Consider the following 111,814-nt stretch of genomic DNA (forward strand, 5'->3'; position numbering starts at 1 on the left):
CACGACACCCGCGTCGTGCAGCATCGCCTGCGTGAGCGCCGCGCTGTCGCCGGCCGCGGGATGAGCGACGCCGCCGCAGTGTGCATACACGTAGAACGCACCGTCCGGCATCACGGGCACGGTGAAGCCGAGTTTCTCGAGTGCTGGCGCGATGAAGTCGCGGCGACGCTTGAATTCGAGGCGGCGCGCCTCGTAGATGTCGAGCGCCGCCGGCTCGAAGCACGCGAGCGCCGCGTGCTGCGCGAGCGCGGACGGACAGATGAACAGGTTCTGCGACAGCTTTTCGAAGGTACCGACGAGCGCGGGCGGCACGACGAGCCAGCCGAGCCGCCAGCCGGTCATGCTGAAGTACTTCGAGAAGCTGTTCACGGTGACGACATCGTCGCCGAACGACAGCACCGACACGGGCGCCGCGTCGTAGCTGAGCCCCTGGTAGATTTCGTCGACGATCGTGAAGCCGCCGCGTGCGCGCACGGCTTCGACGATCCGCTTCAGCTCGTCCGGCTCGAGCGACGTGCCGGTCGGGTTCGACGGCGACGCGAGCAGCACGCCGCGCGTGCGACTGCCCCAGCGCGTGCGGACGTCGTCCGCGGTGAGCTGGAAGCGCGCTTCCGGGCCGCTCGGCACGAGCACCGGCCGACCTTCGGCCGCCGCGACGAAGTGCCGGTTGCACGGATACGACGGGTCGGGCATCAGCACCTCGTCGTCGCGGCCGACGAGCGCGAGGCACGCAAGCAGCAGCGCGGCGGAGGCGCCGGCCGTCACGACGATCCGCTCGGGGCTGATCGTGAGGCCGTAGGCGCGTGCATAGTGCGCGGCGATCGCTTCGCGCAGCGGCGCGATGCCGAGCGCGCTCGTGTACTGCGTGACGCCGCGGCGCAGCGCGGCCGCCGCCGCCTCGACGACGGGCTCCGGCGCGGTGAAATCCGGTTCGCCGATGCCCATGTGGATAACATCGCGCCCGGAGGACTCGAGCCGCTGTGCCTCCTTCATCAGTTCCATCACGTAGAAGGGCTGGATCGCGTCGACGCGTGCGGCGAGCGTGACGAGCGAATCGGCGGTGGTATTCATCGGTCGGGCTGAGCGGGGAGGGGGAGGGAGAACGAAAAACGGGCGCTTGCGCGCCCGTCTGCCTGCGGAATCAGCCGTTGCGGCGCGCCTGCGTTTCGGCGGGACGCAGCTTCGCGGCCAGCTTGTCGAGCACGCCGTTGACGTACTTGTAGCCGTCGGAGCCGCCGAACGTCTTCGCGAGTTCGACTGCTTCGTTGATGATCACGCGGTACGGCGTTTCGACATGATGCGTGAGCTCGAACGTCGCGATCAGCAGCACGGCGCGTTCGACCGGCGACAGCTGATCGACTGGACGGTCCAGCGACGGCGTGAGGGCTTCGACGAGCGTCGCATGCTCGCGAATCACGCCGTGCAGGATCGCGTCGAGCAGCTCCTTGTCGGCCTTGTCGTAACCGAGCGCGCCGCGCAGTTGCGCGTCGATCTCGCCGGAGGCCGCGTTCGACAGCAGCCACTGATACAGGCCCTGCGTCGCCAGCTCGCGCGATTGTCGGCGGGCGCTCTTCTTCATGCGCGCTCCTCTTCGTCGTCTTCGTCCTCTTCTTCCTCGTCCTCGTCGTCGCCGAGCTGGTCGAGTGCCATCGTCAGGTTGGCCATCTCGACCGCGACGCGTGCGGCGTCACGACCCTTTTCGGTCATGCGCGCGACGGCTTGCTCGTCGTTTTCGGTCGTCAGGACCGCGTTGGCGATCGGCAGGTTGAAGTCGAGGCCGATGCGGGTGATGCCCGCGCCGCTTTCGTTCGACACGAGTTCGAAGTGGTACGTCTCGCCGCGGATCACCGCGCCGAGCGCGATCAGTGCGTCGAACTGGCCGCTTTCCGCGAGCTTTTGCAGCGCGAGCGGGATTTCCAGCGCGCCGGGCACCGACACGAGCAGCACGTCTTCACCGGAGACGCCGAGGCGCTCGAGTTCCTCGACGCACGCATCGGCGAGGCCGTTGCAGACGGGTTCGTTGAAGCGGGATTGCACGATGCCGATACGCAGGCCGTCGCCTTCGAGATTCGGTTGGTATTGTCCGATTTCCATGATCTGGTCCGTGGTGTGGATGAACGGTTATAGGGCGAAAGCGTCGTGGCGGGTTACGCGTGGGACGCCGGGCAGGACTTGGCTTCGCCGCCGGGCATCGGAATGAAGCCCGTGACTTCGAGGCCGTAGCCGGACATGCTGCCCAGCTTGCGCGGATTCGACAGCACCTGCATCTTGCCGACGCCGACGTCGCGCAGGATCTGCGCGCCGATGCCGAACGTCTTGAAATCGACCGGCCGGCGCTTCAGCGCAGCGGCCTTTTCTTCCTCGTCGAACGCCTTGAAGACGTCGATCAGATGTTCCTTCGTGTCGCCGCAGTTGAGCAGCACGATCACGCCGAGGTCGCGTTCCGCGATCTCGTGCATCGCCGCGTCGAGCGTCCACGAGTGCGTCGAGATGCCCGTCTCGAGCAGATCGAGGACCGACAGCGGCTCGTGCACGCGCACGGGCGTATCGACGTCGGGCGACGGCGTGCCGCGCACCAGCGCGATGTGCGGCGAGCCGCTCGGCTGGTCGCGGTACAGCACCGCGCGGAACGTGCCGTGCGCGGTCTGCATCGTGCGCTCGGCGATCCGCTCGATGATCGATTCGGTGCGGCTGCGGTACTGGATCAGGTCGGCGATCGTGCCGATCTTCAGATCGTGTTCCTTCGCGAACTCGAGCAGGTCGGGCAGGCGCGCCATCGTGCCGTCGTCCTTGATGACCTCGCAGATCACCGCGGCGGGCGTGAGCCCGGCAAGCGCGGTGAAGTCGCAGCCGGCCTCGGTGTGGCCGGCGCGCACGAGCACGCCGCCCGGCTGCGCCATGATCGGGAACACGTGGCCCGGCTGCACGATGTGCTCGGGGCGGACGTCGTGCGCGACCGCCGTGGCGATCGTGTGCGCGCGGTCGGCGGCCGAGATGCCGGTCGTCACGCCTTCGGCCGCTTCGATGCTGACCGTGAACGCGGTGCCGTATTGCGTGCCGTTGCGGTAGGTCATCAGCGGCAGGTGCAGCTGCTTGCAGCGTTCCTGCGTCAACGTCAGACAAATCAGGCCACGGCCGTACTTGGCCATGAAGTTGATCGCTTCCGGCGTGACGAATTCGGCGGCGATCACGAGGTCGCCTTCGTTTTCGCGGTCTTCTTCGTCGACCAGGATCACCATCCGGCCGGCTTTCAACTCCGCGATGATGTCGAGCGTGGAGGCGAGCGTCATAAGGGGGCGAGAAAGAGGAAAGTGCGTATTTTACGCCAGCCGGACCGCGTTTCGGCTGGCACCGGCTGCGCGCGGCCGGCGAGCGCGCCGGAAAGCGGTGTGGCCGGCAGTCGGGACGGGCCCGTCCGGGCCGGCGCGGGCCGCCCGAAGACGGGCCGCCGCAGGCCGGCCGAGGCCCGGCCGTGCGTCACGCCTGGTCGTTACGGCCGCCGAGGTAGTCGAGCTTGCCGAGTTCGACGCCGCTGTGGCGCAGGATGTCGTACGCCGTCGTCACGTGGAAGAAGAAGTTGGGCAGCACGAAATTCAGCAGATACGACTGGCCGGTGAACTCGATCGGGCCGACGCGCATCTTGAGCACGACCTGGCGCGCTTCGCTGCCGTCGATCTGCGCGGCGTCGAAGCCTTTCAGATAGTCGATCGTCTTCTGGATGCGCGCGTGCAGTTCGTCGAATGTCTGCTCGACGTCGGGATAGCTCGGGATGTCGACGCCGGCAAGCCGCGCGGCGCAGCCCTTGGCCGTGTCGGTCGCGATATACACCTGGCGGACGAGCGGCAGCATGTCCGGATAGAGGCGTGCGCCGATGAACACCGACGGGTCGATCTGCTTTTCGGCCGCGTGCGCCTGAGCCTTGCCGAGGATGTGCTGCAGGTTGGTGAGGCCGCGGATCAGGACGGGCAGCGAAGCCTGGTACATCGAGATGGACATGGGGACGACTCCTGGAGGAAAAGGGGCAGCCGGTACGCGGCGCACCGCGCGCCGCGGCGCCGAAACCGCTGCCGTTGCATCTTAGCGCGACGGGATGACCCGTGCGCGTCGTTGGCCATCAGGCCAGGTGCCGGGCCACGCCGCCGGGCGCCATTTCCCATCCAGCGGGCGGAACCGCCTGGTCAGTCCTGAGGCACGCCCTGCGATGCCGACATCATCCGCTCCACATACCGCGCGATCATGTCGATTTCGAGATTGACCTTGTCGCCGGCCTTCACGTGACGCAGCGTCGTGACCTCGACCGTATGCGGGATCAGGTTGATCGAGAACTCGCAGCCGTCGGCGCGATCGTCGACCGAATTGACGGTCAGGCTCACGCCGTTGACCGTGATCGAGCCCTTGTACGCGAGATAGCGGCCGAGCTCGCGCGGCGCGACGATCCGCAGCTCGTGCGATTCGCCGACCGGCGCGAAGCGCGTCACGATGCCCAGGCCGTCGACGTGGCCCGACACGATGTGCCCGCCGAGGCGGTCGTGCGCGCGCAGCGCCTTCTCGAGGTTCACTTCGCCGGGCTGCGCGAGGCCGACCGTGCGGTTCAGGCTTTCGCGCGACACGTCGACGTCGAATCCGGTGTCGGTTTTTTCGATCACCGTCATGCACGCGCCCTGGATCGCGATGCTGTCGCCGAGCGCGACATCGGTCAGGTCGAGCCCGCCCGCCTGCACGGTCAGCCGCACGCCCGCCTCGGGCGACGCGCCGAGCGGGTTGATCGCTTCGATGCGGCCGACGGCCGCGACAATTCCGGTAAACATCGTGACGGCTCCGTTCAAAGCGTGGCGGAGGGCGGCGCGACACGCGCCAGGATCCGCAGATCGTCGCCGATCCGCTCGACGCTGTGGAACGCGAGTCGCGTGCGGGCGTCGAGGCTCGCCGGCGCGGCGAGGTCGAACATGCCGGCCGCGTCGCTGCCGAGCAGGCTCGGCGCGAGGTAGACCAGCAGCTCGTCGACGCACTGCTCGCGCAGCAGCGAGCCGTTCAGCTTGTGACCGGCCTCGACGTGCAGCTCGTTGACGCCGCGCGCGCCGAGCGCCGCCAGCATCGCGGGCAGGTCGACCTTGCCGTACGCATTCGCGAGCGGCACGATTTCCGCGCCGCGCGACTTCAGCACGTTCGCGCGCACTTCGCCGGCGGCGTCGAGCCGGCCGCAGAAGATCAGCAGCGGCGCGCCTTCGAGCAGGCGCGCATCGAGCGGCAGGTCGAGGCGGCTGTCGACCAGCACGCGCTGCGGCTGGCGCGGCGTGTCGACGCCGCGCACGGTCAAGAGCGGGTTGTCCTCGCGCACGGTGCCGATCCCGGTGAGGATCGCGCATGCGCGCGCGCGCCAAGCATGGCCGTCGAGGCGCGCGGCCTCGCCGGTGATCCACTGGCTTTCGCCGGACGGCAGCGCGGTGCGTGCGTCGAGCGACGCGGCCGTCTTCATCCGCACCCACGGGCGGCCGCGCGTCATCCGTGACACGAAGCCGATGTTCAGTTCGCCCGCTTCGTTCGCGAGCAGCCCGCAGCGCACGTCGATGCCCGCGTCGCGCAACATCCCGAGGCCGCGCCCCGACACCTGCGGATTCGGGTCTTCCATCGCCGCGACGACCTTCGCGACGCGCGCGTCGATCAGCGCGTTCGCGCACGGCGGCGTGCGGCCGAAGTGGCTGCACGGCTCGAGCGTCACGTACACGGTGGAGCCGGCGACGTCATGGCCGCGCGCACGCGCGTCCTTCAGCGCCTGCACTTCCGCGTGGTCCTGGCCGGCCGGCTGCGTGAAGCCTTCGCCGATCACGTCGCCGTCCTTGACGATCACGCAGCCGACGCGCGGGTTCGGCGCGGTCGTATACATGCCGCGCGCCGCGAGCGTCAGCGCGCGCTGCATGTGGGCGAAATCGGTATCAGAGAACATGCGTGCGGACCCGGGTCAGGCGGCGAGGGCCGCGAATGCGCGGCGTGCGGCCGCGAGCGTCGCGTCGATCACCGCGTCGTCGTGCGTGCTCGACACGAAGCCGGCCTCGTACGCGGACGGCGCGAAGTACACGCCTTCGTCGAGCATCAGGTGGAAGAAGCGGTTGAAGCGCTCGACGTCGCTCTTCGTCACTTCCGCGAAGCTGACCGGCACGCGCTCGGCGAAGTACAGGCCGAACATCGCGCCGATCGAGTCGGCGGCGAACGGCACGCCGGCCGCGCGCGCTTCGGCCGCGAGGCCGTCGGCGAGGCGTTTCGTCTGCGCGGTCAGCGCGTCGTAGAAGCCGGGCGCCTGGATCAGTTGCAGCGTCTTCAGGCCCGCGGCGACCGCGATCGGGTTGCCCGACAGCGTGCCGGCCTGATACACGCCGCCGAGCGGCGCGAGGTGGGCCATGATGTCGCGGCGGCCGCCGAACGCGGCGGCCGGCATCCCGCCGCCGATCACCTTGCCGAGGCAGGTGAGGTCGGCCGCGATCCCGTAGTACGCCTGCGCGCCGCCTAGCGCGACGCGGAAGCCGCACATCACCTCGTCGAAGATCAGCACGGCGCCGTGCTTTGTGCACAGCGCGCGCAGCGCATTCAGGAATTCGGGCGTGCCGCGCACGAGGTTCATGTTGCCCGCGACGGGCTCGACGATCACCGCGGCGATCTCGTCGCCGAACGCGCCGAACGCTTCTTCGAGCGCGGCGACGTTGTTGTATTCGAGGACGGTCGTGTGTTTCGCGATGTCGGCGGGCACGCCGGCCGACGTCGGGTTGCCGAACGTCAGCAGGCCGGAGCCGGCCTTGACCAGCAGGCTGTCCGCGTGGCCGTGATAGCAGCCCTCGAACTTGACGATGCGGCTGCGGCCCGTGAAGCCGCGGGCGAGACGCAGCGCGCTCATCGTGGCCTCGGTGCCGCTCGACACCATCCGCACCTGCTCGATCGACGGCACGAGCTTGCAGATTTCCTCGGCGATCTCGATTTCCGCCTCGGTCGGCGCGCCGAACGAGAAGCCGTCGGCGAGCACGTTCTGCACGGCCGACAGCACTTCCGGATGAACGTGGCCGACGATCATCGGGCCCCACGAGCCGATGTAGTCGATGTACTGCTTGCCGTCGGCATCCCAGAAGTACGGGCCCTGCGCGCGCGAGACGAAACGCGGCGTGCCGCCGACCGAACGGAAGGCGCGCACCGGCGAGTTGACGCCGCCCGGAATGGTCTTCTGGGCGCGTTCGAAGAGGATCTGATTGTTGGACATGTGCGAAACCTGCGAGAGAAGGGCGCGGGGGCCTGTGCACGGGCCGCGGCGCCTGGGCGGAACGATCGTCCGATTGTACCGGAGACGCGCATGACGGGCCCGCCGCACGGTCTGCGGCCTTTCGGCGCGCGGGGGACTGGCCGGCGCGCATGGCCGGCGTCCGATCCGGCCCGTTTATCGCGGCGGCTTGCGCTTGCCGGTCAGTTCGGCCCAGCGCTTCTCCAGCGGCCCTTCGACCATCGGCTTGATCGACGTGCCGGAGGACTGCGCGTCCCAGGTCTGCACCGAGTATGGATGCACGCGCAGCGCGTCGCGCGGGATCACGACGTCCTGGTGGGCGTCGACCAGCCAGTCGTAGACGAAATCGATGCACAGCCGGTAGCCGCGCTTCGTCGCCGGGTCCGGCACTTGGTAGGGCGCGCGCGTCACGTAGCCCGAGCCGAACACGCCCTTCGGCTCCTTCGCGACGCGGTGCAGGAACACGCGATCGCCCGGCAGGATGCCGCGCGCGAAGCCGCAGCCCCACACGTCGTGCACGGCCTCGCCGGCCTTCACGCGCGCGGCGACGTCGGGCAGCTCGGGCCACGGCCATTTCTTGGGGCTCCAGATCAGCAGGAAAGCGGTCATCGGTTCGGTCGTGCGTCGATTGGGTCGGACAAGAGAAGCGGGGAGCCGCAAGCTTAATCGAATCCGCGTGCGGCCTCGTGCCGCCTCGCGCGCCAGCGGCACTGATCGGCCGTACGGCGCCGTCCGGCCGTGCGCGGCGCCCGGCCGCCGGCACGCGAAAAAGTTGCGCGTACAATCATGGGCCTGAGCGCCGTCCGCGGCGCGGCCTCCCGTCTTCACCGCCACGCGCGCCCCGATGCGCGCGGGCCTCCATTCCGGATACCCATGTCCCACGTCGTCCGGCGCCGGCCCGATGCCCGGCTGATCCTGTTGCTTGGCGCGCTCGCCGCTTGCGGGCCGATTGCCACCGACATGTACCTGCCGAGCCTGCCGTCGATCGCCGACGGCTTTTCCGTCAGCCCCGGCGCCGCGCAGCGCACGCTGACGAGCTTCATGGCCGGCTTCTCGATCGGCATGCTGCTGTACGGTCCGATGTCCGATACCTGGGGCCGCCGGCCCGTGCTGCTCGGCGGCATCGCGCTGTTCACGCTCGCGAGCATCGGCTGCTTCGTGTCGAACTCGATCGACATGCTGATCCTCGTGCGGTTCCTGCAGGCGCTCGGCGCAGGCGCGGCGTCGGTGCTGTCGCGTGCGATCGCGCGCGACGCGCACGAGCCGACCGATGCGGCGAAGGTGCTGTCGATGGTTGCGATCGTCACCGCGGTCGGGCCGCTGCTCGCGCCGCTGATCGGTGGGCAGATCCTGCGCTTCTCGGGCTGGCGCGGCGTGTTCGTCGTGCTGGCCGTGTTCGGTGCGGTGTGCGCGACGACCGCGTACCTGCGCGTGCCCGAAACCTGGCCGAAGGAGCGGCGCAAGAGCGCGGCCGTGCTCGCGTCGTTCGCATCGTACGGGCGCATCCTCTCCGATCCGGTCGCGTGGGGGCACATGCTGTGCGGCGGGATGGCGTTCGCGTCGATGTTCTCGTACATCACCGCGACGCCGTTCGTGTACATCGAGTATTTTCACGTGTCGCCGCAGCACTACGGGTTGCTGTTCGGCCTGAACGTCGTCGGGATCATGATCGGCAATTTCGCGAATACGCGACTCGTCGGCCGCATCGGTTCGCTGCGCATCATCGCGGCCGCGTCGCTCGTGAGCTGCATCGCGTCGCTCGCGGTTGCGCTCGTCGCGCTGACCGGGTGGGGCGGGCTGTGGTCGATCGTCGTGTGCCTGTTCTTCGTGGTCGGCGTGGTCGGGATCCTGTCCGCGAACTGCACGACCGACCTGATGCATCGCTATCCGCACAACGCGGGCGCGTCGGCGGCCGTGTTCGGCGCGATGCAGCTCGCGCTCGGCGCGATCGCGAGCGTCGCGATCGGCGCACTCGCGGACGGCACGCCGTTCGCGATGGGCGTGACGATCGGCGTCACCGGCGTGCTGTGTTTCGTCGGCCGCTCCCTCGTGCTGCGCTGGCATGGCCGGCCGGTGAAAGCAGGCGCCTGAGCCGCCGCGGCATGAAAAAACGCCACCGCGCGATGCGTCGGTGGCGTTTTTTTTCGGGCGGACGGAAAGCGGTCGCCGCCGTGCCGTATCGGGCGTCAGTCCCGCGCGACGTCCTTCGCCGCCGGCGACGCGCCGTGGCTCAGCCAGTCGAGCACGTCGGCCGTCTCGTCGTCGCTCGCCCGTGCACGCGCCTGCGCGACGGCCTCCGGCAGCTCGCCGTTGGTCGATGCGCGACGGATCGCGACGCCGACCGCGAGGATGTCGATCATCAGCAGATGCAGGATCCGCGAGATCATCGACAGCTGCGATTCGCGCATTTCGATGTGGTCGGTCTCGAGCGCGACGGTCGCGCGCTTCGCGAGCGGCGTGTTGCTCGACGTGATCGCGATCACCTTCGCGCCGGCCTGCATCGCGACTTCGAGCACGCGCAGCAATTCCGGCGCGCGTCCCGACTTCGACACCGCGACGATCACGTCGCCCTTGCCGAGCAGCGCGGCCGATGCGGCCTGCATGTACAGGTCGCCGTACGCGATCGTCGGAATCCCGAAGCGGAAGAACTTGTAATGCGCGTCCTGCGCGACGATGTTCGAGTTGCCGAGCCCGTAGAACTCGATGCGCCGCGCGCCGTTCAGGATCTCGATCGCGTTCTCGACGTGCTCGAAGTTCAGGTGTTCGCGCAACTGCAGGATCGCGGACACCGTGTTGTCGAGCACCTTCGCGCCGAAGTCGGTGGCCGTGTCGCCGAGATGCACCTGGCTGTGGCTCATCGGAATCGTGCCGGTGAGGCCGGTCGCGAGCTTCAGCTTGAAGTCCGACAGCCCCTGGCAGCCGAGCGAGCGGCAGAAGCGGATCACCGTCGGCTGGCTCACGTCCGCCTTGCGTGCGATGTCGACGATCGGGTCGTTGATGATCGAGCGCGGATGGTTCAGCGCGAGATCGGCGACGCGGCGCTCGGCCGGCGTCAGCGCGTCGCGCATCTGGCGGATCCGCTCGAACACGGCCGACGATGCGCCGCCCGACCGGTTCGACAACTGCTCCGCGAGGATCGCCGACACGCCGAGGAATGCCGGATATTCGGCGGTGATCAGGTAGGTCGGGATGTTCTGGAGATACTGCGCGAAGCGGCCCTTCGCCTCGAAGCGCGCGCGGAACGACGAGCGCGTGAACAGTTCGCCGAGCTTCAGCGCGACGCCGCCGCCGATGTATACGCCGCCGAGCGCGCCGAGCGTCAGCGCGAGGCTGCCGGCGAACGAGCCGAGGATGCCGCAGAAGCATTCGACCGCCTCGAGCGCGAGATCGTCGCCCGCATGCGCGCGCTCGACGATCTCCGCCGTGTCGACGGTCGCGGCCACGCGCTTCTTGTCGCGCGCGGCGAGCGCGCGGTAGATGACCTCGATGCCGGGGCCCGCGCACACGCGTTCGAACGACACGTGCGGAAACTTCTTGCGCGCGTATTGCAGCACGAGATCCTCGCGCTCGTCCTGCGGCGCGAACGATGCGTGACCGCCTTCGCTGCCGAGCGCGATCCAGCGGTCGTCCGCGGGAATCAGGCCGGAGACGCCGAGCCCCGTGCCAGGCCCGAGCAGCCCGATCACGCTGTTCTGGCGGCGCGTGCCGCCGCCGATCTGCACGCGCTGCGCATCGGTCAGGCCCGGCAGCGCCATCGCGAGCGCGGTGAAGTCGTTCACGACGAGCAGCGTGTCGAAGCCGAGCGCGCGGCGCGTGGCCTCGATCGAGAAGCTCCAGTCGTGATTGGTCATCGTGACCTGGTCGCCGTCGACCGGGTTCGCGATCGCGATCGCCGCATGGTTCACGCGGCTGATCTTCACGTCCTTCAGATACTTGCGGATCGCGTCGGTGAGCGTCGGATAGTCGGCGCCGGGGTAGACGCGGATCTGCGTGATCTCGCCGGGGCCGGTTTCCAGCGCGAAACGCGCGTTCGTGCCGCCGACGTCCGCGAGCAGGCGCGGGCCGTCGGCATGCTGGCCCGCGACGACAGCCTTACTTTGCGCACCAGTAGACATCGAGCTTGGTCCCCTTGTCGTTGGCCAGTTGGGAAATCGCGTTCTTCTGCAGCGATGCGGCCGCTGCGTCGAGCACCGCGCGTTTGCGTTCGCCCGCGATCAGCAGGAACAGCCGGTCGACGCGCTTGAGCGCATCGAGCGAGAAGCTCACCCGCGCATGCGGCGCGGCACCGGGATGCACGGCGACGAAGCGCTCGGGCGTCGCGATCGCGTGGTCCCATTCGGGCGCGTCCGCGAAGATCGACGCGGTGTGGCCGTCCTCGCCCATGCCGAGCACGGCGACGGTCGGTACGCGGTAGTCGGCGTTCGCGTTGAGCGCGGCGACGTGCGCGTCGAGCGACACGCGCGTATCGACGAGCGGCAGGAAGCGGGCAGGGGCCGCCGCGTGCTGCAGCAGCGTGTCGCGCACGAGGTGCGCGTTGCTGGCCGCATCGTCCTCCGGCACCCAGCGGTCGTCGACCAGCGTGACGTCGACGCCGGCCCAGTCGAGCGCCGCATGCGACAGCGTTTGCAGGAACGGGCGCGGGCTCGTGCCGCCGGACACCGCGAGCGTCGGGCGCGCGGGGCCGCCGAGCGCGGCGCGCAACGCATCGCCGACGGCGCGCGCGAGCGCTTCGCTTTGCGCTTCCTGGGTGTCGAAAGCGTGAATCTCGATCACATCTCCTCCGGACTGCTTTGTCTGTTCAATTCGTGCGAATCATGGGGCACGTTGCCGCGCGCTTGCGCGCACGACAACGGTTTGCATCAGTTTTCTTCTTCGAGCCAGCAGGTGCCGTGCTGCGCGAGCATCGCGCTCGCCGCGGCCGGCCCCCACGTGCCTGCCGCATACGGCTTCGGCGGCTTCAACGAGCGGGCCCATTCGTTCAGGATCGGCTCGACCCAACGCCACGCGGCTTCCTGCTCGTCGCGACGCACGAACAGCGCGAGGCGGCCGTTGATCACGTCGAGCAGGAGGCGCTGGTACGCCTCCATCTGCCCTTCCTTGAAGAAACGGTCGAATGCGAGGTCGAGGTGCACGCTCGCGAGGTTCATCCCTTCGCCGGGCTGCTTCGCGAGGCAGTACAGGCGAATCGTCTCGTTCGGCTGCAGCCGGATCACGAGGCGGTTCGAGCCGGCGCGCAGCGCGGTCGGCCCGAGGGCCGAGTGCGGCACCGGCCGGAAGTTGACGACGATCTCCGCGACGCGATCGGCGAGACGCTTGCCGGTGCGCAGGAAGAACGGCACGCCGGCCCAGCGCCAGTTCTCGATCTCGACCTTCAGCGCGACGAAGGTTTCGGTCGGGCTGTCCGGCTTCACGCCCGGCTCGGTCGCGTAGGCCGGCACCTGCGCGCCCTTGATCACGCCCGCATGATACTGGCCGCGCACCGCGACCTTGCCGATGTCGCGCGAATCGACGGGTTTCAGCGCGCGCAGCACGCGCAGCTTTTCGTCGCGCACCGAGTCGGAGTCCATCGAGTGCGGCGGCTCCATGGCGACGATCGACAGCAGCTGCAGCAGGTGGTTCTGCACCATGTCGCGCAGCGCGCCCGTATTGTCGTAGAAATCGCCGCGCGCCTCGACGCCGAGCTCCTCGGCGATCGTGATCTGGATGCTCTCGACCCATTCGCGGCGCCACAGCGGCTCGAACAGCGCATTGCCGAAGCGCAGCGCGAGCAGGTTCTGCACCGGCTCCTTCCCGAGGTAGTGGTCGATCCGGTAGATCTGGTCTTCCGCGAAGATCTCGCCGACCGCGTCGTTGATCGCGTTCGACGAGCGCAGGTCGTAGCCGAGCGGCTTCTCGAGCACGATGCGCGCGCCTTCGTTCAGCCCGACCGAGGCGAGCGCCTTGCAGATCGGCACGAACAGCGACGGCCCCGTCGCGAGATAGAACACGCGGATGCCGGGAAGTTGCGCGACCGCGTCGCGCAGCACGACGTAGTCCTCCGCGCGACCGAGGTCGAGCTTCACATATTCGATGCGTTCGAGGAAGGATTTCCACGCGGTGTCGTCGAAGGCCTTGCCGGCCGCCTTCGCCGCGTGCGGCTTCACATGCGTGTCGACCCACTCGAGATAGCCGGCCCGATCCGATTCGTGCCGCGCGACGGCAACGATCCGGCCGCTTTCCGCGAGCATGTTGCCGCGGTGCGCTTCGAACAGCGCGGGCAGGATCTTGCGCATCGACAGGTCGCCGGTGCCGCCGAAAAGTACGAAGGTAAAGCTGGAATCGGTATGCATGTGTCTCCGCCGGTTGGGGGTGCTGGGAAGCGATCCGTAGTGCGATAAAAATATTTTTGACACTGAATTGTAGTTTAACTACAATCCGCCGCAAGGGGTAGCACCTGGGTGAAGAAAAAAAGAAGTGCGGTCGATGAACTGCGCGAGCTTCGCCTTCGGGAACGCCTTGTGCCGAATGTTATCGGACATTGACGGTGCGCATCGTCCGCGCGCCGTCGCCCCCGGGCTCGCGCCGCGGCATCGCGGCGGGCCAGAAACACAAAGAGGAGACACGCCGTTGAATCTCGATTCACGCTTTCTGTAAGAGCCCGGCCGGTCATCGGCCCCGTACGCTGCATGCGTCCCGCGGCTCGATTTCCCCGTCGTTTATCAAGAAGCCGGTTCCCCGTCGGGGAACTTCACGAGTTGATTCAGTCTGGAGGAGATAAGTAATGAAAGTTCGCTCGATCATGGGCGCGCTCTGCGCCGCGGGTCTGATGGCTGGCGCCGTGGCGGCGCAGGCGGCCGAGAACGTAACCGTGCTGCACTGGTGGACCTCGGGCGGCGAGTCGAAGGCCGTCGGCGTGCTGAAGGACGACGTGCAGAAGCAGGGCTACGTGTGGAAGGACTTCGCGGTCGCGGGCGGCGCCGGCGCCGCGGCGATGACCGCGCTGAAGACCAAGGTGATCAGCGGCGACGCACCGTCGGCCGCGCAGATCAAGGGCCCGCTGATCCAGGACTGGGCCGACCAGGGCGTGCTCGTCAACATCGATTCCGCCGCTGGCGACTGGAAGCAGAACCTGCCGCCGGAAATCGACAAGATCATCAAGTACAAGGGCCACACCGTCGCCGCGCCGTTCTCGGTGCACCGCGTGAACTGGCTCTATATCAACAAGGCCGCGCTCGACAAGGTCGGCGCGAAGGTGCCGACCACCTGGCCGGAATTCTTCGCGGTCGCCGACAAGCTGAAGGCCGCGGGCATCCAGCCGGTCGCGATGGGCGGTCAGCCGTGGCAGGACCTGACGCTGTGGGAAGACGTCGTGCTGTCGCAGGGTGCGGCGTTCTACAAGAAGGCGCTGGTCGATCTCGACCAGGCGACGCTGACGTCGCCGCAGATGCTGTCCGTGTTCGACACGGTGCGCAAGATCCAGGGCTACTTCGATACCGGCCGCAACGGCCGCGACTGGAACCTCGCGACCGCGATGGTCATCAACGGCAAGGCCGGCATGCAGTTCATGGGCGACTGGGCGAAGGGCGAGTTCGAGAACGCCGGCAAGAAGGCGGGCAAGGACTACATCTGCGCGGCGGTCCCGGGTACGGCGAATTCGTACACGTTCAACGTCGACTCGTTCGTGTTCTTCCAGCAGAAGGGCCAGAAGGACGCGACGCCGGGCCAGGTCGCACTCGCGAAGACGATCATGACGCCGGGCTTCCAGGAGCAGTTCAGCCTGCTGAAGGGCTCGGTGCCGGTGCGCCTCGGCGTGAAGATGGACAAGTTCGACGACTGCGCGAAGAAGTCGTACGCCGACGAGCAGACCGCGATCAAGTCGGGCGGCTTCGTGCCGTCGCTCGCACACGGGATGGCGCAGGGCGATGCAACGGCCGGCGCGATCACCGACGTCGTGACGAAGTTCATGAACTCGCAGCAGGATTCGAAGAGCGCGGTCGCCGCGCTCGCGAAAGCCGCGAAGGTGAAGTAAAGCGCGACAGGCGCCCGGCCGGAAACGCTTCGTCGGCCGGGCGTTTTTGCAAGTGCAGCAAACGGGCTCGCCCGCGGGCCCGTGCCGTACCTGGCGCCGGCCCGGCCTGCGTCACCCTCGTTCCAGGAGTCGAATCAAGTGGCTGCCCCTCTTAGCGGAAACGGATCCGGCGCTGCCGCCGCACGGCGCACGTCGCCGATGTCGGCCTTCGCCGATCGCTGGATCCCGAAGCTCGTGCTCGCGCCGAGCCTCGCGATCGCCGTGGTGTTCATCTACGGCTTCATTCTGATTACCGGCTATCTGTCGCTGACCAACTCGCGGCTGTTGCCGAACTACGAATTCGACGGCTTCGGCCGTTACACGGACCTGTTCCAGAACGACGTGTGGTGGACCTCCGCCGCGAACCTCGGCTGGTTCGGGATTCCGTTCATCGCGATCTGCGTCGCGCTCGGGCTGTTCCTCGCGATCCTGCTCGACCAGCGGATCCGCAACGAAGGCGCGCTGCGCGCGATCTTCCTGTATCCGATGGCGCTGTCGTTCATCGTCACGGGCACCGCATGGCAGTGGATCCTGAACCCGGGCCTCGGCCTGGAGAAGGTGATGCACGACTGGGGCTGGACGAGCTTCTCGTTCGGCTGGCTCGACGATCCGGACAAGGCGATCTTCTGTATCGTGATCGCCGCCGTGTGGCAGTCGACCGGCTTCGTGATGGCGCTGTTCCTCGCCGGGTTGCGCGGTGTCGACGCCGAGATCTTCAAGGCCGCGCAGGTCGACGGCGCGACGCTGCCGACCATCTACCGCAAGATCGTGATCCCGAGCATGCGCCCCGTGTTCTTCTCGGTGCTGCTGATTCTCTGCCACATCACGATCAAGACCTTCGACCTGGTGGTCGCGTTGACGGCGGGCGGCCCCGGCACGTCGTCGTCGCTGCCGGCCATGTTCATGTACACGTTTTCGTTCAACCGCGGCCAGCTCGGGCTCGGCGCGGCGTCGTCGGTGATGATGCTCGCGACCGTGGTCGCCGTGCTGGTGCCGCTGATGTATATGGAATCGAGGAGCACCCGCAATGCAGCCTAAGATGACGATCAGCCGGGCAGTGATCTATGCGGCGCTGATCCTGTTCGCGCTGTATTTCCTGTTCCCGATCTACGTGATGCTGTCGACGTCCTTCAAGGATCTCGACCAGTTGCGCACCGGCAACCTGCTGACGCCGCCGACGCACTGGACCGTCGATCCGTGGGTGAAGGCGTGGAGCGGCGCGTGTACCGGCGTGCGCTGCGACGGCATGAAGCCGTTCTTCCTGAACTCGCTGCAGATGGTGATCCCGGCCGTGCTGATCTCGTCGCTGATCGGCGCGTTCAACGGCTACGTGCTCACGCACTGGCGCTTTCGCGGCGCGGATGCGCTGTTCACGATGATGCTGGTCGGCTGCTTCATTCCGTTCCAGGTGATCCTGCTGCCGATGGCGCGCCTGCAGGGGATGCTCGGCCTTGCCAACACGATTCCGGGCCTCGTGTTCGTGCACGTCGTGTACGGGATCGCGTTCACGACGATGTTCTTCCGCAACTTCTACGTGAGCGTGCCGGCCGAGCTCGTGAAGGCCGCGCGCATCGACGGCGCGGGCTTCTTCACGATCTTCACGAAGATCCTGCTGCCCGTGTCGCTGCCGATCTTCATGGTGTGCCTGATCTGGCAATTCACGCAGATCTGGAACGACTTCCTATTCGGGATCGTGTTCTCCGGCGTCGACTCGATGCCGATCACGGTCGCGCTGAACAACCTCGTCAACACGTCGACGGGCGTGAAGGAGTACAACGTCGACATGGCCGGCGCGATCATCGCCGCGCTGCCGACGCTGCTCGTCTACGTGGTCGCCGGCCGCTACTTCGTGCGCGGGCTGACGGCGGGCGCGGTGAAGGGGTAAGCGCGGATTCATCCGATACGACGAACCGGCCGCGCACGACGCGCGGCGCATCGAAACGAACCCGACGCGGCGCCGCAGTGCGCCGCGCGAGACGAGACAGAGGATTCACAGCATGGCAAGCCTTTCCATCCGTGACGTGTACAAGACCTACCCGAACGGGGTGCCGGTCCTGAAGGGTGTCGACATCGAGATCGAGGACGGACAGTTCCTGATCCTGGTCGGCGGGTCGGGCTGCGGGAAGTCGACGCTGCTCAACATGATCGCCGGCCTCGAGACCGTGACGAGCGGCGAGATCTGCATCGACGGCAAGGTCGTGAACGACCTGTCGCCGAAGGATCGCGACATCGCGATGGTGTTCCAGTCGTACGCGCTGTATCCGTCGATGACGGTGCGCGAGAACATCTCGTTCGGCCTGAACATCCGCAAGGTGCCGAAGAGCGAGCAGCAGCAGATCGTCGAGCGCGTGTCGGCGATGCTGCAGATCCAGCATCTGCTCGACCGCAAGCCGGGCCAGCTGTCGGGCGGCCAGCGCCAGCGTGTCGCGATGGGCCGTGCGCTCGCGCGCGATCCGTCGCTGTTCCTGTTCGACGAACCGCTGTCGAACCTCGACGCGAAGCTGCGCATCGAGATGCGCGCGGAAATCAAGCTGCTGCATCAGCGCCTCGGCACGACGATCGTCTACGTGACGCACGACCAGATCGAGGCGATGACGCTCGGCGACCGGATCGCGGTGATGAAGGACGGTGTGGTCCAGCAGTTCGGCGCGCCGCAGGAAATCTACGATTCGCCGTCGAATCTGTTCGTCGCGGGCTTCATCGGCGCGCCGCCGATGAACTTCATCAACGGCAAGCTGGTCGAGCAGGGCAGCGGGATCGCGCTCGAGATCGACACGGGCCTCGCGCGTGGCGCGCTGAACCTGCCGTTCGACGCGAAGCGGATGAACGGCCACGTCGGCCGCGAGGTGATCCTCGGCCTGCGCCCGGAGCGCATCACCGACGTGCGCAACGCACACCACGGCGAGACGTCGCAGCTGCAGCCGATCGACGTGCGCGTCGACGTGACGGAGCCGACCGGGCCGGACACGCACGTGTTCGCGCAGGTCAACGGCAAGCGGATCGTGAGCCGCGTGCATCCGGCCGCGAATCCGCAGCCGGGGCAGACGCAGTCGCTGCTGTTCGACGTGTCGAAGGCGGTGCTGTTCGATCCGGCGTCGGAAGAGCGGATCGCGTGAGGCGAACGGATTCGAGGCATCGACGACGCGATCCGGATCGTATTCGATTCGGATGCCCGTCGATCGCCCCGTCTCACGAGATGTTCTTGAATTCAGTGCAGAGGTCATCTTCAGCCCGCCGCATAGTGGCCGGCGGGCGGCAGTCATGGACTGGGCAGTGACAAAAAATACGAACCGATCGCATGCAGTACCGGCATGAACAGAAGGCACGCGAAGACGGTCGGAAAATAAAACCTCGAGCGGCGTATGGTGGAAAAAAGGCCGGCCACTGCGACGATCAGACAAACTGTCGCGAGTGCGCCGAACAGGTCGCTATCTGCGACTATCGAAAATAGCGCAAGCATCTTTGCTCCACGGCTTACCGATTGAATGCAGCGAAATTCCAGCGATACAGTTGGAACTGCTTCAGGAAATCTTTGACTTCGGCGCCAGTTGTCTCGTTTCTGTAGTCCCACCCGTCTTCACTGGGCGTGTAGTGTCCGTTTTCGACCCCCATGCCTGCGTAGTTGGCACTTTGGGGGTCCGCACGGTTCCGGCCGAAGATCCGCATGATCGTCGTGAACGGGCGTACGATTACGCCGCTCGAATTGCCCTGCATGATCGAAATGGACGAAGGTGAAGAACTTGTGACCAATTGGACATGATGTCCGATACCTGCGCGATCATTGGCCTGTACAAGCATATCCCCGGGCAGGAGCGACTCCGGTGTCTGAAGTCGCGAGGTATTTGAATCCGTGCGTTGCATGTCTGGTGCGCCGAAGGTCAACGACACCATATCGGCGAAACCGTACATCGTCGAATCGTATCGCTGGTGCTCGGATTCACCGTAGATTTCCATGTTCCGATAACTTCGTACGCCGGTTGTCAGCTTCAGGGGCAATCCTTGCAATGCGGCAAACTGGATAAGCAGCCGCAACGCGAAATCTTCACACGTAAATTGATTCACGCGCGCGCTGCCGTTGCGATCCCAGTACATTTCCGTTTGGAGTTGCCTCGCCAGTTGCGGGGCGGCAAGGTGGTATTCGTCGATGTCAGCGTCGGTCCATTTACGAACTGTTTTCCAGAATGTCTTGAATCGGGCAGTGACAGGTTTCGGTGACGTATCGCTCGTTGGCGTGGTTTTTCGCGTCGCGATCCGTTTGTACCGATTGCCTTCAGGAGAAACGTGGATGTGTTCCGGCATGGCTATTCCGCGAGATAGATCGTGATGTTTTCGGCATGCGACGCGGACGTGAGCATGTGAGTTTGTCCATATGCGTCCGTTCGGCCGTATTCGAATGCTCCCGTGTCGCGCTGTAACGCATAAGCGACGTTGCTTAGCGGATTGCCAGCAGCGTCCCGAAAGACGAAGCGGTCGTCAAAGGTGGAGGATGCAATTGCCGTAACCGCCTGCGTTGCGGCGAGCCCAGATTCCGATCCGGTATCGCAATCCCGAGTGTCAATTTTCCATTTGCGTCCATATCGGGAAATGATGCGAGGAGAGCGATCGCAGCGACATCGGACCCAATCGCCGCTCAAGGCTTGAACTCTCCCTGCGGAAGTGAAGTCACGCATTCGCTTCTTGTTCGGGGCGCCGGGCGCTGCTTCAATCGTTCCGAAGCTTTCACAACTGCTGCACCACGCGCGTTGTCCGACGAATGTGATTTTCCGACGCTTGCCGTCTTCTCCCACGATCGTTCCACATTTACCTCCGTCCAGTACGTAGCCGCCGCTGTCCAGCGGATCGTCTTCAACTACCGCAAAAAAAATGGTCATGCCGTGTCACTCGTTTGCACTTGTCGAGCAGAACGTAGCATGGAGTACTGAGTATTGAAATGGGAATGCAAAAAACTGTGTCTGATAAATCGCTCGGTTTCGAATCAATGGCGTGCAACAACAAGGAGGTGTTCCAACCATCCCTTGTGTTTCAAGCGATGCTTGAATTCAGTGCGGCAACCGCACGTCGAACTTGAACGTCGCGAGCCGCGCGACGAGGATGAAGCCGGTCGCGAGCAGCACGCTGTACACCGAATCGAACTGAAGCCACGCGAGCAGCAGGTAGAACCAGCAGCCGATGAACGCGCAGGTCGCGTACGGCCGCGAATCGCGCAGGATCAGCGGGATGTCGTTGCACAACACGTCGCGGATGATCCCGCCCACCACGCCCGTGATCACGCCCATCATCACCGCGATGAAGCGCGGCATCTCGGCATCGAGCGCGATCGCGGTGCCGGAGATGCTGAAGATGCCGAGCCCGATCGCGTCGGCCACCAGCAGCAGCCGCTCGGCCGACAGCCGCGACAGCATCCGCAGCACGAACGGCGCGAACAGCGCGAGCACGAAGATCGCGATCACGTAGTCGTCGTGCACGACCCAGTAGAACGGCCGGCGCTCGAGCAGGATGTCGCGCAGCGTGCCGCCGCCGAACGCGGTGGCGAGCGCGACGACGAACGTGCCGACCGAGTCGAGCCGGTTCTTGCGTGCCTCGATGAAACCCGAGATCGCGAACGCCAGCGTCGCGATCGCTTCCAGTACCGCGATCGCGAGCGTCAGCCTAGGATGCGGCACGCGGCCCCCGATCGGCGGGCGCCGCGAGCGGCTGCAGCAGCACGAGCACCGCGCCCGCGCCGCCGTCGTGGCTGCGCGCCTCGCAGAACGCGATCACTTCCTCCTTCTGCACGAGCCACGCGCGCACCTTGCCCTTCAGCACGGGTTCCTTGCCGATCGAGCCGAGCCCCTTGCCGTGAATCACGCGCAGGCACCGCAGTCCCTTCTTGCCGGCCTCGCGGATGAATTCCGCGAGCGCGTCGCGCGCTTCGTCGCGCCGCATCCCGTGCAGGTCGAGCTGCGCCTGCACGATCCATGCGCCGCTCCTCAGCTTGCGCACGACGTCGCGGCTGATGCCGGGGCGGTGGTAGTACAGCGATTCGTCGCTGTCGAGCAGCGTCTCGGGATCGAATTCGTCGGACAGCGTCGCATTCAGCACGTCTTCCTCGTCGCGCCGAGTCTGCTTCGGCACCGGGTCGGGCGGCGTGCGGCCGGACTTCGCGCGCGGCGGCGCGTTCAGCGGCTGGATCGCGCCGATTTCGTTGCGGAACAGGTTCGCGTCGGCCTCGGCCTGCCGGGCGGCCTTCGCGGTTTCGACGCGGGTGCGCTCGCGGCGGTCGGCTTCGCCTTGCAGCGACTTGCGCAACGCGCCGAGGCCGGCCAGACCCTGGCCGCGCAGCGTGGCTGCGTCGGGCGCGGGCGGCGGCGCGGCGGGCGCGGGGTTCGACGGACGGGCGGCGATCTGCCGCTTCGCGGGATCGCTCGGATGGGGCTGGTTCTTTGCCATGATTCGGTAACCGGGCAGGCGCGTTCGGACGCGCGGGCACAAAAAAGCCGCTGCACGGCGGCAGCGGCTTTCCGGTCGAGCCCGCTTCGCGGCAGCGGACGCCATTGTAGCGCCCGGCGCGCGAAGGCCTGACGCTTACTTCTTGTCGTGCAGGCTTTCGAGGTAGCGCTGCGCGTCGAGCGCGGCCATGCAGCCCGTGCCGGCGCTCGTGATCGCCTGGCGATACACGTTGTCCTGCACATCGCCGGCGGCGAACACGCCCGGCACGCTGGTCGACGTCGCATTGCCTTGCAGGCCGCTCTTCGTCAGGATGTAGCCGTCCTTCATCTCGAGCTGGCCCTGGAACAGGTCGGTATTCGGCTTGTGGCCGATCGCGACGAACACGCCCTGCACGCTGAGGTCCTGCTTCTCGCCGGTCTTCACGTTCTTGATGCGCAGGCCCGTGACGCCCGATTCCTCGCCCGTCACCTCGTCGAGCACGTGATCCCACTTGATGTCGACGACGCCTTCCTTTTCCTTCTCCAGCAGACGGTCGATCAGGATCGGCTCGGCGCGGAACTTGTCGCGGCGGTGGATCACCGTGACCTTCTTCGCGATGCCCGTCAGGTAGAGCGCTTCCTCGACGGCCGTGTTGCCGCCGCCGATCACCGCGACTTCCTGGTTGCGATAGAAGAAGCCGTCGCAGGTCGCGCAGGCCGACACGCCCTTGCCCATGAATGCTTCCTCGGAAGCCAGGCCGAGATACTGCGCGGATGCGCCGGTCGCGATGATCAGCGAGTCGCACGTGTATTCGCCGGAGTCGCCGATCAGCCGGATCGGCTTTTCGTGCAGTTTCGCGGTGTGGATGTGATCGAATACGATTTCGGTGTTGAAACGCTCGGCGTGCTCCTGGAAGCGCGCCATCAGTTCCGGGCCTTGCACGCCCTTCGCGTCCGCCGGCCAGTTTTCGACGTCGGTCGTGGTCATCAGCTGGCCGCCCTGCGCGATGCCGGTGATCAGCACCGGGGACAGGTTGGCGCGTGCCGCGTAGACGGCAGCCGTGTAGCCGGCGGGGCCGGAACCGAGAATCAGGACTTTGGCGTGTTTGGGCGTGGACATGTGCGAATCCGTAAAAGGCGGCCGCGGCGGGCGGGGTAGGCCCGCCGTACGATCCGGGTTGACCGGGATGCCGTCATAGATGGGTATCAGACGCGCATTATAAAGGCCCCGTTGCTGCGCTGCCGAACGAGAGTTTCAATCGTGGCGATAGCATTGCCCGGCGGTCGCTTCGGCGCCCGGCCCTCTTATGTAACCGTCATTTACACTTGACGCCCCGATGCAGCGTTTACAATAAGCGCGATCGAACGACAGGCGGGCGCGCGGCCCGTCCTCTTTATACGGATTCATGGCAAAAGCTCCTTATTCCGCCCAGGCACAGGCGTTGCCGCACCGGATGTCGAAGCTCCTCACGGAGATCCGCTGGATTCTCCAGGTCGCGCTCTGCGCTTTTCTGGTGATGGCCCTGTTGAGCTACAGCCGGCGCGATCCGAGCTGGACGCACGCCGCGCAGGTGGACCACATCTCGAACTGGGCCGGTCGCGTCGGCGCATGGACGGCCGACATCATCCTGCTGCTGTTCGGCCTGTCGGCCTACTGGCTGATCGTGCCGCTCGGGCGGCGCATCGCGGTCAACTACCGGCGCATCACGCGTCACGAGGCGGTCGCCGACGAACCGGAGCGGCCGATCGGCTGGCTCACCGAGATCTTCGCGTTCGTGCTCGTCGTGCTGGCGTGCGACGGCATCGAGGCGCTGCGGATGTGGTCGCTGAAGGTGCAGCTGCCGCGCGCGCCGGGCGGCGTGATCGGCGAGGCCGTCGCGGGTGCGATGTCGCATGCGTTCGGCTTCACCGGCGGCACGCTGCTGCTCCTGATCCTGCTCGCGATCGGCCTGTCGCTGTATTTCCGCTTCTCGTGGCTGTCGGTCGCCGAGCGCGTCGGCGGCGCGATCCTGTCCGCCGTCAACGTCGCGAAGCTGCGCCGCGAGGCCGAACGCGACCGCAAGCTCGGCGAGGCCGCGGCCGTGCGCCGCGAAGGGAAGGTCGAAGAGGAGCGCGTGCGTATCGAGGATCACGAGCCCGTGACGATCGTGCCGCCGGTCGTCACGCCGGCGAAGTCCGAGCGCGTCGAGCGCGAGCGCCAGGTGCCGCTGTTCACCGACCTGCCGGGCGATTCGACGCTGCCGCCGGTGTCGCTGCTTGATCCCGCGCCGAAGACGCAGGAAGCGATTTCGGCCGATACGCTCGAATTCACGTCGCGCCTGATCGAGAAGAAGCTGAAGGACTTCGGTGTCGAGGCGAGCGTCGTCGCCGCGTATCCGGGCCCGGTCGTCACGCGCTACGAGATCGAGCCGGCCACCGGCGTGAAGGGCAGCCAGATCGTCAATCTCGCGAAGGATCTCGCGCGTTCGCTGTCGCTCGTGTCGATCCGCGTGGTCGAGACGATCCCGGGCAAGAACTACATGGCGCTCGAGCTGCCGAACCAGCGCCGCCAGACGGTCCACCTGTCCGAGATCATCGGCTCGGAAGTCTATGCGGCCGCGTCGTCGGCGCTGACGCTGAGCCTCGGCAAGGACATCGGCGGCAAGCCGGTGTGCGCGGATCTTGCGAAGATGCCGCACTTGCTGGTCGCCGGCACGACGGGTTCGGGCAAGTCGGTCGGGATCAACGCGATGATCCTGTCGCTGCTCTACAAGGCCACCGCGGAGCAGGTGCGTCTGATCCTGATCGATCCGAAGATGCTCGAAATGAGCGTCTACGAAGGCATTCCGCACCTGCTGTGCCCGGTCGTCACCGACATGCGCCAGGCCGGCCATGCGCTGAACTGGACCGTCGCGGAGATGGAGCGCCGCTACAAGCTGATGAGCAAGCTCGGCGTGCGCAACCTGGCGGGCTACAACAACAAGATCGACGAAGCGGCGAAGCGCGAGGAAAAGATCCCGAATCCGTTCAGCCTGACGCCGGACGATCCCGAACCGCTCGGCCGCCTGCCGAACATCGTCGTCGTGATCGACGAGCTGGCCGACTTGATGATGGTCGTCGGCAAGAAGGTCGAGGAGCTGATCGCGCGGATCGCGCAGAAGGCGCGCGCGGCCGGCATCCACCTGATCCTCGCGACGCAGCGTCCGTCCGTCGACGTGATCACCGGCCTGATCAAGGCGAACGTGCCGACGCGGATCGCGTTCCAGGTGTCGTCGAAGATCGACTCGCGCACGATTCTCGACCAGATGGGCGCCGAATCGCTGCTCGGGATGGGCGACATGCTGTACCTGCCGCCGGGCACCGGGCTGCCGGTGCGCGTGCACGGCGCGTTCGTCGCCGACGACGAAGTGCATCGCGTCGTCGACAAGCTCAAGGAGCAGGGCGAGCCGAACTACGTCGAAGGGCTGCTCGAGGGCGGCACCGTCGACGGCGACGAGGGTTCGGCCGGCGCGGGAACCGGCGAAGGCGGCGGCGAGTCTGATCCGTTGTACGACCAGGCGGTCGAGATCGTCATCAAGAACCGCCGCGCGTCGATTTCGCTCGTGCAGCGCCATTTGCGGATCGGCTACAACCGCGCGGCGCGGCTGCTCGAACAGATGGAACAGTCGGGGCTCGTGTCGGCGATGTCGTCGAGCGGCAACCGCGAAATTCTTGTGCCGGCGCGCGACGCGGAATGAGTCCGCGGCGCCCGCAGCGCCGGCCACCCAGGGAGAAAACCGCAACATGCAGCAACTTTCGTTCGTCCCTTCCCTTCGTTCGACGCGGCGCTGGCTCGGCGCGGCGTTCGCCGGCGCATCGCTGATGCTCGCGGCGACGCACGCGTTCGCGGGCGGCACCGAGCAACTGAAGGCCTTCGTGTCGCAGGTGCGATCGGCGAAGGGCGATTTCACGCAGCAGATCGTCAAGGCGCCGGCCAAGGGCGCGAGCGCCGCACAGGCCGCGCCGAAGCCGAACGACAACTCGAGCGGCACGTTTGTGTTCTCGCGTCCGGGCAAGTTCATCTGGACGTACCAGAAGCCGTACCAGCAGGTGCTGCAGGCCGACGGCGACAAGCTCTACGTGTACGACCGCGACCTGAACCAGGTCACCGAGCGCAAGCTGAACGGCGCGTTGGGCGCGAGCCCGGCCGCGATCCTGTTCGGCAGCAACGATCTCGACAAGAACTACACGCTGCGCGACGCCGGCGAGAAGGGCGGCATCGAGTGGCTGGAGATGCTGCCGAAGGCGCAGGACACGCAGTTCCAGCGGATCGGCATCGGTTTCCGCAACGGCACGCTCGCCGCGATGGAACTGCACGACGTGTTCGGCAACGTCACGCTGCTCACTTTCACGAACATCCAGACGAACCCGCCGCTGAAGAGCGATGCGTTCAAGTTCGTCGTGCCGAAGGGCGCGGACGTGATCAACGGCTGATCGGCACCGCACCATTTTCCCGACACGGGCCTGCCGGCGACGGCAGGCCCGTGTTGTTTTGGGGCGCGGGCACTGGGCGCGGGCACCGGGCGCGGGCACCGGCCCGGCGGCGCCGTCGTGCGGCTGTCATAATGTCGGGTCCGGCGGCCCGTTCGGCCGCCATCGTTTGATCTGGAGCGAGGGTTCATGTCCGACCTGTTTCAAGTCGAGCCGCGCCGGCCGCTCGCCGAGGCGCTGCGGCCGAAGACGCTCGCCGAGGTGATCGGCCAGACGCATCTGCTGGGAGAAGGCAAGCCGCTGCGGCTCGCGTTCGAATCCGGCAAGCCGCATTCGATGATCCTGTGGGGGCCGCCCGGCGTCGGCAAGACGACGCTCGCGCGCCTTACCGCGCTCGCGTTCGACTGCGAGTTCATCGCGCTGTCCGCGGTGCTCGGCGGCGTGAAGGACATCCGCGAGTCGATGGAGCAGGCGAAGGACACGCTGAACCGCACCGGCCGCCACACGATCCTGTTCGTCGACGAAATCCACCGTTTCAACAAGGGGCAGCAGGACGCGCTGCTGCCGTTCGTCGAGTCGGGGCTCGTGACCTTCATCGGAGCGACGACCGAGAACCCGAGCTTCGAAGTCAACTCGGCGCTGCTGTCGCGGGCGCAGGTGTACGTGCTGCAGTCGCTGAACGACGACGAGATGCGCCAGCTCCTCAAGCGCGCGCAGGAAATCGCGCTCGACGGCCTCGCGTTCGACGACAAGGCGATCGATACGCTGATCGGTTATGCCGACGGCGACGCGCGGCGCTTCCTGAACCTGCTCGAGCAGGCGCAGACGGCCGCATCGTCCGCCAGGGTCACGACCATCGATGCCGATTTCGTCAGCAGCGCGATGACGCTGAACGCGCGGCGCTTCGACAAGGGCGGCGACAACTTCTACGACCAGATCTCGGCGCTGCACAAGTCGGTGCGCGGTTCGAGCCCGGACGGCGCGCTGTACTGGTTCTGCCGGATGATCGACGGCGGCGCGGATCCGAAATATCTCGCGCGCCGGATCGTGCGGATGGCGTGGGAAGACATCGGCCTGGCCGACCCGCGCGCGCTGCAGGTGGCGAACGACGCGGCCGAGACCTACGAGCGGCTCGGCTCGCCGGAAGGCGAGCTGGCGCTCGGGCAGGCGGTGATCTATCTCGCGTGCGCGGCGAAGAGCAACGCGGGCTACAACGCGTTCAACCAGGCGATGGCGTTCGTGAAGCAGGACAAGTCGCGCGAGGTCCCCGTGCATCTGCGCAATGCGCCGACCAAGCTGATGAAGGAACTCGGCTACGGTCACGCGTATCGCTACGCGCACGACGAGCCGAATGCCTACGCGGCCGGCGAGTCGTACCTGCCGGAGGGGATGCGCGAGCCGCGCTGGTACAAGCCGGTGCCGCGCGGGCTCGAATCGAAGATCGCCGACAAGCTCGCGTGGCTGCGCGAACTCGACCGCGAGGCCGGCAAGAAGGACTGACCGGCCGCGCGCGGCTTGGATCGGATCAGCGCTTGCGGGGCCCTGACCGGCGCTGCTGTCCCACGCCGAGCAGCGGCGCCGCGCGACGCGTTTCGCCGGCGGCCGACGCGCAGCCGGGATTGCGATATTCCCACGCCCGTCACGCGTTTGCGGCACTGTCCATCCGGCCAATGCCGTGGCGGCCCCGCGGTGCGTTAGAATTCCCGTCTTACACAACGATTTTCCAAGTCCTCCCATGCTCGACATCCAGTTGCTGCGCAAAGACCTCGACGGCGTCGCGAAGCGCCTCGCCGATCGCGGCTACACCCTCGACGTCGCCGCGTTCTCCGCACTCGAAGCGGAACGCCGTGCGATCCAGACCCGTACCGAAGAGCTCCAGGCACGCCGCAACAGCCTGTCGAAGCAGATCGGCGCGATGAAGGGGAAGGGCGAGGACACGTCGGCCGTCATGGCCGAAGTCGGCGGGATCGGCGACGAGATGAAGGCGTCGGAGGCCAAGCTCGGCGAGATCCAGACGCGCCTGTCCGACCTGATGCTGGGCATGCCGAACATCGCGCACGAAAGCGTGCCGGTCGGCAAGGACGAGGCCGACAACGTCGAGGTGCGCCGCTGGGGCACGCCGCGCGAGTTCGACTTCGCGGTGAAGGATCACGTCGACGTCGGCACGCCGCTCGGCCTCGATTTCGAAACCGGCGCGAAGCTCGCCGGTGCGCGCTTCACGATGCTGCGCGGCTCGATCGCACGCCTGCACCGCGCGCTCGCCCAGTTCATGATCGACACGCACACGCTGCAGCATGGCTACAGCGAGACGTACACGCCGTACATCGTGAACCCCGAAATCCTTTACGGCACCGGCCAGCTGCCGAAGTTCGCCGACGACATGTTCCGCGTCGAGAAGGGCGGCGCCGAAAACACGATCACGCAGTACCTGATCTCCACGTCCGAGATTTCGCTGACGAACACCGTGCGCGAATCGATCGTCGAAGGCGCCGCGCTGCCGATCAAGCTGACCGCGCATTCGCCGTGCTTCCGTTCGGAAGCCGGTTCGTACGGCCGCGACACGCGCGGCATGATCCGCCAGCACCAGTTCGACAAGGTCGAGATGGTGCAGGTCGTCGCGCCGGACGCTTCGTACGCGGCACTCGACGAGATGGTCGGCCACGCGGAAGCGATCCTGCAGAAGCTCGGCCTGCCGTACCGCGTGATCACGCTTTGCACGGGCGACATGGGCTTTTCGGCCGCGAAGACGTTCGACCTCGAAGTGTGGCTGCCCGCGCAGAACACCTATCGCGAGATCTCGAGCTGCTCGAACACCGAGGCATTCCAGGCGCGCCGCATGCAGGCACGTTTCCGCAACGCGCAGGGCAAGCCGGAACTCGTGCATACGCTGAACGGTTCCGGCCTCGCGGTCGGCCGCACGCTCGTGGCCGTGCTGGAGAACTACCAGAATGCCGACGGTTCGGTCACGGTGCCGGAGGCACTGCGTCCGTACATGGGCGGCATGGAGCGAATCGAAGCGCCTGCGCAGGCGTCGTGAGATTGCTCCGCGATCGGTCTTCGAAGGCCCCGCAAAAAAATTTGCAAAAAGGGCTTGTGAGATTCAAAGAGATCGTTCTATAATCTTTTCTTTCCCGGACACGACCAACCGGGAAATGAAGCAGCAAGGAAGGAGAGGTGGCAGAGTGGTCGAATGTACCTGACTCGAAATCAGGCGTACGGTTTCCCCGTACCGTGGGTTCGAATCCCACCCTCTCCGCCAAAATACGAAGCCCCGTGATCCGGAAGGATCACGGGGTTTTTCGTTTGGGTCGCGCGTGAGTGAACGCTGCGTCGATGGCGGTGTACGATAGCGCCCAGGCGTTGGGGCCCGTCACACGAACGACAAAAAGCCACGATGAGTGCGAGCACGCGAATCTGGGGGATGCTGACCGGCGCGGTATTGCTGACGGCGCTTGCCGCCGGCATGTGTGTCATGCACGCGGATTGGGTCGTGAATCCTGGCAGCGTCGTCGAGTTCGCGCGGCACGTCGCGCTCGGCTTTGCTGCAAGCGCGTTCCTTGCCGTGCTGTCTCGCGTGCGCCGCTATCGCGACATCGCGCGAACGCTGCGCTGTCGCGAATTCGCATTCGCGCTACTGAGCGTGGCGCTGCTCGCAACGCTCGGCGCGGCCGTCGCCGTGCTCGATTATCTTTGCGTGGCGATCGCCCCGCCGTCGATCGAAAGCCATCTCGTTCGCTTCGATGCGATGCTCGGTTTCCATTGGCCGGACCTGTACCGAAGGGTGACGGCGCAAGCCGGCCTGCACCGTGTGCTCGACCTCGCGTATCGCAGCGGCATGCCGCAACTGTTTGCGGTGCCGTTCATCCTCGCGGCGGTCCGTCGCGTCGACGATCTCGCCGAGTTCGTCGCGCAGTTCATGTTCGCGGTGATCGTGGTCGTGCTCGTCTCCACGCCGTTCCCCGCCGCCAGCGCATTCGTCCATTTCGGCATCACCGACCCGGGCACCGCATCGACGGTGACGCACTACGGCCTGTTGCGCAGCGGGCAGCTCCGTCAACTGAATCTGGCCGACGCGCAGGGGCTCGTGTCGTTGCCGTCGTTTCACGTGATGCTGGCGCTGCTGTTCGCGTATGCGGTGCGGCATGTCCGCTACGTGTTTCCGGCTGCGATCGTGCTGAATGCGGTGATGATCGCGTCGACGCCGACGCAGGGCGGCCACTATCTCGCCGACGTGATCGCCGGGATCGTGTGCGGCGCGCTGTCGATCGCCGCGGTACGTCGCTGGATGGGCGGTCGACGCGCGATCGAGGCGGCCGGACCGCACGCGGCAAGCCCGACCTGATCGCGCGACGCCAGAGTCGCAATCTCCCCTTGCGTGCCGGCGGGCCCGGTTCCTCGCCGTCGCCGAATCGCCGTCCTCCTCGCGGCAGCTCCGGCGGAATCCCGCTGCCGATGTCCTGCTTCAGCCTTGGTTTCGCGCGCCGTTAACAATGGGCGACGGCACGCGCCTTTTGCGTCGTCGCCGTTTCCCGTCGATAAGGTCCCATGAAGCTGAGCTACAAGATTCCCCTCGCATTCGCCATCGCGCTGCTGCTGATGTTCTGCGGCGCCCTGTACGGCATCCGCATCCTCAATCGCTCGATCGATACGTTCGCGAACGACGTGCAGACCCGGGTCGCCGACGAGCGGCTCGTGTCGGCGACGCTCGTGCAGTTCAAGCTGCAGGTCCAGGAATGGAAGGACACGCTGCTGCGCGGCAAGCAGCCCGACAAGCTCGACAAGTACTGGCAGGCATTCCAGACGCGCGAGCGCACGGTCGATACGCTCGCCGCGCAGCTCGTGAGCCAGTTGCCGCCCGGCGAGAGCCGTACGCTCGTCGAGCAGTTCTTGCGCGCGCATGCCGCGATGGGTGACGGCTATCGGCGCGGGTTCGACGCATTCAAGGCCGCTGGCTTCGAGCCGACGGCCGGAGATGCGGCCGTCGCGGGCGTCGACCGTGCACCCGCCGCGCTGCTCGAGCGCGCGGCGAAGGCGATTGCCGACGAGAGCGCCGCCGTGTCGGCGCAAGCGAGCCGCGATGCGAGCCACGCCACCGCGGCGAGCGTCGTGCTGATGCTGATCGTGCTCGGCATCGCGATGATCGGTGCGTTCCTGTTCAGCCGCGCGATCCTGCGGCCGCTCGATCGCGCCGTGGCCTGTGCGCAGGCGGTAGCGGGCGGCGACCTGACGCGCGATGTCGACGCGGCAGGTCGTGACGAAATCGCCGATCTGCTGCGGGCGTTGCGGACGATGCAGGCAAGCCTGTCGGGCGTCGTGCTCGAGGTACGGACGCATGCCGAAGCCGTCGCGACCGCGAGCGCGCAGATCGCGGCGGGCAATCATGACCTGTCGTCGCGCACCGAGGCGCAGGCTGCGTCGCTCGAGGAAACCGCCGCCAGCATGACCGAGCTGACGGGTATCGTGCGTCAGTCGGCCGAGCACGCGCAGCACGCGGCGCAGCTGGCGCGCGACGCGTCGGACATCGCGTCCGCGGGCGGCGGCGTGATGACCGACGCCGTCGACACGATGGGCGGGATCGCCGCCAGCGCGGCGAAGGTCGGCGAGATCATCGCGGTCATCGACGGCATCGCGTTCCAGACCAACATCCTCGCGCTGAACGCGGCCGTCGAGGCAGCGCGCGCGGGGGAGCAGGGGCGTGGCTTCGCGGTCGTCGCGTCGGAGGTGCGCACGCTCGCGCAGCGCAGCGCGGCCGCCGCGAAGGAGATCAAGGCGCTGATCGAGCAATCGACGCGGCGGGTCGACGAGGGCGCCGTGCTGATCGCGCGCGCGGGCGAATCGATCCACGAGATCGTCGGCGCGGTGCAGCGGGTCACGTCGATCGTCGGCGAGATTTCGTCCGCATCGCAGGAGCAGAGCGGCGGGATCCAGCAGGTGAACGTCGCGGTCACGCAGATGGACGAGGCGACGCAGCGCAACGCGGCGCTGGTCGAACAGGCGTCGGCCGCGACGCAGGCGCTGGCCGAGCAGGCGAGCGCGCTGCGGCACGCGGTCGCCGTGTTCAGGCTGCCGCAGGCCGCGTGACGATATCGCAGATCGCGACCACACCGTCGAGCATCACGCCGCGGCCGAATACTGCGCGAGCACGCGCGCGCGGATCGACGGCTTGATGTTGGACTGCGCCATGTCGCGGCCGTAATGCGCGACGACACGCGGATTCATTACGCGATACCAGAGCGGCGGCACATACGCGAACAGGATCATCGTCGCGTAGCCGGCCGGCAGTTGCGGCGAGTCGTCGAAGTGGCGCAGCGCCTGGTACGAGCGCGTCGGGTTCGCGTGATGGTCGGCGTGCCGCTGCAACTGATACAGGAACAGGTTGGTGACGACGTGATTGCTGTTCCACGAATGCTGCGGCGTGCAGCGTTCGTAGCGGCCGCTCGGCAGCTTGCGGCGGCCGAGCCCGTAGTGTTCGACGTAGTTGACGACTTCGAGCAGCGACGCACCGTACACGGCCTGGATCACGAGGAACGGAATCACGATCTTGCCGGCCATCGCGATCGCGATGCCCCACACGACGACGGTCATCGCCCACGCATGCAGCACCTCGTTGCGCCAGGTCCACGGCGAATGCCCGAGGCGCTCGAGGCGCGCCGTCTCGAGCCGCCAGGCCGAGCGGATGCTGCCGGTCACGGTGCGCGGCAGGAATGCCCAGAACGATTCGCCGTAGCGCGCGCTCGCCGGATCCTCGGCCGTCGCGACGCGCACGTGATGGCCGCGATTGTGCTCGACGAAGAAATGCCCGTACGCGACCGGCGCGAGCGTGACTTTCGCGAGCCAGCGCTCGAAGCGGCTGGTCTTGTGCCCGAGTTCGTGCGCGGTGTTGATCGAGATGCCCGTCGCGGCGCCGAGCGACAGCGCGAAGCCGACGTAGTCGTACCACGCGAGCGCATGCGTGCCGACGATCCACACGCACATGAAGAACGCGATGTATTCGACCAGCGTCGCGAGATAGACGATGTAGCGGTAGTAGCGCTCGCGTTCGAGGTGCGGGACGGCGGCTTCGGGCGGATTGTCGCGATCGTCGCCGATCAGCGTATCGAGGACCGGGATCACGCCGAACGCGAACAGCGGGCCGAACCACCAGAACACGTGAAGGCCCGTCGACAGTGCGAGCTGGGCCGAGAGGATCGGCAGCGTGATCGTCACCGCGCCGAGCAGCCATAGATAACGTTTGCCATCCGACCAGCCCGAGGCCGATGCGTCGGTCATTGCCATTGTCTCCCTCCTTGTTTTGGCCGGCTCCCGCGTGTGCGGGCGCGGCGGCCGGGTGACGCGTTCGTCGTCGTTCGAATCGTCGCGGATCCGCGGCACGACGCGCGGCACGGATCGTTGGTCCGGTTGTGCCATTTATACGACCGTCGCGCACGCTTTCCAAACCCTCGCGTTAGGCGTGCGACTCCAAACGGCGGACCGTCCATGACATCGGTCGGGAAGGGCCGGCATGGGGTGATTGAAACAGGCGGGCGCGGGCCGATTCCCTTGCGCGGCCTGCGTTCTTGTCAGATGAATGCTCGGCGCGACGCACGCGTGCATTCGGCGGCGAAGTTCGCAACGAATGTTGCGGCGCAGCAGGCGCGGCGCGAAGGCGCCCGGCGGCGCGGTTCGTCTGGATACATATGTAACGAACCATTACGGCCTCGACGACGAAATGCAGGACCCTCGCCGCATGAGCGCCATGCATGACAAGGCGAGCGAGGCGACGCCTCCGGTCTCGCAGTGCGGGCCGTATGCGTCGCCGCACGTCGACGCATCGATGCTGCACCTGCACACCGGCGTGTGCGCGACATCGATTGCCTTTCGATCGGCGCTGCCATTTGAAAATTACGATTTGACTCATGCCCCGCTTTCGGTTGAAGCTAATAGCTTGCTGTCCGAAGGGGGCTGTGCCTGCATGAGTTCGACCTTGACCGTTCGTCGTATCGCTGCCGACCAAGGCCGCGTGTATCGCGAACTCCGCGCCGCATCGCTGCGCGAGCCCTACGCGCCCGGGGAAGCGCCGGAGGCCGAATTGCTGAACGTCGATTCCGACGCGGCGGCGGCCGTCGCCGCGCTGCGTGCCGCGTCCGACGAGTCGACGACTTTCCTGCTGTATACCGAAGGCCATCCGGCCGGCATGATCGGCGCGTATTTCGACAATACGCCCGAGCGGCGCGCGTTCGTCAGCGAGCTGTGGGTCGCGCACGCGGTTCGCCACCTGCGCGGCGGCGTGCTGTTGCTCGAAACGGCCACTGCGTGGCTGGCCGAACGCGGTGCGCAGGACGTCTACGCATGGATCGCCGATGCGAACCGCAACGCGATCCGTTTCTACGAACGCGCGGGTTTCGGCAACACGGGCGAGCATGCGCCGATCGCGCGGATGCCCGGCGCGATGAAGTCGTTGTTCGTGTCGCACGTCAACACGCCCTGACGCATGAATGCGCGGGCCGCACGGTGCGATGAATACCCGGCCGCCCGTCCGATTGCCCGCCTGCCGGTTGCGCGTTCGCCGCGACCGTCGCCACCCGGTTCCCCAAAAATAATGGCCGCGCGCGTGGACGCCTGTAAAATACGCAAAAATTTTTTGCAGAGTGTCCATGTCGCTTAAAAAATCGCCATTCTTCGAGCTGCGCAGCGGATCGGTCGATACGTTGCTGTTCACCGTGAAGACGACCGATCTCGATGCGTTGCGTACCGAACTGGTCAAGCGCTTCGAAGCGACTCCCGAGTTTTTTGCCGATGATGTCGTCGCGATCGACGTCCGCCGCCTCGCGGACGGCGAACGCGTCGCGCTTGCCGACATCCGCCAGATGCTGAACGATGTGCGGATGCGCCCGGTGGGCGTCGTCGCGCTCGCCACGCAGGGCTGGGCGGCGGAAGCCGGCCTGCCGTTGCTCGAGGCGCGCGACCGCCGCGTGTCGACGGCGAAGCCGGCCGAGGAAGCGGAGCCGGCGCCCGTCGCGGCCTCGGCCGCTGCCGCGGCAGCCGAACCGGCGCCGGAACCCGCGCCGACGCCGGTTGCGGCGGGCGGCCAGACGCTGGTGATCGATCGGCCGCTGCGTTCGGGGCAGCAGATTTACGCGAAAGGAGACCTCGTGGTGCTTGCGCCGGTCAGTCACGGCGCCGAGATCATCGCGGAAGGCAACATCCACATCTACGCGCCGTTGCGCGGCCGCGCACTCGCGGGCGTGCACGGCAATCACGACGCGCGCATTTTCTGCACGTGTCTGGAGCCGGAACTGATTTCGATCGCGGGTATCTATCGAACGACCGAGAACCCGTTGCCCGCCGACATACTGGGCAAATCGGTGCAGATCAGGCTCGAAGAGGAAAAACTGATGATCGAACCGCTGCGCCTGACGTGATTCACGCGGCACGCTCCGGATCGATCGGCTCTCATTGACGAACACAGGGTATTGGGTAAATGGCAAAAATCATCGTGGTGACTTCGGGCAAGGGCGGCGTGGGCAAGACGACGACCAGCGCGAGCTTCGCGTCCGGCCTCGCGCTGCGCGGCCACAAGACGGCCGTGATCGACTTCGACGTCGGCCTGCGCAACCTCGATCTCATCATGGGCTGCGAGCGTCGCGTGGTGTATGACCTGGTCAACGTGATCCAGGGCGAAGCGAACCTGAACCAGGCGCTGATCAAGGACAAGAAGTGCGAGAACCTGTTCATCCTGCCGGCGTCGCAGACGCGCGACAAGGATGCGCTCACGCGTGACGGCGTCGAGAAGGTGCTGAACGACCTGGTCGCGATGGACTTCGAATACATCGTCTGCGATTCGCCGGCCGGCATCGAGGCGGGCGCGCTGCACGCGATGTACTTCGCGGACGAAGCGCTGATCGTCACGAACCCGGAAGTGTCGTCGGTGCGCGACTCGGACCGCATTCTCGGCATCCTGTCGTCGAAGACGAAGCGCGCGGCCGAAGGCAAGGATCCGATCAAGGAACACCTGCTGATCACGCGCTACAGCCCGAAGCGCGTGAGCGAAGGCGAAATGCTGTCGCTCGAGGACATCAGCGAGATCCTGCGCATCAAGCTGATCGGCGTGGTGCCGGAATCGGAAGCCGTGCTGCACGCATCGAACCAGGGTCTGCCGGCGGTGCATATCGACGGCACCGACGTTGCGGAAGCGTACAAGGACGTCGTCGCTCGTTTCCTCGGCGAGGACAAGCCGCTGCGCTTCACCGATTACCAGAAGCCGGGCCTGCTGCAGCGCCTCTTCGGCAGCAAGTAACGGAGGCCGCCCATGTCCATCCTTTCGTTTCTCCTCGGCGAGAAGAAGAAGTCCGCATCGGTCGCGAAGGAGCGCCTGCAGCTCATCATCGCGCACGAGCGGGTCGGCGGCCGCCCGCCGGCCGATTACCTGCCGGCGCTGCAGAAGGAGCTGGTCGCGGTCATCTCGAAGTACGTCCATATTTCGAACGATGACATCCGCGTGAGCCTCGAGCGCCAGGACGATCTCGAAGTCCTCGAAGTGAAGATCGAGATCCCGCAAGCCTGACGCTTGCCTGTCCCCCCGCACGGCGGCGCATGCCGTCGTGCGCGTCTTACGCCCTGTTGCACTTTCGGGCTCGCCGTAACACGGCGCCTGTCGGCCGCCGATCGACCTCCCGCATTGAACGAATACGCTCGCGTCATTTGTTAATCAGGAGGTTGTAATGGCTGTCTCTACCGTTCGACGTCGTATCGTTTCGCTCGCGCTGTTCGCCGCGGGCCTGTCAGCCATCGCCGCGCCGCTTGCCGCACGCGCGGACGAAATTCTCGTCGGTGCGCCGGTGATGGTGCAGTCGGGCCGGATGGTCGTCGCCGAACCGGTGACGGCGCCCGTCGAGGAAATCGTCGTCGTCGCGCCGAACGCGCCGCCGCCCGTGCGCTACGAGGTCGTGCCCGACGCGCGCGTCGGCTATGTGTGGGAGCGCGGGCACTGGCGTTGGGATCACGGTCGCTACGTCTGGATCGGCGGTCACTGGGAAGCCGAGCGCATCGGCATGCACTGGGTGCCGGGCCACTGGGATCAGCGTGGCCCGAACTGGTTCTGGAACCGCGGCCACTGGGCCTGACGGAGGCATGCGATGAAACGAACCGCCATTGCCATCGCGCTCGTCGCGATCACGCTCGCCGGCTGTATCGTCGTGCCGGCCCGTCCCGTCTACTATCGGCCGGCGCCGGTGGTGATCTACTGAGGGTCACGCGGGCCCGTCCGCGCCGGGCCGCTCGCACCGGATGCTGACGGGTCGGGTTCGTGCGGCGTCGCCGTCGTGTGCGTGGCGACGTTGCCGGCCACCGGGGCCTCCGGCTCGCCAACGTCGTGCTCGCGCAGCGTGTCGAGCGGATCGGCGGGCGCGGCGGCTGCATCCTGCGGCTCGACGACACCGGCCGCAGCCGCCGGTGCCGCGGCGGGGGCGGCGGTGGCCGCGGGCGGCGCGAGATAGCGTTCGGCGAGTGTTTCGTAGAGCGGCGGTGCGAAGAAGCGCGCCATGCGGCTCGATACCAGCGCGGTCGCCATCAGCGAAATCACGAGCGCGTGACCGTTGATCATCTCCATCACGATCACGAACGACGTGATCGGCGACTGCGTGACCGCCGCGAGGTAGCCGACCATCGCGAGCGCGATCAACATCGGCAGGCTCATGTCGCCGAACACGATGTGCAGCAGGTTGCCGAACCCGGCGCCGATCGACAGCGAAGGCGCGAAGATCCCGCCCGGGATGCCCGGCAGGTACGACGCGACCATCGACACCATCTTCAGGAACGGATAAAGCACCGACAGCCGTTCATGGCCGTCGAGCAGGCCGCGCGCCTCGGCATAGCCGCTGCCGAACGTCGTCCCGCCCGACACGAGGCCGACGACCGCGATCACGAAGCCGCACAGCGCCGCGAACGCGATCGGGCGCTCGTGATACAGGCCGAGCAGGCGCGCGGGCAGCCAGCGGCCCGTATTGAGCAGCAGCCAGCTGAAAAGGCCGCCCGCGATGCCCGTCACGATCGCGGTGACGAGCACGGCGACGGCAAGCATCTTCGGAAAATGCTGGCCGGCGTCGATCGTGCCGAAGTACGTGTAATTGCCGTTCAAGCCCAATGCGACGACACCGGCGAGGATGATCGCGGTGATCAGCACGCCGCTTGCGCGGGCGGAGAAGCTGCGAGTCAGCTCCTCGATCGCGAACACGATCCCGGCGAGCGGTGTGTTGAACGCGGCCGACAGGCCGGCCGCTGCGCCGGCGAGCACGAGCTGCCGTTCGATCTGCGCGTTCGAGCGCGGGTAGAAGCGCCGCAGGTTGAACATCAGCGCCGCGCCGACCTGCACGGTCGGGCCTTCGCGGCCGATCGTGAAGCCGCCGAGGATCCCCAGGAACGAGATCAGGACCTTGCCGAACAGGATGCGCAGCGTCAGCAGCCGCGCACCGAATGCGCTCGGGCTCGCGTGCAGTGTCGCGATGACCTGCGGGATCCCGCTGCCCTCGGCACCGCGGAAGAAGCGGCGCGTGAGCCATGCCGACACCGCGGCGATCGACGGCGTCAGCAGCAGCGGCAGCCATGCGGCGTGGTCGCGCATCGTGCGGAATGTGTCGTAGCCCCAGTCGATCAGTCGCGCGTACAGCACCGCCGCGAGGCCGACGGCGATCGCGCCGAGCCAGAACACGCCATACTGGCGCCAGATCCGCAGCGACCGGCGGGTGAGAGCAGGAAACAGCGCGGGAAAGGGAGGGCGTTGCATCGGCAGCGGGCCGGAAGAGCAAAGAACGCATTATAAAAAGAACCCGATGCGGCCGGGGCTCGACAAATATTCACAAGAACGTCGCATTTTGTTGCAAATGTAATGCAGGCGTAATGTCTGCGCACCGCAAGCGTCGTTAGCATGGCGCAATGGCCAGCCATTCCTCATAACGAACGTGAAACGCATCCTCATCGTGAAAGTGACGTCGCTCGGCGACGTCGTCCAGACGCTGCCCGTCGTCGCGGACCTCCATCGCGCCTTCCCGGGCGTGACGGTCGATTGGGCCGTGGACGAATCGTGCGCGGAGGTCGTGCGCTGGCATCCGGGCGTGAGCGAGGTGCTCTGCGCGCCGCTGCGGCGGTTCAAGAAGCTGCGCAACGGCGGCGACCTGAAGGCGATCTCCGCGTCGATCGGCGCACTGCGTGCGCACCGCTACGACGCCGTCATCGACCTGCACGGCGTCTACAAGAGCGCGATCATCTCGGCACTCGCGCGCGCCGCACGCCGTGTCGGCTATCAGACCCAGGATCTCGGCGAGACGGGTGCCCGTTTCGCGTACTCGCATCGCTTCGGCCCGCGGCCGGACTGCGACGCGTGGCACGGAATGCGCGTGAGCGCCGGCGAGGCGCTGGGCTATGTCCCCGAAGGCATCGCCACGTACGGGATCGTCCCGCCGCAGGATGCGAACCTGCCGCTCGCCGTGACCGACGGCGCGCCGTTCATGCTGCTGTTCCACGCGACGTCCAATCCCGACAAGAAATGGCCGGCCGACGACTGGGCCGCGCTGGCCATCCGGATGATGGCGCGCGGCGTGCGCGTGCTGTTGCCGTGGGGATCGGCCGCCGAGCACGACGATGCGCAGGACATTGCCGCCCGCGCGCCGGGCGCGATCGTGCTGCCCGCGATGTCGGTGCGCGAACTGGGCGCGGCCATCGGCCGGGCTGCGCTCGTGGTGGGGGTCGATACCGGGTTCGTGCACATGGCGCACGCGCTGCAGCGGCCGACCGTGATGATTTTCGTCGCGACCTCGCGCCACCATTGCGGCATCGGCGGCGCACCGAATGCACTGTCGATCGGCGAGCCCGGCGTGCCGCCGTCGGTGGCGCAGGCACTCGATGCAATCGATGCAGTCGGGCCGGCCTACGACGCGCAGCGCGAGCGGCTGACGGCCTAGCCTGCACAGGCCCGGCTTTCGGTGTGAACAGGCCCCGGGGAAACGGAGCCGATCGGTTCAGGCGAGCAGCGCTTCGACCGTGATCACCGCGGCGACGGCGGCCAGGTTGGCGAGCAACGCCTCGAACAGGAGGCCGCGCCAGGTTTTCGGCCGGAAGCGTGCCGCGAGCAGCAGGGCGCCACCCAGCGCGAGCGCCAGGATCAGCACGAGGTCGGCGTTGTTGAGGTGGATGTTCATCGCGGCGGCTCCTTCGGGGATCCGGGGGTGCACGACGGCGCCCCCGGATCGAGTATAGGCAGCGCCGCCCGCCGAACAACCCGGGGCGCCCCGGAGGCTCAAACGAGCGATGCGTCGCGGGTTTCGCGCATCAGCAGCACGCCGATCAGGCTGATCGCCGCCGCGACCGACACGTAGCCGCCGACCCACGACAGGCCGCCGCGCGCGGCGAGCAGCTGCGCGATGTACGGCGCGATCGACGCGCCGAGGATCCCGCCGAGGTTGTACGCGACGCCCGCGCCCGTATAGCGGACGTTGGTCGGGAACAACTCGGGCAGCAGCGCGCCCATCGGCGCGAACGTCACGCCCATCAGGAACAGCTCGAGCGTCAGGAAAAGCGCGACGAGCGGCATCGAGCCGCTGCCGAGCAGCGGCTCCATCGCGAAGCCGGACAGCAGTGCGGCGATCGCGCCGACGGCCAGCACCGGCTTGCGGCCGAAGCGATCCGACGCCCATGCCGACAGCGGCGTCGCGAGCCCCATGAACACGACAGCGAAGCACAGCAGGCCGAGAAAGCTCTGGCGCGGAATATGCAGCGTCGACACGCCGTACGACAGTGAAAACACGGTCGAGATGTAGAACAGCGTGTAGCAGACCACCATCGCGAGCGCGCCGAGCAACGTGGGCTGCCAGTGTTGCGAGACGAGCGTCGCGACCGGCACGCGCACGCGTTCGTTGCGATCGAGCGCGGCCTGGAACGCCGGCGTCTCGGTGATCTTCAGCCGTACGTACAGGCCGAGCGCGACGAGCACCGCACTGACGAGGAACGGGATGCGCCAGCCCCAGCTGCGGAATTGCTCGTCGGACAGCGACAGCGCGAGCGCGAAGAACAGCCCGTTCGACATCAGGAAGCCCACCGACGGGCCCAGTTGCGGGAACATCCCGAACCAGCCGCGCTTGCCTTGCGGCGCGTGCTCGGTCGCGAGCAGCGCCGCGCCGCCCCATTCGCCGCCGAGGCCGATGCCCTGGCCGAAGCGCAGCACGCACAGCAGCACCGGCGCGAGCGTGCCGATCGTGTCGTAGCCGGGCACGAAGCCGATCGCGGTAGTGGACACGCCCATCACGAGCAACGACGCGACGAGCGTCGACTTGCGGCCGATGCGGTCGCCGAAGTGGCCGAACAGGAACGAGCCGATCGGCCGCGCGATGAACGCGATGCCGAACGTGACGAATGCGGATAGCGCCTGCGCGGTCGCGGAGCCGTGGGGAAAGAACACGGGGCCGATGACGAGCGCCGCGGCGGTCGCGTACACGTAGAAGTCGTAGAACTCGATCGCGGTGCCGATGAAGCTCGCGAACACGATGCGCCGGTGGCTGACGGCGCCGGCCGAACCGGTTGCGTGTGCAACGGCCGGAGGAGATGCGGACATGGATGTCTCCGTTTTGTCGTTGGGGCATTCGACTGAGCGTGCGCTCGGGCGGGCAGGTGGACGCCTGCCGGGAGAGCGCAGCCGGGCGGATGATGCGGTAGCGGCGTGGACGCGCGTCGTGGCGCGGACGCCACCCGCCGGTCGACGATGGAGACGGATAGGCCGCCGCCGCCCTGTGCCGGCATGGTCGGCTCGCATGCCGGGTGCGGCGCGCGAACGCGCGCGCGGGAGGGTGGCCGCGCGATTGCGGAAAATTATAGCCAGCGCCGCGACATAGCGGCAATCGCGGGCGGGCGCGGGCTCAGTCGATCGATTGCGCCTGTGCGGATGCAGTGCTTTGCAGCTGGAAATGGCCGTCGTCGTTGAACAGCCAGCCTTCCATCATCTCGAGCCGGCCATTGCCGTCCAGCAGTTTCGACGGCGGTGGCGGCAGCGGTGCCGAGCGGCGCAGCGACGCGAGCGCGAGCCCTTCCGCTTCGCTGTCGCCGTTGCTGCGATAGACGGACGCGTTGACGAGGCGGCCGCTGCCATCGACGGTGTACGCGACGACGACGAGCGAGCGCAGCATCGCCTGCGGCGTCCCGTGCGAGACGCCGGACGGATTGTGCTCGGTCACGCAGCGCGCGACTTCCACGCGATATTGGTCGCGATTCGCGCTGCGGATGACGGACGGGATCGTCAGCACCGAGTGCAGCGACGGCGGCGGCGTGATCGTGCACGCGGCAAGCAACGAGGCGGCGACCAGCGCGGCAATACGCAGCCGGCTGGCGCATGAGAGGGGAAGAGGGGACATGGCGGAGTGCCGGAGGGTGACTATAAAAAAATGATAGGCGTCCCGGCGCGACCTGTTATCGGGAGAAACGCATAGTGGGCGAAGCGCGACCTGGCGATTCGCGGAGGATGGCGTCGGCGGGCCGACCGGCATGCGTCGCGATGTGACGTGACATGTGACGGCGCGGGCGCGATATGTGCTCGCGTATCGCGCGCCGTGGGGCGGTGGGCGTGCCCCGACCGGCCCGCTCAGTAGCCGTGCGTGACGAGCGACAGAACGGACAGGTCCGGATGCGTGCCGTCGATGATGCTCTTGCCGATGTGCACGGCTTCCTGAACCGCTTCGTCGACGCTCGCGAAGCTTTCCTCGCCGTCGGCGTGGAAGGGCACCGCATGATCGGGCAGCGCGGGATTCACGCCGGGATGGCAGACATAGCCGGTGTAGGTGTAACGCGTGTCGCTGCCGGGAGCGAGGCCCGGCACCACATGGATCTCGAAGCCTTCGTAATCGACGTGATCCGTCGCTGTCGACAGTTCGGTCATGGCGGTCTCCGTGGGCCGCACGCACGGATGGCGCGGGCGGCATCGAGTCGCGGCGGCGGTCGTGTCGCCGTGCTGATCGAATTCTAGGCGATGGCGGCCCGGCTCGTGAGGCGCGCGCGCGTCGTCGGCTGCCACGGCGGGCGTGCCGTGTCGCGCGTTACCGCGTGCAGCGCGCGTCCTTGCGCTGCACCACGAGGATCACGGGATACTTCTCGCCGTGCTCGAGTTCCACCGGCGCGACGACCGTCAGCGTCGCCGGGTCGGAATCGTCGTACACGCTGACCTGTTCATTGCGGATATAGGTCACGCCGGTGCAGTTCGATGCGCGCCCATCGTCCGACACCTTGCACTGGATCTCGTTTTCCTTCAGGTAGTTGTATGGCGTTGGGCTCGCGAGATATTCGCGCAGGCTGCGCGGCGAGCCGCCGACGCCCTTCACGTACGCGATCGCGCACGATGGCGTTTGCGCGTCCGTGCCGGAGGCGGAATCGGCGGCCGCGGCGTGCGTGCCGACGGCAGCCAGCAGGGCGACGAGCGACGAGGCGATGAAGGGCTTCATGACGTGGTTTCCCGTTTCGCGAATCGGAGCGCCGGATTGTAACGGCATCGCGCGAGATGCGTCGGCCCGTTGTGCGGGCACCGTGCGTGGCGCGCGGCGGACAAACAAAAACCCCGTCATTCGATGAATGGACGGGGTTTGGCGAACTTCCTGGCGGAAGCGGTGAGATTCGAACTCACGGACAGTTTCCCGTCGCCGGTTTTCAAGACCGGTGCCTTAAACCGCTCGGCCACGCTTCCACACGAGGCGGCATTGTAACCGAAATGCCGCCTCGTTCAGCCTCAATCGTCGCGCAGGAACAATTCCTGCAAGTCGTTGAGGAACCGTTGGCCAAGCGGCGTCGGCGCGATCTGCGCAAAATCGCGCGTGATCAGTCCGCGCTGCTCCGCATCCTTGAGTGCCGGCTCGATCGTGCCGATCGGCAAGCCCGTGCGTTCGACGAAGCTGTGCACGGGGAAGCCCTCGACGAGCCGCAGCGTGTTCAGCATGAACTCGAACGGCAGGTCGCGCGCACCGACTTCACGTTCCTCCTGAACCGGCGTGCCGGCCATCGCCTGTTCGATGAAGGTGGCCGGATGCTTGTAGCGCGCCTGCCGCAGGATCCGGTTCGGGAACGACAGCTTCGTGTGCGCGCCCGCGCCGATCCCGAGATAGTCGCCGAAGCGCCAGTAGTTCAGGTTGTGCTTGCACTGATGATTCGGCTTCGCGTAAGCGGACACTTCGTAGCGGTCGTAACCGGCCTCTGCCGTGCGCGCGTGGATCCATTCCTGCATGTCGGCCGACGCGTCGTCGTCGGGCACCGCGGGCGGAAACTTCGCGAACAGCGTGTTCGGTTCGAGCGTCAGGTGATACAGCGACAGATGCGGCGGCGCGAACGACAGCGCGGTCTCGATGTCGGCCCGGCATTCGTCGAGCGTCTGGTTCGGCAGCGCGAACATCAGGTCGAGGTTGAAGTTGTCGAACGTCTTCGCGGCGATCTCGACGGCCGCGCGCGCCTGCGCGGTGTCGTGAATGCGGCCGAGCGCCTTCAGATGGCCTTCGTTGAAGCTCTGGATGCCGACCGACAGTCGGTTCACGCCGCTCGCGCGGAACTGCGCGAACTTCGCGGCCTCGAACGTGCCCGGGTTTGCCTCGAGCGTGATCTCGGCGTCGGCATCGAGCGGCAGCAGCGCGCGCACGTCGGACAGCAGCCGGTCGAGACCGGCCGCGGACAGCAGGCTCGGCGTGCCGCCGCCGATGAACACCGTATGCACCTGCCGGCCCCAGACGAGCGGCAGCGCCTGTTCGAGATCGGCGCGCAGCGCGTCGAGGTACTCGGTTTCCGGAAACCGCTCGCCCTTCCACTCGTGCGAGTTGAAATCGCAGTACGGGCACTTGCGCACACACCACGGAAAATGCACGTACAGCGCGAGCGGCGGCAGCGACGTGAGCCGTACCTGCCCGGGCGACGTGAAGGCCGCGACGACGCGCGCGCCGGTTTCCGCCGCCTGGCTCATGCGGCCTCCGGTTGCGAATGCGTGACGAAGACGATCATGCCGGTTCCTCCGCGAGCCGCGCGAGCAGTGCCTTCAGCGCGAGCGCGCGATGGCTGTGCGTGTTCTTCACGGCCGGCTCGAGTTCGGCCGCCGTCGCGCCGAGCGACGGCAGGTGGAAATACGGGTCGTAGCCGAATCCGTGCTCGCCGCGCGGCGTGTCGACGATCTCGCCCGCCCAGCGACCTTCGGCGAACAGCGGCTCGGGATCGTCCGCGTGGCGCACCAGCGCGAGCACGCAGCAATAGTATGCGCGCCGGTCGGCGACGCCGCGCAGCTGCTCGACGAGGTACGCATTGTTCGCCGCGTCGCCCTTGTCGCCGCCCGCGCGCTGCGCGTAGCGCGCCGAATAGACGCCCGGCGCGCCGCGCAGCGCGCGCACGCACAGGCCGGAATCGTCGGCGATCGCCGGCAGGCCGGTGAGCCGCGATGCGTGGCGCGCCTTCGTCAGCGCGTTCTCGATGAACGTGCCGAACGGCTCTTCCGCCTCCGGCACGGCCAGATCGCCCTGCGGCACGATCTCGATGCCGACCGTCGAGAACAGCGCGGTGAACTCGCGCAGCTTGCCGGCGTTGTTCGACGCGAGCACGATGCGCGACAGCGGCGCGAGGGTGCGATCGTCAGACATGGCCGGCGCCCAGCACGTCCTTCTGCAGCTGCACGAGCTGGCCGATCCCGCTTTGCGCGAGGTCGAGCAGCGCGTTCATCTCTGCGCGCGAGAACGGCACGCCTTCGGCGGTGCCCTGGACTTCGACGAAGCCGCCGGCGCCCGTCATCACGACGTTCATGTCGGTGTCGCAGCGCGAATCTTCCGCGTAGTCGAGATCGAGCACGGGCGCGCCTTCGTACACGCCGACCGAGATCGCGGCGACGTGGTCGGTGATCGGCGAGCGCGCGAGCTTGCCGGCCGCGATCAGCTTCGACACGGCGTCGTGCGCGGCGACGAAGGCGCCGGTGATGCTGGCCGTGCGCGTGCCGCCGTCGGCCTGGATCACGTCGCAGTCGATGTGGATCGTGCGCGGGCCGAGCGCTTCGAGATCGAACACCGCGCGCAGCGCGCGGCCGATCAGGCGCTGAATTTCCTGCGTGCGGCCCGTCTGCTTGCCACGCGCGGCTTCACGGTCGCTGCGCGTGTGCGTCGCGCGCGGCAGCATCCCGTATTCCGCCGTCAGCCAGCCCTGGCCGCGATCGCGCAGGAATTCGGGCACGCGTTCGGCGACGCTCGCGGTGCAGATCACCTTGGTATCGCCGAATTCGACGAGTACCGAGCCTTCGGCGTGTTTCGTGTAATGGCGCGTGAGGGCGACCTTGCGCAGTTCGTCGGCGCGGCGGCCGCTCGGGCGGGACAGGGAAGACGTCATGGGGGAATCGTGGACGGAAGAGGAAACCCCGATTTTAGCGCCGAACGGCAGCCTTGCCCGGCGGGGTGGGGCGCAAAAATGGGATAATGCGCGCTTCCCGCCCCGCGCCTTGCAATGCGCCGGGCGCCTCGACATATTCCCGCCCGAGAAGGGCACCCAGACGGCGAGACGAACCATGATCTACAGCATGACGGGCTATGCGAGCGCGACGCGCGAACTCGCGACGGCTACCGGCAACGGCGGCACCAGCGTGTCGGTCGAACTGCGCACCGTGAACTCGCGCTTCCTCGACCTGAATTTCCGCATGCCGGACGACGTGCGCGCGTGCGAGCCCGCGCTGCGCGAAATGCTGATGAACAAGCTGTCGCGCGGCAAGGTCGACGTGCGCATCAACCTGCAGCGCGGCGAGCAGAGCATCGGCGCCGGCGCGCTGAACCAGACGGCCCTCGGCCAGCTTGCCGAGCTCGAGCGCTCGGTGCTCGATTCGTTCCCGGGCGTCGGCCGCCTGCGCGCGGGCGAGATCCTGCGCTGGCCGGGCGTGCTCGCCGAGAGCGGCGTGTCGGCGGAAGCGATCCGCGACGCGGTGCTCGCGTGCGGCAAGGAGGCGATCGGCGAGCTCGTCGTCGTGCGTTCGCGCGAAGGCGCGCAGCTGGCGACGATGCTGCTGTCGAACGTCACCGAAATGGAAGCGATCGTCGCGCGCATCACGCCGCTCGTGCCGGAGCTGATCGCGAAGCATCAGCAGAAGATCGTCGAGCGGCTGCAGGAAGCGCTCGGCCTCGCGGCGCCCGAAGGCAGCGCGCCGATCGTCACGCGCGAGGAAGCCGCGGAACGCATTCGTCAGGAAGTGACGATGTACGGCATCCGGATCGACATCGCGGAAGAACTGTCGCGACTCACCGCGCACCTGAACGAAACGCGTCACGTGATCGAGAAGGGCGGCCGCGTCGGCAAGCGTCTCGACTTCATGATGCAGGAACTGAATCGAGAAGCAAACACGCTCGGCTCGAAGGCGGCGGCAAAGGAACTGGCCGACGCATCGATGGCGCTCAAGCTGTTGATCGAGCAGATGCGTGAGCAAGTGCAAAACCTGGAGTAACGCAACATGACCCATCCCACTCACGACGGCCACGCATCGCATGCGCTGCACGGCGGCGTCTATCCCGGCAACCTGTTCATGGTCATCGCGCCGTCGGGCGCCGGCAAGTCGACGCTCGTGAACGCGCTGCTGTCGAAGGACAGCGACATCTGCCTGTCGATTTCGTACACGACGCGCAAGCCGCGCCCGGGCGAGCAGGACGGCCAGCACTACCACTTCACGACCGTCGAGGATTTCCGCACGCGCCACGCCGCGCACGAATTCCTCGAAAGCGCGGAGGTGCACGGCAACTATTACGGTACGTCGCGCGTCTGGATCGAAGAGCAGATGATGAACGGCCACGACGTGCTGCTCGAGATCGACTGGCAGGGCGCGCAGCAGGTGAAGAAGCAGTTCCGCAACGCGGTCGGCATCTTCATTCTGCCGCCGTCGCTCGACGCGCTCGAGGAACGTCTGAAGAAGCGCGGCCAGGACGAACCGAACGTGATCACGCGACGCCTGCTCGCGGCGGGCAGCGAGATGGCGCACGCGTCCGAAGCGGAATACGTCGTGATCAACGAGAATTTCGATCGTGCACTGGCCGAGCTCGAATGCATCGTCGCGGCGACGCGCCTGCGCTTTGCTTCGCAGTACGCGCGACATGCCGAGCTGTTCATCGAGCTCGGCATCCATTTGCCCCACGCGGAATGACGCGGGGGTAGAGGGACATAAGGTAGAATAGGGACTATATTCAGAAGGAATTACCAACATGGCTCGCATTACCGTCGAAGACTGCCTGAAGCAAATCCCCAACCGCTTCGAACTGGCGCTCGCCGCCACTTACCGCGCGCGGCAGCTCGCGCAAGGCCATACGCCGAAGATCGAGAGCCGCGACAAGCCGACCGTCGTCGCGCTGCGCGAGATCGCCGCCGGCCAGGTCGGCGTCGAGATGCTGAAGAAGGTGCCGGTGTAACGCGCATCCGGCCCGTTCCAGCCATGTAGTCCACGCGCGCAACGACTCGACCTGGAGGCGAATATGAGCACCACCCCATCGTCCGCCTCCGCGGATTCGACCACCGAAGCCACGGCCCAGTCGCCTGCGCGCCAGTACATCGACGCGGTCCTCGAACAGTCCTTCCGGCATCTGTTCGGGCCGACCGCCACGCCGGAGCAGCCGCGCAAGCACGGCGTCGTTTCGATCGCGAAACTGACGACCGCGCTTGCCGAGTATCTCCCTCCGGAAGAAATCAAAGAGGTCAAGGCGGCGTTCCACTTCAGCGACGAAGCCCACCTCGGTCAATATCGCCAGAGCGGCGAACCCTATATCACCCATCCCGTCGCCGTCGCGGAGATCTGCGCCGGCTGGAAGCTCGACGCGCAAGCCGTGATGGCCGCGCTCCTGCACGACGTGATGGAAGACCAGGGCGTGACCAAGAGCGAGCTGGCCGAACGGTTCGGCCCGAAGGTCGCCGAACTGGTCGACGGCCTGTCGAAGCTCGACAAGATGGAGTTCCGCAGCCGCGAGGAAGCGCAGGCGGAAAACTTCCGCAAGATGCTGCTCGCGATGGCGCGCGACGTGCGGGTCATCCTCGTCAAGCTCGCCGACCGTCTGCACAACATGCGCACGCTCGGCGCGGTGCCGATGGAAAAGCGCCGCCGCGTCGCACGCGAGACGCTCGACATCTACGCGCCGATCGCGCACCGCCTCGGGTTGAACAACACGTATCGCGAGCTGCAGGACATGAGCTTCGCGAACTTCAACCCGCATCGTTACGCGACGCTCGAGAAGGCCGTGAAGGCCGCGCGCGGCAACCGCCGCGAAGTGATCAGCAAGATCCTCGAGGCCGCGCAGCGCGCGATGGGCGACGCGAAGCTCGACGCCGAGATCACCGGCCGCGAAAAGACGATCTACAGCATCTATCGCAAGATGCGCGACAAGCAGCTGTCGTTCTCGCAGGTGCTCGACGTATACGGCTTTCGCGTCGTCGTCGAGAATCCGCTCGACTGCTACACGTGCATCGGTGCGTTGCACGCGCTGTACAAGCCCGTGCCCGGCAAGTTCAAGGACTACATCGCGATCCCGAAGATCAACGGCTATCAGTCGCTGCACACGACGCTCGTCGGCCCGTTCGGCGCGCCGATCGAGTTCCAGGTGCGCACGCGCAAGATGCACGAGATCGCCGAGGCGGGCGTGGCCGCGCACTGGCTGTACAAGAACGGCGGCGCGGATCTGAACGACGTGCAGAAGCGCGCGCATCAGTGGCTGAAGTCGCTGCTCGACATCCAGAGCGAAGCCGGAGATTCGAGCGAATTCCTCGAGCACGTGAAGATCGACCTGTTCCCGGATGCGGTCTACGTGTTCACGCCGAAGTCGAAGATCATGGCGTTGCCGCGCGGCGCGACGGCGCTCGATTTCGCGTATTCGATTCACAGCGATCTCGGCAACCAGTGCGTGGCCGTGAAGATCAACAACGAGTTGCTGCCGTTGCGTACCGAGCTGAAGAGCGGCGACATCGTCGAGGTGATCACCGCGCCGTATTCGAAGCCGAACCCGGCGTGGCTCGGCTTCGTGCGCACCGGCAAGGCACGCTCGGCGATTCGTCACTACCTGAAGACGATGCGCCTGAACGAGTCGGTGCAGCTGGGCGAGCGGCTCGTCGACCAGAGTCTGAAGGGTTACGGGCTCGCGCTCGCCGATGTCGCGCCCGAGGTGTGGGAGAAGCTCGTCCAGTGGACGGGCAACAAGAGCCGCCAGGAAATCTTCGCGGACATCGGCCTCGGCCGCCGCGTCGCCGCGGTGATGGCCAAGCGCATCGAGGTGCTGATGAGCGGCCGCGATGCGGACGACGATCTGCCGAAGTCCGAGCGGCATCCCGCACACAATGCGCCGCCGGTCGTGATTACCGGCACCGAAGGGATGTCCGTGCAACTGTCGGCGTGCTGCCGGCCGATTCCGGGCGATGCGATCATGGGCTATATCGGCATCGGCCTCGGGATGGCGATTCATACGACCGATTGTCGGGTCGCGCAGCGCATCCATCGTCGCGATCCAGGCCGCTGGATCGACGTCGAGTGGGCGCCGCAGCCGGGTCGTCTGTTCGACGTCGCGGTGAAGGCGCTCGTGAAGAACACGAAGGGCATCTTCGCGCGCGTCGCGGCGGACATCACGTCGGCCGACGCGAACATCGTGCACATCGCGATGGACGAGGATCTGACGCACGAATCGACGGTGCTGCGGTTCGTGATCCAGGTCAGCGATCGCGTGCATCTCGCGAACGTGATGCGGCGCGTGCGGACCAATCCGGACGTGATGCGGATCATGCGCGAGCGCTCGACCGACGACAGCGTGCATGCGCGTCACGACGGCGGCATGCGCATCGAGCGCGAGCGGCAGGATTACTGACGCCGCGCGTGGGTTTGCGGCGGGATACGACGGCGGCCACGGGCCGCCGTTTTCGTTTGTGCAGCGGGTCGGGCGGTGTCGCGCAGCGGCAACCCGACTCGAGCCGAGCGGGCGATGGCCGAAGAGAAGAGGGAGCGGAAAAGAAAAAAGGGCCTTCCCGGAGGAAGGCCCTTCTGAGGTGGCGCGGCTGGCAGGATTCGAACCCACGACCCCTTGGTTCGTAGCCAAGTACTCTATCCAACTGAGCTACAGCCGCACGCAAAACGGTACTGCTTCAACTGTCGGAACCTTCTGCGATGGGAAGGCCCCCAAAAAGGTGGCGCGGCTGGCAGGATTCGAACCCACGACCCCTTGGTTCGTAGCCAAGTACTCTATCCAACTGAGCTACAGCCGCACGCAAAAACAAAACGCTACAACATCGAACTGAAAGGGCCTTCGGTTTGGAAGGCCCTCGAAAAAGGTGGCGCGGCTGGCAGGATTCGAACCCACGACCCCTTGGTTCGTAGCCAAGTACTCTATCCAACTGAGCTACAGCCGCACGCAGAAGCGGAAGTATAGCAGGGTTGTATAAAAAGGGAAGCCTTATTCGCAAAAAATGTCACCCGATCTTGGGCGGCCGCGTTCGTGTACCCTTGATGCATCAGTCATCCATGTGTTGAATCTGCATCATGAACAAGGCGTTTGTCAAAGAGTCGGACGGCGACGACGACGATCTCGACCCGAGTCAACCCGCGATTCCGGCGGGCACGAAGAACTACATTACCCCGGCCGGCCACAAGCGGCTCCGGGACGAACTCCTGAACCTGATCGACGTCGAGCGTCCCGAGGTCGTGCGGTTGGTGTCGTGGGCGGCGTCGAACGGCGATCGGTCGGAGAACGGCGACTACATCTACGGCAAGCGGCGGTTGCGCGAGATCGACCGCCGGATCCGCTTCCTCACGAAGCGGCTCGATCTCGCCGAAGTCGTCGACGCGAGCCGGCAGGAGAATGTCGACCAGGTGTTCTTCGGCGCGACCGTCGATTACGCGACGCCGGACGGCGAGGATCACACCGTCACGATCGTCGGGATCGACGAGGTCGATCTCGATCGCGGTTGTGTCAGCTGGATCTCGCCGGTCGCGCGGGCCCTCATCAAGGCGAAGATCGGCGACACCGTCACGCTGATGACGCCGGCCGGTCCCCAGCCGATCGACGTGCTCGACGTTCGCTATCCGGCACCGGGCGGCGCGTGAGCAGCGAATGGTGCATCCGCGCAGTGCCGCGCCGAAACGACGAGCGCCCCGGGATGGGGCGCTCGTCATGACGCTCCCGGCCGAAGCGCCGGGACCGATGGCGTGGCTCAGAAGCGGTGGCGCATGCCGGCCGTGACCGCGATCTGCTTGTTCGTCGACGACGCGGTGCCGAGCCCGTTGATGTTCGCGCCGACCGCCAGGCCGTCCGCATTGACCCGCTGGTACTCGCCCTGCAGATACAGGTCGGTGCGCTTCGACAGCGCATAGTCGGCCTGCAGGTTGAACTGGTGCCAGCTCGGCGTCTGGCCGTCGAGGCGGCCGTCGGTGTACGTGTACGAGCCCGCGAGCGAGAACGCCGGTGTCAGCGCGTAGCGGCCGTTCACTTCGTAATTGTTGAAGCGTGTGCCGCCGGCGAGCGGGATGCCGCCCGACACACCGGACTGCCCGGCGCTGATCCTGGCCGAATCGGTCAGGCGCGTCTGCGTGAACACGAAGCCGGCCGTCGCGGGCCCGAACGTGTAGTTGAGGCCCGCGCCCCAGGTGCGCTGACGGCTGGCGGCAAACGTCCAGTCGCCGGCCACCGCGCCGGGGTCGCTGGCTGCGAGCGACAGCGCGTTGATGTTGTTGTTGAGCTGCATGTACGCGGCTGCAACGTTGAAGCCCATGTAGCTGTACGACGCGCCCACGCTGTATGCGCGGTTGTTCGAGAAATCGCTGGAATTCGAGAAGCCGTACAGCGCGCCGAACTTCAGGCCGCCGTAATTGGCACTCTGATACTTGACCGAGTTGTTGATCCGGAACGAGTTGTTCAGGTTGTCGTTGTCGAACGGGTGCGCGAACTGCGTGCCGCCGTATTGGGTGCCGGTCAGCGACAGCGGGCCGAGGAAATCGACGACGCTGTCGTACTGGCGGCCGAGCGTGAGCGACCCGTAGCTCTCGTGCGCGAGGCCGACGAACGCCTGGCGGCCGAATTCGCGGCCGTTCTGCTTGAGCGAACCGTTGTTGATGCCGAAGCCGTTTTCCAACGTGAAGATGGCTTTCAGTCCGCCACCGAGATCCTCGGTGCCGCGCAGGCCCCAGCGGCTGCCGTTGATCGAGCCGCTCGTCTCCTGCCACGCGCTGTGGCCACCCTGGTTGTTCGTATAAGTGATGCCGGCGTCGATCAGGCCGTACAGCGTGACGCTGCTTTGCGCATGGGCGGCGGTGGCGCACACGCCGGTCAATGCGGCGACGATCAGGGGCTTTTTCATGATCTGTCTCCAAACAGGATGATGTCGATCGAACCTGCTGCGGGCATCGGCGGCGTCGCGGGTCGGCGACGCCGTGCGCGTGGAGCGCGGCACCCTCGTCGGAAATCCATTTGCAGTGTACGGATGGGGCCGGGTGCAGAAGAAAATTGCTTCCGGCAATACTGTATTTTGAATCCCGCAAGAATAAGTGTATGCGCCGGGAGCCCCGGCCATCAAGGCTTTGCGGCAGCGCAGCAGGCGGAGAAGGTGCTCAGGACTGCATAAAGGGTGTCGTGGACGTTGCGCGATCGCGACAGGCACTCACTGGCGGGCGGAAGTAGGCCTGGCGCGATTATTGACACATCGGCAATAGAGGTTTGTGTGGAGCATGGATAATGAAAGGATGTTCTCTCGCTATACTGCGATCTCTGCTTTCCGAAGCAGACTTTTTCGTTGACGGAAAAGATCTCCAAACCTTTGTCGGCGCGACTTCCCAGTCGCGCTTTTTTTTTGCCCGTCTTCCAGGTCCCTATTGCGTGTACGAGCGTCGCTTGCGCTTGCCCGTGGGCGGCGTGTCGTCGGCTTCGGGTTGCGGCGGCGTATACGTCCAGTCTTCCATCACGTAGTGACGGGCGTCCAGCGGTGACGCCAGCAGGTTCTGCCAATGATCGCCGTGCCAGGTCGGGTCGAATTCGGTGTCGCAAGGTGTGTCGCGGGACTCGGCCAACGCGCGGGACTTGCGGCGCACGCGTGCGAGTCGGCTCGCGAAGCGTTTGATTCCGTCCAGCCACATGACCTTCTCCTTCCATTGCCTTGCACCAGCATCGCAACGTCCCTCGTTCTTCGCAATCCGGAAAAAACCCGAGGATTTTACCGCCCCGATTTGTCCCCGGTAGGTTTTTCACGGTTTCGATTATGTGGGATTCGATCCCGGTAATATTGACAGGTTTTTGGTGCGAATCAATTAATAAAAGACGATGGTGTACCGATTCCAGTGGTATTGACGTTTTTTTGATAAAGAAAGCGCCAAAAATTCCCTTGACGCGCCTGGATTGTCCAATTTATAAAGTCAGCACTCCGTCCCCGGGCGGAGCGCTGGGGGTGAGTGTCGGCGCGCCGTTGCGGGATTTCGGGAAGCGGCTATAAACAGTAGCTTTTTTGATCTAATCGAGTGGGGAACGAAGGTATGGATACCGGTATCGTAAAATGGTTTAACGATGCTAAAGGTTTCGGCTTTATTACGTCCGACAATGGCGGCGAAGATTTGTTTGCGCACTTTTCCGAAATCCGCATGGACGGCTTCAAAACGCTGAAGGAAAACCAGCGTGTGTCCTTCGAAGTGAAAGTCGGGCCGAAAGGCAAGCAGGCAGCGAATATCCAGGCGGTCTGACGCGCCACGCATTGCCGAACTCGTCCGGCCCCCGCATCGCGGGGGCTTTTTGCTTTTTGGGGCACGAAAACCAGGGACCGGCGAATCGAATCTGCTTCGGACTGGTCACGAACACGCCTGCCGGTGCATACTCACGGAAGCATCGTTTCTCCCGCTTTTTATGTCCGATTTCAGCCCGTCAGATCCCGCCTGCGAACAGCCGCTCGTCTTCGTCGACCTCGAAACCACCGGTGGTTCGTCCGCCGAACACCGCATCACTGAAATCGGCGTGGTCGAAATCGGCCCGCTGGGCGTGTCGACATGGACCACATTGGTCAACCCGGGGCAATCGATTCCGCCGTTCATCCAGCAACTGACGGGCATTTCCGATGAGATGGTGCGCGACGCGCCGTCGTTCGCGTCGCTCGCGCCCGTGCTGTTCGAGCGGCTCGACGGCAAGCTGTTCGTCGCGCACAACGCAAGCTTCGACCGGGGCTTCCTGCGTGCCGAATTCGAGCGCGCCGGCTTCGCGTTCAATCCGGACGTACTGTGCACGGTGCGGCTGTCGCGCGCGCTGTTTCCGCGGGAGGCGCGACACGGACTCGATGCGCTGATCGAACGCCACGGTCTCGTCCCCGCCGCCCGCCACCGGGCGCTCGCGGATGCCGATCTCCTTTGGCAGTTCTGGCGGCAATTGCACGAGATCGTGCCGCTCGAGCGTCTGCGCGACCAGATTACGCGCACGACGCGCCACTTCCGTCTCGCGGGCGGCATGACCGAAGCGTGGCTCGATACCGCGCCGGCCGGATGCGGCGCGTACGCGCTGTTCGGGCAGGGCGACGAAGCGCTGTACGTCGGCCGCAGCGTGCGCGTGCGGCAGCGCTTGCGTGCGCTGCTGACCGGCGAGCGGCGTTCGTCGAAGGAAATGCGGATTGCGCAGCAGGTGCGGCGCGTCGAATGGCGGGAGACCGGCAACGAACTCGGCGCGATGCTTGCGGAAGCACAGTGGATCGCTCGCCTGCGTCCGTCATACAACCGGCGTCCCGCGGCCGAAAGTGGCCGTGCCGGCAATGCGCCCTGGCCGTTCGACGGCCCGGTCGCGTTCGAGGCGAGCGGCGAGCGCCGCCTGTTTCACGTGATCGACGGCTGGCGCTACCTCGGTGCGGCCGAATCGCTCGATGCGGCCGCGCGGCTCGTGGCCGACGGCGCGGACGGTGCGTTCGAACCGCATACCCATCGTCTGCTGCAGACGCATCTCGCGCGCGGCCTGCAACTGATTCCGCTAGCGGCGCTCACGCCAGCCGACTGAGCACGGCCGTGCTGCCGCGTGCAATGGCCGTGCGCCGTCAGCCGATCGCGCTGGCGCCGCCGGCGGAGCAGACGTGCGACAGCGCGATGCCGAGCGCCTGCGTCTGGGTGCGGTCGTAGCGGGTCAGTGTCTTCCAGTTCGCGATGCTGCGTGCGAGCCGCGCCTGGCAGTCGGGTGCGTCGCGCAGCGGTGCGACTTGCGCGAGGCCGGCCAGCATCTTTTGCGTGAGCTGATCGAGCGCCGGCCGCGTGCTGGTCGCGAGGTCGGGCGGGGAGCCTTCCGGCGGCCGCGTCGCGCGCCACGTTGCAAAGAGCGCGTTCTGCACGTCCTTGCTCGCGGCGATCTGATCCTCGAAGAACGTGCGCGCGAACGCCGGATCCACGCCGGACTGTGCGGCGCGCTTCTCGACCGATGCGAGCAGTGCCGCTTCGCGCGGCTGGTCCTCGATCGCCTTGTGATTCGCCCATTTCCATCGCGCGACGGGTTCGGCAAGCGCGAGCCGCTGTGATGCGAGCGCGACGAGATTGGTGAGCGCGGTGTCGTCGCCGTCCGCGCGTGCGATGTGCGGTGACGAAAAAAGGGCGACGCCGAGCGCGGCGACAGCGACGCTGGCACGAATGGCTTGTTTCATCGGAACGATCGGGAGAACCGGACGGGCCGGAGGTGGAAAACCAGAAGGATAGACGAAGACAGTCGCGCGGCGGAACGACGCGACAGAAGAATCAGCGGACGCGCTGATCCGGCACCGTCAGGCCGTTGCAGCCCGGGTGCGAAGCGATCTGCGCCGAAAACGCAGCGATGAACCGCACGATATCGATCGACACGTGGCGGTTACAGAACGGAACGTAGGTTCACTTCGGCGAGTACAGCTTGTGCTGCTCGTCGAAGAATGCCCGGACATACTCGGGCAACTCGGCGAGGAATTCCACGCCGACGGGTTCCGGATCCGGGCTCATCACTTGCTCGGGCGGGGGCATGCGGGTTGGTCTTTCGTCCATGGTCGTTTCTCCAGCAGGTTCAATAATTATCAACCTCGCGCTCGGATTTATGCCAGAGGCGAATCGTTAGATTTTGTCTCTGTTGTATTAACGGCACATGCGCTGCTGCGCACCGTGCGATGCCGGCTATTGCACCTCGCACGTCGGCAACGATCGGGCCGCTTGTTATACTTGCGCGCACTTTTTCCTGGACCGCGATGAAACGAACGACGCGATGGATCGGCCTCGTATGGTTGGCGCTCGTACTGAACGTACTGTCGCCCGTCGTCGGCTACGCGCGTCTCGCATCGAACGGTTCCGGCGAGCTCACGCTCGAATTGTGCAGTGCGGCAGGTGCGCGTCAGATCGTCCTCGCGCAGTCGGGCGACGACCGCGGCACATCGTCGTTCGACCATGCCGGCGTGCCGCACTGCGTGTACTGTCCCGGCTTCGCGGCGAACGTGGCGCTCGGCACGAGCCTACCTGCGTTGCCGGGCTTCGTGCGCGCCTTCGCGTACCGGGCCGCCGCCCCGGCCGTTCCCGTTTTTCCCCGCAAGGGCATCCGCCTCGCGCAGCCGCGCGGCCCGCCTGAAAACGTCCCGATCTGATTGATATCGTCCGCGCGCCCCGGTGGCGCGCGTGCCGCCCGCGGCCCGGTCCGCGCGCCGCGCCGTGTGCGCGCGGCGCGTCGGCTCGCGCCCGGCGGCGTCCGGTCACGTTTTCAGGAATTCATCCATGTCGTTCACCTTCGCCGCGCGGCCGTCGCGCGGCCGGCTCGCGCTCGCCTGCGCGGCCGTTTTTGCCTGGCCTGCCGCGCAGGCGGCCACGATCGATGGCGTATCCGCCGACCCGGCGCCCGGCGGTCCGGGCGACCCGGCCGGCCATGCCGCACCGGTCGCCGCGCCCGCGCCGACGGGCGACACGCTGACCGCCGTCAGCGTTACCGCCCGGCGGCAACCCGTCGATCCCGATACGCCGGCCGTCGTCGAGTCGATCACGCGCGAGCAGATCGACGCGCACACCAACGTCACCACCGAGGACGCGCTGAAGTACGCCCCCAACCTGATGGTTCGCAAGCGCTACATCGGCGACCGCAACAGCGTGTTCGCCGGCCGCGACTTCAACGAGCTGCAGAGCGCGCGCGGGCTCGTCTACGCCGACGGCCTGCTGCTGTCGAACCTGCTCGGTTCGAGCTATGCGTATCCGCCGCGCTGGTCGCTGATCGCGCCCGACGATATCGCGCGCGTCGACGTGCTGTATGGTCCCTTTTCCGCGCTGTATCCCGGCAACGCGATCGGCTCGACCGTGCTGCTGACGACGCGGCGTCCCGACGCACTCGAGGCGTCGCTGTCGACGCAGTTCTTCACGCAGCGCTATCACGACGGCTACGGCTTCGCGGATAGCTTCGGCGGCAATCACCAGACCGCGCGGATCGCGAACCGCATCGGCAAGTTCTGGTTTTCGCTGTCGCTCGACCGGCTGGAGAACAACGGCCAGCCGATGCAGTATGCGAGCCCCAATTCAGCCTTCAACCCGAAGCTCGGCGCCGCGGTGCCGGTGACGGGGGCGGCCACCGACATCGGGCCGAACGGCAAGCCGCGCACGATCGTCGGCGCGCAGACCATCGAGCGGACCGAGCAGCTCAACGGGACGGTGCGGATGGGCTACGCGTTCACGGACCGCGTCGACGCGACGCTGACGCTCGGGCACTGGGAAAACCATTACCGGCAGCACGGCGAGACCTTCCTTCGCGATGCGGCGGGCAATCCCGTCTACGGCGGCAACGTGTTGATCGGCGGCCGGAACATGACCGTCGCGCCGAGCGCGTTCGCGCCGCAGCGCGGCGACCAGGAGAACTGGCTGTACGCGCTCGGCCTGAACGGCCGGCTCGATTCGGGCTGGCGGCTGTCGGGCGTGGTGTCGGCATACGACGTGTCGCGCGACGTGCTGCGCGCGGCGTCGACCGTGCAGGGCGGGGCGGGCACGCTGTTCCAGGGCGACGGCACGGGCTGGCGCACGTTCGACCTGAAGGCCGAGGCGCCGGAAGTGAAGGGCCATGCATTTACGTTCGGCTATCACTACGACAACTATTTCCTGCGCAACGTCACGTACAACACGGCCGACTGGCTGGCCGGGCCGACTGCGTCGCTCGCGAGCGTCTACCGGGGCGACACGCGCACGCAGGCGCTGTTCGCGCAGGACGCGTGGCGTTTCGCGCCCGGCTGGCTCGCGACCCTCGGCCTGCGCTACGAGCGCTGGGATGCATACGGCGGCGCGCTCGGCAACGCCAACGGCATGCTCGGCTATGCGGACCGCGGCGCGAATGCGCTGTCGCCGAAAGTCGCGCTGCAATGGGACGCGACGGACGTCTGGCGCTTCCGGTTGTCGTTCGCGACCGGCACGCGCTTTCCGACGGTCGGCGAACTGTTCCAGGGCACGATCTCGAACAACGCGATCGTCAACAACAACCCGAACCTGCGCCCGGAAAAGGCGATCGACTGGGACTTCACGGCAGAGCGCGACGTGGGTGTCGGCGTCGTGCGCGCGAGCGTGTTCCAGAGCGACCTGCGCGATTCGATCTACAGCCAGACGACGGTGTCGGGCGCGTCGACCGTCACCAACATCTCGAACGTCGATCGGGTGCGCGTACGTGGCGTCGAACTCGCATTCAGTGGTCAGAACGTCGGGCTGCGCGGGCTCGACATCGACGCGAACGTGTCGGCGAGCAATGCGCAGATTCTGGCCGACACTGCGAATCCGGCTTACGTCGGTTCGCGCTTTCCGCGCATCCCGCGCATGCGCGCGAACCTGCTCGCGTCGTACCGCTTCGACGAGCACTGGCTCGCGAGCGTCGGCGTCCGCTACTCGGGCCGCCAGTTCAATACGCTCGACAACGGCGACGTGAATCCGGACGTGTACGGCGGCACGAGCATCTTCACGGTCGTCGACCTGAAGGCGCGCTACCGGTTCGACCGTCACTGGACCGCGTCGCTCGGCATCGACAACCTGACCGACCGCCGCTATTACGTGTTCCACCCGTATCCGGGCCGCACTTTCTTCGGAGAACTGAAATGGTCGCTGTGAAATCGTTCGCGGCAGGCTGCGCGCTGTGGCTCGCGGCGCTGTCGCCCGCACGCGCGCACGACGCGCCGAACGCCGTCGATCCGCATGCGGCGCACATGAGCATGCAGGCCGCGCCGGCGCAGCAGAAGCAGCCGCTCGCGACCGGCGCCGCATTCGACGCGCGGCACCGGCTGTGGGTCGCATGGGTCGAAGGCGCGCACGTCGTCGTCGCGCGCTCGGACGACGCGGGCCGCACGCTGTCCGCACCCACGACCGTCAACGCGATGCCCGAGCCGATCTACACGAGTGCGGAGAATCGCCCGAAGATCGCGACGAGCCCGGACGGCAGCGCGGTGTACGTGTCGTGGTCGATGCCGCTCGATGCGCCGTACACGGGCATGGTGCGCTTCTCGCGTTCGCTCGACGGCGGCGCGACGTGGAGCGTGCCCGTCACCGTGCATCGCGACCGGCAGGCAATCACGCACCGCTTCGACATGATGGCGGTCGATCCGGCCGGCAACATCGCGATCGCGTGGATCGACAAGCGCGATCTCGTCGCGGCGAAGGCGGCGGGGCAGACGTACGACGGCGCGGCCGTGTACTACGCCGTGTCGCGCGACGGCGGCGCGTCGTTCGAGCCCGAGCGCAAGGTCACCGATCACACATGCGAATGCTGCCGCATCGCGATGGCGATCGGTCCGGCCGGACATATCGAAGCGGTGTGGCGCAACGTGTTCCCGGGGCAGATCCGCGATCATGCGCTCGCGGTGCTGCCCGTGTCGGCGTCGGAGCCCGTCGTGCCGGTGCGCGCCACGTTTTCGAACTGGCACGTCGAGGCGTGCCCCGAGCACGGGCCGGCGCTCGCGATCACGCCGGACGGCACGCGCCACATTGCGTGGTTCGGCGTCGTCGACGGTCGCGCCGACGTGTTCTACTCGCGCATCGGCGCCGATGGCCGGCCACTCGGCACGCCCTGGGCGTTCGGCGCGAATCCGTCGGTACCGGCCGAGCAGGCATCGCATGCGGCGCTCGTCGCGCGCGGCGATGTCGTGTGGCTCGCATGGAAGGTGTTCGACGGCGACACGATGCAGATCAAGCTGCGCCGCTCGGACGATCGCGGCGAGCACTGGTCGGCGCCGCGCGTGATCGCGTCGACGTCGGGCGCGAGCGACAACCCGCAACTGCTCGACGATGCAGGACGCATCTACCTGTCGTGGCGTACGCGTTACGACGGCTATCGGCTCATTCCCGTGGAGGGAGCGCGATGAAACGGCTGATGGTGTCGATCGGCGCCGTGCTTGCGAGCCTGCCCGCATGGGCCGGTGAACTGCAGCCGCTGCGCGCGGCCGAGGTCGCGAAGTTGTACGCGACGGCGCCCGAACGGCCGCTCGCGGTCGAGATCTGGTCGCTCGATTGCGGCTACTGCCGCGAGAACGCCGCGCATCTGGTCGCGTGGCAGCGCCGGCATCCGGACGTGCGGCTCGCGATGGTTTCGATGGACGCGTACGACGACAACGGTGCGGCGATCGCACAGGCGCTCGCGCAAATGAACCTGCCGCCGCAGGTCGCGCAGTATGCGAATGCGGAGCCGATGCCCGAGCGCCTGCGAGCGGCACTCGATGCGACGTGGCGGGGAGAAATGCCGCGTACCGTGTGGATCGGACGCGATGGCGCACGCGAGGCACGCAGCGGATTGCTGACGACCGACGTGCTCGACGGCTGGTTGCAAGGCGGCAAGCGCCGGTGAAAGCGGAAGGTGGCGCGCGGGCGATGCCGCGCGCCGCTTCGATGCAGATACGAAACGAAAGCGCGCCCGAGGGCGCGCGAGAAGATCGTCAGGCCGCGCGCCTGAACAGCCGGATCACGAACAGCAGGATCACGGCGCCGATGACCGCGACGATCACCGAACCGATGAAGCCGCTGCCGAGGCTGATGCCGAGCACCCCCGCCAGCCAGCCGCCGATCACCGCGCCGACGATACCGACGATGATGTCGACGATCAGGCCGAACCCGCCGCCCTTGACGAGCAGGCCCGCCAGCCAGCCGGCGATCGCGCCGATGATGAGCCACATAATCAAGCCATGAGTCATGGTGATCCTCTCCTTGTGTTGAGTCGAAATGACCGGACGTCGGCTGTTTCGCCGCAAGCTGCATGAAGGCGGCATGCGACCCGCCGCGCCGCCCACGCAATGTAACGCGATAGACGGGTCGGAATCGTTAAGTAATGTTATGCACCCTTAACGGGTTTTTCCAGGGGATTCGTCTGTCTACGCAATGAATCTGTAAGGAAAGGGGTGCCATGTGTCATCGTCCGTGCGTCGGCGTCGATGCGTCGGTGTCGGGCAGGCCGTCACCGGCGTCGGCAATCAGGCGGGTGACGGTCGCCGCGTCGCCGATCGCCTCGATCGCGAGCAGTGCGAAGCGCGCGAGAAAGAGCGATGCATCGGTTTCGCCGATGCGAGTCATCGTGCGGCACAGGTCGGTGTAAAGGATGTCGCGTTCGGTGTCGGTCATCATGCGTTCTCCTGAGGATCGGATGACGTGTGCGGGTGCAGCACGCGTTTGAGCGCGGCGCTCAGGTCGGTGACGCGCGCATCGTGCCAGCGGCCGAGCACATGTCCGTCCGGACGCACGAGATAGACGGTGCCGTCGCGCGCGCCGTACAGGTCGAACAGCCGGCCGTCGGCATCGTAGCCGCCGCATCGCGGATGTTGCGGTGCCGCGTGCCGCGCGAGCGTGACCAGCGCGAACGGTATGCCGGCGTCGCGCAGGCGTCGTTCGAGATCGGCGAACGACGGATCGGACGCACCGTCGCGTGTGAAGCGGAAAGCGGTGAAGCACGCGCCGACGAGATCGGTCAGGTGACCGCGACGCGCGCCGTTGTCGTTGCCGATGTCGCTCGACGCCTGCAGCATCAGCGGACATTCGGCGAGTACCGTGCCGGGCGGCGGCCCAGCGGAGAACGCATCGCGTTCGTCCGCATTGAGTGGCGACGCCGTGTAAGCGATGGCCGATGTCTGACGCGGATTGATCAGCGAACGCAACGCCGGATGCCGGGCCGCGAGCGTCAGCACGGCCTTGCGCATCAGGTCGAATGCGAACGACGGCGGCGCCATGAACTCGGTGCTCTTGGTGCCGTAGCGCAGGTTCTCGTGCGTCGCGAACACGCGCTCGTCCGAATAGCTGTCGAGCAGCGCGTCTGACGCGAGGCCGCGAATCACGTACGCCAGTTTCCACGCGACATTGTCGGCATCGTCGATGCCCGAGTTCGCGCCGCGCACGCCGAAGATCGGCACGAGGTGCGCGGCGTCGCCACAGAACAGCACGCGGCCGTGCCGGTAACGTTCGAGCGTCAGCGCGTTCGCCTTGTAGATCGTGATCCAGATCGGCGACCAGTCGCCGCGCTCGCCCATCATGTCGAGCAGGCTCTGCACGCGCGGGATCACGTTCTCGGGTTTGACGGCCGCTTCGGGATCCTCATCGTCGCGCAGCTGGTAGTCGATCCGCCACACGTTGTCGGGCTGCTTGTGGACGAGCACCGTCGAGCCCGGATTCGACGCCGGGTCGAAGTAGGCGAGTCGCTCGGTCGGCCGATCGCTGTCGAGCGCGATGTCGACGATCACGTAACGGCCTTCGTAGCTGGTGCCGTGCAGCGACAGGCCGAGCGCATCGCGCATCGTGCTGCGCCCGCCGTCGCTCGCGACGACCCAGTCGGCATCGAGCGCGTAGCCGCCGAGCGGCGTATCGACGTCGAGACGCACGCCGTCCGGGCGCTGCGTGACGCCGGCGACCTTCGTCTGCCAGCGGATTTCGATGAATTCGGGGCGGCGCAGTGCGGCGTCGAGCAGGAACTGCTCGATGTGATACTGCGCGAGGTTCACCATCGGCGGCAGCTTCTGGTTTTCGTCCTGCGGCATCGTGAAATGCAGCACTTCGTCGTGACGATAGAAGCTGCGTCCGCCGCTCCACGGCAGTCCGACGCGAAGGAAACCATCGAGTGCGCCGAGCCGCTCGATGATCTCGAGGCTGCGTCGCGAGATGCAGATCGCGCGGCTGCCGTGACAGACCGAATCGTCGGCTTCGAGCAGCACGCTGCGGATGCCGTGATTGGCGAGGCCGAGCGCGACGGCGAGGCCGACCGGCCCGCCGCCGACGATCGCGACGCGGTGCCGCTGCACGTCGACACCGTCGCTGCAGGTCGGCAGGTGCGCGGGATGGCGCGCGGCGACGAACGGATATGGCTTGAATTCGATGCCCATCGTTGGCTTCCAGGTTGCACTGTTGGAATGCGCACGCTCGACGACGCGATGCGTGCGGCAGGCTGGATGCAGTATGGAAGCCGTACCGAACACCGCTGTCCCCATTCCGGGTACAGCGTACGGCCGGCGGCGGGCCGGGATTTACCCTCGACGCGTTCAGGATCGGCGAGCGCGGTTCAGGGTTGCAGGCACAGCGCAAAGAGCTGGCGCTGGCTCGAGATGCCGAGGCGCCGGTACGCGCGCTTCTGGTACGTGACGACGCTGGAGGCCTTCACGCCGATCGTTTCACCGATCTCCTGCGCGGTCTGGCCTTCGAGCACGCCGCGCAGCACGTCGAGTTCGCGCTTGGACAGTGCCGGGCACGCGCCGCGCAGCCGCGCGAGCATCAGTTGCGGGATGCCGATCTGCGCCGCGCCGGCGAGCGCGTAGTGATGCTGCGCGGCCTGCGCGATCAGCGGTGCGAGTGTTTCGATGGCCGCGACCTCGCGCGGCTGGAACGCGCCGCTGCGATGCGCGCGATACAGGTTGATCGACAGCCAGGTCGAGTCGTTCGGCTGCATCAGCAACGCGAGGCGATCGGACACGTCGGGGCCGCGGTAGCAGGCTGCCCGATATGCGTCGTGGCAGATCTCGTCGCCGGCCTGCTGATGCAGCAGCACGTCGCGGCGGTGCGTTGCGCGACCCGCGGCCGAGACGATCTTCTGGTTGCCGTCGAGCGGATAGAAATGTCGCACGTAGGTGTCGGCGACGTCACGCAGGTAGCGGCCGCCGCGATGATCGGCGACCGACACTGTGCGTGGCCGGCTGCCGAACTCATACGCGAAGATCGTGCACTGCGTGACGGACAGCGCATCGTCGAACAGCTTCAGGATTTCCGCGGCGAACGCATTCGGCTCGCTGCCGCCGATCGCGGTGACGAGACCGGTCGCGCGGGACACGTCCAGTTGTCCGCCGAGGTTGGGTCGTTCGAGGCGCCAGATGCGCATGATGCGGGGGAAGGGCCGGGTGGTCCGGCGATTGTAATCGGCGGCGCGCGGCGCGGGAGTCGGGGGATGCCCGCAAGCGGAAATGACGGGGAGGGTGGCGCAGGACTTCGTGTATCGGAAATCGTCGCCGGAAAAGAGAAAAGGCCTGATAAGCGATGCTTATCAGGCCTTTATATCTTGGTGCCGGAGATAGGAGTCGAACCTACGACCTTCGCATTACGAATGCGCTGCTCTACCAACTGAGCTACACCGGCAGCAGAGAAATGAAATTATATGGTGAAATCCGAGATCTTGGCAATAGGTTTTGCGAAATTTTTTTCAGCTTGCTGCGGCTGCTTCGCGAAACCATCGATCCGGCGGACTTCCCGCTTTCACTTCACTGCGATGCAGCCTGTCAGGGCCACATCGCGAAGGCGCGATTGTACTGGCGTCTCGCACCTCCGTCTAGTGCTGCAGTGCAAATTTATTTGCCTTCGCCTTCGTTGTGATAGCTGGTCACGCGCTCGACTTCGTTCTTCGAGCCGAGGAACACCGGCACGCGCTGGTGCAGGCCGGTCGGCTGCACTTCCATGATGCGCTGCGTGCCCGTCGTCGCGGCGCCGCCGGCCTGTTCGACGATGAACGACATCGGGTTCGCTTCATACATCAGGCGCAGCTTGCCCGGACGATCGGGCGTGCGCTTGTCGGCCGGGTACATGAAGATGCCGCCGCGGTTCAGGATCCGGTGCACGTCGGCCACCATCGACGCGATCCAGCGCATGTTGAAGTTGTCGCCGCGCGGGCCTTCCTTGCCGGCGTTCAGTTCGCTGACGTAGCGCTGGACCGGTTCATACCAGTGACGTGCGTTCGATGCGTTGATCGCGTATTCGCGCGTATCGGCCGGGATCTGCATGTTGCTTTGCGTGAGCACCCACGAGCCGACTTCGCGGTCGAGCGTGAAGCAGTTCACGCCGTTGCCGGTCGTCAGTACGAACACGGATTGCGGGCCATACACCGCGTAGCCGGCCGCGACCTGCTCCGTGCCCGGCTGCAGGAACGATTCCTCGGTCGCCTGCTTGCCGTCCGGGCAGCGCAGCACCGAGAAGATCGTGCCGATCGACACGTTCACGTCGATGTTCGACGAGCCGTCGAGCGGGTCGAACACGAGCAGGTATTCGCCGCGCGGGTAGTTCGCGGGGATCGGGAAGAACGTTTCCATTTCTTCCGACGCCATTGCGGCGAGGTTGCCGCCCCATTCGTTCGCGTCGAGCAGGATTTCGTTCGACAGGATGTCGAGCTTCTTCTGCACTTCGCCCTGGACGTTCTCGCTGCCGGCGGTACCGAGTGCATCGCCGAGCGCGCCCTTCGACACGTTGTAGCTGATCGCCTTGCACGCGCGGGCGACGACTTCGATCAGCAGGCGGAGGTCGGCGGGGAGGTTGTTGGTCTCACGCTGCTGCTCGATCAGGAACTTGGACAGCGTGGTGCGGCGGGCAATGGACATGACAGACTCCGAAAGGCCAAAGAATCCTTGAATTGCCGCAATTTTACCCGGCGCGCCTCCCGAGCCGCCGCCTTTTTTCGTCCGGTTACATGGTCGGTCGGCTGCCCCGGCCGGGTGCCGGCGTGCGTGGCGCGGCGGCTCGGCGCGAAAGCGGCGGTAAAACCGGGCGGCTGAACGCATGGTCCCGCTCCGACCCCGCCAACCTTCAGACGACAAAAAAGCCGGCGCCGCAACGGGGCGACGCCGGCTTCGTCGCACGGGCACGCGACGCGAATCGCGTGCGTGACGTTACGCGAGGGCCTTCTCGACGATCTCGCGCACGTCGCGCGATTTCGCGCCGGCGGCGACCTGCTCGAGCGCCTCGCGCATCCGGTCGCGCAGCGCCGGCGTGAAGCGGCGCCACAGTTCGAGCGAGCGGGCGAGGCGAGCGGCGACCTGCGGGTTGATCGCGTCGAGCGCGAGCACCTGTTCGGCCCAGAACGCGTAGCCCGAGCCGTCCGCCGCGTGGAATTGCGCCGGGTTCGCCGCGCAGAAACTGAAGATCAGCGAGCGTGCGCGGTTCGGGTTCTTCAGATTGAACGCGGGGTGGGCCATCAGCTTGCGGACCTTCGCGAGCGTCGGCTGCGTGGACGTGCCGCGCTGCGCGGCCTGCATCGCGAACCACTTGTCGATCACGAGCGCTTCCTTCTCGAAGCGACGGTAGAAGTCGTCGAGCGCGTGTGCGGCCGCGTCGTTCGCGCCTGATGCCGCGGCGGACAGCAGCGCGCCGAGCGCGGCGGCACGATCGGTCATGTTGTTCGCCGCGTCGTACTGCTCGGTCGCGATGCGCACGGCGTCGGCCGGATCCTCGAGTTCGGCGAGATACGCGAGCGCGAGGTTCTTCAGCGCACGGCGGCCGGATGCGTCGGGCGTGGGCTCGTACGCGCCCGGCGTCTGATGCTGCTCGTACGCGGCGAGCCACTCGGCGCGCAGCGCGGTCGCGAGCTGGCGGCGCACGAACTGGCGCGCGCGATGCACGGCGGCCGGATCGGCTTCCGCCATCTGGTCGGCCAGATAGGTTTCCGACGGCAGCGTCAACGCAAGTTCGCGGAACGCGGGCGACAGGTTTTCATCGGTCAGCACGCGGCGGAACGCGGCGACGAAGTTCTCGCCGAGCGTGAGCGGCTCGTTCGCGGCGGCGCGCGCGGTGAGCGTCAGCAGCGCGCGCGTCGCGAGGCGCTGGCCGGCTTCCCAGCGGTTGAACGGGTCGCTGTCGTGGGCGAGCAGGAAGGCGAGGTCGTCGTCGCTGTAGTCATACTCGACGATCACCGGTGCCGAGAAATTGCGCAGCAGCGACGGCAGCGGCTGCTCCGGCACGTCGACGAACGTGAAGGTCTGTTCGGTGTCGGTGAAGTCGAGCACGCGCGTCGTGCCCGACGCGGCCGCTTCGCCGTCGAGACGCAACGGCAGGTCGCGGCCGTCGCGGCCGATCAGGCCGATCGCGAACGGAATCAGCAGCGGCCCCTGCTGCGTCTCGCGCGCGGCCGGCGACGCATCGCCGTAGCCTTGCGCGAGCGTGACCGTGTAGCGGCGCGCGGCTGCGTCGTACGCGGTGCGCACCGACACGCGCGGCGTGCCGGCCTGGCTGTACCAGCGTTCGAATTGCGCGAGATCGCGTCCGTTTGCGTCGGCCATCGCATGACGGAAGTCGTCGCACGTCACGGCGTGACCGTCGTGGCGCTTGAAGTACAGGTCCATCCCCTTGCGAAAGCCGTCGCGGCCGAACAGCGTCTGGTACATCCGCACGACTTCCGAGCCTTTCTCGTAGACGGTCATCGTGTAGAAGTTGTTGATCTCGACGTAGCTTTCCGGACGCACCGGATGCGCCATCGGGCCTGCATCCTCGGCGAACTGCAGCTGGCGCAGCACGCGCACGTCCTCGATGCGCTTGACCGCGCGGGCCGCGGAGTCGACGTCGTCGCCCGCCGCCATGTCGGCCGAGAATTCCTGGTCGCGGAACACCGTCAGGCCTTCCTTCAGGCTCAGTTGGAACCAGTCGCGGCAGGTCACGCGGTTGCCGGTCCAGTTGTGGAAGTACTCGTGGCCGACCACCGATTCGATGTTCGCGAAGTCGGTGTCGGTCGCGGTCTCGGGGTTCGCCAGCACGTACTTCGTGTTGAAGATGTTGAGCCCCTTGTTCTCCATCGCGCCCATGTTGAAGTCGCCCACGGCGACGATCATGAAGCGGTCGAGATCGAGCTCGAGGCCGAAGCGCTTCTCGTCCCAGCGGATCGAGTGAATCAGCGAATCCATCGCGTGACGGGTCTTGTCGAGGTCGGCCGGTTCGACCCAGACCTGCAGCAGCTTTTCCTTGCCGGAGCCGGACGTGATCTTCTCCTCGATCGCGACGAGCTTGCCCGCGACCAGCGCGAACAGATAGCTCGGCTTGCGGAACGGGTCTTCCCATTTCGCGAAGTGGCGGCCGTCGGGCAGCTCGCCCGAGTCGACGAGGTTGCCGTTCGACAGCAGCACCGGATACGCGGTCTTGTCGGCGCGCAGCGTGACGGTGTACGACGCCATCACGTCGGGGCGGTCGAGGAAGTAGGTGATGCGGCGAAAGCCCTCGGCCTCGCACTGCGTGAAGAAGTTGCCGCTCGACACGTACAGGCCGGACAGCGTCGTGTTCTGGTCCGGCGCGCACGCGCTGTCGAGCGTGAGCTCGAACGCGTCGGGCACGTTTTCGACGGTCAGCCCGTGTTCGTGCACGCGCACCGCGCCGTACGGCGCGCCGTCGAGGTGTGCACCGAGGAATTCGAGCGCTTCGCCCAGCAACTCCAGGTGCGGCGTCGGCGCCGCGTCCGGATTGCGGCGCACGCGCATCGTATTCCTGACGATCGTGCGGGCCGGCGCGAGCTCGAATTCGAGCGCGACGGAATCGATGAGGAAGGCCGGCGGCGTATAGTCGGCGCGGCGGATCACGGTGGAGGAGGCGTTGTCGGACATGGTCGTCGAGATCGGTGGAATGGGGATCGGGCCCGCGGCGCGGGCCGGGCGAACCGGGCCATTGTACAAAGGCTGGCGGCTGCGTGCCGGGCGAACTTTTTACCGGTTCCGGCTGTCCGCGTATTATCGGCATCCCGTGCGGTTCGCGCGGTGCGACGAACGGATGACGGATCGACGAGGATCGACATGAAACACGAATGGATTCAACGGAGTGCGGGTTGGGCGGCGGTGCTGTGCGTGGCGCTGCTGACGGGCTGCACGAGCTACGTGACGACGCAGGTCACGGCCTTCTCCGACTGGAGCGGCAGCGACGCGACACGCACGTACGCCTTCACGCGCACGGATGCGCAGAAGCACAGCATCGAGCAATCGACTTACGAGCCGATCGTCGCGAACGAGCTGTCCGCGTATGCATTCAGGCAGGTGCCGGCCGCGCAGGCCCGCTATCTGATCGGGCTGGCCTACGGGGTCGGCAGTGATCTGGTGACGGTGCCGCAGCCGGTTTACTACGACCCGTGGTTCATGGGGCCGGGGCCGTACTGGCGGGGCGGGCCGTGGGGCCCGTGGGGGCCCTGGGGGCCGATGCCGGCCGGCTACGTCGCGCAGACCTATCAGGTCTTCGACTACACGCTCGGCATCCGGATCACCGAGCGCGCGACCGGCAAGGAAGTCTACAACGTGACCGCGCGCACCACCGGCGACAACGGTGCGCTGCTGTATGCGATGCCGTTCCTGGCGCGCAGCGCGCTCGCCGATTTCCCGTTGGCGAACGGCGCGATCCGCACGGTGCGGTTGCCGGTCGACAAGCACGGCGGCCCGGCCGCGCCGGCCGCCAACGAGCGTGCGGTGCCGGCCGTGCCGGCATCGGGGGCGGCGGTCGCGAAGTAACGCGGTATCGACACCGGCGCGGCCGTCCGGCCGCGCCACGTGCCTGCGCGCGTCACGCCCCGACGCCCAGCAGCGCCAGCGCGCCGAGCACGACGAACAGCACGGCCGCGATGCCGTGCACCAGCTTCGTCGGCAAGCGGTGCGCGAAACGGTCGCCCAGCAGGATGGCGGGCACGTTCGCCAGCATCATGCCGAAAGTCGTGCCGGCCACCACGCCGATGTAATCCTGGAAGCGCGCGGCGAGCGCGACGGTCGCGATCTGCGTCTTGTCGCCCATTTCCGCGAGGAAGAACGCGACGAGCGTCGCGCCAAACACGCCGAGCCGCGAGCGGTTGGCATTGGCTTCGTCCGCATCGAGCTTGTCCGGCACGAGGATCCACAGCCCCATCGCGATGAACGAGAACGCGAGCGCCCAGCGCATGATCGACGGCGTGACGAGCGCGCCGAGCCATTCGCCGAGCGCGCCGGCGAAGCCGTGGTTCACGAGCGTCGCGACGAGTACGCCAAGAATGATCGGCACGGGCTTGCGATAGCGCGCGGCCAGCACGAGGGACAGCAGTTGGGTCTTGTCGCCGATTTCAGCGAGGGCGACGGCGCCGGTGGAGATCAGGAAGGCTTGGGACACGTACGGGGTTCCACGGGCCGGTGTTGTGCGTGCGAGCGACGATCCACCGCGCGCCGGGCCCTGATGCGGCGCGCAGTGAACCATCGGTCTCGCCAGGCCTTCGTGGCTGCGTCCGCCATGGCCGAAAGGCCAAGTCTGTTGACGGACGCCTCCGTCACGATGCGCGCTGTTGGCGCGGGGCATCGAGCGGAGCGGCTACTCCCCAATGAGCGGCGAATTCTAGCATGCCGTGGGGCGTGCGCGGTGTGCGAATCCGGTTGCGCCGGCATGCGTCGCGACGCACGCCGGCGCAGGCATGGGCCGGCGCGCGCGCGTTACGCGGCGGCGGTGCGGCGTGCGGCGCCGCGCTCGTGCACGAGCTGGCCGGCCGCATACGTGCGGTACACGGCGCGGTCGTCGCCGAGCAGCGCGAACGCGAACAGCAGTTCCTCGAGCGACTCCGCGCGTTTCGTGCGGCGCGCGAGCAGCGGCGTGGCCTGCGGGTCGAGCACGACGAAGTCGGCTTCGGTGCGCGGCGCGAGCGTGCCGACGGTATCGGCGAGGTCGAGCGCCTGGGCGGCGCCGGCCGTCGCGAGCCAGAACATCCGCGTCGCGGTCAGGTGGTGGCCCGACAGCCGCGCGACCTTGTGCGCCTCATTCATCGTCTGCAGCATCGAGAACGACGTGCCGCCGCCGACGTCGGTGGCGAGCGTGACGGGCACGTCGAATTCGCCGGCCTTGTCGAAGTCGAACAATCCGCTGCCGAGGAAGAAGTTCGACGTCGGGCAGTGCGCGACGACGGTGCGCGTCTCGGCCATCCGGCGACGGTCCTCGTCGTCGAGGTGGATGCAGTGGCCGTACACCGCGCGCGGGCGCAGCAGCCCGTAACGATCGTAGATGTCGAGATAGCTGCGGTGGCCGGGGAACAGCTCGGCCACCCATTTCACTTCATCGACGTTTTCCGCGACGTGACTCTGCACGAACACGTCCGGATGGCGACGCGCGAGTTCGCCGCATGCCTCGAGCTGCGCCTCGGTGGACGTCGGCGCGAAGCGCGGCGTCAGCGCATACATCTGGCGGCCCTTGCCGTGCCAGCGGCCGATTAGCTCGGCGCTGTCGTCATAGCCCGATTGCGCGGTGTCGCGCAGGAATTCGGGGCAGTTCCGGTCCATCAGCACCTTGCCCGCGATCATCCGCAGGTCGCGCGCGTCGCTCGCCGCGAACAGCGCGTCGGCCGACTGCTTGTGCACGGTGCAGTAGACGAGCGCGCTCGTCGTGCCGCAGGCGAGCAGTTCGTCGACGAAGAAGTCGGCGACCTCGCGCGCATGTTCCGGATCGCCGAACCGGCGCTCGGTCGGGAACGTGTACTTGTCGAGCCACGGCAGCAGGCCGGGCGCCGGCGACGCGATCATGTCCGTCTGCGGATAGTGGATGTGCGTGTCGATGAAGCCGGGCACGATCAGCTTGTCGCGCAGGTCATGGACGACCGCGTCGCGCGCGAGCGTCGCGGCGAGCCGCGCATGCGGGCCGGCCGCGACGACCTTGCCGTCGTCGACGATCAGGAGGCCGTCGGTCTCGTGGTTCGCGGCCTGGCTCGACTGCGCCGGGTCGCCGTTGAAGGTCAGCAGTTGGGAACGGAAAGCGGTTTGCGTCATGACGAATGGTCCTGCATCAAGGTAAGGCGAACAGAAGAAAACGGTCGGCGCCGCGCGGGCGACGGCATGGCGGGTGCTGTCCGGGCATGCGCGACGCGGCGAAGCGTGAAGGCCGGGGCGCCGCGGATGGCGAACGCGCACGCGAGCGTGGCGGCATGTGCGACGGACGCGGCGGCGAGCTGCATGACGAGCCGCCACGACAGGCTTCGGCGCGCGACGTCGCACAACGCCGCCGCCACGCGGGCGACGGGCGCGGCGTCGGCGTGTGCGCGCGGGGCACGCACGCGGCCGGCGTGGCGCAGGGTCGAGCCGATCGCCACGAAGCGGATGTCGTCGACGTGTTTCATCTGTCTAGCGAACCTCGATGCCGGCCGTCACGCGGCCTGCCAGTACGAATCGAGACGCGCGATCAGCGCATCGCGCTGCGCGGCGTCGACGAACGACGCCTCGAAGCCGTTGCGGATCACCGTGTGCACTTCGGCGTCCGTCAGTTGCAGCCCGTCGACCGTCGCGAAGTAGTTGTCGTTCACGTAGCCGCCGAAATAGGCCGGATCGTCGGAGTTGATCGTCACCGCGACGCCGCGATCGAGCAGCGCCTTCAGCGTGTGTTTCGTCATGTCGTCGAACACGCACAGCTTCAGGTTCGACAGCGGGCACACGGTCAGCGCCGTGCGCGTGCGCGCGAGGCGTTCGACGAGCGCCGCGTCCTCGATGCTGCGCACGCCGTGGTCGATCCGATCGACCTTCAGCACGTCGAGCGCTTCGTGGATGTAGGCGGGCGGACCTTCCTCGCCCGCATGCGCGACGAGCTTCAGCCCGAGCGCACGCGCCTTCTCGAACACGCGCGCGAACTTCGTCGGCGGATGGCCGAGCTCGGACGAATCGAGACCGACGCCGATCAGCCGGTGGCGATAGCGTTCGAACAGCGGCAACGCGGATTCGAACGTCGCGAGCGCATCTTCTTCGGACAGGTGGCGCAGGAAACACAGGATCAGCTTGCTCGACAGCCCGCGCTGCTCGGCATCGGCGAGCGCGCGGTCGATGCCGGCAACGACCGTCTCGATCGGCACGCCGCGTTCGGTGTGCGTCTGCGGGTCGAAGAACAGTTCGGTGTGGACGACGTTGTCGGCGAGTGCGCGTTCGCAGTATGCGGCCGTCATGTCGTAGAAATCCTGCTCGGTCAGCAGCACGCTCGCGCCGGCGTAATAGATGTCGAGGAACGACTGCAGGTCGGTGAACGCATACGCGGCACGCAGCGCGTCGATCGACTCGTACGCGAGCTTCACGCCGTTGCGCTGCGCGAGCGCGAAAATCAGTTCGGGCTCGAGCGAGCCCTCGATATGGATGTGCAGCTCCGCTTTCGGAGCGCGGGCGATCTTGTCCTTGAATGTCGGGGTCATGGCGTTGTTCTTGGTCGGTCAGAATTGTGGGGAAACCTGCACGGGCGCGTTCGCCTCGACGGCCTGGAGCAACTGCGCGGCCACCGAGATCGCGATCACTTCGGGCGCCTTGTCGACGATGCCTTCGACGCCGATCGGGCAGCGCATCCGCGCGAGCTGGGCCGGATCGATGCCGATCGCCGCCAGCCGATGATCGAACTGCATGCGCTTGGTGCGCGAGCCGGTCATCCCGAAATACGCATAGTCGCCGCGCCGCAGGATACGTTCGGCCAGCACGAAATCGAGTGTGTGGTCGTGCGTCATCACGACGAAGTACGCATGCGGCGGCGCCGTGTCGACGGCATCGGCCGGGCTGGCCATCGCGTCGATCGCGAGATTGTCGATCCCGGCGAGTGCGTCGGCCGGCGGGAACACCGCGTCGGGCCCGTCGATCCAGTGCACGTGGCACGGCAGCGTGGCCAGCACCTTCACGAGCGCGGTGCCGATGTGTCCCGCGCCGAACAGCACGACGGGGAACGCAAATGGCGCGATCGTTTCGGTCATCAGCGACACGCCGCCGGTTTCCCACAGCAGGCAGTCGGCGTGCGCCGCGGGCGATTCGGGCTCGCTGAGCAGCGGCGCGCCCGGCGAGGGGCCGAATGATACGCTACGCACGGTCGCGGCGCCCGCCGCGACGCGCTTGGCGAGCGACATGATCCAGCCGAGGTCGCCGACGTCGAGCCGCTCGAATGCGAGCACGACCGCGCCGCCGCAGCACTGGCCGAGGCTCGGGCCGAGCGCGAGCCGTTCGAGCCGGCGTGCGTGGGGCACGTGCGCGCCGTCCTTCAGCAGGTGCCGCGCGATCTCGATCGCCTTCCATTCCAGATGACCGCCGCCGATCGTATGGCGGGCCGTGTCGCGCGTGACGAGCATCTTGGTGCCGGCCTCGCGCGGCGCGGAGCCGTCGGTGTGCGCGACCGTCACGAGCACGGCCGCTTCGCCGTGCGCGAGCAGTTGCTGCAAATCGCCGAGCCAGGCTTCCATCAGCACGCTCCGGTCGGGACGACGCGGCACGACGCGCGACGCGGGCTGGCGGGCGCGGCGGCAACGAGGACGGATGGGAGCGACGCGGGCCGGCTGCCCGACTGATCCGGTGCGGCGGCCGTGCGCCGAGGGCGCGCGCGAACGACGCCGCGGGACGTGCGGACGCCATGAGGGTGACGGATGCGGATGGTTTGCGTTGTCATGATGAATCCAGTCGACATTGCGGATCGGGCGCGCGTTACGCAGGAGGAGAGACCGCTGGCCTCGCGCACGTAGATCGCCATCCAGTCGCGAAGATAGCACCGCAAGGCGGCGGAAACATTGCCGGGCGGTGATCCGGGCTATCAGGCGGCGATCATGTCGATCATAGGCCCGCCGCGGGGAATCGGGGCGCAGATGCACGGGCATCGGCCCGAAACGCATGTGCGGCGGGGCGTGCGCGCGGATGTCGCGCGACGTGCGTTCACCCGGAAATCCGGGTTGCGGCGGGGGTAGGTGTTTACGCGCGGCGGGCAGGGTGCGGGCGCGTCGGAGCTGCGCCGGCGCAGCCGGGTGAGCGGCGCGACGCGCCCGCGCGGCCTCGACCGGTCGGCCGGACCGCGTGGCGCGTCCGGTCAGCCCGCCAGCTTGCGGCGATGGCGCCAGAGGCTCGAGGCGACGGCGATCAGGATCGCGGCGAAGCCGATCAGCGCCCAGCCCGGCAGCAGGATGCCGAAGATCGGCGGGTAGACCGTTTCGCACAGGCCGGCGACCTTGAACATGCCGGGGAACCACTGGGCGGGCGGCAGGCTGTCGACGATCGGCTGCAACGTGTCGAAGCCGCAGCTGAAGCCCGGATTCATCTGGATCGACAGGTGCCGCGCGGCGGTGCCGACGCCGCCGGCCGCGGCGATCGCGATCAGCAGCTCGAGCACCCAGATGCCGCGCCAGTTGCGCATCCCGGCTGCCAGGAATGCGAAGATCCCGATCGCCGCGAAGAAGTAGCGCTGGATGATGCACAGCGGGCACGGATCTTCATTCTTCACGTACTGCAGATAGAGCGCGCCGGCCAGCAGGGCGATGCACACCCATCCGAGCAGCATCAGCAGGCGGCGTTCACGGCGGAGTGCGAGCGTGGAGTCATTCATGTCGGCGGGATTCCTGTCGTTGGTCGGTCCGATAAACAATCGCGCGATTTTAGCGCGAACGATCTGGCACGAAACTGACAGCGCACGTGCGGCACCCCGCCGCAGCCACTGCGTCCGGGGCATCTGCCGCCGTCATTGCGCCCGTGCGGTCACCGGATCGTGTTCAGCACGGCTTCGACCGCCTGGCCGATCGCGAGCAGCGCGTCGTCGCGATGCGGCGCGGCCGCGAGCATCAGGCCGACCGGCGCTGCATCGCGCGGATGGCACGGCAGGGACAGCGCGCAGGCGTCGAGGAAGTTGAACGCGCTCGGGTTGCGAAGGATCAGCGCGTTGGTGCGCGTGAAGGCGGCGTCGTCCGCTTCGAGTTCGGCGATGCGCGGCGGCACGACCGGCACCGTCGGCGCGACGAGCGCGTCGAAGCGCGACCAGACCGTGTGCGCCGCTTCGTCCAGCATCGCCTGGCGGGCGGCGAGCAGGTCGAGATAGTCGGCCGCGCTCGCCGGCTCGCCCTTCAGGATGCGCGACAGCACGCGCGGATCGTATTGGTCGCGGTGCTGCGCGAGCAGCGGGCGATGCCACGCGTAGGCCTCGATCGGCGAGAAGCCGAAGCGGTTGATGTCCGGCAACCGGTCGAGCGCGGAAAAGCGCACTTCCGTGACGATCGCGCCGGCGGCTTCGAGGTGTTTCAGCGATGCGTCGAGCGCGGCGGCGACATCGGCGTCGACGCCGTCCGTCACATAGTTGGTCAGCACGCCGAGCCGCACGCCTTCGAGTGGCCGTGCGGCCGGCACGTGCGGCTCGAGGCCCGCGAGCATGCGGTCGACGAGTGCGCAACAGGCGACCGTCAGGCCGATCGGGCCGAACGAATCGAGCGTGGTCGACAGCGGCACGCCGCCTTGCGTCGGGATCCGGCTCGCGGTCGGCTTGAAGCCCGTGAGTCCGCACAGCGCGGCCGGAATGCGGATCGAGCCGCCGGTGTCGGTGCCGAGCGCGACGGCCGCCATCCCGTCGGCGACGGACGCGGCCGCGCCGGACGACGAGCCGCCGGCAATCCGCGCGTCGCCCGGCACGTCGCGGCGGTACGGCGAGCGCGGCGTGCCGAAGTGCGGATTCAGGCCGAGCCCCGAGAACGCGAACTCGCTCATGTTGGTGCGGCCGACCAGCACCGCGCCCGCGCGCTTGAGCCGCGCGACGGCGACCGCATCGGACTTGGCGGGCGGCGCGTCGTCGAGCACGCGCGAGCCGGCGCGCGTCACCTGGCCCGCGACGTCGAACAGATCCTTCACCGACACGGGGATGCCCGCGAGCGGCGACAGCACGGTGCCCGCCGCACGCAGGCGGTCGTGGGCATCGGCGGCCGCGCGCGCGTTGTCGGCGTCGACTTCGGTGAAGACGGCGGCACCCTGGCCGGCCGGATCGGCGATCCGGTCGAGCGCGACGTCGACGAGCGCGCGGCTCGTGGTCCGGCCGGCGGCGAGGTCGGCGGCGAGCTGGGCGAGCGGAGGGAAGGGCGTGAAGGTGGTCATGGGCGGCTCAGGGACGAAGATGTTGGACAAGCGTGGCGCGAAACGAGTCGATATGGCGTTCGACGGCCGTGCGAGCGCCGGCGGCATCGCGCGCGGACAGCCGTTCGAACAACTCGAGGTGTTCGCGCTGGACCTCGGACAGGTGGCGCGGCTCGGACAGCGTGACGAACCAGAAGCGCAGCGAGCGTTCGTGCAGCGCGCGCAGGATTTCCGCGAGCACGGTGTTGCGTGCCGCCGCGGCGATCGTCTGATGAAACGCGCGGTCGAGCTCCATCATGCCTTCGACGTCGTGCGTGTCGACGCAGGCCTGCCCGTCGTCGAGCAGCGCGGCCATGCGCGCGAGATCGTCGGGCGTCGCATGGCGGGCGGCGAGTTCGACGCAATGCGCTTCGTTGATGCGGCGCACGTCGATCACCGCGACGATGTCGTCGAGCGACAGCGGCTGCACCATCAGCCCCTTGCGCGGCATCACGGACAGCAGCCCTTCGAGCACCAGCCGGTGGACGGCCTGATGGACGGGCGTGCGGCCGATGCCGGTGCGTGCGACGAGGTCGGCTTCGTTGAGCGCGGCGCCGGGCTTCAGGCGCATCGTGATGATGTCGCGCTGGATCAGCGCGTATGCGCGATCGGCGAGGCTGACCGCCGATGCGGCGGGCCGGTCGTGGAGGGCGTCGGTCAGGTCGTTCATGCGGGCGGCGGCGCGGTGGCCGGGCAGGGCGCGATCATGGCGCGGTCGATCGGGTAGCGTGGGCGATTCGTGAATATTATTGTGATATATCACTGATGTCCAGTTTGCCCGGGCGACTGTCGATGTTGTCGAACGGGGCCGGTGACGCGCGTCGCGGCGGATGCGACGAGTTGCAACAATATCGACAGGATGTTGCTCGTTTACCGCGCGATCGTGCACTGAAGCATAATGAATCCTCGTCAATCCACCACGCGCGAGCGACGTACCAGACCATCGTCATGAGCGAAAACACGCCTTCCCCGGCCGGTCTGCCCGGCACCTCTTCCGCTTCCACCGATTCCCCCCGTTCCAGTCCGGCGCATACGCCGGAGGCGCCCGCCACGCGGGCTGCCGCCGCGCAGATCGTCGCGGCGGACGGCGCGTCGCCGGTCACGGCGGCGTCCGAGCCGGGCGCTGCGGGCACGACAGGCGCTGCCGCAGAAGGCCGTGCAGTGCCGCCGAAACCCGGCGCCGCGCCGCCCGGTTTCGGCGCGCAGCCCGATTTCGACACGCCGCGTCCGCCGCCCGCGAGCGCGCAGAACACGCCGCCCGCGTACCTGAAGCAAAGCGACACGCCGTGGTCGGTGTTCGGCCGGATCGTCGCGGCGCGCGCACGCCGGATCTTCGATCGCGCCGGCCAGCGGATCACGCAGCGCACGCTGCGCATCGGCGTGTCGGCGCGGATCTTCCATCCGGAGCCGGGCGCGAAGGGGCTGCGCGGCAAGACGCTGCAGTATCTCGAGGAATCGATCGCGCACTGGGTGATGTCGCGCGACGTGCTCGTGTTCATGATCCCGACCGTCGGTCACCAGGGCATGCTGCATCCGAGCAACATCCGCCTGCGCGACTACGCGAAGCATCTCGACGGCCTGCTGCTGCAAGGCGGCGCCGACGTGTCGCCGCAAACCTACGCGGCGTCGGATGCGCGCCCCGAGTGGCCGGGCGACCGCGTGCGCGACATGTACGAGCTCGAGCTGTTTCACGAGTTCGTCGAGTCCGGCAAGCCGGTGCTCGGCGTGTGCCGTGGCGCCCAGCTGATCAACGTCGCGTTCGGCGGATCACTGTACCAGGACATCGCGACCGACGTGCCGACCGCGAATGCGCACGTGAGCGAGCATTACGACCAGCATCGCCACGCCATCCGCTTCCCCGACTCGTCGACGCTCGCGAGCATGTTCCCCGGGCGCAGCGAAGCGATCGTGAACTCGATCCACCATCAGGCGATCCGCGATCTCGGCCGCGATCTGAACATCGAGGCCGTGTCGGCCGGCGACGGGATCATCGAAGGCATTCGCTACCGGCGTGCGCCGTTCGTCGTCGGCGTGCAATGGCACCCGGAGTTTCATCGCGCCGGCGGCTCCGAGTTGCTCGACTGCACGCCGCTGCTCGATGCGTTCCTGCGCGCCGCTCGCGAGACCCGCCTGTAACCCGTTCTTGTATTGCCGCGCAGGAAAGCCGGCCGCATCCCGATAAATTCGAGATGCGGCCGTTTCGTTTTGAACGATAATCGCGACTCCCGATTCGTTCGACGGAGTCTGACGTTGGCCTTCCGAGATTTTTCCCCTGCCCGATGCGCGACGTGGATCGTTGCGCTGGCCGCCTGCGCGCACGCGGGCGCGGCGTGGTCCGACGCGACCGCGCCGGTCGCGGGCACGCGCCCCGCGGTGACGAGCCTGAGCGGCGATGCGGCGACCGCCGCGCCGGCGTCCGCCACGGAGGCCGCCGCGCAAGGCAACGTCGCCGAACTCACGCAGATGCTGCATGACGGACGAATCGTCGAGATGCGCACCACCTACAACGGCAGCTATGGCACAAGCCTGATGTTCGATCCGCGCGAGATGACGTATTACGTCGCGCTGTTTCAGGACAAGCATCTGTGGCGCGTGATCAGGTCGCAGGAGAAGAACCGCGCGGAGATGGTGTACGCGAACTTCGTCCAGCAGACGGCGCAGCTCGCGGATGTCGAAATTCGTCGCACCGAACTCCAGGCGCAGAAGACGTTCCTCGAACGCGTGATCGCGCTGCAGGCGAATCGCGCGCAGCAACTGCAGGCCGATCTGAATATCGCGCGCGGCCAGCAGGCCGAGGTCGCGCAGCGGCAGAAGGCGGCGCAGGAGCAGACGCAGGCGCTGCAGATCGAGAAGCGGGCCGCGCAGGTGCAGTTGCGTGATCTGCAGGAGCAGGTACGGCAACTCGAACGGCAGTCCGAAACGGGATTGCCCGCGCACAAGTGACGATTCGGTCCGATGGACCGACGGACGGACGAAAACCCGGCGAAGCCTGCTTCGCCGGGTTTTTTGTTGGGCGCTGTCAGCGGGTGAGCGTATCCGGTACGTCGGTCAGGCGGCGGTGGGATAGTTGCGCTGTCCAGTCGAAGCCGGCGGCGGGCGCATGGGTCGCCGGTGCCGGGCGATCGGCCTGCAGCGCGTTCGCCATCGCGATAAGCGTGAGCGGATCGTCGAGCGGGTCGTGGGGGGCGCCGGGATGCGCAGGCGAACCGACGCGATCGGGCGTCGGCGTGCGCGACGCGTGGTGAGTGACTGACGGGCGGGCGGTGACTCGCGGCGCGGAAGGTGCGTGCACGCGTGCCGTTGCCGTGCGCCTGGTGTCCGAACGATGCGGCGTTGGCGGCGCTGCAGTGGCGACGCGCTGAACGTTCGGTGTCGTGTCGGGGCGGCGCGGCGCTGGCTTGGTCGCCGCGTCGCGTGCGACGGGCAACGCCGCGGCAGGCGTCCCAACCTGCCGTGCCGCGACGCGCTGAGCCGGCGCGATGGTCGGCGTGGCGGGCGCCACCGCGGTCGTTGGCACGGCAACCATGGACTGCACGGGATGCGCCGGCACGACGCCAACGGTCTGAATCGCAGGCGCACGCGCGAAACCCGGGAACGGCTCGTGCGCGGCGATCAGCCAGCCGATGATGCCGAGTGCGCCAATGCTCCAGCAGGCGGCGTGCCGCGCACGCCGGTCGTGCGCGCGACCGGCGGCATGCTCGATGTGCTGGCCGGCGGCGCGCGCCGCAACGGCCGCTACACCGGCGGACACAGGGCGCGCGGCGGGCGGCGATTGCCAGCGGCACGTGCGATGCGGTGCTTCGACGTCGATGCACGAGGTCTTCAGGACGGCAGCGCAGCGCGTGCCGAGGCGGGTGCCGGGCGCGCCGCGGAACGTCCATTCACGGCCGAACGGCGGCACGCCGTCGAGGGGCGCGACACGAGGGCGGGCAAACGGACCTTCGACGGGAACGAGAGGCGTTGGGATCATGAGGGCGGTACGCGGTGCGACACGGGCGACGATGCCGGCAGCGGCGCGAATAGCGTGGCGAGTCGTGACATTGTGGTGAGTCGCCGGCGACCTGTCGATCAGACCGATCTGATTTTCATGCGTTTTTCGAGGCGATTCGTACGAGACGAACGCGGCGACGTTGATCGCGGCCCAGGCCCCAAGGCAATTGTCGGCTTCGCGTGGCATCATTTGCCGACCATGCCGGCGTGCACATCGTTGCGCGGCGTGCCGCCGGCTGGCAACGATGTTCGTGCGCGCCGGTCCGGCGCCACACGCATCGTCGGATCCCTACGGCGCCGATGTCGCGCCATCCGCGCCGAGAGAGAACAACATGTCCACAGCAACACACGCCGTCGTCCAGGAATCGAAGGTTCGTACCGTGTTCCGGGTCGTCAGCGGCAACTTCCTGGAAATGTACGACTTCATGGTCTACGGGTATTACGCGTCGGCCATCGCGAAAACCTATTTTCCGAGCGGCAACGCGTTCGCGTCGCTGATGCTGTCGCTATCCGTGTTCGGCGCGGGCTTCCTGATGCGCCCGGTCGGCGCGATCGTGCTCGGCGCATACATCGACCACCACGGCCGCCGCAAGGGGCTGATCCTGACGCTTGGGCTGATGGCGCTCGGCACGCTCACGGTGGCCGCGATACCCGGCTATGCGACGATCGGCGTGCTCGCGCCGGTGCTCGTGCTGCTCGGCCGGTTGCTGCAGGGCTTTTCCGCGGGCGTCGAACTCGGCGGGGTGTCGGTCTACCTGTCGGAAATCGCGACGAAGGGGAACAAGGGGTTCTATACGTCATGGCAATCGGGCAGCCAGCAGGTGGCGGTCGTGTTCGCCGCGTTCGTCGGCGTGCTGCTGAACCGCGCGCTGCCGGTCGAGGACATGACTGCGTGGGGCTGGCGCATTCCGTTCCTGATCGGCTGTCTGATCGTCCCGTTCCTGTTCCTGATCCGTCGTTCGCTGAAGGAGACCGACGAATTCCTTGCGAAGCGTCATCGTCCGACGATGGGCGAGATCATGCGTTCGATGCTCGAGAACTGGGGTGTCGTGATCGCCGGCATGGGGATGGTGATCATGACGACGGTGTCGTTCTACATGATCACGGCCTACACGCCAACATTCGGCAAGGAAGTGCTGCACCTGTCGTCGCTCGACGCGCTCGTCGTGACCGTCTGCGTCGGCCTGTCCAATCTCGTCTGGCTGCCGTTGTCCGGCGCGCTGTCGGATCGCATCGGCCGCCGCCCGGTGCTGATCGCGTTCACGGTGCTCACGCTGCTGTCGGCCTACCCGGCCGTGCTGTGGCTCGTGGCCGATCCGTCGTTCCTGCGGCTGCTGGCGGTCGAGCTGTGGCTGTCGTTCCTGTACGGCTCGTACAACGGCGCGATGGTCGTCGCGCTGACCGAAGTCATGCCGGCCGACGTGCGCACGGCCGGCTTCTCGCTCGCGTACAGCCTCGCGACGACGATCGGCGGTTTCACGCCGGCGATCTCGACGTTGCTGATCCACCAGACCGGCAACAAGGCGGCTCCGGGGCTGTGGCTGAGCGTCGCCGCGATCTGCGGATTGATCGCGACGCTCGTGCTGTATCGCACGCCCGAGTCGCGCAACCAGTACAAGGCGGCCTGACGCCACCCGCGTCGCATTGCGTCGAATGAAAAAAAGGAGCGCGTCGCGCTCCTTTTTTTCATCCGCGCTCGGCCGGGGTCAGGCGTCGCGCAGCGCGCCGGCGACCGCCGTCGCCACGTCGAGCCATTGCCCCGGTGCGGACTGGCGGGCGAGCCGCGCGTGCGGATACCACGGGCAATCGTCGCCGGTAAACCAGCGCCAGTCGGGCGCGAACGGCAGCATGATCCACAGCGGCTTGCCGAGTGCGCCCGCGAGGTGCGCGACCGCCGTGTCGATCGTGACGACGCCGTCGAGCCGTTCGATCAGCGCGGCCGTGTCGGCGAAGTCGTTCAGTCGCCCGTCGAGGCGATGCACGCGCGGATGCGCGTCGACGCGCGCACGTTCATCTTCGTCGAGCGCCGGCTGCAGCACGACCCAGTCGATGTCCGGCAGCGCGAGCAGCGGCGCGAGCGCGTCGAACGGCATCGAGCGGTTTTCCTGCGCCTGCCGGCGCCCTGACCACGCAAGACCGAACTTGCGCTTCGACTGGCCGCCGAGCGAGCCGCGAAAGCGCCGGTGCGCGCTGCCCGGCGCGTCGAGGTAGCGTTTGCCCGCGACGATGTCGGCCGGCTGCAGGCCGAGCAGGAACGGCAGGCTCATCAGCGTGCACGCGACGTCCGCCGCCGGCGGCTTCGCGGCGCCCTGTGCGACGAGCGTCACGCGCCAGCGTGCCGCGGCCGGCGCGAGCAGCGTGACGAGTTCCGGCTGCACTTCGAGCACGACGCGCGCGCAGCGCGCGCGGGCGAGCGGCACGAAGCGGACGAACTGCAGCGTGTCGCCGAAGCCTTGTTCCGCGCGGATCAGCAGCGTGCGCGACGCAATCGGCTCGCCTTGCCAGCGCGGCAGCGTGCCGAGCGGCGTCGCGCCCGGCGTGTCGTGACGCGTTTCGTATGCGGGCAGGCCGCGCGTGAAGTCGCCCAGCGTCAGCAGCGTGACGGCGCGATGCAGGTGCGCGAGTTTGAGGTCGGGAGCGACGCGCAGCGCCTGGTCGTACGCGCGCAGCGCCATCTCGTGCGCGCCGAGTGCGTGATGCGCGTTGCCGAGGTTCAGCCACGCGAGACTGAACGACGGATCGAGGCCGACCGCGCGTTCGTAATAGGGCAGCGCTTCGCGCTGGCGTGCCTGCGCGCACAGCGCGTTCGCGAGCCCGAAAAGGGCGAGCGGGAACGGCGGGTGCAGCGCGAGCGCGGCTTCGAATGCGGCGGCGGCTTCGGCGTGACGGCCGACCGCCTCGAGCGTGTTGCCGAGATTGAAATGCGCGGCGACGAAGCGCGGCTGCGCGGCGATCGCCGCCTGGAAGTGCGCGATTGCGTCGTCGGCCCGGCCCATCGCGTTCAGCGCCATCGCGAGATTGTTGTGCGCGCCGGCATGCCCGGGCCGCAACTCGAGCGCGCGATGGAATGCGGCGAGCGCGTCGTCGTGACGGCCGAGGGCATTCAGCGCGTTGCCGAGGTTGTTGTGGATCGATGCGTCGTCGGGTGTGAGCCGAAGTGCGCGGCCGAACGCGTCGATGGCATCCTCGTGGCGCTGCAGCGCCGCATACGCGTTGCCGAGGTTGTAGTGCGCGAGCGGAAATTCGGGCGCGAGCGTGAGCGCGTTGCGAAAGCGGTCGATCGCTTCGTCGAGTCGGCCGAGCGCCTTCAACGCGTTGCCGAGATTGAGCTGCAGCGCGGCATCGTTCGGGCGCAGGTCGACCGCACGCCCGACGAGATCGGCCGCCTCGGCATGCTGGCCCTGCTGGTGCCGCAGCACGCCGAACAGATGCAGTGCGTCGGCGTCAGCGGGATTGGTGGCGAGGGCGGTGCGATAGCCGTGCTCGGCCTCGGCGAGGCGGCCCGCGCGGTGCGCGGCATACGCTCGGTCGAATGCGGTATCCATGACGCGAAAACTGACGGAAAGCGCGTATTTTCCCACACTGCGCGGGGGTGCCCCAGATCGGCCGGTCGGCATATGGCCCCGTCACGCGGAGCGGCGTAGACTTGCACAATCGCGTGTCATCGAGGTTCTCATGGCTGACACACTGCTCGATATCCCGCCCGTGCTGATCGTCGGCGCGGGCCCGACCGGCCTTGCCGCCGCGATGGCGCTCGCGCGTGCCCGCGTGCCGGTGCGCATCATCGACCGGCTCGCCGCGCCCGCACCGTATTCGCGCGCGATCGGCATCCAGGCGCGCACGCTCGAACTGCTGGAGCAGCATCGCGCGGTCGAACCGTTTCTCGCGTTGGGCCATCGTGCGCATGCGGCCGCACTGCATGCGGACGGCCGCGTGATTGCGCGGCTTGATTTCGATCCACTGCAAACACGCTATCCGTATTTGCTGTTTCTCGACCAGAGCATCACCGAGCGGCTGCTCGCCGAGCACCTGGCCGGGTTCGGCGTGACGGTCGAGCGCGGTGTCACGCTGACCGCGTGCGACGCGGGCGGTACGTCGCTCGATGTGACGATCCGCGGCGCCGACGGTCGTGAACAGGCGTTCGCACCGTCGTACCTGATCGCCGCCGACGGTGCGCACAGCACGGTGCGCCATCTGCTCGGCCTGGGCTTCGCCGGGCATGCGTTCGAGCAGACCTTCCTGCTCGCCGATTTCGCGGCGATACCCGACTGGCCGGACGAGGAGATCCACCTGTTCACGACGCCGGACGGCATCGCGGGGTTGTTTCCGATGGGCGGCGGCCGCTACCGGCTTGTCGCCGACCGGCCGCCCGGCGGCGACGCACCGCCCGATGCGCGGACCCAGCCGACGCCGACGCTCGACGAATGCGAGGCGATCGTGCGCGCTCGCGTCGGCGCGTCGATCGCGCCGAGCGATCTCGCGTGGTCGGCGTATTTCCGCCTGCATAGCCGGATGGTCGAACGGTTGCGTCACGGGCGCGTGTTCTTCGCGGGTGACGCCGCGCACGTTCACAGCCCGGCGGGCGCGCAGGGCATGAACACGGGTATCCAGGAAGCGTTCAATCTCGGCTGGAAGCTCGCGCGCGTGCTTGGCGCGGGCACGCCGGAGCGGCTGCTCGACACGTATCACGCGGAGCGCCATCCGATCGAGCGTGACGTATTGCGGCAGACCGGCTTCATCACGCAGATCGTCGAAGCCGACCACGGCGCGATGAAGCTGCTGCGCGATCATGTCGTGCCGCTGCTGGCGTCGTTCGGGCCGGTGCGTGACGCGGTGCGCCGCACCGTCAGCGAGCTCGGTGTGCAATACCGGAAAAGCCCGCTCACGCTCGAACGCTTGCTCGATGGCGGGCCGCGCGCAGGCGAGCGTGCCCCCGACGCGCTCGTGCACGTGGTCGACGGGCCGCTCGGCCGGGCGCCCGGGACCGCGCGACTATACGACTTGCACGATCCGGCGAGCTTTACGCTGCTGCTGCTCGAGGAGCCGGCAGGTGCCGACACGGGCGATACGGCCGATGTGCCGCCGATGCCCGCGGACGCGCAGGCGCTCGTGCAGGGGCTGGAGCGGATCATGCCGGGCGCCGTGCGAACCTGGCGCGTCGCCGATGCCGAAAGCGACGGCACGGACGGGCTCGCGCAGGTATACGGCCGTTCGAGGCCGTCGTTTTACCTGCTGCGTCCCGATGGCTACATCGCGGTGCGCGGCCGTACCGCCACCGACGCGAACGCGCTGCTGCGCCATTGCGAAAGCTGGTTCGCGGGCCTGCCGGTGCCCGCGTAGCGGAGCGCTCAGGCGGGGGCCGCGGCCGGCGTGAGCGATGCGCGGTGCGCGGCGATCGCGTCGCGCACGATCGGCGCGGCGCGTTGCGCGGCTTCGCTCGACGGATCGTCGAGCGCGGCGAGTAGCGCGCGTCGCATCCGCGGTTCCCAGAAGCGCCGGATGTGTTCGGCGATGCCGGCCAGCGCTTCTTCGCGATCGGGCATCGATTCGAAGAACGCGCCGATCTGGTTGGCCATGTCGATCAGGTGTCCGATGTCCATCGCGTCCTCACTTGCCCGTCGTCGCGGCAGCCGGCGTGGCGGCGCGGTGCTCGAGCAGATCGAGCTGCTCCGAGTTGAAGCGTGCATACGCGCGCTGCCAGTCCGACGGCTGCGCAACCGGCATCACCTGCACGGCCGTGACCTTGTATTCCGGGCAGTTCGTGGCCCAGTCGGAGCTGTCCGTCGTGATCACGTTCGCCCCCGACTCGGGGAAGTGGAACGTCGTGTACACGACACCCGGCTGCATGCGGTCGGACACGAGCGCACGCAGTACCGTCTGGCCGGCCCGCGATTCGATGCCGACCCAGTCGCCGGTCCGAATCCCGCGATCCTCCGCATCGTGCGGATGAATCTCGAGGCGATCCTCTTCGTGCCACCGGACGTTCTCGGTTCGGCGCGTCTGCGCGCCGACGTTGTATTGCGACAGGATGCGGCCCGTGGTCAGGATCAGCGGATAGCGCTGCGTGACCTTTTCAGGCGTCGGAATGTACTGCGTGATCACGAACCGGCCCTTGCCGCGCACGAACGCGTCGATGTGCATCGTCGGCGTGCCGTTCGGTGCAGCTTCGTTGCACGGCCACTGGATGCTGCCGAGCGCGTCGAGTTTCTCGTACGACACGCCGGAGAAGGTCGGCGTGAGCCGCGCGATCTCGTCCATGATTTCCGACGGATGCGTGTAGTGCATGTCGTAGCCGAGCGCCTGCGACAGCAGCAGCGTCACTTCCCAGTCGGCGTAACCCGCGAGCGGCGGCATCACCTTGCGTACGCGCGAGATGCGACGCTCCGCGTTCGTGAACGTGCCGTCCTTCTCGAGGAACGTCGAGCCCGGCAGCAGCACGTGCGCGTATTTCGCGGTTTCGTTCAGGAAGATGTCCTGCACGACGATACATTCCATCGACGACAGCGCGGCCGCGACGTGCTGCGTGTTCGGGTCCGACTGGACGATGTCCTCGCCCTGGCAGTAAAGCCCCTTGAAGCTGCCGTCGAGCGCCGCGTCGAACATGTTCGGGATGCGCAGCCCCGGTTCCGGTTGCAGCGTGGCCGACCATGCTTCCTCGAACTGGCTGCGCACGATTGCGTCGCTGATGTGCCGGTAGCCAGGCAGCTCGTGCGGGAACGAACCCATGTCGCACGAGCCTTGCACGTTGTTCTGGCCGCGCAGCGGATTGACGCCGACGCCTTCGCGGCCGATGTTGCCGGTCGCCATCGCGAGGTTCGCGATGCCCATCACCGTCGTCGAGCCTTGCGCGTGTTCGGTCACGCCGAGGCCGTAGTAGATCGCGGCGTTGCCGCCGGTGGCATAGAGGCGCGCGGCCTCGCGCACCCGTTCGGCCGGTACGCCCGTCACCTCAGCGGTGGCCTCGGGCGAGTTCTCGGCGCGCGACACGAATTCGCGCCATTGCTCGAACGCGCGCGTGTCGCAGCGTTCGGCGACGAACGCGTCGGCGACGAGCCCTTCGGTCACAATCACGTGCGCGAGCGCATTGACCATCGCGACGTTGGTGCCGGGGCGCAGCTGCAGGTGGTGCGTGGCCTTCACGTGCGGGCCGTCGACCACGTCGATGCGGCGCGGGTCGATCACGATCAGCTTCGCGCCTTCGCGGATGCGCCGCTTCATGCGCGAGCCGAACACCGGGTGGCCGTCGGTCGGGTTCGCGCCCATCACGACGATCACGTCGGCCTGGCCGACCGACGCGAAGGTCTGGGTGCCGGCCGATTCGCCGAGCGTCGTCTTCAGGCCATAGCCGGTCGGCGAGTGGCACACGCGTGCGCAGGTGTCGACGTTGTTGTTGCCGAACGCGGCGCGCACAAGCTTCTGCACGAGGTAGGTTTCCTCGTTCGTGCAGCGCGACGACGTGATGCCGCCGATCGAATCGCGGCCATATTTCTGCTGCAGCTTGCGGAATTGCGTCGCCGCGTAGGTCAGCGCCTCTTCCCAGCTGACTTCGCGCCACGGGTCGGTGATCTTCTCGCGGATCATCGGTTTCGTGATGCGGTCCTTGTGCGTTGCGTAGCCCCACGCGAAGCGGCCCTTCACGCACGCGTGGCCTTCGTTCGCGAGGCCGTTCTTGTGCGGCGTCATGCGCACGACCTGCGTGCCCTTCATCTCGGCCTTGAACGAGCAGCCGACGCCGCAGTACGCGCAGGTCGTGACGACCGAGTGCTCGGCCTGGCCGAGCTGGACGACGGATTTTTCCTGCAGCGTGGCGGTCGGGCACGCGGCGACGCAGGCGCCGCACGATACGCAGTCAGACGCCATGAACGATTCGCTTTCGCCGGCGGCGACGCGCGATTCGAAACCGCGTGCGGCGATCGTCAGCGCGAACGTGCCCTGCGTTTCCTCGCATGCGCGCACGCAGCGGTTGCAGACGATGCACTTCGACGGATCGTACGTGAAGTACGGATTCGATTCGTCCTTTTGCTCGCGCAGGTGATTCGCGCCGTCGAAGCCGTAACGCACTTCGCGCAGCCCGACCACGCCCGCCATGTCCTGCAGCTCGCAGTCGCCGTTGGCGGGGCAGGTGAGGCAGTCGAGCGGGTGATCGGAGATGTACAGCTCCATCACGTTGCGACGCAGCGACTGCAGCCGGTCCGATTGCGTGCGCACCTTCATCCCGGCTTCGGCGGGCGTCGTGCACGATGCCGGATAGCCGCGCCGGCCTTCGATTTCGACCAGGCACAGGCGGCACGAGCCGAACGGTTCGAGCGAATCGGTCGCGCAGAGCTTGGGCACATTGACGCCGGCTTCGATCGCGGCGCGCATCACCGACGTGCCCGCCGGCACAGTCACCGGCTGGCCGTCGATTTCGAGCGTGACGTCGGTATCGGCATGCCGTTGCGGCGTGCCGTAGTCGGTTTCGTCGAACGGATCGCGCACGCGCGCCTGCGCGGCGCTCTTGCACGCGCATTGGCCCGAGCCGCAGCCGCCTTGGCGGACGTTGTTCGTGTCGAGGGACATTCAGGGCTCCTTCTGGGTCAGGCCGCGGCCTTGACCGGACCCGACGCGGCTTGCTTGCCGGCGGCGAGCCCGAAATCTTCGGGGAAATGGTCGAGCGCGGACAGCACCGGGTACGGCGTCATCCCGCCCATCGCGCACAGCGAGCCGGCGAGCATCGTGTCGCACAGGTCGCGCAGCAGCGTGACCTGTCGCTCCGACTTGTCGCCCTGGCGAATGCGTGCGATCGTCTCGACGCCGCGCGTCGATCCGATCCGGCACGGCGTGCACTTGCCGCACGATTCGATCGCGCAGAACTTCATCGCGTATTCGGCGAGTTCCGCGAGATTCGACGTGTCGTCGTGCAGCACGATGCCGCCGTGGCCGACGACCGCGCCGATCGCCGTGTACGCCTCGTAGTCGAGCGGCACGTCCCACTGATGTTCGGGCAGATAGGTGCCGAGCGGGCCGCCGACCTGGGCGGCGCGCGCGGGCCGGCCGCTGGCCGTGCCGCCGCCGTAGTCGAACATCAGCTCGCGCAGCGTGACGCCGAACGCGAGCTCGACGAGGCCGCCGTAGCGGATGTTGCCCGCGAGCTGGAACGGCAGCGTGCCGCGCGAGCGGCCCATCCCGTAGTCGCGATAGAACGCGGCGCCGCGCGCGAAGATCACCGGCGCGGTCGCGAGCGTGATCACGTTGTTGATCACGGTCGGCTGGCCGAACAGGCCAGCGAGCGCGGGCAGCGGCGGCTTCGCGCGCACGACGCCGCGCTTGCCTTCGAGCGATTCGAGCAGCGCCGTTTCCTCGCCGCACACGTACGAGCCGGCGCCCTTTGCGACGTGCAGGTCGAATGCATGCGCGGAGCCGAGCACGCGTTCGCCAAGCCAGCCGGCTTCACGGGCGCGCTCGATCGCGGTTTCCAGTGCCGCGATCGCGTGCGGGTATTCGCTGCGCACGTAGATGTAGCCGAGCGTCGCGCCCGTCGCGATGCCGGCGATGATCATCCCTTCGATCAGGCAGTACGGATCGCTTTCCATGATCAGGCGATCGGAGAACGTGCCCGAATCGCCTTCGTCCGCGTTGCAGACGATGTACTTCTGCGTCGCGCTGGCCTGCCGGACGGTGCGCCATTTGATGCCGGCCGGGAAGGCTGCGCCCCCGCGGCCGCGCAGCCCCGATTCGATCAGCAATTCGCATGCGGCGCCGCCGTCGAGCGCGAGCGCGTTCTTCAGGCCGGCGAGGCCGTCGTGCTTCAGGTAATCGTCGATCGACAGCGGATCGGTCAGGCCGATGCGTGCGAACGTGAGGCGCTGCTGGCGCGCGAGATAGGGCAGGGCGTCGACGAGGCCGACGCCGCTCGGATGCGCGCCGCCGTCGAGCCAGTTCGCGTCGAACAGGGCAGGCACGTCGGCGGCCGACAGGTTCGCGTAGCCGACGCGCCCGGCGGCCGTGCCGACCTCGACGAGCGGCTCGAGCCACAGCAGCCCGCGCGAGCCGTTGCGGATCAGTTCGATCGCGACGCCGCGCCGCTCGGCTTCCGCGACGATCGCGGCGGCGAGGGCGTCGGCGCCGAGCGCCAGCGCGGACGAATCGCGCGGAACGTAGATGCGGGTCGTCATGCGGCCTCCGGGGTGTGGGCGGTCGCGTCGGCGAGCAGGGCGTCGAACTTCTCCGGCGTGACCTTCGCGTGCAGCACGCCGTTGACCGTCATCGACGGCGATTGCGCGCACAGCCCGAGGCAGTAGACCGATTCGAGCGCGACGTCACCCGGCGCGTGCGCGTCGGCGCCATCGCCGTGCGCCGCGTCGAACCGGCAACCCGTGCGCGCTTCCGCGTGCGCGGCCAGCGTTTCGCAGCCCATGCTGCGGCACGCCTCGGCGCGGCACATCTGGATCGTCACGCGCGCGGGCGGCGCGGTGCGGAAGTGGTGATAGTAGGTGAGCACGCCGTGCACTTCGGCGCGCGACAGATTCAGTGCCTTCGCGAGCGGCGCGACGCAACCTGCCGGCACGTAGCCTGCGTCGTCCTGGATCGCATGCAGGATCGCGACGAGCGAGCGGCCGGCACGCGCGTGGCGCTCGACGAGCGCGTCGGGCGCAGGGGAATTCGGGGACATCGGTTATGCTCCTCCAAAGTCTCATATGTGCTTCTAATTCATATAGTGCACATCGGGACTTCGTCCTGATTGATTTTGAGCAACGATAAGCGGAAGATTCCGCAGTCGCAATAGGAAATCGGAGTGCATAATTGATTCGAATCGAATGCGACGCGTATCTGACCGTACGCGACACCGAGGGCCGCACCGCCAGCCTGTCGGATGTCGCCCCGTTGCTGGAGCTCGTGGCCGATACGGGCAGCATCGCGCAGGCCGCGCAGGCGAAAGGTCTGTCGTATCGGCACGCGTGGGGCATGCTGCGGGCGCTGGAGGCGTGCGTCGGCGGCGAGTTGATCGAGACGGCGCGCGGCAAGGGGTCGACGCTGTCGGAGCTCGGGCAGGCGATCGTCGACGCGCAGCGGCTCGCGCGCAGCCGTCTCGACGGTAACCTGCGCGCGCTGGCGGCCGAGGTGGCGAGCGACCTGAACCGGCGGCTCGCGCAACGCGACGGCGCCGTGCGCATCCATGCGTCGCACGGCTACGCGGTTGCGACGCTCGTTTCCGCGCTTGTCGATGCGCAGGCCGCCGTCGACATCAAGTATCGCGAGAGCGTCGAGGCCGTGCAGGCGCTTGCGCGCGGCGAATGCGAGCTGGCCGGTTTTCATCTGCCACGCGGCGCGTTCCGCGAACAGTGCGCGCAGATCTACCGGCCGTGGCTCGACGACGCGCGTCACGTGCTGATTCATCTGACGCGTCGCCAGCAGGGGCTGTTCGTGCCGCGGGGCAACCCGAAGCAGGTCGGCGGGCTCGCCGATCTCGCCCGCAACGACATCCGCTTCGTCAACCGGCAGCCGGGGTCGGGCACGCGGATGCTGCTCGATCTTGCATTGCGCGCGATCGGCATCGATCCCGAGCGTATCGACGGCTATGCGTCGGCCGAACTCACGCATTCGGCGATCGCCGCGTTCGTCGCGAGCGGGATGGCCGATCTCGGCTTCGGCGTCGAGCCGGCCGCCCATCACTTCGGGCTCGATTTCATTCCGGTCGTCGACGAGGACTATTACTTTGCGTGCGAACGCGCGCAGCTCGATTCGCGACCGCTCGCCGGCGTGCTCGCCTTGTTGCGCGATGCGCGCTTCGTCGACCGCGTCGCGCATCTCGACGGCTACGATCCGGCCGCGTGCGGGACGCTGATCGGCATCGCGGAGGGATTCGCCGGTATCGCCGGGGGCGGTATGCCGGACGGCAACGCACGGTAACGGGGACGCGCGCGAACCGCGCTGCAGCAGCGAGGGATTTGCGCTACGCTTGCCGCTTGATCAACGTTCCAACAAGCACGCCGTTCAGGCGTCATCCCGCCATGAAACTATCCGTTCCCTTCTCCGCGGCAGCGTTGACCGCAGGGCTTCTTGTTGCCGTTTCGCCGTTGGCGTTCGCGCAGAATTCACCGGGCGTGCCCGGCGGGATCCTGAGCGAACAGTTCCGCCTGAACGAGCATCCGCAGATGCCGTTCGCGGCGTCTGCGCCGTCGCAGAAATACCAGAGCGGCAAGAAGTCGGCATTGCGCCGCAAGGGTGATTTGGGAGACCCGAACGGCTGCAACCTGAAGTGTCCGATGGACACTCAATAAGCAGGCGCTGACGCGCCGGGTTGTCGACGCCGCGATCGTTTGTCCTGATCGCGCCGATGCCGCGCGGTTCTTTTCGAGCCCCGCAGGGTGTACTGCCTTGCGGGGCTCGTGCTTTGTGGGGCTCGGTTCGGTCTCGCGTGGTGCGATCTTGCGGTGCTGGCCCATGTCTGCATGGGTATAGGGTTAACCCTTGTTTTGGGAAGGATGTCTTCCTGAAACCTGCCTTATTCTTAAGCACGCGCCTACATAAACTTCGGTTTGTCAGCGATGAACGGGTGTTCACCGCGAAATCAGACAAATCTGGAGGTAGGTCATCATGAAGTCGCTCGTTCAAGCCGTTGTCGTTGCTGCTGCTCTCGTTGCCCCGGTCGTGTCGTTCGCGCAGTCCGGCTCGGCACTCACCCGCGCACAGGTTCGCGCCGAACTGGTTCAGCTCCAGCAGGCCGGTTACAACACCGCCCGCGGCGAAGATCCGCACTATCCGGAAGCGATCCAGGCCGCCACGGCGCGTGTCGCGGAGCAACAGCGCAGCGCGCTCGCCCAGGCGCAAGGCGCCGACGCCAGCGGTTATGGCGCGCAGGTGCAGGGCGCATCGGCATCGGGTTCGCGTGCGATCGGCGTGCGTCCGGCCAGCGCAGAAGAAATGAAGTCGCTGTATCGCGGCAGTTAAGCGGCGCGTCGCCCGGTGAGGCCGTGCTGCGGCTGCGATGATGCGTCGCGTGCCGGGCAGGGGGACCGTCCGCCGCGGTCGATCACTTCGCGGGCGACGTCGAACATCCGTCACCTCCTGCCGCCGGAATGCCGGCGGCATTCCGCCCGGCCCGTCCGAGGCCGGGCGCTTTTTCGGAGGGCGCGGGATGTTCGGCCTCTCCGGCAACAAAAAACCCCGCAGACTCGCGTCGTGCGGGGTTCGTGCGTCAAGCGCGGAATTTGGTGGAGGCGGCGGGAATCGAACCCGCGTCCAGAAGCGCTCCACGACTAGTTCTACATGTTTAGTTCAGTCATTTGATTTAACCGCAGCGACGCGGACGAACACGCTGCACTACGGCGATTCGCTAGATTTTCGACCCTGGCGTCGCGACGCCGACAGGGCTTAACTGACGTAAATGACCTCTGGCGGTATTGCTACCGGTCTTGCGACACTAGCCCGTCAGTGAACTAGGCAGAGGACGGCGGCCGTTAGGCTGCCAGTGCGAACGTATCGTCGTTTGCAGTTACGATTTTCCCATTGATTAACGAGGTGACGGGTCCTCGACATGCCCTAGCCGCTTCACAACCCCTGTCGAAACCAGGTCGCCCCCGCGGATAAGATCGATCATTATAGCCCAACATCGCGCAGCAGTTCGCGCAGTTCCTGCGTCGTGCCGACCAGATGCTGCGCCTGCCAGTCGGCCGGCGCGACGCCGTCACCGCAATAGCCGTACGCGGCCGCGACCGTCGCCATTCCCGCCGCGCTGCCGGCCTGGATGTCGCGAAGATCGTCGCCGACGTAGACGATGCGTTCCGGCGCGAGCGTCATTTGTTCCGCCGCATGCAACAGCGGGGCCGGATGCGGTTTCGAGTGCGGCGTTGTGTCGCCCCCGACGATGCAGGCCGCGCGCGGCGCGAGGCCGAGCAGGTCGGCGAGCGGCGCGGTGAGGCGCATCGCCTTGTTCGTGACGATGCCCCAGCGCACGCCGCGCGCATCGAGTTCGTCGAGCACGTCGCCGATGCCGGGGAACAGCACCGTGTGCACGCAGATGTCGGTCGCGTAATTGGCCAGGAACTCGTCGCGCATCGCGTCGTAGCCGGGCGATTGCGGGTCGATGCCGAATGCTCCCCCGAGCAGGCCGCGCGCGCCGGCCGATGCCAGCGGCCGCAGCAGGTCGAGCGACGTTTCGGGCAGGCCGCGCACGCGCTGCATCTTGTGAACTGCAGCGGCGAGATCGGGCGCCGTGTCGGCGAGCGTGCCGTCGAGGTCGAATAGCACGGCATCGCAGTGCAGCAGGCGCGGCGCGTCGAATGCAGGCCGCTCGGTCGAAAGGGGAATCGTCATGCCGGTCGGAGGGTCACGCGCCGCGGCGGCACGCGACGAGATAGTTGATGTCGGTGTCGTTCGACAGCGCGAAGCGCTTGCCGATCGGGTGATAGGTAATGCCCTTGATCTCCACGATGTGCAGGTCGGTCCCGCGAATGAAGCTCGCCAGTTCCGACGGGCGGATGAAGCGCGCGTAGTCGTGGGTGCCTTTCGGCAGCATCTGCGCGATGTACTCGGCGCCGATCACCGCGAACAGGTAGGACTTCAGGTTGCGGTTCAGCGTGGAGAAGAATACCCAGCCACCCGGCTTCACGAGCGTCGCGCACGCGGCGACGACGCCGGCCGGCGACGGCACGTGCTCGAGCATCTCCATGCAGGTGACGACGTCGTAAGTGCCCGGCTCGCGTTCGGCGATCGCTTCGGCGGCGATCGCCTCGTAGTCGACCGTGATGCCGCTTTCGAGGCTGTGCAGGTCGGCGACCCCGAGCGCTTCGGTCGACAGGTCGATGCCTTTCACCTGGGCACCGAGCCCGGCCATCGATTCGGACAGGATGCCGCCGCCGCAGCCGATATCGAGTGCGCGCTTGCCGGCGAGGTGTGCATGCGAATCGATCCAGCCGAGCCGGACCGGATTCAGGTCGTGCAAGGGTTTGAATTCGGCATTCGGGTCCCACCACCGATGGGCGAGGTCGCTGAATTTCTGGAGTTCGTGCGGATCGGCGTTGGTCATGTCGGCAAACGGGCTACGGAAGGAGGGCGGTGTGTCGGTACGTCAGCCCCGAGTATATAAGGGGGCGCACAACGAGGCCAGCGAGCGCCAGGACGGGCGTCAAAGAAAAAGCCCCGCCGGAGCGGGGCTTTGAAGCAGTCGAAAACCGCGGCTTACTGCGCCGGAACGGTCGTCTTCTGGACTTCTTGCGTACCGACCACTTCGACTTCCACGCGGCGGTCCGGTGCGAGGCAGGCGATCAGTTGCTTGCGGTTCTTCTGGTTGCAGCCGGTCGTGACCGGGTTGCGCTTGCCCTTGCCTTCCGTGTAGATCTTGTTGGCCGGGACACCCTTGCTGACCAGGTACGACTTGACGGCTTGCGCACGGCGCAGCGACAGACGGTCGTTGTACTTGTCCGAACCGATGCGGTCCGTGTAGCCCGTAGCGACGACCACTTCCGTGTTCATGCCCTGGATCTTCGAAGCCAGTTCGTCCAGCTTTTGCTTGCCCAGCGGCTTGAGCGTTGCCTTGTCGAAGTCGAACAGTGCGTCGGCTTGATACGTGATCTTCTGGCTCGTGATGGCCGGAGCAACCGGAGCGACCGGCGGCTGCGGTGCCTGGGCGACCAGTGCGCCATCGCACTTCGCGTTGGCGGTGGCCGGCGTCCAGAACGCGTCACGCCAGCAGAGCTCGTTCGTGCCGTTCATCCACACCCATTCGCCCGTGCCGTTCACCCAGTTGTCGTTGACGGCTTGACGCGACGCCGGCACCGACTGTGCCGAAGCGGATGCAGCCATAACTGCGGTAGCTGCAATGAACGCGAGCTTTGAAAGTTTATTCATATTTCTCCTCTCGAAATTGAGATTACCGCAGGTTTACTGCGAGCCTGTTGACGGTGACAAGTCATACATTGCTCGAAGTATAACATTGGTGCGGCACAAAAAACGCGGCACCGCTCTGTGTAGACTTCGAGCAGCGTCTAACTTTCAGTGCGTTGGCATTTTGCCATATCGTTCCCTTCCTACGAAAAAAAATCCTCCCCACCCCAAGATCGCTTCAACTTTGTGGTGCATGCGCAACACCCGCCTGCCGTAACTTTTAGAGATTGTCAAGAGCGTGTCCGCGAAATTGCATGAAAGGCGGCAAGGGTTTACGCGCGTGCGTGACAAGGAGCCGGGCGACGCCCAAGCCTTCTGAAGGGGCGCGATCATGGCCGGTTCGGGTGCCTTTTCCATGGGCGGCGATTTTTGCTGTTTACATATAGAGGGGGTGGCGAATTGGCGGTCGATGGGCGCATGTTAGAATCTCGCGTTGCGTTGCGCATGCAGCGCCCACGCGAAAGGCGTTCGCCGTCTTCGCTCCGAAACGATACGGATACATGGATCAATTCGCCAAAGAGACCCTGCCCACCTCCCTAGAGGAGGAAATGCGCCGTTCGTATCTCGATTACGCGATGAGCGTAATCGTCGGACGTGCCCTTCCGGATGTCCGCGATGGCCTGAAGCCCGTGCACCGGCGCGTACTGTTCGCGATGCACGAACTGAACAACGACTGGAACCGCGCGTACAAGAAATCGGCGCGTATCGTCGGTGACGTGATCGGTAAGTATCACCCTCACGGCGATACCGCGGTGTACGACACGATCGTGCGGATGGCGCAGGACTTCTCGCTGCGCTACATGCTGATCGACGGACAGGGCAACTTCGGCTCGATCGACGGCGACAATGCCGCGGCGATGCGTTACACCGAAATTCGCATGGCGAAGATCGGTCACGAACTGCTCGCCGACATCGACAAGGAAACGGTCGACTTCGAGCCGAACTACGACGGCAACGAGATGCAGCCGGCGGTCCTGCCGTCGCGCATCCCGAACCTGCTGATCAACGGCTCGTCGGGTATCGCGGTCGGCATGGCGACCAACATCCCGCCGCACAACCTGAACGAAGTCGTCGACGCGTGCCAGCACCTGCTGAACAACCCGGAAGCGACGATCGACGAGCTGATCGAGATCATCCCGGCACCGGACTTCCCGACGGCCGGCATCATCTACGGTGTCGCCGGCGTGCGCGACGGCTATCGCACCGGGCGCGGCCGCGTCGTGATGCGTGCGGCCACGCACTTCGAGGAGATCGACCGCGGCCAGCGGATGGCGATCATCGTCGACGAGTTGCCGTACCAGGTGAACAAGCGCTCGCTGCTCGAGCGCATCGCCGAGCTCGTCAACGAGAAGAAGCTCGAGGGCATCTCCGACATCCGCGACGAGTCCGACAAGAGCGGCATGCGCGTCGTGATCGAGCTGAAGCGCGGCGAAGTGCCCGAAGTGGTGCTGAACAACCTGTACAAGGCGACGCAGCTGCAGGACACGTTCGGCATGAACATGGTCGCGCTGGTCGACGGTCAGCCGAAGCTCCTGAACCTGAAGGAAATCCTGCAGTGCTTCCTGTCGCATCGACGCGAAGTGCTGACGCGCCGCACGATCTACGAACTGCGCAAGGCGCGCGAGCGCGGCCACGTGCTCGAAGGTCTCGCGGTCGCGCTCGCGAACATCGACGAGTTCATCGCGATCATCAAGGCAGCGCCGACGCCGCCGATCGCGAAGCAGGAGCTGATGGCGAAGCCGTGGGATTCGTCGCTCGTGCGCGAGATGCTGACGCGCGCCGAGACCGAGAATGCGGCGGCGGGCGGCCGCTCCGCGTACCGTCCGGAAGGCCTGAACCCGGCGTTCGGGATGCAGACCGACGGGCTGTACCGTCTGTCCGACACACAGGCGCAGGAAATCCTGCAGATGCGTCTGCAGCGCCTGACCGGTCTCGAGCAGGACAAGATCATCGGCGAGTACCGCGAAGTGATGGCGCAAATCGCCGACCTGCTGGACATCCTCGCGCGCCCCGAGCGGATCACGACGATGATCGGCGAGGAGCTGACGACGGTGAAGGCCGAATTCGGCGACGCACGCCGCTCGAAGATCGAGCTGAACGCGACCGAATTGAATACCGAAGACCTGATCACGCCGCAGGACATGGTCGTCACGATGTCGCACGCGGGCTACGTGAAGTCGCAGCCGCTGTCCGAGTATCGCGCGCAGAAGCGCGGCGGCCGCGGCAAGCAGGCGACGCAGATGAAGGAAGACGACTGGATCGAGACGCTGTTCATCGCGAACACCCACGACTACATCCTGTGCTTCTCGAACCGCGGCCGCGTGTACTGGGTCAAGGTCTATGAAGTGCCGCAGGGTTCGCGTAACTCGCGCGGCCGTCCGATCGTCAACATGTTCCCGCTGCAGGACGGCGAGAAGATCAACGTCGTGCTGCCGGTCAAGGAATTCTCGGCCGACAAGTTCGTGTTCATGGCGACGTCGCTCGGCACCGTGAAGAAGACGCCGCTCGAGGCATTCAGCCGCCCGATGAAGAAGGGCATCATCGCGGTCGGTCTCGACGAGGGCGACTTCCTGATCGGTGCATCGATCACCGATGGCGCGCACGACGTGATGCTGTTCTCGGACGCCGGCAAGGCCGTGCGCTTCGACGAGAACGACGTGCGCCCGATGGGCCGGGAAGCGCGCGGCGTGCGTGGCATGCAGCTCGAGGACGGGCAGCAGGTCATCGCGCTGCTGGTTGCCGGCAGCGAGGAGCAGACCGTGCTCACCGCGACCGAGAACGGCTACGGCAAGCGCACGCCGATCACCGAGTACACGCGTCACGGCCGCGGCACGAAGGGGATGATCGCGATCCAGACGTCGGAGCGCAACGGCAAGGTCGTCGCCGCCACGCTCGTCGACGCCGAGGATCAGATCATGCTGATCACGACCGCCGGCGTGTTGATTCGTACCCGCGTGTCCGAGATTCGCGAGATGGGGCGTGCCACGCAAGGTGTTACACTCATCAGTCTCGATGAGGGTACCAAGCTCTCCGGTCTGCAGCAGATCGCAGAAGCCGAAGAGGGCGATGGCGAGGCCGACGAGGCGTCGGACGGCGAAGCCTGAAGAACGGATGAGACTCGAGCCGCCGCGCGCGCCAGGCGCCGCGGTCGGCGAGCAACCATTCATATTTCCAAAAGGGAGTGATGATGCAAAAGCAATTCAAGCAACTGGTTCTGCTGGCTGCACTGGTGCCGACGTTCGCGATGGCGCAAGCGCTGTCGAATTCCGCACCGGCTGCGACCGCGGCAGCTGCGCCGATCGACGCCGACAAGAAGGCTGCGATCAAGGATCTGCTCGACGCGATCGACGCGCCGAAGCTCGTGTCGGCTATCGGCAACAGCGCCGAGATGCAGGCAAAGCAGCTCGTGCCGGCGATCCTGTCGGACGCGCTGTCGGAAAACAAGACGCTGAACGACAAGCAAAAGCAAGCCGCCGTGCCGACGCTGCAGAAGAACGCGGTGCCGAAGCTGGTTGACGGCGCGGGCAAGGTGTTCGGCACGCAACAGTTCCAGAGCGACGCGATGTCGGCTCAGTACGACGCCTACGCGAAGTACTACAGCACGTCGGAGATCAAGGATCTGACGACGTTCTACAAGAGCCCGACGGGCCGCAAGTTCATCCAGGTTCAGGATCAGGTCGGCCGCGACGTGGTCAACGGCCTGATGCAGAAGTACATGCCGCAAGCGATCCAGGCAACGCGCGCACAGGCTGACAAGGAAGTCGCGGCAGTCAAGCCGGGCAAGTAAGCCGTCCGGGCACGCCGCCCGGCCGTTCGGCCGGGTTTGGCGGGAGCCTGATGACAGTGCGATAATGGCCGTTTGCGCGCGAGCGCAAGCGGCCATTCTTTTTCTGGCGCGGTTCTTTCTACCGGCGGCAAGCCGGTCGCGTCCCTCCCGAGGTTTTCACGATGCGCGTCTTTAATTTCTCCGCCGGTCCTGCGGCGCTCCCCGAGGAAGTGCTGCGGCAGGCCGCCGACGAAATGCTCGACTGGCACGGCAGCGGCATGAGCGTGATGGAGATGAGCCATCGCGGCAAGGAATTCATGTCGATCCACGAGGCAGCGCTGACCGACCTGCGCGAGCTGCTCGATGTGCCGGCCAGCCACCGGATCCTGTTCCTGCAGGGTGGCGGCATTGCCGAGAACGCAATCGTGCCGATGAACCTGCTCGGTTCGCGCAAGACCGCCGACTTCGTCGTGACGGGCTCGTGGTCGCAGAAGTCGTTCAACGAAGCGAAGAAATACGGCACGCCGCATCTGGCCGCATCCGGCAAGACGGCCGACGGTTTCACGCGCGCGCCCGCCCGCGCCGAATGGCAGCTGTCGGACGATCCGGCCTACGTGCATCTGTGCACGAACGAGACGATCGACGGCGTCGAGACGTTCGAGATTCCCGACCTCGGCGACGTGCCGCTCGTCGCGGACGTGTCGTCGCACATCCTGTCCCGTCCGATGGACGTCGCGAAGTACGGCGTGCTGTTCGGCGGCGCGCAGAAGAACATCGGGATGGCCGGCGTGACGGTCGTGATCGTTCGCGAGGATCTGCTCGATCGCGCGCTGTCGATCTGCCCGTCCGCATTCGAATGGAAGACGGTCGCCGCGAACAACTCGCTGTACAACACGCCGCCCACGTATGCGATCTACATCGCGGGCCTCGTGTTCCAGTGGCTGAAGCGGCAGGGCGGCCTCGAGGCGATCGAGGCGCGCAATTTCGAGAAGGCGAAGCTGCTCTACGACACGATCGATGCGAGCAGCTTCTATTTGAACAAGGTCGAGCCGGCGGTGCGTTCGCGTATGAACGTGCCCTTTTTCCTGGCCGACGAAACGCGCAACGAAGACTTCCTTGCCGGCGCAAAGGCGCGCGGGCTGCTGCAGCTGAAGGGCCACAAGTCCGTCGGCGGCATGCGGGCGTCGATCTACAACGCGGTGCCGCTCGAGGGCGTGAAGGCGCTCGTCGAGTACATGAAGGACTTCGAACAGCGCGGCGCCTGAGCGCGCGCTGTTCAAACAGCACGGCAACTACGCATGGACGACGAACTGAATTCCCGCCTGAAACCGCTGCGCGACCGCATCGACGCGATCGACGCGCAGCTGATCGCGCTCCTCAACCAGCGCGCCGCGGTGGCGCTCGAGGTGGGCGAGGTCAAGAAGCACTTCAACGCGCCGGTGTTCCGGCCAGAGCGTGAGCTGCAGGTGATCGCGCGCCTGCAGGACATGAGCGCGGGGCCGCTCGCGAGCGAACACATCAGCGCTATTTGGCGCGAGATCATGGCCGCGAGCCGCGCGCTCGAACAGACGATCCACGTCGCGTTTCTCGGGCCGGTCGGCACGTATAGCGAACAGGCGATGTTCGAGTATTTCGGCCAGTCGATCGAAGGGCTGCCGTGTCCGTCGATCGACGAGGTATTCCGCTCGGTCGAGGCGGGCGCGTCCGCATTCGGCATCGCGCCGGTCGAGAACTCGACCGAAGGCGCGGTGTCGCGCACGCTCGACCTGCTGCTGCAGACGCAGTTGCTGATCAGCGGCGAACTCGCGCTGCCGATCCATCACAACCTGCTCACGCAGAGCGGCACGCTCGACGGCGTGACGCGTGTCTGCGCGCATGCGCAGGCGCTCGCGCAATGCCAGCAGTGGCTTTCCGCGAACGCGCCGCAGCTCGAGCGGCAAGCGGTGTCGAGCAATGCGGAGGCCGCGCGTCTCGCGGCGGCGGACCCGAGCGTCGCGGCGATCGCTGGCGACCGCGCGGCCGCACACTACGGTCTGCAGATCGCGTTCTCGCTGATTCAGGACGATCCGCACAATCGCACGCGCTTCGTGATCGTCGGCAAGCAGCCGGCCGGGCAGAGCGGTCACGACCAGACGTCGCTGATCGTGTCGGTGAAGAACGAGCCGGGCGCGGTGTTCAAGCTGCTCGAGCCGCTCGCGCGGCACGGTGTGTCGATGACGCGTTTCGAGTCGCGTCCGGCGCGGGTCGGCACGTGGGAGTATTACTTCTACATCGACATCGAAGGGCACTGGGATGAACCAGCCGTGGCCGCCGCGCTCGCGGAGCTCGGCCAGAAGGCCGCGTTCCTGAAGATACTCGGTTCGTATCCGCGCGCGCGCTGACGCGTAGCGGCCCGTCGCCAGCACCGAGCAGGCGGCGCGGCGAAGCGGGCAGGGCAGGCCGGGCGGCGCTGCCCAAGGCGGGTTCGGGCGGTATCCGGTGCAGGTCGCGCCGGGTGCGGGCCCGTTGCCTGGAATCTGGACTTCCGTGCGCGGGGTGTCGTTCCGCGCGCGTCACTTGGCTCTTGTCGTGTCAGGCTTTGCATTCAACAAACTTGTCATCTTTGGCGTCGGCCTGATCGGCGGATCGCTGGCGCGCGCCCTGCGCGAGCGCGCACCGGGCGGTGCGGGCGAAGTTGTCGGCGTCGGTCGTTCGCGTGCGTCGGTCGAGCGCGCCCTCGCGCTCGGCGTGATCGATCGCGCAGCGGCGCTCGACGACGATGCGCAGCTGCGCGACGCGCTCGCCGGCGCCGATCTCGTGTTGCTGGCCGCGCCGGTCGCGCAAACGGGCCCGCTGCTCGCGCGCATCGCGCCGTGGCTCGACGCTGCGACGATCGTCACCGACGCTGGCAGCACGAAGTCCGACGTCGTCACGGCGGCACGCGATGTGCTCGGTGCGCGGATCGCGCAATTCGTGCCGGGCCATCCGATCGCCGGGCGCGAATCGAGCGGCGTCGAGGCCGCGCTGCCGGATCTGTACGTCGGTCGCAACGTCGTGCTGTGTCCGCTGCCGGAGAATGCGCCCGAAGCGGTTGCGCGGATCGATGCGATGTGGCGGGCGACCGGCGCCGACGTGCGCACGATGAGCACGGCGCAGCACGATCGCGTGTTTGCGTCGATCAGTCATCTGCCTCATGTGCTGTCGTTCGCGCTCGTCGAGCAGATACTCGGCGAGGCGGATGCCGAACTGAAATTCTCGTACGCGGCGGGCGGCTTCCGCGACTTCACGCGGATCGCGGCGTCGAGCCCGGAAATGTGGCGCGACGTGTGTGTCGCGAATCGCGCGGCGCTGCTCGATGAGCTCGACGGCTACACGCGCGTGCTCGCCCGGCTGCGTGCGGCGATCGACGCCGGCGATGGCGCGGCGCTCGAAGCCGTGTTCGCGCGCTCGCGCGCTGCACGCAAGGCATGGCAGGAACGTGGCGCGCAGCCCGCTGCCGAACCGGTCAAGAAATAACAGGAAACAGGACGATTCCCATGGACTATCTCGATCTCGGCCCGTATTCCAGCGCATCGGGCACCGTGCGCCTGCCCGGCTCGAAAAGCATCTCGAACCGCGTGCTGCTGCTCGCGGCGCTTGCCGAAGGCGATACGACGATCACCAACCTGCTGGATTCCGACGACACGCGCGTGATGCTCGACGCGCTCGGCAAGCTCGGTGTGAAGCTCGCGCGCGAGGGTGACACCTGTGTCGTCACCGGCACGCGCGGCGCGTTCACCGCGAAGACCGCCGATCTGTTCCTCGGCAACGCGGGCACCGCGGTGCGACCGTTGACGGCGGCGCTCGCGGTCAACGGCGGCGACTATCGCGTGCACGGCGTGCCGCGCATGCACGAGCGGCCGATCGGCGACCTCGTCGACGGCCTGCGGCAGATCGGCGCGCAGATCGACTACGAGCAAAACGAAGGCTTTCCGCCGCTGCGGATCAAATCTGCGGCGATCACGGTCGACGCACCGATCCGCGTGCGCGGCGACGTGTCGAGCCAGTTTCTCACCGCGCTGCTGATGACGCTGCCGCTCGTGAAGGCGAAGGACGGCAGGATCGTCGTCGAAGTCGATGGCGAATTGATCTCGAAGCCGTACATCGACATCACGATCCGGCTGATGGCCCGCTTCGGCGTGACCGTCGAGCGCGACGGCTGGCAGCGCTTCGTCGTGCCGGCCGGCGTCCGCTACCGTTCGCCGGGGCGCATCATGGTCGAGGGCGATGCGTCGTCGGCCTCGTACTTCCTCGCGGCCGGCGCGCTCGGCGGCGGCCCGCTGCGCGTCGAGGGGGTGGGGCGCGCGAGCATCCAGGGCGACGTCGGCTTCGCGAATGCGCTGATGCAGATGGGCGCGAACGTATCGATGGGCGACGACTGGATCGAGGTGCGCGGCATCGGCCACGACCACGGCAAGCTCGAGCCGATCGACATGGATTTCAACCTGATTCCCGACGCGGCGATGACCATCGCGGTCGCGGCGCTGTTCGCGAGCGGCACGAGCACGCTGCGCAACATCGCGAGCTGGCGCGTGAAGGAAACCGACCGCATCGCCGCGATGGCGACCGAACTGCGCAAGGTCGGCGCGATCGTCGAGGAAGGCCCCGACTATCTGGTCGTCACGCCGCCGCAACGGCTCACGCCGAATGCAGCGATCGACACGTACGACGATCACCGGATGGCGATGTGCTTCTCGCTCGTCAGCCTGGGCGGCGTGCCCGTGCGCATCAACGATCCGAAGTGCGTCGGCAAGACGTTCCCCGACTATTTCGACCGCTTCGCCGCGCTCGCCAAAGCCTGACCCGACAGTTCCGATGAAATCGACCCGACCCTTTCACCCGACCTCCGTCATCACGATCGACGGTCCGACTGCTTCCGGCAAGGGGACCGTCGCGGCGCTCGTCGCCGCGCATCTGGGCTTCCACCTGCTCGACAGCGGCGCGCTGTACCGTCTTGCGGCGCTCGCGAGCGTGCGCTACGGCATCGCGGCGGAGGATATCGATGCGCTCGTGAGGCTGATCGACGATCTTCACATCACGTTCCGCGAGGGCTGCGCGCAGCTCGATGGCGTCGACGTGTCGAACGACATCCGCGCCGAAGCGGTTGGCAACCGCGCGTCGGAGATTGCCGTGCACGCGCCGGTGCGCACCGCGCTCGTCGCGCGCCAGCGCGCGTTTCGCAAGACGCCGGGCCTCGTCGCCGACGGCCGCGACATGGGCACCGTGATCTTCCCGGACGCCGTGCTGAAGGTGTTCCTGACGGCCAGCGCCGAGGCGCGCGCGGCCAGACGGCATAAGCAATTGATGCAAAAAGGTTTTTCTGCTAATATAGATAACTTGCTCCAGGATCTTCGTGAACGTGACGCGCGCGACAGCAATCGCGCGGCCGCGCCGCTGAAGCCTGCGGCAGATGCCAAGCTGCTCGATACGTCGGCGCTTTCGGTCGATGAGGCAGTCGACCAGGTGCTGCAGTGGTATCGGGCGCTCGGTCAGCCGGCCTGAGAAGGCGGGCAGCAGTAGGTGCCTCGCGCGAGAAGCGCGGAGCGTGTTTCGAACCCTTAACCCCGTGTGGCTTCGATCTGGCCCTTTCAGCCTGCCATTCCGGCCGGCGTGGCACAGCGATCCATGCACAATCAGATTTTTATGTCCGACCTGCAAACCTCCACCCCGAATACCGAATCCTTTGCGGCTCTGTTCGAAGAGTCGCTGACCCGCCAAGACATGCGCGCCGGCGAAGTGATTTCCGCCGAAGTCGTGCGCGTCGACCACAACTTCGTGGTCGTCAATGCAGGCCTGAAGTCCGAGGCTTACATTCCGATCGAGGAATTCCTGAACGATCAGGGCGAGGTTGAGGTGCAGTCGGGCGATTTCGTGTCCGTCGCGATCGACGCACTCGAAAACGGCTACGGCGACACGATCCTGTCGCGCGACAAGGCGAAGCGCCTGGCATCGTGGCTGTCGCTGGAAAAGGCCCTCGACAACAACGAACTCGTCACCGGCACGATCACCGGCAAGGTGAAGGGCGGCATGACCGTGATGGTCAATGGCATCCGCGCATTCCTGCCGGGTTCGCTGGTCGACACGCGTCCGGTCAAGGACACGACCCCGTACGAAGGCAAGACGCTCGAGTTCCGCGTGATCAAGCTCGATCGCAAGCGTAACAACGTCGTGCTGTCGCGTCGTGCAGTGATCGAGGCAACGCAAGGCGAAGAGCGCGCGAAGCTGCTCGAGACGCTGAAGGAAGGCGCGATCGTCAACGGCGTGGTCAAGAACATCACCGACTACGGCGCATTCGTCGACCTCGGCGGCATCGACGGCCTGCTGCACATCACCGACATCGCATGGCGTCGTGTGCGTCACCCGAGCGAAGTCCTGTCGGTTGGCCAGGAAGTCACCGCGAAGATCCTCAAGTTCGATCAAGAGAAGAACCGCGTCTCGCTGGGCATCAAGCAACTGGGCGACGATCCGTGGGAAGGCATCTCGCGCCGTTACCCGTCGGGCACGCGCCTGTTCGGCAAGGTCACGAACATCACCGACTACGGCGCATTCGTCGAAGTGGAATCGGGCATCGAAGGCCTCGTCCACGTGTCGGAAATGGACTGGACCAACAAGAACGTTGCTCCGTCGAAGGTTGTCCAGCTGGGCGACGAAGTCGAAGTCATGGTCCTCGAGATCGACGAAGACCGTCGTCGTATCAGCCTCGGCATGAAGCAGTGCAAGCCGAATCCGTGGGATGACTTCAGCCGCAACTTCAAGAAGGGCGACAAGATCACGGGCGCAATCAAGTCGATCACCGACTTCGGCGTGTTCATCGGTCTGCCGGGCGGCATCGACGGCCTGGTCCACCTGTCGGACCTGTCGTGGAGCGAAGCCGGCGAAGAAGCCGTTCGCAAGTACAAGAAGGGCGACGAAGTCGAAGCGATCGTGCTCGGCATCGACGTCGAGAAGGAGCGTATTTCGCTCGGCATCAAGCAGCTCGAAGGCGACCCGTTCAGCAACTACGTTGCGATGAACGACAAGGGTTCGATCGTCGACGGCGTGGTGAAGTCGGTCGATGCGAAGGGCGCTGTCGTCACGCTGACGGGCGACGTCGAAGGCTACCTGCGTGCATCGGAAATCTCGCAGGATCGCGTCGAAGACGCACGCAACGTGCTGAAGGAAGGCGACAAGGTCAACGCGATGGTGATCAACATCGATCGCAAGTCGCGTGGCATCAACCTGTCGATCAAGGCGAAGGATTCGGCTGAACAACAGGAAGCGATCCGCGGCCTGCAGTCGGACACCAGCGCTGCTGCGACCGGTACGACCAACCTCGGCGCGCTGCTGAAGGCGAAGCTCGACGGCCAGAACCAGTAAGCCTCACGAGGTCTGCTGAAGTATGACCAAATCCGAGTTGGTCGCGCAGCTGGCACTGCGATTTCCGCAACTTGTCCTCAAGGATGCGGATTTCGCGGTGAAAACGATGCTCGATGCGATGTCCGACGCCTTGTCGAAAGGGCATCGCATCGAAATTCGGGGTTTCGGCAGCTTCGGCCTCAACCGTCGCCCGGCACGCGTCGGACGCAACCCGAAGTCGGGGGAGAAGGTGCAGGTGCCCGAGAAGTTCGTGCCTCACTTCAAGCCCGGCAAGGAATTGCGTGAACGCGTCGACGGCCGCGCCGGCGAGCCGCTGAAAGCTGATGATCCGGACGACGAGCGTTGAGCGTCGTTCGGCTTGCCCGGAATCCGTCCGGCGAAGGCTGAAGAAAAAAGCGCCCCTTGCGGGCGCTTTTTTCATTTCCGGCGGCCGCGTGACAACGTGCACCCGCAGGATGTGCGGTGACGCGGAAACGCTTCCTTTACAATACGGGTCGATTCGGCGCCGCGAAGGGGAGTCGCGCGCCACGGCAAACCTCAACAAAGAGAGGGCTACATGAAGTTTATCGTCTGGCTGATCCGGGTATTGGTGTTCGTGCTGCTGCTGGTGCTCGCGCTGGCCAATACGCAAACCGCGACGCTGAATTTCGTTGCCGGCTACGCATGGCAAGCGCCGCTGATCCTGATCGGCCTCGCGTTCTTCGTCGTGGGGCTGCTGGCCGGCCTGCTGTCCGCGCTGCCGGCGATCTTCCGCATGCGCCTCGAGAACGGGCGCCTGAAGCGCGATCTGCGTACGGCGCGCGAAACCCCGGCCGTCGTCGACCAGCCTCCGATGCCGCCCGTCATTTAACACGGACGCCGCGCGACCTTCGCGCGGTTTTCGTCTCTGCTTCGATATTTCGCATGGATCTGGATTTCTGGTGGTTGCTCGCGATTCCGGTGGCGTTCGCGCTCGGCTGGGCGGCGTCACGCTATGACCTGAAGAATCTCCTGTCGGAGAGCGCCAACCTGCCGCGATCGTATTTCCGCGGCCTGAACTTTCTGTTGAACGAACAACCGGACAAGGCGATCGACGCGTTCATCGAGGTCGCGAAGCTCGATCCCGAGACGGTCGAGCTGCACTTCGCGCTCGGCAACCTGTTTCGCCGCCGCGGCGAAACGGACCGTGCGATCCGCGTGCATCAGAACCTGCTGAGCCGCACGGACCTGCCGGTAAACGAGCGCGACCACGCGCTGTACGAGCTCGGCCAGGATTTCCTGAAGGCCGGCCTGCTCGATCGTGCGGAGGAGGCCTTCCATCGGCTCGCCGATGGCGATTACGCGCTGGGCGCGCAGCGGGCGCTGCTGACGATCTACGAGATCGAGAAGGACTGGAACAAGTCGATCGATACCGCGAGACGCATCGAGTCGATGAGCGACAAGCCGCTCGGCACCGAAATCGCGCAGTTCCATTGCGAACTCGCGCAGGACGCGCTGCAACGCAAGAACGCCGCGGATGCGGCCGAGCAACTGAAGCTCGCGCTTGCTGCGAACCCGCAGAACGTTCGCGCGACGATCCTGTCCGGCGATGCCGCGCAGGCGGCGGGCGATCACGCGGCCGCGATCGAGCACTGGAAGCGTGTCGAAGCGCAGAATCCGGCGTATCTGCCGCTCGTCGCCGACAAGCTGATGAAGGCTTACGTCGCGCTCGGCAAGCCGGTCGAGGGCGCCGAGTTGCTGATGGGCTACGTCGATCGTTATCCGTCGAACGACCTGCTCGATATTGCTTATCAGCACATCGCAGGGTTGCGCGGCCAGGAAGCGGCGCATACGCTCGCGCGTACGCAGATGGAGAAGTCGCCGAATCTGTCGGGCATGCTGCATCTGCTCGATGCGCAGATCGCGGCCGCCGACGAGCCGCGCCGTAAGGAACTTGAAATGATGCGTGCGCTGATCAAGCAGCGCACCAAGAATCTGCCACGCTATACGTGCCAGAATTGCGGTTTCCGGGCACGGCTCTTCTACTGGCAGTGCCCCGGATGCAGCGGCTGGGAAACCTATGCGCCGCGCCGCGTCGAACCTGCGATGCCGGGCTGATCCCGGCGTTCGCCGCGTAAGCGCTGCGGTTGTCGCCGGGCCCGGCCCGGCGGCCAAGTTAGTCATTTACCGGGACATACCGGAACATCTATGAAAATCACCATCATCGGCACTGGCTATGTCGGTCTCGTCACGGGCTCCTGCCTCGCCGAGATCGGCCACGACGTCTTCTGTCTGGATGTCGATCCGCGCAAGATCGAGATCCTGAACAACGGCGGGATGCCGATTCACGAACCGGGCTTGCTGGACATCATCGCGCGCAACCGCGCGGCAGGGCGTCTGCGCTTCTCGACCGACATCGAGGCGAGCGTTGCGCACGGCGAGATCCAGTTCATCGCGGTTGGCACGCCGCCCGACGAGGACGGTTCGGCCGACCTGCAATATGTGCTCGAGGCCGCGCGCAACATCGGCCGTTACATGACTGGTTTCAAGGTGATCGTCGACAAGTCGACGGTGCCGGTCGGCACCGCGCAGCGCGTGCGCGCGGTGGTCGACGAGGCGCTCGGCGCGCGCGGCCTCGCGGGCAGCGTCGCGCACCGTTTCTCGGTCGTGTCGAATCCGGAATTCCTGAAGGAAGGCGCGGCGGTCGAGGACTTCATGCGCCCGGACCGAATCATCATCGG

The 111,814-nt window shown here is 66.8% G+C and carries 102 protein-coding genes, 6 tRNA genes, 1 other RNA gene and 1 riboswitch (2 of these 110 cut by a window edge); of the genes, 49 read left to right on the top strand and 60 right to left on the bottom strand.

The window, feature by feature from the left end; all coding sequences use genetic code 11:
- The 9 genes from ACV22V_RS21590 to ACV22V_RS21630 form a co-directional block, all read right to left on the bottom strand.
- On the bottom strand, positions 1–1,071 hold the 5' portion of the coding sequence (locus tag ACV22V_RS21590; protein WP_448015522.1) for a pyridoxal phosphate-dependent aminotransferase. It extends 126 nt beyond the left edge of the window; only the first 1,071 of its 1,197 coding nucleotides appear in the window; the start codon lies at positions 1,069–1,071; its stop codon lies off the left edge, out of view.
- Positions 1,072–1,141: 70 nt separating this feature from the next.
- The gene (nusB, locus tag ACV22V_RS21595) at positions 1,142–1,579 is read right to left on the bottom strand and encodes a transcription antitermination factor NusB (protein ID WP_059530215.1); all 438 of its coding nucleotides are present in this window, start codon (positions 1,577–1,579) and stop codon (positions 1,142–1,144) included.
- A complete protein-coding gene (gene ribH / locus ACV22V_RS21600; protein ID WP_059530212.1) occupies positions 1,576–2,094 on the bottom strand; it encodes a 6,7-dimethyl-8-ribityllumazine synthase in 519 nt (172 codons plus the stop codon). The genes nusB and ribH overlap by 4 nt, the downstream gene beginning before the upstream one ends.
- A 53-nt stretch (positions 2,095–2,147) precedes the next feature.
- On the bottom strand, positions 2,148–3,290 hold the full coding sequence (ribBA, locus tag ACV22V_RS21605) for a bifunctional 3,4-dihydroxy-2-butanone-4-phosphate synthase/GTP cyclohydrolase II (RefSeq protein WP_059530209.1): 1,143 nt from the start codon (positions 3,288–3,290) through the stop codon (positions 2,148–2,150).
- 187 nt (positions 3,291–3,477) lie between these two features.
- On the bottom strand, positions 3,478–3,996 hold the full coding sequence (locus ACV22V_RS21610) for a DUF1993 domain-containing protein (protein ID WP_059530206.1): 519 nt from the start codon (positions 3,994–3,996) through the stop codon (positions 3,478–3,480).
- A 182-nt stretch (positions 3,997–4,178) separates the two neighbouring features.
- Positions 4,179–4,808, bottom strand: coding sequence for a riboflavin synthase (locus tag ACV22V_RS21615; protein WP_448015523.1), 630 nt, complete (start codon positions 4,806–4,808; stop codon positions 4,179–4,181).
- 14 nt (positions 4,809–4,822) lie between these two features.
- The gene (ribD, locus tag ACV22V_RS21620) at positions 4,823–5,944 is read right to left on the bottom strand and encodes a bifunctional diaminohydroxyphosphoribosylaminopyrimidine deaminase/5-amino-6-(5-phosphoribosylamino)uracil reductase RibD (protein ID WP_059690777.1); all 1,122 of its coding nucleotides are present in this window, start codon (positions 5,942–5,944) and stop codon (positions 4,823–4,825) included.
- Between the two features lie 15 nt (positions 5,945–5,959).
- Positions 5,960–7,243, bottom strand: a complete 1,284-nt coding sequence (gene hemL / locus ACV22V_RS21625) for a glutamate-1-semialdehyde 2,1-aminomutase (protein WP_448015524.1) — start codon at positions 7,241–7,243, stop codon at positions 5,960–5,962.
- 174 nt (positions 7,244–7,417) lie between these two features.
- Positions 7,418–7,870, bottom strand: a complete 453-nt coding sequence (locus ACV22V_RS21630; RefSeq protein WP_448015525.1) for a hypothetical protein — start codon at positions 7,868–7,870, stop codon at positions 7,418–7,420.
- Positions 7,871–8,134: 264 nt separating this feature from the next.
- Here ACV22V_RS21630 and ACV22V_RS21635 point away from each other — a divergent pair, with 264 nt between their 5' ends.
- Positions 8,135–9,352: a Bcr/CflA family multidrug efflux MFS transporter gene (locus ACV22V_RS21635; RefSeq protein ID WP_059820205.1), complete on the top strand. Its 1,218-nt coding sequence runs from the start codon at positions 8,135–8,137 to the stop codon at positions 9,350–9,352.
- A 95-nt stretch (positions 9,353–9,447) separates the two neighbouring features.
- On the opposite strand, the gene ACV22V_RS21640 is transcribed toward ACV22V_RS21635, so the two are convergent.
- The 3 genes from ACV22V_RS21640 to zwf form a co-directional block, all read right to left on the bottom strand.
- The gene (locus ACV22V_RS21640) at positions 9,448–11,376 is read right to left on the bottom strand and encodes a bifunctional transcriptional regulator/glucokinase (protein ID WP_059690778.1); all 1,929 of its coding nucleotides are present in this window, start codon (positions 11,374–11,376) and stop codon (positions 9,448–9,450) included.
- The gene (pgl, locus tag ACV22V_RS21645; protein ID WP_448015526.1) at positions 11,354–12,034 is read right to left on the bottom strand and encodes a 6-phosphogluconolactonase; all 681 of its coding nucleotides are present in this window, start codon (positions 12,032–12,034) and stop codon (positions 11,354–11,356) included. Before pgl ends, ACV22V_RS21640 begins: the two co-directional genes overlap by 23 nt.
- Positions 12,035–12,120: 86 nt before the next feature.
- Positions 12,121–13,590 carry a glucose-6-phosphate dehydrogenase gene (gene zwf / locus ACV22V_RS21650; protein ID WP_059530188.1) on the bottom strand — a complete coding sequence of 490 codons (1,470 nt, stop codon included), beginning with the start codon at positions 13,588–13,590 and terminating at the stop codon, positions 12,121–12,123.
- 431 nt (positions 13,591–14,021) lie between these two features.
- On the opposite strand from zwf, the gene ACV22V_RS21655 reads away from it, so the two are divergent.
- From ACV22V_RS21655 to ACV22V_RS21670, 4 genes are all read left to right on the top strand, one after another.
- Complete coding sequence (locus tag ACV22V_RS21655) at positions 14,022–15,269, top strand: ABC transporter substrate-binding protein (protein WP_059530186.1); 1,248 nt, start codon at positions 14,022–14,024, stop codon at positions 15,267–15,269.
- Between the two features lie 138 nt (positions 15,270–15,407).
- The gene (locus ACV22V_RS21660; RefSeq protein ID WP_059509685.1) at positions 15,408–16,346 is read left to right on the top strand and encodes a carbohydrate ABC transporter permease; all 939 of its coding nucleotides are present in this window, start codon (positions 15,408–15,410) and stop codon (positions 16,344–16,346) included.
- A complete protein-coding gene (locus tag ACV22V_RS21665) occupies positions 16,336–17,193 on the top strand; it encodes a carbohydrate ABC transporter permease (protein WP_059448153.1) in 858 nt (285 codons plus the stop codon). The genes ACV22V_RS21660 and ACV22V_RS21665 overlap by 11 nt, the downstream gene beginning before the upstream one ends.
- A 112-nt stretch (positions 17,194–17,305) precedes the next feature.
- Positions 17,306–18,424 (top strand): ABC transporter ATP-binding protein, encoded by a 1,119-nt coding sequence (locus ACV22V_RS21670; RefSeq protein ID WP_059530181.1) that lies wholly within the window; start codon positions 17,306–17,308, stop codon positions 18,422–18,424.
- Between the two features lie 358 nt (positions 18,425–18,782).
- Here the strand turns inward: ACV22V_RS21670 and ACV22V_RS21675 are convergent, their stop codons facing one another.
- The 5 genes from ACV22V_RS21675 to trxB all read right to left on the bottom strand — a co-directional run bounded on the left by ACV22V_RS21675 (position 18,783) and on the right by trxB (position 22,835).
- Entirely contained in the window at positions 18,783–19,607 is an 825-nt protein-coding gene (locus ACV22V_RS21675; protein ID WP_448015527.1) for a hypothetical protein, read from the bottom strand.
- Positions 19,608–19,609: 2 nt separating this feature from the next.
- Positions 19,610–20,179 (bottom strand): hypothetical protein, encoded by a 570-nt coding sequence (locus ACV22V_RS21680; RefSeq protein WP_448015528.1) that lies wholly within the window; start codon positions 20,177–20,179, stop codon positions 19,610–19,612.
- Between the two features lie 168 nt (positions 20,180–20,347).
- Complete coding sequence (locus tag ACV22V_RS21685; protein ID WP_059530178.1) at positions 20,348–20,971, bottom strand: trimeric intracellular cation channel family protein; 624 nt, start codon at positions 20,969–20,971, stop codon at positions 20,348–20,350.
- Positions 20,958–21,737, bottom strand: a complete 780-nt coding sequence (locus ACV22V_RS21690; protein WP_448015529.1) for a Smr/MutS family protein — start codon at positions 21,735–21,737, stop codon at positions 20,958–20,960. The genes ACV22V_RS21685 and ACV22V_RS21690 overlap by 14 nt, the downstream gene beginning before the upstream one ends.
- 135 nt (positions 21,738–21,872) lie before the next feature.
- On the bottom strand, positions 21,873–22,835 hold the full coding sequence (gene trxB, locus ACV22V_RS21695; RefSeq protein WP_059530173.1) for a thioredoxin-disulfide reductase: 963 nt from the start codon (positions 22,833–22,835) through the stop codon (positions 21,873–21,875).
- A gap of 286 nt (positions 22,836–23,121) precedes the next feature.
- Between trxB and ACV22V_RS21700 the strand changes: the two genes are divergently transcribed.
- From ACV22V_RS21700 to ACV22V_RS21730, 7 genes are all read left to right on the top strand, one after another.
- Entirely contained in the window at positions 23,122–25,431 is a 2,310-nt protein-coding gene (locus ACV22V_RS21700; protein WP_059530170.1) for a DNA translocase FtsK, read from the top strand.
- A 46-nt stretch (positions 25,432–25,477) separates the two neighbouring features.
- Positions 25,478–26,167, top strand: coding sequence for an outer membrane lipoprotein chaperone LolA (gene lolA / locus ACV22V_RS21705; protein ID WP_059530168.1), 690 nt, complete (start codon positions 25,478–25,480; stop codon positions 26,165–26,167).
- A gap of 186 nt (positions 26,168–26,353) precedes the next feature.
- Positions 26,354–27,664, top strand: coding sequence for a replication-associated recombination protein A (locus tag ACV22V_RS21710; protein WP_014897797.1), 1,311 nt, complete (start codon positions 26,354–26,356; stop codon positions 27,662–27,664).
- Between the two features lie 235 nt (positions 27,665–27,899).
- On the top strand, positions 27,900–29,201 hold the full coding sequence (gene serS, locus ACV22V_RS21715) for a serine--tRNA ligase (RefSeq protein ID WP_059820211.1): 1,302 nt from the start codon (positions 27,900–27,902) through the stop codon (positions 29,199–29,201).
- Between the two features lie 131 nt (positions 29,202–29,332).
- Positions 29,333–29,423: transfer RNA gene (locus ACV22V_RS21720), tRNA-Ser, on the top strand.
- Positions 29,424–29,558: 135 nt separating this feature from the next.
- Positions 29,559–30,506, top strand: coding sequence for a phosphatase PAP2 family protein (locus ACV22V_RS21725; RefSeq protein ID WP_448015530.1), 948 nt, complete (start codon positions 29,559–29,561; stop codon positions 30,504–30,506).
- 203 nt (positions 30,507–30,709) lie between these two features.
- A complete protein-coding gene (locus tag ACV22V_RS21730; RefSeq protein ID WP_448015531.1) occupies positions 30,710–32,245 on the top strand; it encodes a methyl-accepting chemotaxis protein in 1,536 nt (511 codons plus the stop codon).
- A 33-nt stretch (positions 32,246–32,278) separates the two neighbouring features.
- On the opposite strand, the gene ACV22V_RS21735 is transcribed toward ACV22V_RS21730, so the two are convergent.
- The gene (locus tag ACV22V_RS21735) at positions 32,279–33,439 is read right to left on the bottom strand and encodes an alkane 1-monooxygenase (RefSeq protein WP_448015532.1); all 1,161 of its coding nucleotides are present in this window, start codon (positions 33,437–33,439) and stop codon (positions 32,279–32,281) included.
- Positions 33,440–33,977: 538 nt separating this feature from the next.
- Between ACV22V_RS21735 and ACV22V_RS21740 the strand changes: the two genes are divergently transcribed.
- The 5 genes from ACV22V_RS21740 to ACV22V_RS21760 all read left to right on the top strand — a co-directional run bounded on the left by ACV22V_RS21740 (position 33,978) and on the right by ACV22V_RS21760 (position 37,266).
- A complete protein-coding gene (locus ACV22V_RS21740; RefSeq protein WP_236873226.1) occupies positions 33,978–34,631 on the top strand; it encodes a GNAT family N-acetyltransferase in 654 nt (217 codons plus the stop codon).
- A gap of 166 nt (positions 34,632–34,797) precedes the next feature.
- Entirely contained in the window at positions 34,798–35,565 is a 768-nt protein-coding gene (gene minC, locus ACV22V_RS21745; protein WP_448015533.1) for a septum site-determining protein MinC, read from the top strand.
- Positions 35,566–35,624: 59 nt separating this feature from the next.
- Complete coding sequence (gene minD, locus ACV22V_RS21750; RefSeq protein ID WP_044849298.1) at positions 35,625–36,440, top strand: septum site-determining protein MinD; 816 nt, start codon at positions 35,625–35,627, stop codon at positions 36,438–36,440.
- Positions 36,441–36,452: 12 nt separating this feature from the next.
- Complete coding sequence (minE, locus tag ACV22V_RS21755) at positions 36,453–36,707, top strand: cell division topological specificity factor MinE (protein WP_006486661.1); 255 nt, start codon at positions 36,453–36,455, stop codon at positions 36,705–36,707.
- A gap of 157 nt (positions 36,708–36,864) precedes the next feature.
- Complete coding sequence (locus ACV22V_RS21760; RefSeq protein WP_059690788.1) at positions 36,865–37,266, top strand: YXWGXW repeat-containing protein; 402 nt, start codon at positions 36,865–36,867, stop codon at positions 37,264–37,266.
- A gap of 116 nt (positions 37,267–37,382) precedes the next feature.
- On the opposite strand, the gene ACV22V_RS21765 is transcribed toward ACV22V_RS21760, so the two are convergent.
- Positions 37,383–38,924, bottom strand: a complete 1,542-nt coding sequence (locus ACV22V_RS21765; protein WP_448015534.1) for a chloride channel protein — start codon at positions 38,922–38,924, stop codon at positions 37,383–37,385.
- Positions 38,925–39,099: 175 nt separating this feature from the next.
- On the opposite strand from ACV22V_RS21765, the gene waaC reads away from it, so the two are divergent.
- On the top strand, positions 39,100–40,098 hold the full coding sequence (waaC, locus tag ACV22V_RS21770) for a lipopolysaccharide heptosyltransferase I (RefSeq protein WP_448015535.1): 999 nt from the start codon (positions 39,100–39,102) through the stop codon (positions 40,096–40,098).
- 57 nt (positions 40,099–40,155) lie between these two features.
- Here waaC and ACV22V_RS21775 read toward each other — a convergent pair whose 3' ends face one another.
- The 9 genes from ACV22V_RS21775 to rph all read right to left on the bottom strand — a co-directional run bounded on the left by ACV22V_RS21775 (position 40,156) and on the right by rph (position 46,510).
- Positions 40,156–40,335, bottom strand: coding sequence for a hypothetical protein (locus tag ACV22V_RS21775; RefSeq protein WP_059530148.1), 180 nt, complete (start codon positions 40,333–40,335; stop codon positions 40,156–40,158).
- A gap of 98 nt (positions 40,336–40,433) precedes the next feature.
- Positions 40,434–41,744, bottom strand: coding sequence for an MFS transporter (locus ACV22V_RS21780; protein WP_059680776.1), 1,311 nt, complete (start codon positions 41,742–41,744; stop codon positions 40,434–40,436).
- Between the two features lie 301 nt (positions 41,745–42,045).
- Positions 42,046–42,537, bottom strand: coding sequence for a TonB family protein (locus tag ACV22V_RS21785; RefSeq protein WP_059530142.1), 492 nt, complete (start codon positions 42,535–42,537; stop codon positions 42,046–42,048).
- Between the two features lie 227 nt (positions 42,538–42,764).
- A complete protein-coding gene (locus ACV22V_RS21790) occupies positions 42,765–43,058 on the bottom strand; it encodes a hypothetical protein (RefSeq protein ID WP_175907476.1) in 294 nt (97 codons plus the stop codon).
- 157 nt (positions 43,059–43,215) lie between these two features.
- Complete coding sequence (locus tag ACV22V_RS21795; protein ID WP_059507119.1) at positions 43,216–43,617, bottom strand: hypothetical protein; 402 nt, start codon at positions 43,615–43,617, stop codon at positions 43,216–43,218.
- A 151-nt stretch (positions 43,618–43,768) separates the two neighbouring features.
- Positions 43,769–43,856 (bottom strand) — tRNA-Ser (locus ACV22V_RS21800).
- Between the two features lie 42 nt (positions 43,857–43,898).
- The gene (gene hemW / locus ACV22V_RS21805) at positions 43,899–45,113 is read right to left on the bottom strand and encodes a radical SAM family heme chaperone HemW (protein ID WP_448015536.1); all 1,215 of its coding nucleotides are present in this window, start codon (positions 45,111–45,113) and stop codon (positions 43,899–43,901) included.
- A gap of 34 nt (positions 45,114–45,147) precedes the next feature.
- On the bottom strand, positions 45,148–45,777 hold the full coding sequence (gene rdgB / locus ACV22V_RS21810; RefSeq protein WP_059530132.1) for an RdgB/HAM1 family non-canonical purine NTP pyrophosphatase: 630 nt from the start codon (positions 45,775–45,777) through the stop codon (positions 45,148–45,150).
- Positions 45,770–46,510: a ribonuclease PH gene (gene rph, locus ACV22V_RS21815; RefSeq protein ID WP_059530129.1), complete on the bottom strand. Its 741-nt coding sequence runs from the start codon at positions 46,508–46,510 to the stop codon at positions 45,770–45,772. The genes rdgB and rph overlap by 8 nt, the downstream gene beginning before the upstream one ends.
- Before the next feature lie 175 nt (positions 46,511–46,685).
- Between rph and ACV22V_RS21820 the strand changes: the two genes are divergently transcribed.
- The 4 genes from ACV22V_RS21820 to ACV22V_RS21835 all read left to right on the top strand — a co-directional run bounded on the left by ACV22V_RS21820 (position 46,686) and on the right by ACV22V_RS21835 (position 50,991).
- Positions 46,686–47,609: a YicC/YloC family endoribonuclease gene (locus tag ACV22V_RS21820; RefSeq protein ID WP_059467048.1), complete on the top strand. Its 924-nt coding sequence runs from the start codon at positions 46,686–46,688 to the stop codon at positions 47,607–47,609.
- A gap of 6 nt (positions 47,610–47,615) precedes the next feature.
- Entirely contained in the window at positions 47,616–48,299 is a 684-nt protein-coding gene (gmk, locus tag ACV22V_RS21825; RefSeq protein WP_059530126.1) for a guanylate kinase, read from the top strand.
- Positions 48,300–48,357: 58 nt separating this feature from the next.
- Complete coding sequence (gene rpoZ / locus ACV22V_RS21830; protein WP_006025620.1) at positions 48,358–48,561, top strand: DNA-directed RNA polymerase subunit omega; 204 nt, start codon at positions 48,358–48,360, stop codon at positions 48,559–48,561.
- A gap of 63 nt (positions 48,562–48,624) precedes the next feature.
- Positions 48,625–50,991, top strand: coding sequence for a RelA/SpoT family protein (locus ACV22V_RS21835; protein ID WP_059530123.1), 2,367 nt, complete (start codon positions 48,625–48,627; stop codon positions 50,989–50,991).
- A 179-nt stretch (positions 50,992–51,170) separates the two neighbouring features.
- Here the strand turns inward: ACV22V_RS21835 and ACV22V_RS21840 are convergent.
- The 3 genes from ACV22V_RS21840 to ACV22V_RS21850 all read right to left on the bottom strand — a co-directional run bounded on the left by ACV22V_RS21840 (position 51,171) and on the right by ACV22V_RS21850 (position 51,529).
- A tRNA-Arg gene (locus ACV22V_RS21840) sits at positions 51,171–51,247 on the bottom strand.
- A gap of 61 nt (positions 51,248–51,308) precedes the next feature.
- Positions 51,309–51,385 (bottom strand) — tRNA-Arg (locus ACV22V_RS21845).
- A gap of 67 nt (positions 51,386–51,452) precedes the next feature.
- Positions 51,453–51,529 (bottom strand) — tRNA-Arg (locus ACV22V_RS21850).
- A 130-nt stretch (positions 51,530–51,659) separates the two neighbouring features.
- Between ACV22V_RS21850 and greB the strand changes: the two genes are divergently transcribed.
- On the top strand, positions 51,660–52,223 hold the full coding sequence (gene greB, locus ACV22V_RS21855) for a transcription elongation factor GreB (protein WP_059690793.1): 564 nt from the start codon (positions 51,660–51,662) through the stop codon (positions 52,221–52,223).
- A 107-nt stretch (positions 52,224–52,330) separates the two neighbouring features.
- On the opposite strand, the gene ACV22V_RS21860 is transcribed toward greB, so the two are convergent.
- Together ACV22V_RS21860 and ACV22V_RS21865 are read right to left on the bottom strand one after the other, a co-directional pair.
- Positions 52,331–53,473, bottom strand: coding sequence for a porin (locus ACV22V_RS21860; protein WP_059530117.1), 1,143 nt, complete (start codon positions 53,471–53,473; stop codon positions 52,331–52,333).
- A 508-nt stretch (positions 53,474–53,981) separates the two neighbouring features.
- The gene (locus tag ACV22V_RS21865; protein ID WP_059530114.1) at positions 53,982–54,245 is read right to left on the bottom strand and encodes a hypothetical protein; all 264 of its coding nucleotides are present in this window, start codon (positions 54,243–54,245) and stop codon (positions 53,982–53,984) included.
- A 393-nt stretch (positions 54,246–54,638) separates the two neighbouring features.
- On the opposite strand from ACV22V_RS21865, the gene ACV22V_RS21870 reads away from it, so the two are divergent.
- Entirely contained in the window at positions 54,639–54,842 is a 204-nt protein-coding gene (locus tag ACV22V_RS21870; RefSeq protein ID WP_027783827.1) for a cold-shock protein, read from the top strand.
- A gap of 160 nt (positions 54,843–55,002) precedes the next feature.
- The gene (locus tag ACV22V_RS21875) at positions 55,003–56,130 is read left to right on the top strand and encodes an exonuclease domain-containing protein (protein ID WP_448015537.1); all 1,128 of its coding nucleotides are present in this window, start codon (positions 55,003–55,005) and stop codon (positions 56,128–56,130) included.
- A gap of 37 nt (positions 56,131–56,167) precedes the next feature.
- On the opposite strand, the gene ACV22V_RS21880 is transcribed toward ACV22V_RS21875, so the two are convergent.
- Positions 56,168–56,761, bottom strand: coding sequence for a chorismate mutase (locus ACV22V_RS21880; protein WP_059530108.1), 594 nt, complete (start codon positions 56,759–56,761; stop codon positions 56,168–56,170).
- 220 nt (positions 56,762–56,981) lie between these two features.
- Complete coding sequence (locus ACV22V_RS21885) at positions 56,982–57,128, bottom strand: hypothetical protein (protein ID WP_167359231.1); 147 nt, start codon at positions 57,126–57,128, stop codon at positions 56,982–56,984.
- Positions 57,129–57,325: 197 nt separating this feature from the next.
- On the opposite strand from ACV22V_RS21885, the gene ACV22V_RS21890 reads away from it, so the two are divergent.
- From ACV22V_RS21890 to ACV22V_RS21905, 4 genes are all read left to right on the top strand, one after another.
- Complete coding sequence (locus ACV22V_RS21890; protein WP_059530106.1) at positions 57,326–57,715, top strand: DUF2946 domain-containing protein; 390 nt, start codon at positions 57,326–57,328, stop codon at positions 57,713–57,715.
- A gap of 127 nt (positions 57,716–57,842) precedes the next feature.
- Positions 57,843–60,191, top strand: a complete 2,349-nt coding sequence (locus ACV22V_RS21895; protein WP_448015538.1) for a TonB-dependent receptor — start codon at positions 57,843–57,845, stop codon at positions 60,189–60,191.
- Positions 60,179–61,438, top strand: coding sequence for an exo-alpha-sialidase (locus ACV22V_RS21900; protein ID WP_448015539.1), 1,260 nt, complete (start codon positions 60,179–60,181; stop codon positions 61,436–61,438). The genes ACV22V_RS21895 and ACV22V_RS21900 overlap by 13 nt, the downstream gene beginning before the upstream one ends.
- The gene (locus tag ACV22V_RS21905; RefSeq protein WP_448015540.1) at positions 61,435–61,917 is read left to right on the top strand and encodes a TlpA disulfide reductase family protein; all 483 of its coding nucleotides are present in this window, start codon (positions 61,435–61,437) and stop codon (positions 61,915–61,917) included. Before ACV22V_RS21900 ends, ACV22V_RS21905 begins: the two co-directional genes overlap by 4 nt.
- A gap of 88 nt (positions 61,918–62,005) precedes the next feature.
- On the opposite strand, the gene ACV22V_RS21910 is transcribed toward ACV22V_RS21905, so the two are convergent.
- The 7 genes from ACV22V_RS21910 to pepN all read right to left on the bottom strand — a co-directional run bounded on the left by ACV22V_RS21910 (position 62,006) and on the right by pepN (position 69,880).
- Positions 62,006–62,260 carry a GlsB/YeaQ/YmgE family stress response membrane protein gene (locus ACV22V_RS21910; RefSeq protein WP_059530096.1) on the bottom strand — a complete coding sequence of 85 codons (255 nt, stop codon included), beginning with the start codon at positions 62,258–62,260 and terminating at the stop codon, positions 62,006–62,008.
- Between the two features lie 214 nt (positions 62,261–62,474).
- Positions 62,475–62,687, bottom strand: a complete 213-nt coding sequence (locus ACV22V_RS21915; protein WP_059530094.1) for a hypothetical protein — start codon at positions 62,685–62,687, stop codon at positions 62,475–62,477.
- Positions 62,684–64,429 carry an FAD-dependent oxidoreductase gene (locus tag ACV22V_RS21920; RefSeq protein WP_448015541.1) on the bottom strand — a complete coding sequence of 582 codons (1,746 nt, stop codon included), beginning with the start codon at positions 64,427–64,429 and terminating at the stop codon, positions 62,684–62,686. Before ACV22V_RS21920 ends, ACV22V_RS21915 begins: the two co-directional genes overlap by 4 nt.
- A gap of 176 nt (positions 64,430–64,605) precedes the next feature.
- Positions 64,606–65,415 carry a helix-turn-helix transcriptional regulator gene (locus ACV22V_RS21925; protein WP_448015542.1) on the bottom strand — a complete coding sequence of 270 codons (810 nt, stop codon included), beginning with the start codon at positions 65,413–65,415 and terminating at the stop codon, positions 64,606–64,608.
- 178 nt (positions 65,416–65,593) lie between these two features.
- A tRNA-Thr gene (locus ACV22V_RS21930) sits at positions 65,594–65,669 on the bottom strand.
- A gap of 209 nt (positions 65,670–65,878) precedes the next feature.
- Complete coding sequence (locus tag ACV22V_RS21935) at positions 65,879–66,898, bottom strand: class 1 fructose-bisphosphatase (protein WP_059530086.1); 1,020 nt, start codon at positions 66,896–66,898, stop codon at positions 65,879–65,881.
- 288 nt (positions 66,899–67,186) lie between these two features.
- The gene (pepN, locus tag ACV22V_RS21940) at positions 67,187–69,880 is read right to left on the bottom strand and encodes an aminopeptidase N (RefSeq protein ID WP_448015543.1); all 2,694 of its coding nucleotides are present in this window, start codon (positions 69,878–69,880) and stop codon (positions 67,187–67,189) included.
- A gap of 186 nt (positions 69,881–70,066) precedes the next feature.
- Here pepN and ACV22V_RS21945 point away from each other — a divergent pair, with 186 nt between their 5' ends.
- Complete coding sequence (locus ACV22V_RS21945) at positions 70,067–70,768, top strand: DUF4136 domain-containing protein (RefSeq protein WP_059699460.1); 702 nt, start codon at positions 70,067–70,069, stop codon at positions 70,766–70,768.
- A 52-nt stretch (positions 70,769–70,820) separates the two neighbouring features.
- On the opposite strand, the gene ACV22V_RS21950 is transcribed toward ACV22V_RS21945, so the two are convergent.
- The 8 genes from ACV22V_RS21950 to ACV22V_RS21985 all read right to left on the bottom strand — a co-directional run bounded on the left by ACV22V_RS21950 (position 70,821) and on the right by ACV22V_RS21985 (position 78,791).
- Positions 70,821–71,393 (bottom strand): TMEM165/GDT1 family protein, encoded by a 573-nt coding sequence (locus ACV22V_RS21950; protein ID WP_059448199.1) that lies wholly within the window; start codon positions 71,391–71,393, stop codon positions 70,821–70,823.
- A 91-nt stretch (positions 71,394–71,484) separates the two neighbouring features.
- A riboswitch (yybP-ykoY riboswitch) is annotated at positions 71,485–71,609 on the bottom strand.
- A 98-nt stretch (positions 71,610–71,707) separates the two neighbouring features.
- Positions 71,708–73,027 (bottom strand): guanine deaminase, encoded by a 1,320-nt coding sequence (guaD, locus tag ACV22V_RS21955; protein ID WP_059530075.1) that lies wholly within the window; start codon positions 73,025–73,027, stop codon positions 71,708–71,710.
- Positions 73,024–73,374 (bottom strand): hypothetical protein, encoded by a 351-nt coding sequence (locus ACV22V_RS21960; RefSeq protein WP_448015544.1) that lies wholly within the window; start codon positions 73,372–73,374, stop codon positions 73,024–73,026. The genes guaD and ACV22V_RS21960 overlap by 4 nt, the downstream gene beginning before the upstream one ends.
- Positions 73,375–73,401: 27 nt before the next feature.
- Positions 73,402–74,427: an adenosine deaminase gene (locus ACV22V_RS21965; protein WP_059530071.1), complete on the bottom strand. Its 1,026-nt coding sequence runs from the start codon at positions 74,425–74,427 to the stop codon at positions 73,402–73,404.
- Positions 74,428–74,445: 18 nt separating this feature from the next.
- Positions 74,446–75,450, bottom strand: a complete 1,005-nt coding sequence (gene xdhC / locus ACV22V_RS21970) for a xanthine dehydrogenase accessory protein XdhC (RefSeq protein ID WP_448015545.1) — start codon at positions 75,448–75,450, stop codon at positions 74,446–74,448.
- A gap of 614 nt (positions 75,451–76,064) precedes the next feature.
- Entirely contained in the window at positions 76,065–76,577 is a 513-nt protein-coding gene (locus ACV22V_RS21975) for a disulfide bond formation protein B (protein ID WP_059467072.1), read from the bottom strand.
- A gap of 149 nt (positions 76,578–76,726) precedes the next feature.
- Positions 76,727–78,103 (bottom strand): amidase, encoded by a 1,377-nt coding sequence (locus tag ACV22V_RS21980; RefSeq protein WP_448015546.1) that lies wholly within the window; start codon positions 78,101–78,103, stop codon positions 76,727–76,729.
- 7 nt (positions 78,104–78,110) lie between these two features.
- The gene (locus ACV22V_RS21985) at positions 78,111–78,791 is read right to left on the bottom strand and encodes a GntR family transcriptional regulator (RefSeq protein WP_322041400.1); all 681 of its coding nucleotides are present in this window, start codon (positions 78,789–78,791) and stop codon (positions 78,111–78,113) included.
- 278 nt (positions 78,792–79,069) lie between these two features.
- Here ACV22V_RS21985 and ACV22V_RS21990 point away from each other — a divergent pair, with 278 nt between their 5' ends.
- Entirely contained in the window at positions 79,070–80,257 is a 1,188-nt protein-coding gene (locus ACV22V_RS21990) for a gamma-glutamyl-gamma-aminobutyrate hydrolase family protein (protein WP_059699470.1), read from the top strand.
- A 114-nt stretch (positions 80,258–80,371) separates the two neighbouring features.
- Positions 80,372–81,064, top strand: a complete 693-nt coding sequence (locus ACV22V_RS21995) for a DUF2968 domain-containing protein (RefSeq protein ID WP_448015547.1) — start codon at positions 80,372–80,374, stop codon at positions 81,062–81,064.
- 76 nt (positions 81,065–81,140) lie between these two features.
- Here the strand turns inward: ACV22V_RS21995 and ACV22V_RS22000 are convergent, their stop codons facing one another.
- Positions 81,141–82,301: a hypothetical protein gene (locus tag ACV22V_RS22000; protein WP_448015548.1), complete on the bottom strand. Its 1,161-nt coding sequence runs from the start codon at positions 82,299–82,301 to the stop codon at positions 81,141–81,143.
- A gap of 142 nt (positions 82,302–82,443) precedes the next feature.
- On the opposite strand from ACV22V_RS22000, the gene tcuC reads away from it, so the two are divergent.
- Positions 82,444–83,739, top strand: a complete 1,296-nt coding sequence (gene tcuC / locus ACV22V_RS22005) for an MFS transporter (RefSeq protein ID WP_059690841.1) — start codon at positions 82,444–82,446, stop codon at positions 83,737–83,739.
- Positions 83,740–83,817: 78 nt separating this feature from the next.
- On the opposite strand, the gene ACV22V_RS22010 is transcribed toward tcuC, so the two are convergent.
- On the bottom strand, positions 83,818–85,656 hold the full coding sequence (locus tag ACV22V_RS22010; RefSeq protein ID WP_448015549.1) for a tetratricopeptide repeat protein: 1,839 nt from the start codon (positions 85,654–85,656) through the stop codon (positions 83,818–83,820).
- A 130-nt stretch (positions 85,657–85,786) separates the two neighbouring features.
- On the opposite strand from ACV22V_RS22010, the gene ACV22V_RS22015 reads away from it, so the two are divergent.
- Positions 85,787–87,451, top strand: a complete 1,665-nt coding sequence (locus ACV22V_RS22015) for an FAD-dependent monooxygenase (protein ID WP_448015550.1) — start codon at positions 85,787–85,789, stop codon at positions 87,449–87,451.
- Positions 87,452–87,459: 8 nt separating this feature from the next.
- On the opposite strand, the gene ACV22V_RS22020 is transcribed toward ACV22V_RS22015, so the two are convergent.
- Genes ACV22V_RS22020 through ACV22V_RS22035 form a run of 4 tightly spaced genes read right to left on the bottom strand, consistent with a single transcriptional unit; the run spans position 87,460 to position 92,762 of the window.
- Positions 87,460–87,711 (bottom strand): formate dehydrogenase subunit delta, encoded by a 252-nt coding sequence (locus tag ACV22V_RS22020; protein ID WP_059699480.1) that lies wholly within the window; start codon positions 87,709–87,711, stop codon positions 87,460–87,462.
- A 7-nt stretch (positions 87,712–87,718) separates the two neighbouring features.
- Positions 87,719–90,670 (bottom strand): formate dehydrogenase subunit alpha, encoded by a 2,952-nt coding sequence (gene fdhF, locus ACV22V_RS22025; RefSeq protein ID WP_448015551.1) that lies wholly within the window; start codon positions 90,668–90,670, stop codon positions 87,719–87,721.
- 17 nt (positions 90,671–90,687) lie between these two features.
- On the bottom strand, positions 90,688–92,265 hold the full coding sequence (locus ACV22V_RS22030; protein WP_059530040.1) for a formate dehydrogenase beta subunit: 1,578 nt from the start codon (positions 92,263–92,265) through the stop codon (positions 90,688–90,690).
- Positions 92,262–92,762 carry an NAD(P)H-dependent oxidoreductase subunit E gene (locus ACV22V_RS22035; RefSeq protein ID WP_223963233.1) on the bottom strand — a complete coding sequence of 167 codons (501 nt, stop codon included), beginning with the start codon at positions 92,760–92,762 and terminating at the stop codon, positions 92,262–92,264. The genes ACV22V_RS22030 and ACV22V_RS22035 overlap by 4 nt, the downstream gene beginning before the upstream one ends.
- A gap of 131 nt (positions 92,763–92,893) precedes the next feature.
- On the opposite strand from ACV22V_RS22035, the gene ACV22V_RS22040 reads away from it, so the two are divergent.
- The 3 genes from ACV22V_RS22040 to ACV22V_RS22050 all read left to right on the top strand — a co-directional run bounded on the left by ACV22V_RS22040 (position 92,894) and on the right by ACV22V_RS22050 (position 95,041).
- Positions 92,894–94,000, top strand: coding sequence for a substrate-binding domain-containing protein (locus ACV22V_RS22040; RefSeq protein WP_059690820.1), 1,107 nt, complete (start codon positions 92,894–92,896; stop codon positions 93,998–94,000).
- Between the two features lie 101 nt (positions 94,001–94,101).
- On the top strand, positions 94,102–94,371 hold the full coding sequence (locus ACV22V_RS22045) for a hypothetical protein (RefSeq protein ID WP_059530032.1): 270 nt from the start codon (positions 94,102–94,104) through the stop codon (positions 94,369–94,371).
- Between the two features lie 316 nt (positions 94,372–94,687).
- Positions 94,688–95,041, top strand: a complete 354-nt coding sequence (locus ACV22V_RS22050) for a DUF4148 domain-containing protein (RefSeq protein WP_059699488.1) — start codon at positions 94,688–94,690, stop codon at positions 95,039–95,041.
- A 261-nt stretch (positions 95,042–95,302) separates the two neighbouring features.
- Here ACV22V_RS22050 and ssrA read toward each other — a convergent pair.
- From ssrA to ompA, 4 genes are all read right to left on the bottom strand, one after another.
- Positions 95,303–95,672, bottom strand: a transfer-messenger RNA (tmRNA) gene (ssrA, locus tag ACV22V_RS22055).
- 17 nt (positions 95,673–95,689) lie between these two features.
- The gene (gene gph / locus ACV22V_RS22060; protein WP_448015552.1) at positions 95,690–96,406 is read right to left on the bottom strand and encodes a phosphoglycolate phosphatase; all 717 of its coding nucleotides are present in this window, start codon (positions 96,404–96,406) and stop codon (positions 95,690–95,692) included.
- Between the two features lie 13 nt (positions 96,407–96,419).
- Entirely contained in the window at positions 96,420–97,118 is a 699-nt protein-coding gene (ubiG, locus tag ACV22V_RS22065; protein WP_059530025.1) for a bifunctional 2-polyprenyl-6-hydroxyphenol methylase/3-demethylubiquinol 3-O-methyltransferase UbiG, read from the bottom strand.
- 152 nt (positions 97,119–97,270) lie between these two features.
- Positions 97,271–97,939: an outer membrane protein OmpA gene (gene ompA, locus ACV22V_RS22070; protein WP_006400736.1), complete on the bottom strand. Its 669-nt coding sequence runs from the start codon at positions 97,937–97,939 to the stop codon at positions 97,271–97,273.
- Positions 97,940–98,475: 536 nt separating this feature from the next.
- Here ompA and gyrA point away from each other — a divergent pair.
- The 12 genes from gyrA to ACV22V_RS22130 form a co-directional block, all read left to right on the top strand.
- Positions 98,476–101,079 (top strand): DNA gyrase subunit A, encoded by a 2,604-nt coding sequence (gyrA, locus tag ACV22V_RS22075; protein WP_059530022.1) that lies wholly within the window; start codon positions 98,476–98,478, stop codon positions 101,077–101,079.
- A gap of 83 nt (positions 101,080–101,162) precedes the next feature.
- A complete protein-coding gene (locus ACV22V_RS22080; RefSeq protein WP_059448245.1) occupies positions 101,163–101,762 on the top strand; it encodes a DUF2059 domain-containing protein in 600 nt (199 codons plus the stop codon).
- Positions 101,763–101,923: 161 nt separating this feature from the next.
- Positions 101,924–103,006: a 3-phosphoserine/phosphohydroxythreonine transaminase gene (gene serC / locus ACV22V_RS22085; protein WP_448015553.1), complete on the top strand. Its 1,083-nt coding sequence runs from the start codon at positions 101,924–101,926 to the stop codon at positions 103,004–103,006.
- Positions 103,007–103,039: 33 nt separating this feature from the next.
- On the top strand, positions 103,040–104,122 hold the full coding sequence (gene pheA / locus ACV22V_RS22090) for a prephenate dehydratase (RefSeq protein ID WP_448015554.1): 1,083 nt from the start codon (positions 103,040–103,042) through the stop codon (positions 104,120–104,122).
- Between the two features lie 187 nt (positions 104,123–104,309).
- Positions 104,310–105,236, top strand: coding sequence for a prephenate dehydrogenase/arogenate dehydrogenase family protein (locus ACV22V_RS22095; protein ID WP_448015555.1), 927 nt, complete (start codon positions 104,310–104,312; stop codon positions 105,234–105,236).
- Positions 105,237–105,256: 20 nt separating this feature from the next.
- Complete coding sequence (aroA, locus tag ACV22V_RS22100) at positions 105,257–106,561, top strand: 3-phosphoshikimate 1-carboxyvinyltransferase (protein WP_448015556.1); 1,305 nt, start codon at positions 105,257–105,259, stop codon at positions 106,559–106,561.
- Between the two features lie 13 nt (positions 106,562–106,574).
- Complete coding sequence (cmk, locus tag ACV22V_RS22105; protein ID WP_448015557.1) at positions 106,575–107,261, top strand: (d)CMP kinase; 687 nt, start codon at positions 106,575–106,577, stop codon at positions 107,259–107,261.
- A gap of 141 nt (positions 107,262–107,402) precedes the next feature.
- On the top strand, positions 107,403–109,115 hold the full coding sequence (gene rpsA / locus ACV22V_RS22110; protein WP_059467119.1) for a 30S ribosomal protein S1: 1,713 nt from the start codon (positions 107,403–107,405) through the stop codon (positions 109,113–109,115).
- Positions 109,116–109,137: 22 nt separating this feature from the next.
- On the top strand, positions 109,138–109,461 hold the full coding sequence (locus ACV22V_RS22115; RefSeq protein ID WP_006750752.1) for an integration host factor subunit beta: 324 nt from the start codon (positions 109,138–109,140) through the stop codon (positions 109,459–109,461).
- Between the two features lie 210 nt (positions 109,462–109,671).
- A complete protein-coding gene (locus ACV22V_RS22120; protein ID WP_059530004.1) occupies positions 109,672–109,965 on the top strand; it encodes a lipopolysaccharide assembly protein LapA domain-containing protein in 294 nt (97 codons plus the stop codon).
- A gap of 53 nt (positions 109,966–110,018) precedes the next feature.
- Positions 110,019–111,191 (top strand): lipopolysaccharide assembly protein LapB, encoded by a 1,173-nt coding sequence (lapB, locus tag ACV22V_RS22125; protein WP_059699493.1) that lies wholly within the window; start codon positions 110,019–110,021, stop codon positions 111,189–111,191.
- Between the two features lie 90 nt (positions 111,192–111,281).
- On the top strand, positions 111,282–111,814 hold the 5' portion of the coding sequence (locus ACV22V_RS22130; protein ID WP_448015558.1) for a UDP-glucose dehydrogenase family protein. The gene runs 868 nt beyond the window's last position; the window shows 533 of its 1,401 coding nt (coding positions 1–533); it begins with the start codon at positions 111,282–111,284; the stop codon falls past the right edge of the window.

The sequence above is a fragment of the Burkholderia sp. AW33-5 genome (genome assembly GCF_053427615.1).

What these genes read in the sequence shown, in the direction of transcription:
- nusB (WP_059530215.1), bottom strand. Translation starts at nt 1,579, where the DNA reads ATGAAGAAGAGCGCCCGCCGACAATCGCGCGAGCTGGCGACGCAGGGC.
- ACV22V_RS21890 (WP_059530106.1), top strand. Translation starts at nt 57,326, where the DNA reads ATGAAACGAACGACGCGATGGATCGGCCTCGTATGGTTGGCGCTCGTA.
- ACV22V_RS21690 (WP_448015529.1), bottom strand. Translation starts at nt 21,737, where the DNA reads ATGGCAAAGAACCAGCCCCATCCGAGCGATCCCGCGAAGCGGCAGATC.
- tcuC (WP_059690841.1), top strand. Translation starts at nt 82,444, where the DNA reads ATGTCCACAGCAACACACGCCGTCGTCCAGGAATCGAAGGTTCGTACC.
- lapB (WP_059699493.1), top strand. Translation starts at nt 110,019, where the DNA reads ATGGATCTGGATTTCTGGTGGTTGCTCGCGATTCCGGTGGCGTTCGCG.
- ACV22V_RS22000 (WP_448015548.1), bottom strand. Translation starts at nt 82,301, where the DNA reads ATGATGCCACGCGAAGCCGACAATTGCCTTGGGGCCTGGGCCGCGATC.
- gph (WP_448015552.1), bottom strand. Translation starts at nt 96,406, where the DNA reads ATGACGATTCCCCTTTCGACCGAGCGGCCTGCATTCGACGCGCCGCGC.
- ACV22V_RS22030 (WP_059530040.1), bottom strand. Translation starts at nt 92,265, where the DNA reads ATGACGACCCGCATCTACGTTCCGCGCGATTCGTCCGCGCTGGCGCTC.
- lolA (WP_059530168.1), top strand. Translation starts at nt 25,478, where the DNA reads ATGCAGCAACTTTCGTTCGTCCCTTCCCTTCGTTCGACGCGGCGCTGG.
- ACV22V_RS21765 (WP_448015534.1), bottom strand. Translation starts at nt 38,924, where the DNA reads ATGCAACGCCCTCCCTTTCCCGCGCTGTTTCCTGCTCTCACCCGCCGG.
- ACV22V_RS21700 (WP_059530170.1), top strand. Translation starts at nt 23,122, where the DNA reads ATGGCAAAAGCTCCTTATTCCGCCCAGGCACAGGCGTTGCCGCACCGG.
- ACV22V_RS21915 (WP_059530094.1), bottom strand. Translation starts at nt 62,687, where the DNA reads ATGATGACCGACACCGAACGCGACATCCTTTACACCGACCTGTGCCGC.
- ACV22V_RS21935 (WP_059530086.1), bottom strand. Translation starts at nt 66,898, where the DNA reads ATGTCCATTGCCCGCCGCACCACGCTGTCCAAGTTCCTGATCGAGCAG.
- ACV22V_RS21725 (WP_448015530.1), top strand. Translation starts at nt 29,559, where the DNA reads ATGAGTGCGAGCACGCGAATCTGGGGGATGCTGACCGGCGCGGTATTG.
- ACV22V_RS22120 (WP_059530004.1), top strand. Translation starts at nt 109,672, where the DNA reads ATGAAGTTTATCGTCTGGCTGATCCGGGTATTGGTGTTCGTGCTGCTG.
- ACV22V_RS22080 (WP_059448245.1), top strand. Translation starts at nt 101,163, where the DNA reads ATGCAAAAGCAATTCAAGCAACTGGTTCTGCTGGCTGCACTGGTGCCG.
- ACV22V_RS21980 (WP_448015546.1), bottom strand. Translation starts at nt 78,103, where the DNA reads ATGACCACCTTCACGCCCTTCCCTCCGCTCGCCCAGCTCGCCGCCGAC.
- ACV22V_RS21910 (WP_059530096.1), bottom strand. Translation starts at nt 62,260, where the DNA reads ATGACTCATGGCTTGATTATGTGGCTCATCATCGGCGCGATCGCCGGC.
- aroA (WP_448015556.1), top strand. Translation starts at nt 105,257, where the DNA reads ATGGACTATCTCGATCTCGGCCCGTATTCCAGCGCATCGGGCACCGTG.
- serC (WP_448015553.1), top strand. Translation starts at nt 101,924, where the DNA reads ATGCGCGTCTTTAATTTCTCCGCCGGTCCTGCGGCGCTCCCCGAGGAA.
- ACV22V_RS21735 (WP_448015532.1), bottom strand. Translation starts at nt 33,439, where the DNA reads ATGGCAATGACCGACGCATCGGCCTCGGGCTGGTCGGATGGCAAACGT.
- ACV22V_RS22015 (WP_448015550.1), top strand. Translation starts at nt 85,787, where the DNA reads ATGGCTGACACACTGCTCGATATCCCGCCCGTGCTGATCGTCGGCGCG.
- ACV22V_RS21665 (WP_059448153.1), top strand. Translation starts at nt 16,336, where the DNA reads ATGCAGCCTAAGATGACGATCAGCCGGGCAGTGATCTATGCGGCGCTG.
- ACV22V_RS21630 (WP_448015525.1), bottom strand. Translation starts at nt 7,870, where the DNA reads ATGACCGCTTTCCTGCTGATCTGGAGCCCCAAGAAATGGCCGTGGCCC.
- ACV22V_RS21740 (WP_236873226.1), top strand. Translation starts at nt 33,978, where the DNA reads ATGCTGCACCTGCACACCGGCGTGTGCGCGACATCGATTGCCTTTCGA.
- ACV22V_RS21835 (WP_059530123.1), top strand. Translation starts at nt 48,625, where the DNA reads ATGAGCACCACCCCATCGTCCGCCTCCGCGGATTCGACCACCGAAGCC.
- ACV22V_RS21865 (WP_059530114.1), bottom strand. Translation starts at nt 54,245, where the DNA reads ATGTGGCTGGACGGAATCAAACGCTTCGCGAGCCGACTCGCACGCGTG.
- gyrA (WP_059530022.1), top strand. Translation starts at nt 98,476, where the DNA reads ATGGATCAATTCGCCAAAGAGACCCTGCCCACCTCCCTAGAGGAGGAA.
- ACV22V_RS22045 (WP_059530032.1), top strand. Translation starts at nt 94,102, where the DNA reads ATGAAACTATCCGTTCCCTTCTCCGCGGCAGCGTTGACCGCAGGGCTT.
- ACV22V_RS21610 (WP_059530206.1), bottom strand. Translation starts at nt 3,996, where the DNA reads ATGTCCATCTCGATGTACCAGGCTTCGCTGCCCGTCCTGATCCGCGGC.
- ACV22V_RS21730 (WP_448015531.1), top strand. Translation starts at nt 30,710, where the DNA reads ATGAAGCTGAGCTACAAGATTCCCCTCGCATTCGCCATCGCGCTGCTG.
- ACV22V_RS21760 (WP_059690788.1), top strand. Translation starts at nt 36,865, where the DNA reads ATGGCTGTCTCTACCGTTCGACGTCGTATCGTTTCGCTCGCGCTGTTC.
- ACV22V_RS21880 (WP_059530108.1), bottom strand. Translation starts at nt 56,761, where the DNA reads ATGAAACAAGCCATTCGTGCCAGCGTCGCTGTCGCCGCGCTCGGCGTC.
- ACV22V_RS22050 (WP_059699488.1), top strand. Translation starts at nt 94,688, where the DNA reads ATGAAGTCGCTCGTTCAAGCCGTTGTCGTTGCTGCTGCTCTCGTTGCC.
- gmk (WP_059530126.1), top strand. Translation starts at nt 47,616, where the DNA reads ATGACCCATCCCACTCACGACGGCCACGCATCGCATGCGCTGCACGGC.
- serS (WP_059820211.1), top strand. Translation starts at nt 27,900, where the DNA reads ATGCTCGACATCCAGTTGCTGCGCAAAGACCTCGACGGCGTCGCGAAG.
- ACV22V_RS21710 (WP_014897797.1), top strand. Translation starts at nt 26,354, where the DNA reads ATGTCCGACCTGTTTCAAGTCGAGCCGCGCCGGCCGCTCGCCGAGGCG.
- ACV22V_RS21680 (WP_448015528.1), bottom strand. Translation starts at nt 20,179, where the DNA reads ATGACCATTTTTTTTGCGGTAGTTGAAGACGATCCGCTGGACAGCGGC.
- ACV22V_RS21960 (WP_448015544.1), bottom strand. Translation starts at nt 73,374, where the DNA reads ATGAAACACGTCGACGACATCCGCTTCGTGGCGATCGGCTCGACCCTG.
- hemL (WP_448015524.1), bottom strand. Translation starts at nt 7,243, where the DNA reads ATGTCCAACAATCAGATCCTCTTCGAACGCGCCCAGAAGACCATTCCG.
- ACV22V_RS22010 (WP_448015549.1), bottom strand. Translation starts at nt 85,656, where the DNA reads ATGGATACCGCATTCGACCGAGCGTATGCCGCGCACCGCGCGGGCCGC.
- ribH (WP_059530212.1), bottom strand. Translation starts at nt 2,094, where the DNA reads ATGGAAATCGGACAATACCAACCGAATCTCGAAGGCGACGGCCTGCGT.
- hemW (WP_448015536.1), bottom strand. Translation starts at nt 45,113, where the DNA reads ATGAGCCAGGCGGCGGAAACCGGCGCGCGCGTCGTCGCGGCCTTCACG.
- rpoZ (WP_006025620.1), top strand. Translation starts at nt 48,358, where the DNA reads ATGGCTCGCATTACCGTCGAAGACTGCCTGAAGCAAATCCCCAACCGC.
- ACV22V_RS21965 (WP_059530071.1), bottom strand. Translation starts at nt 74,427, where the DNA reads ATGACCCCGACATTCAAGGACAAGATCGCCCGCGCTCCGAAAGCGGAG.
- xdhC (WP_448015545.1), bottom strand. Translation starts at nt 75,450, where the DNA reads ATGGAAGCCTGGCTCGGCGATTTGCAGCAACTGCTCGCGCACGGCGAA.
- ACV22V_RS21990 (WP_059699470.1), top strand. Translation starts at nt 79,070, where the DNA reads ATGAGCGAAAACACGCCTTCCCCGGCCGGTCTGCCCGGCACCTCTTCC.
- ACV22V_RS21795 (WP_059507119.1), bottom strand. Translation starts at nt 43,617, where the DNA reads ATGAAGCCCTTCATCGCCTCGTCGCTCGTCGCCCTGCTGGCTGCCGTC.
- zwf (WP_059530188.1), bottom strand. Translation starts at nt 13,590, where the DNA reads ATGCATACCGATTCCAGCTTTACCTTCGTACTTTTCGGCGGCACCGGC.
- trxB (WP_059530173.1), bottom strand. Translation starts at nt 22,835, where the DNA reads ATGTCCACGCCCAAACACGCCAAAGTCCTGATTCTCGGTTCCGGCCCC.
- guaD (WP_059530075.1), bottom strand. Translation starts at nt 73,027, where the DNA reads ATGACGCAAACCGCTTTCCGTTCCCAACTGCTGACCTTCAACGGCGAC.
- ACV22V_RS21635 (WP_059820205.1), top strand. Translation starts at nt 8,135, where the DNA reads ATGTCCCACGTCGTCCGGCGCCGGCCCGATGCCCGGCTGATCCTGTTG.
- ACV22V_RS21945 (WP_059699460.1), top strand. Translation starts at nt 70,067, where the DNA reads ATGAAACACGAATGGATTCAACGGAGTGCGGGTTGGGCGGCGGTGCTG.
- ACV22V_RS21885 (WP_167359231.1), bottom strand. Translation starts at nt 57,128, where the DNA reads ATGGACGAAAGACCAACCCGCATGCCCCCGCCCGAGCAAGTGATGAGC.
- ribD (WP_059690777.1), bottom strand. Translation starts at nt 5,944, where the DNA reads ATGTTCTCTGATACCGATTTCGCCCACATGCAGCGCGCGCTGACGCTC.
- ACV22V_RS21870 (WP_027783827.1), top strand. Translation starts at nt 54,639, where the DNA reads ATGGATACCGGTATCGTAAAATGGTTTAACGATGCTAAAGGTTTCGGC.
- ACV22V_RS21985 (WP_322041400.1), bottom strand. Translation starts at nt 78,791, where the DNA reads ATGAACGACCTGACCGACGCCCTCCACGACCGGCCCGCCGCATCGGCG.
- ACV22V_RS22035 (WP_223963233.1), bottom strand. Translation starts at nt 92,762, where the DNA reads ATGTCCCCGAATTCCCCTGCGCCCGACGCGCTCGTCGAGCGCCACGCG.
- rpsA (WP_059467119.1), top strand. Translation starts at nt 107,403, where the DNA reads ATGTCCGACCTGCAAACCTCCACCCCGAATACCGAATCCTTTGCGGCT.
- pheA (WP_448015554.1), top strand. Translation starts at nt 103,040, where the DNA reads ATGGACGACGAACTGAATTCCCGCCTGAAACCGCTGCGCGACCGCATC.
- ACV22V_RS21675 (WP_448015527.1), bottom strand. Translation starts at nt 19,607, where the DNA reads ATGCCGGAACACATCCACGTTTCTCCTGAAGGCAATCGGTACAAACGG.
- ACV22V_RS21905 (WP_448015540.1), top strand. Translation starts at nt 61,435, where the DNA reads ATGAAACGGCTGATGGTGTCGATCGGCGCCGTGCTTGCGAGCCTGCCC.
- ACV22V_RS21655 (WP_059530186.1), top strand. Translation starts at nt 14,022, where the DNA reads ATGAAAGTTCGCTCGATCATGGGCGCGCTCTGCGCCGCGGGTCTGATG.
- ACV22V_RS21820 (WP_059467048.1), top strand. Translation starts at nt 46,686, where the DNA reads ATGATCTACAGCATGACGGGCTATGCGAGCGCGACGCGCGAACTCGCG.
- ACV22V_RS21670 (WP_059530181.1), top strand. Translation starts at nt 17,306, where the DNA reads ATGGCAAGCCTTTCCATCCGTGACGTGTACAAGACCTACCCGAACGGG.
- ACV22V_RS21780 (WP_059680776.1), bottom strand. Translation starts at nt 41,744, where the DNA reads ATGTCCGCATCTCCTCCGGCCGTTGCACACGCAACCGGTTCGGCCGGC.
- rph (WP_059530129.1), bottom strand. Translation starts at nt 46,510, where the DNA reads ATGACGTCTTCCCTGTCCCGCCCGAGCGGCCGCCGCGCCGACGAACTG.
- ACV22V_RS21640 (WP_059690778.1), bottom strand. Translation starts at nt 11,376, where the DNA reads ATGTCTACTGGTGCGCAAAGTAAGGCTGTCGTCGCGGGCCAGCATGCC.
- ACV22V_RS21895 (WP_448015538.1), top strand. Translation starts at nt 57,843, where the DNA reads ATGTCGTTCACCTTCGCCGCGCGGCCGTCGCGCGGCCGGCTCGCGCTC.
- minE (WP_006486661.1), top strand. Translation starts at nt 36,453, where the DNA reads ATGTCCATCCTTTCGTTTCTCCTCGGCGAGAAGAAGAAGTCCGCATCG.
- ACV22V_RS22020 (WP_059699480.1), bottom strand. Translation starts at nt 87,711, where the DNA reads ATGGACATCGGACACCTGATCGACATGGCCAACCAGATCGGCGCGTTC.
- cmk (WP_448015557.1), top strand. Translation starts at nt 106,575, where the DNA reads ATGAAATCGACCCGACCCTTTCACCCGACCTCCGTCATCACGATCGAC.
- ACV22V_RS21925 (WP_448015542.1), bottom strand. Translation starts at nt 65,415, where the DNA reads ATGCGCATCTGGCGCCTCGAACGACCCAACCTCGGCGGACAACTGGAC.
- ACV22V_RS21975 (WP_059467072.1), bottom strand. Translation starts at nt 76,577, where the DNA reads ATGAATGACTCCACGCTCGCACTCCGCCGTGAACGCCGCCTGCTGATG.
- ompA (WP_006400736.1), bottom strand. Translation starts at nt 97,939, where the DNA reads ATGAATAAACTTTCAAAGCTCGCGTTCATTGCAGCTACCGCAGTTATG.
- fdhF (WP_448015551.1), bottom strand. Translation starts at nt 90,670, where the DNA reads ATGTCCCTCGACACGAACAACGTCCGCCAAGGCGGCTGCGGCTCGGGC.
- greB (WP_059690793.1), top strand. Translation starts at nt 51,660, where the DNA reads ATGAACAAGGCGTTTGTCAAAGAGTCGGACGGCGACGACGACGATCTC.
- ACV22V_RS21900 (WP_448015539.1), top strand. Translation starts at nt 60,179, where the DNA reads ATGGTCGCTGTGAAATCGTTCGCGGCAGGCTGCGCGCTGTGGCTCGCG.
- ACV22V_RS21790 (WP_175907476.1), bottom strand. Translation starts at nt 43,058, where the DNA reads ATGACCGAACTGTCGACAGCGACGGATCACGTCGATTACGAAGGCTTC.
- minC (WP_448015533.1), top strand. Translation starts at nt 34,798, where the DNA reads ATGTCGCTTAAAAAATCGCCATTCTTCGAGCTGCGCAGCGGATCGGTC.
- ACV22V_RS21875 (WP_448015537.1), top strand. Translation starts at nt 55,003, where the DNA reads ATGTCCGATTTCAGCCCGTCAGATCCCGCCTGCGAACAGCCGCTCGTC.
- ribBA (WP_059530209.1), bottom strand. Translation starts at nt 3,290, where the DNA reads ATGACGCTCGCCTCCACGCTCGACATCATCGCGGAGTTGAAAGCCGGC.
- ACV22V_RS21785 (WP_059530142.1), bottom strand. Translation starts at nt 42,537, where the DNA reads ATGTCCCCTCTTCCCCTCTCATGCGCCAGCCGGCTGCGTATTGCCGCG.
- ACV22V_RS21615 (WP_448015523.1), bottom strand. Translation starts at nt 4,808, where the DNA reads ATGTTTACCGGAATTGTCGCGGCCGTCGGCCGCATCGAAGCGATCAAC.
- ACV22V_RS21775 (WP_059530148.1), bottom strand. Translation starts at nt 40,335, where the DNA reads ATGAACATCCACCTCAACAACGCCGACCTCGTGCTGATCCTGGCGCTC.
- ACV22V_RS21920 (WP_448015541.1), bottom strand. Translation starts at nt 64,429, where the DNA reads ATGGGCATCGAATTCAAGCCATATCCGTTCGTCGCCGCGCGCCATCCC.
- pepN (WP_448015543.1), bottom strand. Translation starts at nt 69,880, where the DNA reads ATGTCCGACAACGCCTCCTCCACCGTGATCCGCCGCGCCGACTATACG.
- ACV22V_RS22115 (WP_006750752.1), top strand. Translation starts at nt 109,138, where the DNA reads ATGACCAAATCCGAGTTGGTCGCGCAGCTGGCACTGCGATTTCCGCAA.
- ACV22V_RS21860 (WP_059530117.1), bottom strand. Translation starts at nt 53,473, where the DNA reads ATGAAAAAGCCCCTGATCGTCGCCGCATTGACCGGCGTGTGCGCCACC.
- rdgB (WP_059530132.1), bottom strand. Translation starts at nt 45,777, where the DNA reads ATGTCTGACGATCGCACCCTCGCGCCGCTGTCGCGCATCGTGCTCGCG.
- minD (WP_044849298.1), top strand. Translation starts at nt 35,625, where the DNA reads ATGGCAAAAATCATCGTGGTGACTTCGGGCAAGGGCGGCGTGGGCAAG.
- ubiG (WP_059530025.1), bottom strand. Translation starts at nt 97,118, where the DNA reads ATGACCAACGCCGATCCGCACGAACTCCAGAAATTCAGCGACCTCGCC.